At 61.1% G+C, this 115343-nt stretch carries 97 protein-coding genes, 2 tRNA genes and 1 rRNA gene; 57 read left to right on the top strand and 43 right to left on the bottom strand.

Annotated features, from left to right (window positions below):
• Positions 1–178 precede the first annotated feature (178 nt).
• The 8 genes from yhfZ to ABTW55_RS12080 all read left to right on the top strand — a co-directional run bounded on the left by yhfZ (position 179) and on the right by ABTW55_RS12080 (position 7474).
• Complete coding sequence (gene yhfZ / locus ABTW55_RS12115) at positions 179–1090, top strand: GntR family transcriptional regulator YhfZ (protein WP_049213044.1); 912 nt, start codon at positions 179–181, stop codon at positions 1088–1090.
• A gap of 10 nt (positions 1091–1100) precedes the next feature.
• Positions 1101–1457: a hypothetical protein gene (locus ABTW55_RS12110; protein WP_060423607.1), complete on the top strand. Its 357-nt coding sequence runs from the start codon at positions 1101–1103 to the stop codon at positions 1455–1457.
• A gap of 92 nt (positions 1458–1549) precedes the next feature.
• Positions 1550–2713 (top strand): YhfX family PLP-dependent enzyme, encoded by a 1164-nt coding sequence (locus tag ABTW55_RS12105; protein WP_060423605.1) that lies wholly within the window; start codon positions 1550–1552, stop codon positions 2711–2713.
• A 48-nt stretch (positions 2714–2761) separates the two neighbouring features.
• Positions 2762–3991, top strand: a complete 1230-nt coding sequence (locus ABTW55_RS12100; RefSeq protein ID WP_047570186.1) for a phosphopentomutase — start codon at positions 2762–2764, stop codon at positions 3989–3991.
• Positions 3984–4877 carry a phosphotriesterase-related protein gene (locus ABTW55_RS12095; RefSeq protein WP_047570184.1) on the top strand — a complete coding sequence of 298 codons (894 nt, stop codon included), beginning with the start codon at positions 3984–3986 and terminating at the stop codon, positions 4875–4877. Before ABTW55_RS12100 ends, ABTW55_RS12095 begins: the two co-directional genes overlap by 8 nt.
• A 13-nt stretch (positions 4878–4890) precedes the next feature.
• Positions 4891–5244, top strand: a complete 354-nt coding sequence (locus ABTW55_RS12090; protein ID WP_033654455.1) for a DUF2620 domain-containing protein — start codon at positions 4891–4893, stop codon at positions 5242–5244.
• A 10-nt stretch (positions 5245–5254) separates the two neighbouring features.
• Complete coding sequence (locus tag ABTW55_RS12085; protein ID WP_047570181.1) at positions 5255–6565, top strand: YhfT family protein; 1311 nt, start codon at positions 5255–5257, stop codon at positions 6563–6565.
• Positions 6566–6619: 54 nt separating this feature from the next.
• The gene (locus ABTW55_RS12080; RefSeq protein ID WP_060423603.1) at positions 6620–7474 is read left to right on the top strand and encodes a phosphatase PAP2 family protein; all 855 of its coding nucleotides are present in this window, start codon (positions 6620–6622) and stop codon (positions 7472–7474) included.
• A 75-nt stretch (positions 7475–7549) separates the two neighbouring features.
• Here ABTW55_RS12080 and ABTW55_RS12075 read toward each other — a convergent pair whose 3' ends face one another.
• A complete protein-coding gene (locus tag ABTW55_RS12075; protein WP_041037055.1) occupies positions 7550–8437 on the bottom strand; it encodes a hypothetical protein in 888 nt (295 codons plus the stop codon).
• A gap of 690 nt (positions 8438–9127) precedes the next feature.
• Positions 9128–9823, bottom strand: a complete 696-nt coding sequence (locus ABTW55_RS12070; protein ID WP_033654458.1) for a pirin family protein — start codon at positions 9821–9823, stop codon at positions 9128–9130.
• A gap of 389 nt (positions 9824–10212) precedes the next feature.
• On the opposite strand from ABTW55_RS12070, the gene ABTW55_RS12065 reads away from it, so the two are divergent.
• Positions 10213–10728, top strand: a complete 516-nt coding sequence (locus tag ABTW55_RS12065) for a GNAT family N-acetyltransferase (RefSeq protein ID WP_060423600.1) — start codon at positions 10213–10215, stop codon at positions 10726–10728.
• Positions 10721–11902, top strand: coding sequence for a P1 family peptidase (locus ABTW55_RS12060; RefSeq protein ID WP_060423597.1), 1182 nt, complete (start codon positions 10721–10723; stop codon positions 11900–11902). The genes ABTW55_RS12065 and ABTW55_RS12060 overlap by 8 nt, the downstream gene beginning before the upstream one ends.
• 58 nt (positions 11903–11960) lie before the next feature.
• Here ABTW55_RS12060 and iolE read toward each other — a convergent pair whose 3' ends face one another.
• The 4 genes from iolE to iolD are packed head-to-tail and all read right to left on the bottom strand — an operon-like array spanning position 11961 to position 16831.
• A complete protein-coding gene (gene iolE, locus ABTW55_RS12055) occupies positions 11961–12857 on the bottom strand; it encodes a myo-inosose-2 dehydratase (protein ID WP_019455194.1) in 897 nt (298 codons plus the stop codon).
• A 59-nt stretch (positions 12858–12916) separates the two neighbouring features.
• Positions 12917–13801 (bottom strand): sugar phosphate isomerase/epimerase family protein, encoded by an 885-nt coding sequence (locus tag ABTW55_RS12050; protein WP_004930845.1) that lies wholly within the window; start codon positions 13799–13801, stop codon positions 12917–12919.
• Between the two features lie 40 nt (positions 13802–13841).
• Positions 13842–14855 (bottom strand): Gfo/Idh/MocA family protein, encoded by a 1014-nt coding sequence (locus tag ABTW55_RS12045; RefSeq protein ID WP_060423593.1) that lies wholly within the window; start codon positions 14853–14855, stop codon positions 13842–13844.
• Between the two features lie 35 nt (positions 14856–14890).
• A complete protein-coding gene (gene iolD / locus ABTW55_RS12040; RefSeq protein ID WP_060423591.1) occupies positions 14891–16831 on the bottom strand; it encodes a 3D-(3,5/4)-trihydroxycyclohexane-1,2-dione acylhydrolase (decyclizing) in 1941 nt (646 codons plus the stop codon).
• A 545-nt stretch (positions 16832–17376) separates the two neighbouring features.
• Here iolD and iolC point away from each other — a divergent pair.
• Positions 17377–19308 carry a 5-dehydro-2-deoxygluconokinase gene (gene iolC / locus ABTW55_RS12035; RefSeq protein ID WP_060423589.1) on the top strand — a complete coding sequence of 644 codons (1932 nt, stop codon included), beginning with the start codon at positions 17377–17379 and terminating at the stop codon, positions 19306–19308.
• 203 nt (positions 19309–19511) lie between these two features.
• Positions 19512–20348 carry a MurR/RpiR family transcriptional regulator gene (locus ABTW55_RS12030; RefSeq protein ID WP_004930856.1) on the top strand — a complete coding sequence of 279 codons (837 nt, stop codon included), beginning with the start codon at positions 19512–19514 and terminating at the stop codon, positions 20346–20348.
• A 38-nt stretch (positions 20349–20386) separates the two neighbouring features.
• On the opposite strand, the gene iolB is transcribed toward ABTW55_RS12030, so the two are convergent.
• Both iolB and ABTW55_RS12020 read right to left on the bottom strand, forming a co-directional pair.
• Positions 20387–21208 (bottom strand): 5-deoxy-glucuronate isomerase, encoded by an 822-nt coding sequence (gene iolB / locus ABTW55_RS12025; RefSeq protein ID WP_033636349.1) that lies wholly within the window; start codon positions 21206–21208, stop codon positions 20387–20389.
• A gap of 77 nt (positions 21209–21285) precedes the next feature.
• The gene (locus ABTW55_RS12020; RefSeq protein WP_015379335.1) at positions 21286–22791 is read right to left on the bottom strand and encodes a CoA-acylating methylmalonate-semialdehyde dehydrogenase; all 1506 of its coding nucleotides are present in this window, start codon (positions 22789–22791) and stop codon (positions 21286–21288) included.
• Between the two features lie 556 nt (positions 22792–23347).
• Between ABTW55_RS12020 and ABTW55_RS12015 the strand changes: the two genes are divergently transcribed.
• The gene (locus ABTW55_RS12015; RefSeq protein WP_033636350.1) at positions 23348–24790 is read left to right on the top strand and encodes a sugar porter family MFS transporter; all 1443 of its coding nucleotides are present in this window, start codon (positions 23348–23350) and stop codon (positions 24788–24790) included.
• 32 nt (positions 24791–24822) lie between these two features.
• Entirely contained in the window at positions 24823–25659 is an 837-nt protein-coding gene (locus ABTW55_RS12010) for a TIM barrel protein (RefSeq protein ID WP_060423586.1), read from the top strand.
• A 36-nt stretch (positions 25660–25695) separates the two neighbouring features.
• On the opposite strand, the gene fetB is transcribed toward ABTW55_RS12010, so the two are convergent.
• The 3 genes from fetB to ABTW55_RS11995 all read right to left on the bottom strand — a co-directional run bounded on the left by fetB (position 25696) and on the right by ABTW55_RS11995 (position 27611).
• The gene (gene fetB / locus ABTW55_RS12005) at positions 25696–26469 is read right to left on the bottom strand and encodes an iron efflux ABC transporter permease subunit FetB (RefSeq protein ID WP_033636352.1); all 774 of its coding nucleotides are present in this window, start codon (positions 26467–26469) and stop codon (positions 25696–25698) included.
• The gene (gene fetA / locus ABTW55_RS12000; RefSeq protein WP_060423581.1) at positions 26456–27133 is read right to left on the bottom strand and encodes an iron efflux ABC transporter ATP-binding subunit FetA; all 678 of its coding nucleotides are present in this window, start codon (positions 27131–27133) and stop codon (positions 26456–26458) included. The genes fetB and fetA overlap by 14 nt, the downstream gene beginning before the upstream one ends.
• 190 nt (positions 27134–27323) lie before the next feature.
• Positions 27324–27611, bottom strand: coding sequence for a FaeA/PapI family transcriptional regulator (locus tag ABTW55_RS11995; RefSeq protein WP_033649362.1), 288 nt, complete (start codon positions 27609–27611; stop codon positions 27324–27326).
• A 1116-nt stretch (positions 27612–28727) separates the two neighbouring features.
• Here ABTW55_RS11995 and ABTW55_RS11990 point away from each other — a divergent pair.
• The 9 genes from ABTW55_RS11990 to ABTW55_RS11950 all read left to right on the top strand — a co-directional run bounded on the left by ABTW55_RS11990 (position 28728) and on the right by ABTW55_RS11950 (position 37649).
• Positions 28728–29264, top strand: a complete 537-nt coding sequence (locus tag ABTW55_RS11990; protein WP_033636355.1) for a fimbrial protein — start codon at positions 28728–28730, stop codon at positions 29262–29264.
• 88 nt (positions 29265–29352) lie between these two features.
• Positions 29353–29904, top strand: a complete 552-nt coding sequence (locus tag ABTW55_RS11985) for a fimbrial protein (protein ID WP_033649363.1) — start codon at positions 29353–29355, stop codon at positions 29902–29904.
• 79 nt (positions 29905–29983) lie between these two features.
• Positions 29984–32485 (top strand): fimbria/pilus outer membrane usher protein, encoded by a 2502-nt coding sequence (locus ABTW55_RS11980; protein WP_060423578.1) that lies wholly within the window; start codon positions 29984–29986, stop codon positions 32483–32485.
• 30 nt (positions 32486–32515) lie between these two features.
• Entirely contained in the window at positions 32516–33259 is a 744-nt protein-coding gene (locus ABTW55_RS11975) for a molecular chaperone (protein ID WP_060423572.1), read from the top strand.
• 11 nt (positions 33260–33270) lie between these two features.
• On the top strand, positions 33271–33882 hold the full coding sequence (locus ABTW55_RS11970; protein WP_033654468.1) for a fimbrial protein: 612 nt from the start codon (positions 33271–33273) through the stop codon (positions 33880–33882).
• Positions 33860–34804: a fimbrial protein gene (locus ABTW55_RS11965; protein ID WP_060423570.1), complete on the top strand. Its 945-nt coding sequence runs from the start codon at positions 33860–33862 to the stop codon at positions 34802–34804. The genes ABTW55_RS11970 and ABTW55_RS11965 overlap by 23 nt, the downstream gene beginning before the upstream one ends.
• Positions 34804–35343 carry a fimbrial protein gene (locus tag ABTW55_RS11960; RefSeq protein ID WP_086556970.1) on the top strand — a complete coding sequence of 180 codons (540 nt, stop codon included), beginning with the start codon at positions 34804–34806 and terminating at the stop codon, positions 35341–35343. The genes ABTW55_RS11965 and ABTW55_RS11960 overlap by 1 nt, the downstream gene beginning before the upstream one ends.
• 109 nt (positions 35344–35452) lie before the next feature.
• Positions 35453–36076: a LuxR family transcriptional regulator gene (locus ABTW55_RS11955; RefSeq protein WP_033649366.1), complete on the top strand. Its 624-nt coding sequence runs from the start codon at positions 35453–35455 to the stop codon at positions 36074–36076.
• Positions 36077–36155: 79 nt separating this feature from the next.
• Positions 36156–37649: a PLP-dependent aminotransferase family protein gene (locus tag ABTW55_RS11950; RefSeq protein ID WP_060423567.1), complete on the top strand. Its 1494-nt coding sequence runs from the start codon at positions 36156–36158 to the stop codon at positions 37647–37649.
• Here the strand turns inward: ABTW55_RS11950 and ABTW55_RS11945 are convergent.
• Positions 37646–38563, bottom strand: a complete 918-nt coding sequence (locus ABTW55_RS11945; protein WP_033654470.1) for a DMT family transporter — start codon at positions 38561–38563, stop codon at positions 37646–37648. The genes ABTW55_RS11950 and ABTW55_RS11945 overlap by 4 nt on opposite strands.
• Before the next feature lie 283 nt (positions 38564–38846).
• Here ABTW55_RS11945 and ABTW55_RS11940 point away from each other — a divergent pair, with 283 nt between their 5' ends.
• From ABTW55_RS11940 to ABTW55_RS11925, 4 genes are all read left to right on the top strand, one after another.
• Positions 38847–40085, top strand: a complete 1239-nt coding sequence (locus ABTW55_RS11940) for an SrfA family protein (RefSeq protein ID WP_060423564.1) — start codon at positions 38847–38849, stop codon at positions 40083–40085.
• The gene (locus ABTW55_RS11935; RefSeq protein WP_033654509.1) at positions 40085–43030 is read left to right on the top strand and encodes a virulence factor SrfB; all 2946 of its coding nucleotides are present in this window, start codon (positions 40085–40087) and stop codon (positions 43028–43030) included. Before ABTW55_RS11940 ends, ABTW55_RS11935 begins: the two co-directional genes overlap by 1 nt.
• A complete protein-coding gene (locus ABTW55_RS11930) occupies positions 43027–45207 on the top strand; it encodes a virulence factor SrfC family protein (protein ID WP_060423561.1) in 2181 nt (726 codons plus the stop codon). The genes ABTW55_RS11935 and ABTW55_RS11930 overlap by 4 nt, the downstream gene beginning before the upstream one ends.
• Positions 45208–45301: 94 nt before the next feature.
• Positions 45302–45715, top strand: coding sequence for a VOC family protein (locus ABTW55_RS11925; RefSeq protein ID WP_049195614.1), 414 nt, complete (start codon positions 45302–45304; stop codon positions 45713–45715).
• Positions 45716–45792: 77 nt separating this feature from the next.
• Here ABTW55_RS11925 and ABTW55_RS11920 read toward each other — a convergent pair whose 3' ends face one another.
• On the bottom strand, positions 45793–46992 hold the full coding sequence (locus ABTW55_RS11920; RefSeq protein ID WP_049195613.1) for an NAD(P)/FAD-dependent oxidoreductase: 1200 nt from the start codon (positions 46990–46992) through the stop codon (positions 45793–45795).
• 300 nt (positions 46993–47292) lie between these two features.
• Between ABTW55_RS11920 and pitA the strand changes: the two genes are divergently transcribed.
• Entirely contained in the window at positions 47293–48795 is a 1503-nt protein-coding gene (pitA, locus tag ABTW55_RS11915; protein WP_033636373.1) for an inorganic phosphate transporter PitA, read from the top strand.
• 73 nt (positions 48796–48868) lie between these two features.
• Here pitA and uspB read toward each other — a convergent pair whose 3' ends face one another.
• Complete coding sequence (uspB, locus tag ABTW55_RS11910) at positions 48869–49204, bottom strand: universal stress protein UspB (protein WP_016930435.1); 336 nt, start codon at positions 49202–49204, stop codon at positions 48869–48871.
• A gap of 432 nt (positions 49205–49636) precedes the next feature.
• Between uspB and ABTW55_RS11905 the strand changes: the two genes are divergently transcribed.
• The 13 genes from ABTW55_RS11905 to ABTW55_RS11845 all read left to right on the top strand — a co-directional run bounded on the left by ABTW55_RS11905 (position 49637) and on the right by ABTW55_RS11845 (position 63392).
• Complete coding sequence (locus ABTW55_RS11905; RefSeq protein ID WP_033636374.1) at positions 49637–50410, top strand: SDR family oxidoreductase; 774 nt, start codon at positions 49637–49639, stop codon at positions 50408–50410.
• A gap of 66 nt (positions 50411–50476) precedes the next feature.
• Entirely contained in the window at positions 50477–50746 is a 270-nt protein-coding gene (locus ABTW55_RS11900; protein ID WP_033636375.1) for a hypothetical protein, read from the top strand.
• Complete coding sequence (locus ABTW55_RS11895; RefSeq protein ID WP_060423558.1) at positions 50739–52493, top strand: monovalent cation:proton antiporter-2 (CPA2) family protein; 1755 nt, start codon at positions 50739–50741, stop codon at positions 52491–52493. Before ABTW55_RS11900 ends, ABTW55_RS11895 begins: the two co-directional genes overlap by 8 nt.
• Before the next feature lie 5 nt (positions 52494–52498).
• A complete protein-coding gene (locus ABTW55_RS11890; RefSeq protein WP_049195636.1) occupies positions 52499–53080 on the top strand; it encodes a DUF924 family protein in 582 nt (193 codons plus the stop codon).
• A gap of 51 nt (positions 53081–53131) precedes the next feature.
• Positions 53132–54040 (top strand): LysR family transcriptional regulator, encoded by a 909-nt coding sequence (locus ABTW55_RS11885; RefSeq protein WP_033654477.1) that lies wholly within the window; start codon positions 53132–53134, stop codon positions 54038–54040.
• 266 nt (positions 54041–54306) lie between these two features.
• Positions 54307–54744, top strand: a complete 438-nt coding sequence (gene uspA / locus ABTW55_RS11880; protein ID WP_004930988.1) for a universal stress protein UspA — start codon at positions 54307–54309, stop codon at positions 54742–54744.
• A gap of 200 nt (positions 54745–54944) precedes the next feature.
• Positions 54945–56288, top strand: coding sequence for an NADP-specific glutamate dehydrogenase (gdhA, locus tag ABTW55_RS11875; RefSeq protein ID WP_033649380.1), 1344 nt, complete (start codon positions 54945–54947; stop codon positions 56286–56288).
• A gap of 329 nt (positions 56289–56617) precedes the next feature.
• Positions 56618–57604 carry an autoinducer 2 ABC transporter substrate-binding protein gene (locus tag ABTW55_RS11870; protein WP_033649381.1) on the top strand — a complete coding sequence of 329 codons (987 nt, stop codon included), beginning with the start codon at positions 56618–56620 and terminating at the stop codon, positions 57602–57604.
• Positions 57605–57708: 104 nt separating this feature from the next.
• Complete coding sequence (locus ABTW55_RS11865) at positions 57709–59208, top strand: sugar ABC transporter ATP-binding protein (RefSeq protein ID WP_060423554.1); 1500 nt, start codon at positions 57709–57711, stop codon at positions 59206–59208.
• Complete coding sequence (locus ABTW55_RS11860; protein WP_015379367.1) at positions 59201–60190, top strand: ABC transporter permease; 990 nt, start codon at positions 59201–59203, stop codon at positions 60188–60190. Before ABTW55_RS11865 ends, ABTW55_RS11860 begins: the two co-directional genes overlap by 8 nt.
• A 1-nt stretch (position 60191) precedes the next feature.
• The gene (locus tag ABTW55_RS11855) at positions 60192–61145 is read left to right on the top strand and encodes an ABC transporter permease (protein WP_060423551.1); all 954 of its coding nucleotides are present in this window, start codon (positions 60192–60194) and stop codon (positions 61143–61145) included.
• 10 nt (positions 61146–61155) lie between these two features.
• The gene (locus ABTW55_RS11850) at positions 61156–62793 is read left to right on the top strand and encodes an FGGY-family carbohydrate kinase (protein WP_033649383.1); all 1638 of its coding nucleotides are present in this window, start codon (positions 61156–61158) and stop codon (positions 62791–62793) included.
• Positions 62793–63392, top strand: coding sequence for an SIS domain-containing protein (locus tag ABTW55_RS11845; RefSeq protein ID WP_033654479.1), 600 nt, complete (start codon positions 62793–62795; stop codon positions 63390–63392). Before ABTW55_RS11850 ends, ABTW55_RS11845 begins: the two co-directional genes overlap by 1 nt.
• Positions 63393–63422: 30 nt before the next feature.
• Here the strand turns inward: ABTW55_RS11845 and rsmJ are convergent, their stop codons facing one another.
• The 3 genes from rsmJ to ABTW55_RS11830 all read right to left on the bottom strand — a co-directional run bounded on the left by rsmJ (position 63423) and on the right by ABTW55_RS11830 (position 66800).
• Positions 63423–64169, bottom strand: coding sequence for a 16S rRNA (guanine(1516)-N(2))-methyltransferase RsmJ (gene rsmJ / locus ABTW55_RS11840; protein ID WP_033654480.1), 747 nt, complete (start codon positions 64167–64169; stop codon positions 63423–63425).
• Positions 64170–64177: 8 nt separating this feature from the next.
• The gene (gene prlC, locus ABTW55_RS11835; protein WP_060423548.1) at positions 64178–66220 is read right to left on the bottom strand and encodes an oligopeptidase A; all 2043 of its coding nucleotides are present in this window, start codon (positions 66218–66220) and stop codon (positions 64178–64180) included.
• A gap of 118 nt (positions 66221–66338) precedes the next feature.
• A complete protein-coding gene (locus ABTW55_RS11830; RefSeq protein WP_033654482.1) occupies positions 66339–66800 on the bottom strand; it encodes an HIT family protein in 462 nt (153 codons plus the stop codon).
• A 214-nt stretch (positions 66801–67014) separates the two neighbouring features.
• On the opposite strand from ABTW55_RS11830, the gene ABTW55_RS11825 reads away from it, so the two are divergent.
• Both ABTW55_RS11825 and gorA read left to right on the top strand, forming a co-directional pair.
• A complete protein-coding gene (locus ABTW55_RS11825) occupies positions 67015–67857 on the top strand; it encodes a 23S rRNA (adenine(2030)-N(6))-methyltransferase RlmJ (RefSeq protein WP_004931012.1) in 843 nt (280 codons plus the stop codon).
• A 130-nt stretch (positions 67858–67987) separates the two neighbouring features.
• Positions 67988–69340, top strand: coding sequence for a glutathione-disulfide reductase (gorA, locus tag ABTW55_RS11820; RefSeq protein ID WP_047570106.1), 1353 nt, complete (start codon positions 67988–67990; stop codon positions 69338–69340).
• A 77-nt stretch (positions 69341–69417) separates the two neighbouring features.
• On the opposite strand, the gene ABTW55_RS11815 is transcribed toward gorA, so the two are convergent.
• The 3 genes from ABTW55_RS11815 to ABTW55_RS11805 form a co-directional block, all read right to left on the bottom strand.
• Positions 69418–69984 (bottom strand): DinB family protein, encoded by a 567-nt coding sequence (locus tag ABTW55_RS11815; protein ID WP_072265058.1) that lies wholly within the window; start codon positions 69982–69984, stop codon positions 69418–69420.
• A gap of 69 nt (positions 69985–70053) precedes the next feature.
• Positions 70054–70905 (bottom strand): PhzF family phenazine biosynthesis protein, encoded by an 852-nt coding sequence (locus ABTW55_RS11810; RefSeq protein WP_033654484.1) that lies wholly within the window; start codon positions 70903–70905, stop codon positions 70054–70056.
• Positions 70906–70941: 36 nt separating this feature from the next.
• Complete coding sequence (locus tag ABTW55_RS11805; RefSeq protein WP_033636389.1) at positions 70942–71571, bottom strand: LysE family translocator; 630 nt, start codon at positions 71569–71571, stop codon at positions 70942–70944.
• A 137-nt stretch (positions 71572–71708) separates the two neighbouring features.
• Between ABTW55_RS11805 and ABTW55_RS11800 the strand changes: the two genes are divergently transcribed.
• The 3 genes from ABTW55_RS11800 to ABTW55_RS11790 all read left to right on the top strand — a co-directional run bounded on the left by ABTW55_RS11800 (position 71709) and on the right by ABTW55_RS11790 (position 75495).
• Positions 71709–73058: a PLP-dependent aminotransferase family protein gene (locus ABTW55_RS11800; RefSeq protein WP_060423545.1), complete on the top strand. Its 1350-nt coding sequence runs from the start codon at positions 71709–71711 to the stop codon at positions 73056–73058.
• Positions 73059–73219: 161 nt separating this feature from the next.
• Positions 73220–73714, top strand: a complete 495-nt coding sequence (locus ABTW55_RS11795; RefSeq protein WP_033636391.1) for a molybdopterin-dependent oxidoreductase — start codon at positions 73220–73222, stop codon at positions 73712–73714.
• Complete coding sequence (locus tag ABTW55_RS11790) at positions 73711–75495, top strand: ATP-binding protein (protein ID WP_033636392.1); 1785 nt, start codon at positions 73711–73713, stop codon at positions 75493–75495. The genes ABTW55_RS11795 and ABTW55_RS11790 overlap by 4 nt, the downstream gene beginning before the upstream one ends.
• Here the strand turns inward: ABTW55_RS11790 and ABTW55_RS11785 are convergent.
• The 4 genes from ABTW55_RS11785 to ABTW55_RS11770 all read right to left on the bottom strand — a co-directional run bounded on the left by ABTW55_RS11785 (position 75485) and on the right by ABTW55_RS11770 (position 84158).
• On the bottom strand, positions 75485–76336 hold the full coding sequence (locus ABTW55_RS11785) for a helix-turn-helix domain-containing protein (protein WP_060420116.1): 852 nt from the start codon (positions 76334–76336) through the stop codon (positions 75485–75487). The two genes, ABTW55_RS11790 and ABTW55_RS11785, sit on opposite strands and share 11 nt — an antisense overlap.
• Before the next feature lie 455 nt (positions 76337–76791).
• On the bottom strand, positions 76792–79815 hold the full coding sequence (locus ABTW55_RS11780; protein ID WP_376787959.1) for an autotransporter outer membrane beta-barrel domain-containing protein: 3024 nt from the start codon (positions 79813–79815) through the stop codon (positions 76792–76794).
• A 202-nt stretch (positions 79816–80017) separates the two neighbouring features.
• Positions 80018–83041: an autotransporter serine protease gene (locus tag ABTW55_RS11775; RefSeq protein ID WP_060431964.1), complete on the bottom strand. Its 3024-nt coding sequence runs from the start codon at positions 83039–83041 to the stop codon at positions 80018–80020.
• Between the two features lie 478 nt (positions 83042–83519).
• Positions 83520–84158 (bottom strand): TetR/AcrR family transcriptional regulator, encoded by a 639-nt coding sequence (locus ABTW55_RS11770; protein WP_041037110.1) that lies wholly within the window; start codon positions 84156–84158, stop codon positions 83520–83522.
• Positions 84159–84421: 263 nt separating this feature from the next.
• On the opposite strand from ABTW55_RS11770, the gene ABTW55_RS11765 reads away from it, so the two are divergent.
• The gene (locus tag ABTW55_RS11765) at positions 84422–85639 is read left to right on the top strand and encodes a Tm-1-like ATP-binding domain-containing protein (protein ID WP_060423905.1); all 1218 of its coding nucleotides are present in this window, start codon (positions 84422–84424) and stop codon (positions 85637–85639) included.
• A gap of 94 nt (positions 85640–85733) precedes the next feature.
• Here the strand turns inward: ABTW55_RS11765 and spy are convergent, their stop codons facing one another.
• Positions 85734–86222, bottom strand: a complete 489-nt coding sequence (gene spy, locus ABTW55_RS11760; protein WP_033636398.1) for an ATP-independent periplasmic protein-refolding chaperone Spy — start codon at positions 86220–86222, stop codon at positions 85734–85736.
• 535 nt (positions 86223–86757) lie between these two features.
• Here spy and pdeR point away from each other — a divergent pair.
• Positions 86758–88752, top strand: a complete 1995-nt coding sequence (pdeR, locus tag ABTW55_RS11755) for a cyclic di-GMP phosphodiesterase (RefSeq protein WP_033654492.1) — start codon at positions 86758–86760, stop codon at positions 88750–88752.
• 16 nt (positions 88753–88768) lie between these two features.
• Here the strand turns inward: pdeR and ABTW55_RS11750 are convergent, their stop codons facing one another.
• Complete coding sequence (locus ABTW55_RS11750; RefSeq protein ID WP_033636400.1) at positions 88769–89635, bottom strand: crotonase/enoyl-CoA hydratase family protein; 867 nt, start codon at positions 89633–89635, stop codon at positions 88769–88771.
• 341 nt (positions 89636–89976) lie between these two features.
• Between ABTW55_RS11750 and yhjD the strand changes: the two genes are divergently transcribed.
• From yhjD to ABTW55_RS11735, 3 genes are all read left to right on the top strand, one after another.
• Positions 89977–90996, top strand: a complete 1020-nt coding sequence (gene yhjD / locus ABTW55_RS11745) for an inner membrane protein YhjD (protein WP_033654493.1) — start codon at positions 89977–89979, stop codon at positions 90994–90996.
• A 327-nt stretch (positions 90997–91323) separates the two neighbouring features.
• A complete protein-coding gene (locus tag ABTW55_RS11740; protein ID WP_039569733.1) occupies positions 91324–92646 on the top strand; it encodes an MFS transporter in 1323 nt (440 codons plus the stop codon).
• A 100-nt stretch (positions 92647–92746) separates the two neighbouring features.
• A complete protein-coding gene (locus tag ABTW55_RS11735) occupies positions 92747–93514 on the top strand; it encodes a CDP-diacylglycerol diphosphatase (protein WP_033654494.1) in 768 nt (255 codons plus the stop codon).
• On the opposite strand, the gene ABTW55_RS11730 is transcribed toward ABTW55_RS11735, so the two are convergent.
• Entirely contained in the window at positions 93515–95554 is a 2040-nt protein-coding gene (locus ABTW55_RS11730; RefSeq protein WP_060423902.1) for an AsmA family protein, read from the bottom strand.
• Between the two features lie 90 nt (positions 95555–95644).
• The gene (gene pdeH / locus ABTW55_RS11725) at positions 95645–96436 is read right to left on the bottom strand and encodes a cyclic-guanylate-specific phosphodiesterase (RefSeq protein WP_060423899.1); all 792 of its coding nucleotides are present in this window, start codon (positions 96434–96436) and stop codon (positions 95645–95647) included.
• A gap of 241 nt (positions 96437–96677) precedes the next feature.
• Between pdeH and ABTW55_RS11720 the strand changes: the two genes are divergently transcribed.
• The 3 genes from ABTW55_RS11720 (at position 96678) to ABTW55_RS11710 (ending at position 98548) form a co-directional block, all read left to right on the top strand.
• The gene (locus tag ABTW55_RS11720; protein WP_060423896.1) at positions 96678–97610 is read left to right on the top strand and encodes a sugar kinase; all 933 of its coding nucleotides are present in this window, start codon (positions 96678–96680) and stop codon (positions 97608–97610) included.
• 66 nt (positions 97611–97676) lie between these two features.
• A complete protein-coding gene (locus tag ABTW55_RS11715) occupies positions 97677–97856 on the top strand; it encodes a hypothetical protein (protein WP_033649970.1) in 180 nt (59 codons plus the stop codon).
• A complete protein-coding gene (locus tag ABTW55_RS11710; protein WP_060423894.1) occupies positions 97853–98548 on the top strand; it encodes a LuxR family transcriptional regulator in 696 nt (231 codons plus the stop codon). Before ABTW55_RS11715 ends, ABTW55_RS11710 begins: the two co-directional genes overlap by 4 nt.
• A 53-nt stretch (positions 98549–98601) precedes the next feature.
• On the opposite strand, the gene ilvC is transcribed toward ABTW55_RS11710, so the two are convergent.
• Complete coding sequence (gene ilvC / locus ABTW55_RS11705; protein WP_004929973.1) at positions 98602–100077, bottom strand: ketol-acid reductoisomerase; 1476 nt, start codon at positions 100075–100077, stop codon at positions 98602–98604.
• 168 nt (positions 100078–100245) lie between these two features.
• On the opposite strand from ilvC, the gene ilvY reads away from it, so the two are divergent.
• On the top strand, positions 100246–101136 hold the full coding sequence (gene ilvY, locus ABTW55_RS11700; RefSeq protein ID WP_033636409.1) for an HTH-type transcriptional activator IlvY: 891 nt from the start codon (positions 100246–100248) through the stop codon (positions 101134–101136).
• Between the two features lie 8 nt (positions 101137–101144).
• On the opposite strand, the gene ABTW55_RS11695 is transcribed toward ilvY, so the two are convergent.
• The 10 genes from ABTW55_RS11695 to ABTW55_RS11650 form a co-directional block, all read right to left on the bottom strand.
• Complete coding sequence (locus ABTW55_RS11695) at positions 101145–101846, bottom strand: DUF2461 domain-containing protein (protein ID WP_060423891.1); 702 nt, start codon at positions 101844–101846, stop codon at positions 101145–101147.
• Between the two features lie 21 nt (positions 101847–101867).
• Complete coding sequence (locus ABTW55_RS11690; RefSeq protein ID WP_060423890.1) at positions 101868–102446, bottom strand: hypothetical protein; 579 nt, start codon at positions 102444–102446, stop codon at positions 101868–101870.
• Positions 102446–103441 (bottom strand): hypothetical protein, encoded by a 996-nt coding sequence (locus ABTW55_RS11685; RefSeq protein ID WP_033654501.1) that lies wholly within the window; start codon positions 103439–103441, stop codon positions 102446–102448. The genes ABTW55_RS11690 and ABTW55_RS11685 overlap by 1 nt, the downstream gene beginning before the upstream one ends.
• Positions 103442–103553: 112 nt before the next feature.
• On the bottom strand, positions 103554–105098 hold the full coding sequence (gene ilvA, locus ABTW55_RS11680) for a threonine ammonia-lyase, biosynthetic (RefSeq protein ID WP_015379394.1): 1545 nt from the start codon (positions 105096–105098) through the stop codon (positions 103554–103556).
• A 5-nt stretch (positions 105099–105103) separates the two neighbouring features.
• Positions 105104–106954 carry a dihydroxy-acid dehydratase gene (gene ilvD / locus ABTW55_RS11675; protein WP_033649965.1) on the bottom strand — a complete coding sequence of 617 codons (1851 nt, stop codon included), beginning with the start codon at positions 106952–106954 and terminating at the stop codon, positions 105104–105106.
• A gap of 77 nt (positions 106955–107031) precedes the next feature.
• Entirely contained in the window at positions 107032–107958 is a 927-nt protein-coding gene (locus tag ABTW55_RS11670) for a branched-chain amino acid transaminase (protein ID WP_033636413.1), read from the bottom strand.
• Positions 107959–107981: 23 nt separating this feature from the next.
• Entirely contained in the window at positions 107982–108239 is a 258-nt protein-coding gene (gene ilvM, locus ABTW55_RS11665; protein WP_004929955.1) for an acetolactate synthase 2 small subunit, read from the bottom strand.
• Positions 108236–109882 carry an acetolactate synthase 2 catalytic subunit gene (ilvG, locus tag ABTW55_RS11660; protein WP_033654503.1) on the bottom strand — a complete coding sequence of 549 codons (1647 nt, stop codon included), beginning with the start codon at positions 109880–109882 and terminating at the stop codon, positions 108236–108238. The genes ilvM and ilvG overlap by 4 nt, the downstream gene beginning before the upstream one ends.
• Before the next feature lie 142 nt (positions 109883–110024).
• A complete protein-coding gene (ilvL, locus tag ABTW55_RS11655) occupies positions 110025–110123 on the bottom strand; it encodes an ilv operon leader peptide (RefSeq protein ID WP_013814970.1) in 99 nt (32 codons plus the stop codon).
• 133 nt (positions 110124–110256) lie between these two features.
• Positions 110257–111489, bottom strand: coding sequence for an MFS transporter (locus ABTW55_RS11650; RefSeq protein ID WP_033654504.1), 1233 nt, complete (start codon positions 111487–111489; stop codon positions 110257–110259).
• Positions 111490–111830: 341 nt separating this feature from the next.
• Between ABTW55_RS11650 and ABTW55_RS11645 the strand changes: the two genes are divergently transcribed.
• Positions 111831–113354, top strand: a complete 1524-nt coding sequence (locus ABTW55_RS11645; RefSeq protein WP_033654505.1) for a YifB family Mg chelatase-like AAA ATPase — start codon at positions 111831–111833, stop codon at positions 113352–113354.
• A gap of 27 nt (positions 113355–113381) precedes the next feature.
• Here ABTW55_RS11645 and ABTW55_RS11640 read toward each other — a convergent pair whose 3' ends face one another.
• The gene (locus tag ABTW55_RS11640; RefSeq protein ID WP_004929946.1) at positions 113382–113720 is read right to left on the bottom strand and encodes a DUF413 domain-containing protein; all 339 of its coding nucleotides are present in this window, start codon (positions 113718–113720) and stop codon (positions 113382–113384) included.
• A 119-nt stretch (positions 113721–113839) separates the two neighbouring features.
• Here ABTW55_RS11640 and hdfR point away from each other — a divergent pair, with 119 nt between their 5' ends.
• A complete protein-coding gene (gene hdfR / locus ABTW55_RS11635) occupies positions 113840–114667 on the top strand; it encodes an HTH-type transcriptional regulator HdfR (protein ID WP_033654506.1) in 828 nt (275 codons plus the stop codon).
• Positions 114668–114928: 261 nt separating this feature from the next.
• Here the strand turns inward: hdfR and ABTW55_RS11630 are convergent.
• The 3 genes from ABTW55_RS11630 to rrf all read right to left on the bottom strand — a co-directional run bounded on the left by ABTW55_RS11630 (position 114929) and on the right by rrf (position 115342).
• Positions 114929–115004: transfer RNA gene (locus ABTW55_RS11630), tRNA-Trp, on the bottom strand.
• Positions 115005–115055: 51 nt separating this feature from the next.
• Positions 115056–115132: transfer RNA gene (locus ABTW55_RS11625), tRNA-Asp, on the bottom strand.
• A 94-nt stretch (positions 115133–115226) separates the two neighbouring features.
• A 5S ribosomal RNA gene (rrf, locus tag ABTW55_RS11620) occupies positions 115227–115342 on the bottom strand.
• Between the last annotated feature and the right edge of the window lies 1 nt (position 115343).

Genomic DNA, 115343 nt, shown 5'->3' with positions numbered 1-115343 from the left:
AAAACGGCGGGCCGATATTGTCGGTTATGCGACGGCCAACAGAACTCACAGATTCTCCGCGCCAAGCGGAAACCGATAACCGCTACGTGCACTTCATCACACATTCGCCGTAATTTTTGGATCTCTCCACGCTTTTGGTGTATCCCTGACACAAATCTTCACTTAAATGAATATTTAAATGAGCCGCAGTCAATTTATAAAAAAAGAAGGGTTATCGCTGAGCTGTCTGGCGATGTACTTGCTGGGATGCCAACCGGGGGAGCGATTAAAAACGATTGGCGAACTGGCCCGCGACAACGCCCTGTCCATCGGTTTGATGCAGGCGGCGCTCAAGACACTGGAAAACGCAGGCTGCATAACCGTACAACGCAGCGGGCGCAACGGCAGCTTCTTAACCCATGTGGACTATAGGTCGCTGCTGGATTACGCCAACATTTCCCGCGTTGTTTGCGCCATGCCGTTACCCTATACCCGCGAGTACGAGGGGCTCGCCAGCGGATTGAAGCGCGAGTTTTCCGACGTACCGTTCTACTTCGCACATATGCGGGGAGCGGATATTCGCGTGGAATGTTTGCGCAATGGCATTTATGACCTGGCGGTCGTCTCGCGTCTGGCCGCCGAAGAGTATGTAAGCCGGCCGGAAAACGGGGTGAAGATCGCGGCGACGCTTGGAGAGCATTCTTGGGTATCGCATCAAATCATTCGCCGCCGCGGGGATCACGGCGCGGTGCGCAGAGTCGGCGTGGACTGCCGTTCGATGGACCAAAAGCTGCTGACGGATATGATTTATGACCCGGCGGCGGTCGCACGGGTGGAAATTCCTTACCACGACTGCCTGAGCCGGCTCGAAAACGGCACCATCGATGCCGTCGTCTGGAACGTCGAGAACCGCCAGGTGTTGGCCCGCTACGGGCTGGAGGCCGTGCCCCTGGAAGGGGATCAACGCGTCGTGCTGGCGACGGAGGCTACCATTTTAATCCGCAGCGATGACCGAAGCACCGGGAAACTGCTGGATACTTTTGTCGATACGCATCGGGTTCGCCAGCATCAGCGCGCCGTGGTGTCAGAAGAGATTGAGCCCAGCTATTGAAGGAGAGATTGTGGAAGAGAAGATGAAGCTGCTTTGCCAGGCCGGAGTGATAGATGAAGATATCTTCCGCGGCATGTTGCAAGTCATTGACGATCTGGAAACGCGCTGGGGGCGCCCGCTGCCCGAGGAACAGGGATGGATGGCCATCGCGCATATGGCGAACGCGCTGATGCGTTCACGGCGCGGCGAAATCATCGCACCGCTGGGCGAGGATTTTCTGCAGGAGATCGCCGCATCGGGTGAACTGCCCCACCTGCGGCGGCTGAATGATGGGCTGCTGGCAAAGTTCAGCGTACGGCTGCATCCCAACGAGGAAGGTTATCTCTTGGCCAACCTGTTCGGCTTGTCTCCCCAACAGCGGCATTGATTTTTTCGCAACAAATGTTCAAAAAAATGAATATTTAAACGACGGCCAATCTGATGTTCCGGAAACCGCTGTCTTAAGGAGTCGCCAACCCTATGTTTTTAGATGCGCTACGCAAACAAAATCAACCGCTGATTGACGCGTCGATCGGGCTGCTGCGCCAGCACAAACTCACGCCGGACACCTGGGTGATCGATGTGGATATGGTGAAACAGAATGCGCGCCGCATTCTGCAAACGGCGGAAGAATATCGTGTGACGCCGTATGTGATGAGCAAGCAGTTCGGCCGCAATCCCTGGCTGACCCAACAAATTATCGACCAGGGGTTCAGCGGAGCGGTGGCGGTGGATTTCCGCGAGGCGCGATGCCTGGCCAATAACGGCGTGCCGCTTCGCCATCTGGGGCATTTAGTGCAAATTCCGGACGGGGAAATCGAGAGCGCGCTACGATGCCGGCCGGAAGTCATCACGGTTTTCTCATTTGAGAAAGCGCGCAGGATCGCCGAATGCGCCCGGCGTCTCGGCATGCGGCAACGCCTGCTGCTGAAAGTATGCCAGACCGGCGATATCGTCTACCCCGGTCAGGAAGGCGGCTTCCTGCCTGACGAGCTGGTCGATGTCGCGGCGCGCATCGCCGCGCTTGGCGACGTGGAGATCGTCGGCGTCACGAATTTTCCTTGCGCCCTGGCGTCGGCAACGGCGGGCGAAAGCCTCACCACGCCGAACTTTACCACGCTGGTCAACGCGGCGAAAACGCTGCGCGCGGCGGGCTTTCCTATCGAGCAGGTTAACGCCCCGTCGGCCAATAGCTGCAACACCATCCCTGCGCTTGCCCGCGGCGGCGCGACGCATATTGAACCTGGCCACGCGTTTACCGGCACCATTCCGGCCAATGAATACGGCGATCAACCGGAACGCATCGCCATGCTGTATCTGTCGGAAGTGTCTCATAACGCAGGATCGAACAGCCTGTGCTTCGGCGGCGGCTATTACCGCCGCGGCCGCCTACGGAACGCGCTGGTTTTCACCGGGGATACCCCCAGCGAGACGCGGACACTGCCGTTCAAATCGGACAATATCGATTACTACCTGGGGCTGGAGGGCAATTTCGCGGTTGGCAGCCCGGTAATCATGTGTTTCCGCACGCAGATCTTCGTCACCCGCAGCGACGTAGCGCTTATCCAGGGCATCAGCGCAGGCCGGCCAACGCTGGCCGGGCTCTACGACAGCCTGGGCAATCCCATCGTCTCGCGGCAATAGCCAAACGCCGTCGGCGTCTTAGCCGCCAATATCAGGGGGGAACACAGCATGAACAAATTTGTAGTCCTGGTGATCGACAGCTTTGGCGTCGGCGCCATGGAGGATGTGCCGCAAGTCAGGCCGAACGACGCAGGCGCCAATACCTGCGGCCATATCTTGCAGCAATGTCCCGACCTGCGCCTGCCCGCAATGGAAAGATTGGGCCTGATCAACGCGCTGGGATACCGGGCCAACGTGATGGAGCCCAATCCGCAGGCAAACGTCGGCAAAGCGGCTCTGCAACATGAAGGCGCCGACTCGTTCATGGGGCATCAGGAAATTATGGGAACTCAGCCCAAACAGCCCTTCAGAATGCCGTTCGGCGAAATCATGGATAAAACGGCTGGCGCCCTGCGGAAAGCGGGCTACCGGGTGCAGCGGCTCCCGGTGACGGCGAATACGGCATACCTTTGGGTCAACGACGCCGTGGCCGTCGGCGATAACCTTGAAACCGACCCCGGCCTGGTCTACAACGTGACCGCCAATCTGAACCTGATCGATTACGACACGGTCAGAAAAATCGGCGCCATCGTTAGGCGATGCGCGCCCGTGAGCCGCGTCATTGTCTTCGGCGGAGAAAGCACCAGCAACGAAGCCATCGCCGCAGCGGCGCAAAGCCGGCAAGACATGTACGCCGGCATCGATGCCCCGCGTTCGGGCGTCTACCGGCAAGGCTTCCGGGTCGTTCATTTGGGTTACGGCGTCGATGAGGCCGTACAGGTTCCCGCCTGTCTGCAACGTCAAGGCATCCCGACATCCCTGATAGGGAAAGTGGCGGATATCGTCGCCAATCCCGACGGCGATAACTTCGGCGGGATTGTCGATTCCGCGCAAATCATGGCGCTGACCCTGAGCGAAGCGCAACGACCGGGCCGGCGGTTTATCTGCACCAACATTCAGGAAACCGATCTGGCCGGGCATGCGCAGGATGTGGCGCGTTATGCGGAGCGCCTGCAACTGGTGGACGGATATCTGGCGCATCTCATGTCGCTGCTGGATAAGGACGACGCGTTAGTGGTCATGGCCGATCATGGCAACGACCCGACGATCGGGCATTCACAGCACACGCGCGAGTGCGTGCCCCTGCTGGTCTGGCGCCCGGGCGTTACTGGCGTCCGGCTGGGAGATCGGGCCACGCTGTCCGACGTGGGCGCCTCCGTTTGCGACGCCTTCGGCGCTCCCGCACCGCAGAACGGCACCTCTTTTTTCTCATTATTGCAGGGGAATTCTCATGGCTGATCAGATTGAATGGCTCAACGCCGACGGCTACACCTATGCGCATGAACATCTGCACATCGATCTTTCACCGTTTAAGCATAACGATGACTGTCGCCTCGACAGCTATGCTCTGCTGCGCGATGAAATGGAGGCGTTGATGGCGCGGGGAGTCCGCAACATCGTCGAGGTAACGAACCGCTATATGGGGCGGGATGTCCACTTCATCGCGCGCCTGATGCGCGACACCGGTATCAACGTGCTGCTCTCCACCGGCTACTACCAACAGGATTTCTATCCCGAACACGTCGCCACCCGAGACGCGCAAACGCTGGCCGCCGAAATGATTGCCGAAATTGAATGCGGCATCGACGGCAGCGGCCTGTGCGCTGGCGTGATTGCCGAAATCGGCAGCAGCGAGGGCCGAATCACGCCCGACGAATCAAAAATGTTCCACGCCGCCGCCCTCGCTCACCACGCCACGGGGCGGCCAATCTCCACGCATACCAGCTTCAGCACCATGGGGCCGGAGCAGCTCGCCCTGCTGCAATCTTACGGCGTGCCGGCCGACCGCATCGTGATTGGCCACTGCGATCTGAAAGACAATCTGGAAACTGTCTTGCACCTGATCGATCGGGGCGCGTGGGTGCAGTTCGACACCATTGGCAAAAACAGCTACTACCCGGATGAAAAACGCGTGGCGATGCTGACCGCGCTGTCGCAACGCGGCCTGCTCGATCGGGTGATGCTGTCGATGGACATCACGCGCCGTTCGCATCTGCGCGGCAACGGCGGCCCCGGCTTCAGCTACCTCATGGACAGTTTCGTTCCGCTGTTGCTGGAGGCGGGGATCGGTCAGCAAGCCGTGACCGCAATGCTGCAACACAACCCAAATCGGTTCTTCAAATAATAAGGTGATAGCCATGAAAAAAATCGGAATTGCAGGTTTACAGCGGGAACAGATCAAACAGGCCATCGAGAGCGCCGCCCCAGGCATTTTTGACGTCAGCATCTTAAGCGACATGGACGCCGCCGCCCGAGTCAAAAACGGCGAACTGGACTATTTCATCGGCGCCTGCAATACCGGCGCCGGCGCTGCGCTGTCCATCGCGATAGCCATCATCGGCTTCAACAAATGCTGCACGATCGCCAAGCCGGGCATTCGTGCGAAAGAAGAGCAAATAACGAAGTGGGTGGCGGAAGGAAAAGTCGCGTTTGGCCTTTCGGTCGAGCACGTCGAACATGCGATCCCGCTGTTGATTCGGCAACTGTCATAAGGAGGCGAAAATGGACCCTATCCTTTCCGTCATTCTGGTGTCCCTGTTGACGGGCATGACGGCGCTGTTATCTCACCGTTCGGCGGCAGTCTTTCATGACGGCATTCGCCCTATCCTTCCGCAACTGGTGGAAGGCCATATGAACCGTCGGGAAGCGGGCAGCATCGCTTTTGGCCTCAGCATAGGGTTCGTGGCCTCCGTCGGCATTTCATTTACCTTGTCCACCGGCTTGCTGAACAGCTGGCTGCTGTTTCTGCCTACCGACATCATCGGCGTGCTGGCCGTCAACGTGTGGCTGGCATTCATTCTCGGCGCCATCTGGGGCATTCTGGTCTTCACCAGCCTGCAGCCCATCAACCAACTCCTGACCTCGCTGCCGGTAGACATCATTGGCGCGCTGGGGGAACTGAGTAACCCGGTCGTGTCGGCCTTCGCGCTCTTTCCTCTGGTCGCCATTTTCTACCAGTTCGGCTGGAAACAGAGCGTGGTCGCGGCCCTGCTGGTGTTGCTGTCGCGCCTGATCGTCGTGCGTTATTTCCCACATCTGTTCCCGGAGTCGATCGAAATCTTCGTCGGTATGGTTTTGCTGTTGGGCATCGCGATTTTCCGCGATCTGAGAGATCGGCGGACTTCCCCAACGGGTGAAGAGGCTTCGGCCCCGTCGATGTTTGAGGAGCGCACACAGCGCATTATCAACAACCTGCCGCTTATCGCCGTAACCGGCGCGCTGATTTCTGCCGTCGCCAGCATGAAGATCTTCGGAGGCTCCGAAGTCTCGATTTATACGCTGGCGAAAGCCTACGCGCCCGGCATCTCGCCCGAAGAATCAGACGCCCTTCTGCACCAGGCGGCGCTGGCCGAATTCATGCGCGGGCTTGGATTCATTCCGCTGATCGCCACTACCGCGCTGGCGACCGGGGTATATGCGGTGGCGGGCTTCACGTTCGTCTTTGTCGTCGGTTACCTTTCCCCCTCGCCCTGGCTTGCCGCACCGGCGGGCGCCATCGTCATCACGCTGGAAATCCTGCTGCTGCGCTATATCGGCAAATGGCTGGGCCGATATCCTTCGGTGCGCAATGCATCCGACAATATCCGCAACGCGATGAATATGCTGATGGAATTCGCCTTGTTGATCGGCTCCACTTTCGCGGCCATCAAAATGGCCGGGTACACAGGCTTCAGCATGGCGGCGGCGCTCTATTTCCTTAACGAAGCGCTCGGCCGCCCGGTGCTTAAAATCGCCGCGCCGGTGGTGGCGGTCATTATCACCGGCATTCTGCTCAATATTTTCGGCTGGATCGGCCTGTTTGTGCCGCAGTGATCAAACCGTCGCCATTACTGAAACAGCGTCATGCCAGGAAGGGAATATATAACGATGGCTATATTCACTCTGAACATAAAACGAAGTGCCGTTACAGGGCTCGCCCTGATTTGTCTGCAAAACATGCCGGCGCATGCCGAGTCCATCGCGCCCAACAGCGATACCCGCGAGCGGTGGCGGGTAGACTATTCGGATATCGGCTATCCGAATGTAGGCTTTTCTCCCTACATAGAAGGCTGGATCAACGGTTATCTTACGCCTGCAGACTATCCGGACGGCGCGGCAATCCTGCCGGCCCCGCCGATTGAAAGCAGCGCGGCCTGGAAAGCCGACGTGGAAACCTTTTACCAGCTTCGCAAACTGCGCGATACGCCCCGGGGCAGGTTGGCGGTGGAGGATGCCAATCTGTCCTTCAATGCCATCGGTCGGGCTTTCTCCGCAGCGTTGGGTACGGAGATATCGCGCCAGCGCACGCCGCATACCCACCTCTTGCTGAGCCGCCTGCTCACAGACGCAGGCTATGCTTCCAACGGCGCGAAAAAGGCCCACGCCCGCATTCGCCCCTACTCCGCGCTGCGGGTGGAGAGCTGTACCCCGCAAGAGCACAGTGCGCTCAGCAACGATGGCGGTTCCTATCCCTCCGGGCATGCCGTAACCGGTTTCGTATGGGCGATGACGCTGACGGCCATGGTGCCGCAACGTGCGACGGAGCTCATGCGCAAGGGTTATGAGTTTGGCCGCAGCCGGCTGATTTGCGGCGTACACTGGGCCAGCGATGTCGAAGCCGGCCGCGTGTTGGCGGCCGGTGCCTTTGCTCGATTGCAAGCCAGCGCGGAATATCAGCAGCAATTTCGGGAAGCAAAACGAGAGATAGATCGGCTGTTGCAGCAGCAAACGGAAGAACGCTGACCCTTGGCCCGCGTCGATTCCCCCGCGCTTGCGCGCGGGGGAATCATGCCATTCCGCGGCGACTATGGAAGAGCATTAGGGGTTAAACGGTGTGTCATAGCCTGCGAACTGATAGACATACTGCAAAATCGCCGTGCCGTTTTCATCCGCCCGATTTTCACGATCGACCAGCAGGGCGGTAATGCCCTCCGCCCCGCGCAGATGGGCACCGCCGAGTAAACCCGACAGCGTGATTTCCACCGCATCCGGCACGCCCGGCGGCGGCGTCAACACGGGATGGCATTCAGACCAACGAATAGTGGTGCCCAAATAATCATTCAGGGTTTTGCCTCTCTCCGCCAGCAAACGCACCATGCCCTCGTACTTATCGACAAAATGATCTTTGGCGACATAGTCCTGTTTATCCGGATCGAGAACATCGTCAAAACTATTAATGCCGTGTTTGCCGGTAAAGGTCCCTTGCCAGGTATTCACATCCGTGACATGCACTTCGCCTTTGCCAGGCAGATTCATGACTTTATCCCGCACGCCGTTGGCCCAATTTGACACCGGCACGTCGGAATAATATTTAGGGAGATGGTTTTCATCATAATGCGTGTAATATCCCAGATCCCAGAAGTCTTGTTCGCTGAGCTGGTAACCGATAAAACCGAGATAGTTCATCGTCGCATACTGCATTTGCTTGAACATCTGGGGATCCGTTGAACCTTGAGTATAGTATTTGCCGATACCCAAACGCTCGAAATATTCTCTTATCGAGACATTGCTTTTGGTTGTCGTGCCATCCTGGGCCCGAATAACCCGGCCGGGATACTCCACATCCTGATAAGATGTCGCGGTTGGATTATCATAATTTTCCGCATAATATTGCGCTTTTTGCGGATCGATCGTGCTTTCGAAAGTGAGTATCGCATTTAAGAAATCATCATAAGTGCCGTTACGTTCATTTTTAATTTTCATCATTTTTCCTCTATCTCCAGGTATGAGATTGTTTTCTGCAATGGCATTCAGCGTGTCGAAAGCCCGTACGCGTGAGCTCGGACGCCCCTCTGTGGCGCGATTGGAAAACCAAAAAATAAACTGACGAAAGAAATTAAAAATATATTTAGCACGCAACCCACTGAGCGGCTATCGTCCAAGTCAAAAATCAGCCACCGCTCTGGCACTCATTTCCGGACCGTTTTATTTACGTATTTCAGCCCGTCAATATTATTTGACCTTCAGTTCACAGATACCCCACCTGAAATTAACATCATGCAAACACAAACAATGGCATTGCCTTTGCAATTAATACGTTATCAGGAAATAATTTATTTATACAATAATTCTAAATCCTTTATTAAATCGCTCGATAAACAGACAGGCTGTAAATATTATTATCAATAATGTAAAGCCAGCTTAATTTAATCGTTGCCGCTCTTATGTCAGGCGTATAAAAATCACACAGCGGCTCCAGAATTAACTTTTTTGCTCAAAAGAAGGCAAACACTTTTTGCAGCCTGGCGCGAAGGAAACGCCAGAAAACCGAGGAAATAACCGGGCCATAACAAGAAAACCAACCCGCACTCCAGGCTAAGCCTGAAGCACCAGGTTGGTCATATTGCGCCGCCAGCCGCATCAGCGGAAGGCAGCAACTTGATATTTACCGCCTAATCACACCGGCGGCAGATCGAACAGCAGGATTTCGCTCTCTTCGTCGGCCTGAATCGTCAGACCCGATTCATCCCACACCGCAAACGCGTCGCTGATGCCGGCGGCTTGGCCGTTGACCGAGACCTTGCCGCGCACCACCTGGATCCAAATGCGACGGCCGGCGGCGATCGGATACTCACACTGCTCGCCTTTATTCAGCGCCCAACGCGACAGCGTCATATCCTGGAACACCTTCAGCGAACCGTCGCGCGCATCCGGCGACAGCACCAGCTGACGGCCCTGCGGCGCGTCGAACATGCGCTGTTCGTAGCGCGGCTCCAGCCCGACCTGATCCGGAATGATCCAAATCTGGTACAGGTGCAGCGGACGATCCTGATTGGCGTTGTACTCGGAGTGACGTACCCCGGTGCCCGCACTCATGATCTGGAATTCGCCGGCCTGGATCTGCTCCTTGTTGCCCATGCTGTCCTGATGCTCCACCGTGCCGCTCAGCACATAGGTCAGGATTTCCATGTCTTTATGCGGGTGGGTGCCGAAACCCTGCCCGGCGTCGATCACATCTTCGTTGATCACACGCAGCGCCGAGAACCCCATAAAGTTCGGATCGTAGTAGTCGGCAAATGAGAAGGTGTGCCAGCTATCCAGCCAGCCATGATTGGCGTGGCCGCGATCTTCCGCTTTGCGTACATAAATCATATTCAACTCTCCTCAATGTTTTTTTACAGTCTAGTCCTGCGGGCAGAATAAGAAAGCGTAAAAAACTCATGCCTCTGTTCAAAAATTTCGATGGAATGAAACGGCGGATGGGCAACGGATTTGTTGAAGGCGGAAGCGGTTGAAAAAGGGCAAAAAAAAAGCCAGCACCCGAGCTGGCTAAGTAAACACTGGAAGCAATGTGAGCAATGTCGTGCCTTCGCAGCGAGAGTATCAAGGGTTGATGCCCTCCCCGGAACGCATCGCAATAATAATCATTATCATTCGCACCTGTAAAGCGTTTTTTTTGACCCGTTGAAATAATATTGACTCAAGGCAGTAAACGGATAAATTCAGAGGTTATTCAACCGGTAAGCAACAGGAGCAGCGAGATGAGCGAGATCGTGATACGCCACGTGGAAACGACGGATGCGCAGGCCCTGCATCATCTTTATTCTCAGACGCCCGTCTACCGCGATACGCTGCAGCTTCCTCTACCGTCCGTCGAGTCCTGGCAGAAGCGCCTCGCCAATCCCGAACCGGGTACGCATAACCTGGCGGCCTTCATCGACGGGCAGCTTACCGGCCAGTTGGCCGTCATGCTGAATCAGCGCGTGCGCCGCCGCCACGTGGCCACCTTCGGCATCGGCGTCGATCCGCACTACCACGGTAAAGGCGTCGGCAGCCGCCTGATGCAGGCGATGATCGACCTGTGCGACAACTGGGCGGCCATCGAACGCATCGAGCTGACGGTATTCACCGACAACCCGGCGGCCATCGCGCTGTACCGCAAATTCGGCTTCGAGATAGAGGGCACCAGCCGCGCCTATGCCATGCGCGACGGCGTACTGGTCGATGCCTACCATATGGCGCGTTTTCGCTCCGGGCAGCCGCGCGGCGATGCGTAATCTTCCCCACCCGCAGGGGCCGCTGCGCCGGCCCCTGAACATCAACCGCCGAACCTTTTTACAAGCGCTGGCCGGCCTGACCGCCGCCGTCGGCATATTCTCTCCTCTCACCCCATTAGGTGCCGCTATGCCAACTTCCGCCGCCGGGCGCCCAGGCGCCCGCAACCTGATTACCGATGTGCCGGGCCTGAAGGTCGGCGTGGCGCAGGACAGCCGGGTGCGCACCGGCGCGACGGTTATCCTGCCGGACAGCCCGGCGATCGCCGCCGTGGACGTGCGCGGCGGCGGCCCCGCCACCCGGGAAACCGACGCGCTGGGTGAAGACAATTTGGTGCAGACCGTCGATGCGCTGACGTTCAGCGGCGGCTCGGTTTACGGCCTGGCGGCGGCGGACGGCATCGCAGCCTGGCTGGGGCAACAGGGTAAAGGCTACGCGCTGCGCCCGGCGCCCGGCGTGCCGGTCTCCCCGATCGTGCCCACCGCCTGCCTGTACGATCTGGCCAACGGCGGCGACAAAAACTGGCAGCTCACGCCGCCGTATCGCCAGTTGGGCATCGATGCGGTCGGCAAGGCCGGGCTGGATTTTCCGCTCGGCACCGTCGGCGCCGGCTATGGCGCCATGACCGGCATGGGCAAGCTGAAAGGCGGCCTCGGCTCGGCATCTATCATTGCCGCCAATGGCGCTACCGTCGGCGCGCTGGTGGCGGTCAACAGTTTGGGTGCAGTGGTAGCGCCCGGCACCCGCGCCTTCTGGGCGACGCCCTATGAAATTGACGGTGAATTCGGCAACGGCGGCGCGGCGGCGCTGGCGCAACTGCGCGCCCAGGGCGAAGATTGGATGGAACAAGAGCCGCAGGGCGGCAGAAAGAACACCACCCTGGCCTGTATCGCCACCGATCTGGCGCTGACGCGAGTGGAGTTGAAACGGGTGGCCATCATGGCGCAAGACGGCATGGCGCGCGCTATTCGCCCGCTGCACAGCCCGTTTGACGGCGACGTGGTGTTTGCCCTGTCCACCGGGCAGCGCGAGGTTCAGGGCAGCCGCGAACTGGCGGTGCTGCAAATCGGCGCGCTGGCGGCGGACACCCTGGCCCGGGCGATCGCCCGTGGCGTGCATGCCGCCACGCCGTGGCCAGGCAGCCAGGTTGCAACCTGGCAAACGCTCGGCGGTTAACACGCCGCCATCAAAAAAGGGGCGCTGGCGCCCCTTAATCATGATTAACCCTCGCCGCTTAAATGCCGGCGGTTTCCCGAATATAACGGCGCGCTTTCACCGCATACTCGAACGGGTTGGCCAGCGCAGGATCCTGCTCGGCCTCCACCACCATCCACCCTTTGTAACCGCGCTCGTCCAGCAGCTTGAACACCGGCCTGAAGTCGATCACGCCATCACCCGGCACGGTGAAGGTGCCCTTCTTCACGCCATCGAGGAAGCTCAGCTTGTTGGCCTTCACTTCCGCCACCACCTCATCGCGCACGTCCTTCAGATGGACGTGGTTGATGCGCGGCAGATACTTCTCCAGGATCGCCATCATCGCCTGCTGGCTGCCTTCCGAATAGTAGGCGTGGCCGGTATCGAACAGCAGGTAGACGTCGTCGTTGACCATGCTCATGTAGCGATCGATTTCGGCCGTGGTTTGAATGCCGGTGCCCATATGGTGGTGCAGACACACCTGCATGCCTTTGCCGGCGGCGATCTTCGCCAGCTCGTTGTAACCGTCGGCCACCCGCTGCCACTCTTCATCGCTGAAGTACGGTTTCTCTTCGAACACGCCTTTGGTGGTGCCCTGAATGCTCTTGCTCTGCTCGGAGCAGCCGATCACCCTGGCGCCCATGGCATGCAGGAAATTCATGTGGTTGATAAATTCATCGATGGTTTTGTCTTTCTGGCCGTCGGCGAAAAAGGTGCTGAACCAGGCGTTGCAGATCTGGATACCGCGAATGTCCAGCATCGGTTTCAGCACCGCCGGATCGCGCGGGTATTTGCTGCCCACTTCGCTGCCGGTGAAGCCGGCCAGCGCCATTTCGCTGACGCACTGCTGGAAGGTATTTTCCTTGCCCAGATCGGGCATGTCGTCGTTGGTCCAGCCGATCGGCGCAATGGCCAATTTCACGTTGTCTTTATTCATGGTCTGCCTCGGTGCTTGGAGGGCCGCCGGCGCAAACGCCGCCGGCGAGCCGAATAAGATTATTTGCCCAACAGCTCTCTTTCGATGCGCTCTCTGGTCGCCACCGCCTGGCTCGGCATCTTTTCCGGGTAGCCGAACAGCGAAGTGCAGATGATCGATTCGCCGCCGACCTTGAAGCTGCGGTTGGCAAACTCCATGTCGCGCAGCGTCTGGAACAGGGCGTCGAAATTCACCTCGCCTTCGCCGATGCCGACGTGCTGGTGCACCGCGGCGTCAACGCCCGGCGGGTTGACGATATAGCGGCAATGCTTGGTGTGGTTCATGGTGTCGGCGATCAGCACGTGGGAAAGATCGTCCCCGGCGTACTGCAGCATGCCGGCCACGTCGCCCTGCCCCTTGTCGTAGTAGAAGGTGTGTGGCACGCTGTAGAGGTATTTGACGTGATCGCTGCGCAGCGATTTCACCAGATCGGCGGTTTCGTTGCTCAGTTCGCAGAAGTCCCACGGGTGCGACTGGATCTCCATACGAATGCCCTCGCGCTCGACGATCGGCAGCAGTTCCTCCATCGAGCGATACCACAGCTCCTCGCAGATCTCCGGTTCGTTGGGGTTGCCCGCCAGTTCGGTGTTGATCACCTGCACGCCCATTTCCACCGCGATTTCGATCATCCGCCGCCAGTTTTTGACCGCCGCCTGGCGGCGATCCTCCCCCGGCCCGGACCAGCGGTACACCACGATAAATGAGGAGATCTCAACGCCGGTCGCTTTCAGGGCGTTTTTATACTCCGCCATGATTTCGCGGCTGGCCTTCGGATGCTTGTAAAACGGGTTGATCTGCGGGTGCGGCGACTGCTCGATGTATTTGTAGCCCCAGTCCGCCACCTGTTGAACCATTTTGGTGACGCCCAAATCCCGGATAACGTCGACATCAAAAGCGATCTTCATGGTCACTCCTCTGCAATCGTAGGTAGGTGGTGCAAGCCGGCTATTTGTTGTAAAACGCCGGGCGCGCCGGCAGGGTCACCGGCACGATTTCGCCGCTGAGCTGGGCCGCCACGCAGGCGTCGGCGGTCACCGCGGCGGCGTAGCCGTCCCAGGCGGAAGGCCCGGTCAACTTGCCCGCGGCCACGTCGTTGATGAAGCCCTGTAGCTCAACGTCATAGGCGTCGATAAAACGATCCTTCCAGTCGGTCAGGATTTCGGTCGACAGGTGGGCGCCGCTGCGCATCTGCACCGAAGACGGCTCCGGCAGTTTGGCGATGCCGGTTTCCCCTACCACTTCACACTGAATGTCGTAGCCGTACTGGCAGTTGACGAAGATTTCGACGTCAATGCGCGTGCCTTTAGCGGTTTCGAACAGCACAATCTGCGGATCTTTCAGGTGTGGGAACGCCTTCGGGCTCTTGCGCGGGAACACCACCTGCACCGACACATAGTCGTCGTCGAGCAGCCAGCGCAGCACGTCGATTTCGTGGATCAGGGTGTCGGTGATCGCCATATCGGTGGTGTAGGCTTCGCCGACCGTCGGGTTGCGGTGCGCGCAGTGCAGCATCAGCGGCTCGCCGATCTGGCCGCTGGTCAGCACCTGTTTCAGCGCGCGATAGCCCTGGTCATAGGGGCGCATAAAGCCGACCTGCACCAGCCGTTTGCCGTGCTTCGCTTCGGCATCGACGATGTTTTTGCAGCCCTGCGCGGTCACCGCCAGCGGCTTCTCGCAGAACACCGGTTTGCCGGCGGCGATGGCCGCCAGCACGAACTCTTCGTGGCTCGGCCCCCAGGAAGTCACCAGCACCGCCTGCACGTCGGCGGCCTTAATCAGATCGTGGCCGTTGTCATACACCCGCGCATCCAGCTGCAGATCGCTCACCACCTTGGCGGCGTTGTCGCGGTTGATGTCATTCACCGCCACCACCCGTGCGCCCTGCAACACTTTGCTGCAGCGACGGATATGATCGCGGCCGATGGCGCCGGTGCCGATAACCCCAATGTTCAATGTCATTTTCGCTACCCTCGAGATTTATGTATGAAAACGAATCAGTAATCGCGCGCCTTATCGATGTTTTCCTGCAGCTTGCGCGCCACTGCGACGATTTTCTCGCTGTCGGCCACCTGAGCGCCGCCCACGCGCCACCAGCTGAGATACTTGTGCACCATGGTCTTCGGCAGCACCTTGATGTCCAGCAGCGTGGACACGGTCTGCCTGCGGGCGTCGGCCAGCGCATCGAGCAGCTGCTGCTCGGTGGTGACGCGATAGGTTTTGCAACCGTAAGCCGCCGCCAGCATGGCGAAATCGACCGGCACCAGTTTGCCGTCGAGCTTGCCGCCCTGTGGATTACGGAAGCGGAATTCGGTGGTGTAGCTGTCCATGCCGTGTTCCATCTGCAGGTTGTTGATGCAGCCGTTGGTCATGTTGTCGAACAGCATCACGTTGATCTTGCAGCCTTCCTGAATCGAAGTGACCAGTTCGGAATGCAGCATCATGAAGGCGCCGTCGCCCACCATCGCGTACACCTCGCGCTGCGGCTCGGCCAGCTTGACCCCCAATGCGGCGTTCACCTCATACCCCATGCAGGAGTAACCGTACTCCACGTGATAACCGTGCTCGCCGCGGTTGTGCCACACCCGCTGCAAATCGCCCGGCAGGCTGCCGGCGGCGGCGACGATCACGCTGTCCGCCGGCAGCTCGCGGTTCAGCACCCCCAGCACCCGGCTCTGGGTCAGCGCGGAATCGGTCTGGGCGATAAATTCGGCGAACACCCGCTCGCGATCGAGGTGATCGTCTATCTCCGGCACAAAGCCTGCGCCGCCGTATTCCACCGCGTAAACGCGCTCGGTCTCTTCACGCTGGGCGCTGCGCGCCGCGGCGATGGCGTCGCCCCAGCCGGCGCGGTACTCGGCCTGCGCCAGCAGCGCGCCCAGTTCGCTCAGGGCCTCGCGGGCGTCCGCCAGTACCTGCACGCCGTCGAGCTTGCCGGCGTCAAAGGCGCTGACGTTGATATTGAGGAAGCTGACGTCCGGATTTTGGAACAGCCATTTGGACGAGGTGGTGAAATCGGTGTAACGGGTGCCGACGCCGATCACCAGATCGGCCTGACGAGCCAGCGTATTGGCCGCCAGGCAGCCGGTTTCGCCAATGCCGCCGAGGTTGAATTCATGGTCGCTCGGCACCGTGCCTTTGCCGGCCTGGGTTTCGGCGAACGGAATGCCGAAGCGCTCGGCGAATTCGCGCAGCGCCCGCCCGGCCTGCGAGTATTTCACGCCGCCGCCGCACACCAGCAGCGGTTTGCGTTTGGCCGCCAGCAGCGCCAACGCGTCCGCCAACATGCCGTCGGTCGCCGGGCGGCGATCGAGCCGATGCACGCGTTTTTGGAAGAAATAGTCGGGATAGTCGTAGGCTTCACCCTGCACGTCCTGCGGCAGACACAGCGTCACCGCGCCGGTTTCCACCGGATCGGTCAGCACGCGCATCGCGTTGATGCAGGCGCTCATCAGCTGTTCCGGCCGCACGATGCGGTCCCAGTATTTGCTCACCGCGCGGAACGCGTCGTTGGTGCTGATGCTGAGATCGTAAGACTGCTCGATTTGCTGCAGCACCGGATCCGGCTGGCGGGATGCGTAAACGTCGCCCGGCAGCAGTAATAAAGGAATGCGGTTGGCGGTGGCGGTGGCCGCGGCGGTGATCATATTGGCGGCGCCGGGGCCGACCGATGAGGTGCAGGCGTAGATCTGCCGGCGCAGCTTCTGTTTGGCGAAGCCGATCGCCGCATGGGCCATCCCCTGCTCGTTGCGGCCCTGATGCACCCGCAGATCGCCGCTATCCTGCTCCAGCGCTTGCCCCAGCCCCAGCACGTTGCCGTGGCCGAAAATCGCAAAAATGCCCGCGACGAATTTGGTTTCCACACCGTCGGCCAGCAGATACTGGTTATCGAGGAATCTGACGAGCGCCTGCGCCATGGTTAGCCTGATCTTGCCCATTTACTCACCCTTTAGATTGAGGGCCGCCCCGGAAAGGGCTCGCGCCGAGCCGACAATTCCGTGTTTGTGTTACGCGGCGGCAGCTATTATCTTGAGCAGGCGATGCCCGCTGCTCACGAAGTCGACAACCTGAAACGTGAAGCGATTATAAACAAATATATTTTTCATAAAATCACATTACAGAAGAAACATTTCATTTTGCGATAAAGATCGCATAATGCATGAAAAGCCCGTTTCATCTCGTGATTCAGCCTTCACTGGCTTCGCGCCACGCACCGGCCAATAAAAGCCGTTGGCTCATGGGTTGACCGCCTTTTACCCTGTCATTTCCCCTCTTTTATGCGTGCCCCGGCCCCCCTCCCGTAGCCGTTTCACCGCCTTTTCCCACGCCTCTGTCGATGTTTTAAATGCATCACATTTTTGGGGTGTAAATTTCATTCTATATTGAAATTGAAATTTTCATTCCCCATACTGTCCACATGCTTCCTGCAGGGCGCCACGCTCGGGCCGCCGCCGGAGTTTTGCTTAAACAGAAGGAAACGGGTATGGCTACACAAGAAAAACAGCTTGATGTCATTTGTCTCGGGCGCATCGCCGTCGATTTCTATGCTCAGCAGATCGGCGCGCGGCTGGAAGACGCCGGCACATTCGCCAAGTACCTCGGCGGTTCTTCCGGCAACGTGGCCTACGGCACCGCCATTCAGGGGTTAAAATCCGGCATGCTGGCGCGCGTCGGCGACGAGCACATGGGCCGCTTTCTGCGCGAAGAACTGCAGCGCGTCGGGGCCGATACCCGCTGCCTGATCACCGACAAACAGCGATTAACCGGCCTGGTGATCCTCGGCATCAAGGATCAGGAAACCTTCCCGCTGATCTTCTACCGCGAAAACTGCGCGGACATGGCGCTGACGCCGGACGACATCGATGAGGCCTACATCGCTTCCTCGCGCGCGCTGGCCATCACCGGCACGCACCTGTCGCACCCGAACACCCGCGCCGCGGTGCTGAAGGCGCTGGAATACGCGCGCCGCCACGGCCTGCGCACCGCGCTGGACATCGATTACCGCCCGGTGCTGTGGGGGCTGACGTCGCTGGGCGACGGAGAAACCCGCTTTGTGGAATCGGACCAGGTCACGCGCGAGCTGCAGGAGGTGCTGCACCATTTCGATCTGATCGTCGGCACCGAAGAAGAGTTTCATATCGCCGGCGGCAGCACCGACACGCTGACGGCGCTGAAAAACGTGCGCCGGGCCACGGCGGCCACGCTGGTGTGCAAGCGCGGCGCGCAGGGTTGCTCGGTGTTCGAGGGCGAAATCGCCGATGGCTGGGAACAGGTGAAACTGCACGCCGGCGTGCGGGTTGAGGTGCTGAACGTGCTGGGGGCCGGCGACGCCTTTATGTCCGGCCTGCTGCGTGGCTACCTGAACGATGAGGGCTGGGATCAGGCCTGCCGCTACGCCAACGCCTGCGGCGCGTTGGTGGTCTCGCGCCACGGCTGCGCGCCGGCGATGCCGACCAAACGGGAGCTGGACGACTACCTGCTGCGTGAACGGCAGGTCACGCGCCCGGACCGCGATGCGCGCCTGAACCACCTGCACCGGGTCACCACCCGCAAGCAACAGTGGCCGGAACTGTGCGTCTTCGCCTTCGATCACCGCAAGCAGCTGGCGGACATGGCACGCGAAGCCGGCGTCGGCGAGGAGCGCATTCCGCGCCTGAAAACCCTGCTGCTGACCGCGGCGCAACAGGCCGCCGCGCAGGCCGGCCTGAACGGCAACAGCGGCATTCTGGCCGACACCACTTACGGGCAGGCGGCGCTGAACGAGATCACCGGCCAGGGATGGTGGATCGGCCGGCCGGTAGAGCTGCCCAGTTCGCGTCCGCTGCGCCTGGAGCACGGCAATATCGGCTCGCAATTGATCGACTGGCCGCAGGAGCACGTGGTGAAGTGCCTGGTGTTTTATCACCCGCACGACGCGGCGGAACTGCGTCGCGAGCAGGATGAGCTGATCGCCGACGTCTACCGCGGCTGCTGTAAGTCCGGCCACGAGCTGCTGCTGGAAGTGATCCTGCCGGACAACAACCCCGACAAAGACGAACGTTATTACCTGGAGATGATTGAGCACTTCTACCGGTTGGGCATTCAGCCGGACTGGTGGAAACTGCCGCCGCTGAGCGCGGAAAACTGGCGGCGGGTCGGTGCGCTGATCGATACCTACGATCCCGACTGCCGCGGCGTGCTGATCCTGGGGCTCGACTCCCCGGAAGCGGTGCTGAAGGCGGGCTTTGCCGCCGCCGCGGATGCGCGCTGGGTGAAGGGTTTCGCCGTCGGCCGCACTATCTTCGGCCAACCTTCGCGCCGCTGGCTGCAGGGGGAAATCGACGACGCCGCCCTGATCGAGCAGGTGAAACAAAAATACCTGACGCTGATCGGTTTCTGGCGCCAGTACCGCCCGCAGGCGGGCGGCGCGCACTGACAGCGAGAGCAGGTTCACGTCCCCTTAAGGCCATTTCGCCGCTTTAAGGGGATTTTTTTGCCTATTTTCTGTGAAGTCGCGCAATGTGCGATCGAATAAATCGCTTTTTGAGGAAATGAAATTTCCGCTCCGTCTGTTAAAATACCCTGTCAATATTTCAGGCGTCAGGCCAATGCGCCTTCACCCCACTGCGAGCCGAATGGATGAACAACCCAACTCAACTTTCGCTGTTACAGGACGAGATCCGCCACCGTTATGAAACGCTGAGCAAGCGTTTGAAGCAGGTGGCGCGCTATATTTTGGATAACAGTAACAGCATCGCTTTCGATACCGTTGCCTCCATCGCCGCACAGGCCAGCGTGCCGCCTTCCACCCTGATCCGTTTCGCCAACGCCTTCGGCTTCAGCGGCTTCAACGAAATGAAGCAGGTGTTCCGTCAGCATCTGATGGAAGAGACGGTGAACTATACCGAGCGCGCGCGCCTGTTCCGCCAAACCTCCACCGACGACAACGTCGCGCCGGAGAAGCCGGCGGAAATTCTCAACGTATTCACCATGGTCAACGCGCAGGCGCTGCAGCAGCTGGCGATGCAGATCGCCCCCGAGCAGCTGGATCGCGCCGTCGAACTGCTCAACAACGCCGAAAACATCTACGTGATCGGCCTGCGCCGTTCGTTCAGCGTCGCCTCCTATCTCACCTATGCGCTGCGCCATCTGGAGCGCCGCGCGTTTCTGATCGACGGCCTGGGCGGCATGTTCACCGAACAGCTGAGCATGGTGAAACCGAAGGACGTGGTGATCGCCATCAGCTATTCGCCGTACGCCCGCGAGGCGGTGGAACTGGTGGAATTGGGCGCCAAGCGCGGCGCGCAGCAGATCGCCATCACCGACAGCCAGGTCAGCCCGCTGGCCGCCTTCAGCGACGTCTGTTTCGTGGTGCGCGAAGCGCAGGTGGACGGGTTCCGTTCGCAGGTGGCCTCGATGTGCCTGGCGCAGACGCTGGCGGTTTCGCTGGCGCTGAATAACGCCCGGGACGAGTAAGGCTGACAAAAAAGCCCGGCAAGCCGGGCCTCAGGCGCTTATTGCGCGGCGGGATAGCCGTCGCCGTTAATCCAGGCGTGGTCTTTTTCCCAGGTGAATTTCCACTGCCGCACCGGCCCGGCCATCACGTTGAGATAATAGTTGTCGTAGCCTGCCAGGGTCGCCACCGGGTGATAACCGCGTGGCACTTTCACTACGTCCCGATTGTAGACCGGCATGCATTCGTCGAGCGTGCGATCGTCGGTATAGACGCGCTGCATGCAGAATCCCTGCTCCGGCTGAATGCGGTGATAATACGTCTCTTCCAGATAGGTTTCGTCCGGCGAGTCTTCCCGATCGTGCTTGTGGCTCGGGTAGGAACTGGTGTTGCCCTCGTCGGTGTAAACCTCCACCACCAGCAGGCTGTCGGCCGGCTCGCTGTCCGGCAGAATGTTGTGCACCAACCGCTGGTTGCGCCCCTTGCCGCGCCGCTCCACGCCGATATCCGCCGGCGTAATCAGCCGTGAAGGCAGGTGGCCGCTGCCGGGCGCGCTGCACACCGCCAGCTCCAGATCGGTTTCTGCCCGCACGTCGATGCGATCGTGGTGCGGCACATACACCGCGTAAGGCGGCGTGCGCTCGAACGGGCTCATGCGTTTGCCGATATGCGGGTATTCGGCGCGCAGCGTGGCGACGGAGGCGATACCGGCCACCAGCACCAGGCACAGCTCCTTGTCACCGCACTCCAGCTGCAGCGACTGCCCGGCGGCCAGGCGATAAACGTCGAAACCGACATAGCGCCACCCGGCATTTTCCGGCGTCACGTGCTGAATGCGCCCCTCGGCGTTCGGCGTCTGACATTTGGCAAGCAGTGAAGACATCTCGATTCTCCTGTTAACTCCCCGTGCAAAGGCCGTTGCCCCGAAGGAGCAACGGCCCGCTCATACTTTGCGATGGCTTAACCCAGCGTCGGCATGCTGAATTCGGACACCGTCTGCTGCCCGGCCGGCCAGCGCGCGGTGGCGGTCTTCATGCGCGTGTAGAAGCGCACGCCGTCGGTGCCGTGCACGTTAAGCGCGCCGAACACCGAGCGCTTCCAGCCGCCGAAGCTGTGGAACGCCATCGGCACCGGCACCGGCACGTTGACGCCGACCATCCCGGCCTGCACTTCTTGCACGAACTGGCGCGCGTAGTGGCCGCTGCCGGTAAAGATGGCGCTGCCGTTACCAAACTCGTGGCCGTTCACCGTGTCGATGGCGGTGCGGTAATCCGGCACCCGCACGATGCCCAGCACCGGCCCGAAGATCTCTTCACGGTAGATGCGCATGTTCGGCTTCACATGGTCGAACAGCGTGCCGCCGACGTAGTAGCCTTCAGGATAGCCCGGCACCTGATAATTGCGGCCGTCGGCCACCAGGGTGGCGCCTTCTTCCACGCCCAGATCGATGTAACCCAGCACCTTTTTCTGGTGGGCGGACGACACCAGCGGCCCCATTTCATTCTCTTCTCCGCCCTGCTGCAAGCCCGGCCCGACGCGCAGCTGCGCGATCAGCGGCTTCAGTTTGGCGATCAGTTTATCGGCGGTGTCGTCACCGACCACCACGGCGATCGGCAGCGCCATGCAGCGCTCGCCGGCGGAGCCGAAAGCGCCGCCCATCAGCGCGTTGACCGTGGCGTCCAGATCGGCGTCCGGCATGACGATCGCCTGGTTCTTCGCCGCACCGAAGGCCTGCACCCGCTTGCCGTGCGCGCTGGCGGTGGTATAGATATGTTCCGCCACGGTGGAGGAGCCGACGAAGCTCACCGCTTGAATGCGCGGATCGGTGCACAGCTGCGCCGCGTCTTCATTGGCGCAGTGCACCACGTTGAACACGCCGTCCGGCAGGCCGGCTTCTTTCAGCAGTTCCGCCAGGCGCACCGAGGCGGAAGGCACCAGCGCCGGCGGCTTGAGGATGAAGGTGTTGCCGCAGGCCAGCGCGATAGGGAACATCCACATCGGCACCATCGCCGGGAAGTTGAACGGGGTAATGCCCGCCACCACGCCCAGCGGCTGCATCAGCGAGAAGCTGTCGACGCCGCTGCCGACGTCCGGCGAATACTCGCCCTTGATCAGATGCGGGATGCCGCAGGCGAATTCGACCACTTCCATGCCGCGCGTCAGTTCGCCCAGCGCATCCGAGTACACCTTGCCGTGCTCGCTGACGATAAGCTCGGCCAGCTCGTCGCGGTGCTGTTCCAGCAGCGCCTTGAAATTGAACATGATGCGCGCGCGGCGCAGCGGCGTGGTGCGCGACCAATCGGCAAACGCCCGATGGGCCACGTCGATGGCCTGCTTGACTTCGGCGGCGGTGCTCTGCGTGACGCGCCGCTCAACCTGCCCGCTGGCCGGGTTGTGCACGTCGACGGTTTGATTGCTGCTGCTCAGGCACACCTGCCCGTCAATAAAGTTACCCACGGTTTTCATGTCACGCCCTCTTTTCAAGTCCGCTGTCGCCTGGCCACTCGCCGGCGGCGCGGCGTTAATCGTCCCGCTCGCCAAACCCCGTCGGCAAGCCGGCTACATCCTGACCGGATGCAGCAAACTCTATTTCATTGAAAAAAAAGTTTCAAATAAATTGTTTTGAAAAATTTGTTTTTAGTGCGTGAGGTCGCAATTTTGCGGTGTCGATCGGGTTGGCGCTTTCATTACCGCGCCAGGGAAAGCGCAACGGCGCAGGAGAAACCAGGGGCAATACACACTGACTTTGCTACAGAAAACCCGCACCGCGCCTGCCCTGTCGCCGTTACCGCCCGCCCCAGAACGCCCAAGGCGCCCGGATCGCGCGTGACGGTTTTTTTTGAACTGGATCTAAAAATCAATATTCCATTATTCACTAATTATGAAATAAATGTTCTTGTTTGTTCCAGCATTTATCGACGACATCGCCTTGATGACAGGCACGGTTCACACCCTTCCGCTCGCCCTCTTCCCGATAACCCAACCGTGCGGACGGAAGCCAGGATAAAAATCGGAGCAACACATGTCATATCAGCGTAAGCACAATACCGGCTACATATTGCGAATTTGCGGCATCGCCGCCCTGGGCGGCATTCTGTTCGGCTACGATACCGCCGTGATCTCCGGCGCGATCGAAGCGCTGAAAACCTATTTCAATCTCAGCCCGGCCGAAACCGGTTGGGCAGTCTCCAACGTGGTGATCGGCTGCGTGGTCGGCGCCTTCGCCGCCGGGCCGCTGGCGGCGCGCTGGGGCCGTAAAAAGGCGCTGATGCTGGCGGCGCTGCTGTTCACCGTTTCCGCCGTCGGCGCAGCCTTGGCCCCGACCTTCACCTGGTTCGTCATCTACCGCATCATCGGCGGGCTGGCGGTCGGCATTGCCGCCACCGTGTCGCCGATGTACATGTCGGAAGTGTCGCCAAAGGACATGCGCGGGCGCGCGCTCAGTATGCAGCAGTTCGCCATCGTGTTCGGCCAGATCGTGATTTTCTACGTCAACTTCAAAATCGCCAGCCTCGCCAGCGAAGCCTGGCTGGTGGAAATGGGCTGGCGCTGGATGTTCGCCTCGGGCGTCATCCCCTGCATTCTGTTCTGCATCCTGGTGTTCGTCATTCCTGAGTCGCCGCGCTGGAACGTGATGATGGGCCGCGACGATCAGGCGCTGGCGATGTTGACCAAGGTTTCCAACGCCGCCCACGCGCAGAATCTGCTGAAAGAAATCAAAGACTCGCTGCAGCAGGATCAACAGCAGCGGCATCGGAAGCTGAACTACGGCGATGTGCGGGTGCGTTTCATCCTGTTCGTCGGCTGCATGATCGCCATGCTGCAGCAGGTGACCGGCGTCAACGTAATGATGTATTACGCGCCGGTGGTGCTGAAAACCGTCACCGAAAACGCGCAGGAAGCACTGTTTCAGACCATCTGGATCGGCGTGCTGCAGCTGGTCGGTTCGGTCATCGGCGCCATGCTGATGGATCGCATGGGCCGCATTCCGCTGATGCGTTACGGCACGCTGGGCGCCATCGCCGGCCTGCTGCTCACCTCGTACGCGCTCTACACCCAGGCCACCGGCTATTTCGCGCTGTTCGGCATGCTGTTCTTCATGGTGTTTTATGCGCTGTCCTGGGGCGTCGGCGCCTGGGTGCTGGTGTCGGAAATCTTCCCGAACCGCATGCGCGCGCAGGGGATGAGCATCGCCGTCGGCTGCATGTGGGTCGCCAACTTCGCGGTGTCGCAGTCGTTCCCGATGATCAACGACCACCCTTACCTGTTCTCGCATTTCCACGGCGCCTTCCCGATGTGGATCTTCGCCGCCTGCTGCCTGTTCAGCTACTGGTTCATCGGCCGCTATATTCCGGAAACCAAAGGCGTCTCGCTGGAAAAAATGGAGCAGGTGGTGCTGGCCAAACGCCACCGCCACCCCCTGCCCGACGGCAAGCCGCTGCCGCTGGAAAACGGCAAATCCTGATCTCTCAACCCTGACCGCTGGAGTAATGCCTCATGACCATTGCACTGGACCGCTTCTGCATTAACCGCAAGATCGCGCCGAATCTCGATCTGGACAGTTTTTTCCGCCTGGTGAAACGCTGCGGGCTCAGTAAGGTTGAGCTGCGCAACGATATGCCCAGCGGCAAGGTGACCGACGATCTGAGCGACGCGCAGCTCAATGCGCTCGCTGCGCAATACGGCATCGAGATCGTCACGATCAACGCCCTCGGCATGTTCAATCTGATGGACAACCCGGCGGCGCTGCAGCAGCGCGCCGAAGCGTTGCTGGCGCAGGCGCAGGCCATCCACAGCCGGGCGCTGGTGCTGTGCCCGCACTGCAGCGCCGATGACACGCGCGGCGAGCAGCAAAAACGCGACGACACCCTCGCCGCGCTGCGGCTGCTGGCGCCGCTGTTTGCCCGCTATGGCGTGCAGGGGTACGTCGAGCCGCTGGGCTTCGGCATCAGCTCGCTGCGATCGTCGCTGCTGACCCAGGCGCTCATCCGCGATTCGGGCGCGCCGTACCGCATCGTGCTCGATACTTTCCACCACTATTTAAGCGGTGTGGCGCAGGCCGACTTCGACGCACAGATCCAGGTGGCGCAGATCGGCCTGGTGCATCTGTCCGGCGTGGAGGATGGGCGGGATAAAGGCGCGCTGAGCGACGAAGAGCGCATCATGCTGAGCGAGGGCGATCGGCTGGAGAGCCGCCGCCAGGTGCAAAACCTGGAACGCCTGGGCTACACCGGCGTCTATGCCTTCGAGCCCTTCTCTTCGCAGCTGGACGGCTGGAGCGAGGCGGATATCGAACGGGAAATCCGCCAGAGCATCGCCCTGCTGCAAGGGTAAAAAAAACGGCCTCCGCGGAGGCCGTTTTTCATGGCGTTACTTCAGGTTGCCGACCACCAGCTGGTGGCGCGCGTTGTAAAACTTACGGTAGGCCAGATAGCAGGCGATGATGGTCGACAGGCTGGCGGTGGAAAGCAGCATGAAGGTCACCATAATCTGGTATTTGATCGCTTTCACCGGATCGATGCCGGCGAAGATCAGCCCGGACATCATGCCCGGCAGGCTGACCAGCCCAACGGTTTTCGCCGAATCCACGGTCGGGATCAGCGAAGCGCGGATGCTGTCGCGGATCAGCGCCGCCGAAGCGAACTTGGGCGTCGCCCCCAGGCTGAGCATCTCCTGAATCTTCTGCTGTTCGCTTTTGAAACGCTGGCCGAGGTTGGTGTAGCACAATCCCACCGCCACCATGGCGTTACCGGCGATCATCCCGGAGATGGGGATTACCTGCATCGGCGTAAATTCGATGGAGCCAGTCAAGACCAGCACCGCCAGCGTCAGCACCGCGCCGGTGGTGATGGCGATAAACGACGTCACGAACGCGTGTTCGACGTACTTGCTGCGTTTCTTGGCGTTGTAGGCCGCGTTAAAGCAGATGAACAGCACCATCAACACGGTGAGCACCGCGTTATCCAGATCGAAAATGTACTTCAGCACGTAGCCGACGATGATCAGCTGCACCACCGCGCGGCAGATGCTCCAGATAATGTCCTTTTCCAGCGCCAGCTTTTCCCGGTGGCTGATCAGAATGGCGACCACCACCAGGATCATCGACAAGCCTAAGGATTCGTTGGTGATGTTATGCTGATTCATGCTGTTGCTCCTGTTGCTCGGCGCCGTGCGCGCGCAGGGTGATCACCTCGTCCGCATGCGCTATCTCTTCGGTATCGTGCGTCACCCACAGCACCGCCAGCCGGTGCTCCGCCACCAGCTGATGCACTATCTCATTGACGTTGCGCTTATTTTCCTCGTCCAGCGCGCTGGTGATCTCATCGAGCAACAGCACCCGAGGCATAAACTGCAGGTTGCGGATCAGGGACACGCGCTGCTTCTCCCCGCCGGACAGCTCATTGATGCTTTTGGTCAGCATCGCCTCCGGCAGCCCGAAACGCGCCAGATCGGCCTGCATTTTTCGTTCATCCGGCGACTGTTGACGGATCTGGTAGGGCAGCGCCAGATTGTCGTAAACCGTATTGCCGAACAGCGCCGGCGTCTGGAAGCAGTAAGAAACCTGTTTGCGATACGCCTCCGGCGACATCTCGGCGATCGCTCGTCCGTCGAAATAGAGGTTTCCGCTGGTCGGATCCATTAAGGAAGAGATGATTTTCAGCAGGGTGCTTTTCCCGCAGCCGGAAGGCCCGGTGATCAGTTTGAACTCGCCTTCACCCAGCGTGAAAGAGACGGAGCCCAGGATCACCTGGTTGTCTATTTGATAATGAATATCATCCAATCTCAGTATGTCTTTCTTTTCCTTCATTACGATGCCGGCTCCCTACACCTGTTCCCGTCTGAGCGATAAGTATATGGCCGCAAAAAACATATTAGCAATGCCTGTGCGGATGGCAGCGAGCGGAGAGGAGGATTGACGGAGCAAAACGCCCCGTCAAATAATAAATTTTACTAATGATTAGCTGTAGGAATAGTCAAAAGCGACCGCCAGGGTCGAATCACTCTTTTTTTATCGCCGCCTGTTCGTCGCAGCTGTACCAGCGTAGAGAATTGTTGATGCTGCGGTGGGTGCAGCGAACCTTGCCCTCCTTTTCCAGCGCCAGCAGCAGGGTGCGGGTGGTATAAATGTTTTCGCCGCATTTATCCGCCAGCTCGCGCGTCTTCGGCCACTGCTCCGGCGGGGGATGCAGGCCCCCGGCCCCTTCCACAAGATCCCGGCACAATCCCCGCAACACATCCAGCATCAGCGATTTTCTACTTTCAAACGTTTTCGGCACCTTGGCCATAGCATTCCTCCTGAGTGGTTACTGCTGAGCCCCCGTTCATGACTGCACGTCAGTGATGCGCAGGGGCATAAATCACGGCGGCGTCCGCGCAAACAACGTTGTTCCGATAAAATAGACCTGGCGCTGCCTATCACCGCGCGAATGAATATTTATTAATGAATCCAACCTTTGCCGATAAAATGTCATGCATTATTCCTCGGATTTTTCACTAGGATTTTTCTGTGCAATTTTTTTCATGGTTATCATGATATGAAGATGTTTAAACAATCCCATAACGAACCGCGAATACATAATTACCAACATTGTCAACGCATGCGCCTTACATCTGCTAAATGCATTAATCGCAGTAATCATTCCATCGTTCATCCTTTGATTATCACTTAGGTCATTATTATGTAATGCCTACGGCATCACCTGCCCTTTTCTGGTTAATCACAATGGGTTAAATAACATAAGCGCGTCCAAAAAATAGCATCTGATAAGAATAATCTTCCCCCTGCCTTGTTGTTATTTTTTTGTTAACGACTCTTCGAAAAACCATCGACAACCCAGGAATAGGCGGTGGAACACCATAGGGACAACTAACCACACAAAATCATACAAAACAAATGCTTATGTTTTTCATTTTGTTTCATAAAGAAAATTCTTCAATGTTCGTCAAAGCGTAATATTAGCAAAGCGATATTGCGCATTGTAGGGCAACCGCTATTACAGTCGATCTAATATCTCGCATAACCTTATTTATGCAGTCATTTATTCTGGATAATATTTACATACGATCTATTGGTTTTTGATCTTATATTTAACTTTTTCCTTTTGGTTTTATATTCTGAATTTGAGTTATTTCAACAAAATCTATTTCCAAGCAATGCTATTGTTTGCAAGAATATTCCCAGCAAAACGCCATACTGATATTCGGGTTTTAAAATCAAATAAAACCGACCAAACATCACATAACCATTTCGTTATTAAAAGCAAATAACGAAAAGTGTGCGTATTGCCCAAAGCAAAAGGATCTGGCTCCCATCGCAGTGCGGCTAACAGGGCGTTGCTGCTCTGCGGGGATTTAGGTGTGCTTTTCTTTTTATTTAAATACTCTCTACAGGAACCTGAGAAATGAAACTGAATAAATTAATGCTGGCGACCGCCATTGCTTTTTCTACCGCCTCCGTTGCACATGCGGCGCCGACCCCGAACCAGGGCAGCGGCACCGTGACCTTTAGCGGTGAAATTATCGATGCGCCTTGCAGCATCACGCCGGACTCCGTCGATCAAACCGTCCCGATGGGCCAGATCAGCAGCCGCATCCTGGCCAAAGAAGGCAAATCCAGCGCCGAACCCTTCAGCATTGAGCTGAAAGACTGCGCGCTCAACACCATGAAAAACGTCAAGGTGACCTTCACCGGCACGCCGGATGCCGTCAACAGCAAACTGCTGGCGCTGAGCGGTTCCGCCAGCGGCGCGGGCATCGTGATTTACGACCAGCTGCACGCCAAGGAAGTTGAGCTGGGCACCGCAACGGACGGCCAGGGCCTGAACGAAGGCAACAACGCCCTGAAATTCGCCGCATACCTGCAAGGCAACAGCGCTTCCGGCGCCGTCGTGCCGGGCCAGTTCACCAGCGTGGCGAACTTTACCCTGGCTTATCAGTAAGCCTCGTTGGGGATGCCGGCGCGGGCATCCCCATGCTTAACGACGCCGGCTCCGGCAAAGGAACCGATCTCGACAGGGAGAAGCCAGCATGACCATCCATTGGCGAGGCGCATTGCTGATCGCGCTCAGCATCGGCAGCGCTAGCGCCACGGCGAAAACTCAGGGCCACGGCAAAGTCAGCCTGGGCGGCGAAATCGTCGAAACGCCGTGCAACATCGCCGGCGACAGTTTGGATCAAACCGTTGATTTCGGGCTGGTTTCAATGAGCGACGCCGGGCGAGATGCCCAGCCGAGCCTCATCGGCAGCCGCCGCCACTTCGCCATCAGGTTGGTGAACTGCGAACTGGCCAGCCAGATAAAGCCCGATTTTATTTATCGCGCGGCCAACCTCACCTTCAGCGGCATCGCGGATAGCCAAGATCCGCAATGGCTCGCCGTCCATGGCGAGGCGCGCGGCATGGCTATCGAGTTGCTGACCGACGCCGGCACCCCGATCCCGCTCGGCAGCACGACGGCGGATTATCTGATCGTTGCCGGCGATAACACGCTGCGCTTTGGCGCCCAGCTGCGCATTCACCCCGACAGGGCACGGGCGGGCGGTTTCAGCTCATTGGCCAAATTCACCCTGTCTTATTTGTAGCCGGTTTTCGTTAGGAACGCTGTACAGCATTACGTATTCAGGTCTTACGGGATGACCTGCTATTAGGCGCGGATTTGCCATGAGTGATCATTCTATGACGTCTTTACTGACAATAAAAAAAACGCCCATCATCGTCATTCTCTCTGTTCTCTGGGCAAAACCGGTCTTTTCCGCCACGGAATTCAATACCGACGTGTTGGATATCGGCGAACGCAGCAAAGTGGACTTATCCCGCTTTTCCGACGCCGATTACGTCATGCCGGGCACCTATCTGCTGGATATCAAAATCAACCAGAAAACGCTGCCCCAGCGCAGCATTCAGTATTTCCCGTCGCCGGATAACAAGAGCGGCAGCCAGGTGTGCCTGCCGCCTGACCTGGTGGAAAAAATGGCGCTGAAAGAAGAAGCGGCCAAAAAAGTCACCCTGTGGCGCGACAACCAGTGTGCCGACATTCGCGGCATCAAAGGCGCAACGGTTTCCGATCGCATCAGCGGCGGCGTGCTGGCGATCACCATTCCGCAGGCCTGGATGAAATACTCCGATCCCGACTGGACGCCGCCCGAGCAGTGGGACGATGGCATCCCCGGCGTGCTGCTGGATTACAATCTCAGCGGCCAAATCGGTAAACAGCACCACGACAACGGCACCGCCGAAAGCCTCAGCAGCTACGGTACGTTGGGCGCCAACCTGGGCGCCTGGCGCCTGCGCGCCGATTATCAGACCGATTTCAACCAACAATACGGCCGGCGCGACAGCAATTTCGACTGGAATCAGATCTACGCATACCGCGCGCTGCCGATGCAGGCCGCCAGGCTGACGCTGGGTGAAACCTACCTGAATTCGCCGGTGTTCGACGCCTACCGTTTTACCGGCCTCAACCTCGCCAGCGACGAGCGCATGCTGCCGCCCAACCTGCAGGGTTACGCGCCTGAAGTACGCGGCATCGCCAAAAGCAACGCGCGGATCACCGTCTCTCAGGAAGGCCGCACGCTGTATCAAACCACGGTGCCCGCCGGGCCGTTCGCCATTCAGGATCTCAGCAGCTCGGTACGCGGCAAACTGGATGTGAAAGTGGAAGAACAAGACGGCAGTGTTTCCACTTTTCAGGTAGATACCGCCAGCATTCCTTATCTGACCCGCCCCGGCTACGTGCGCTATAACGTGGCGCTGGGCAAGCCGTCTGCCTACGATCACCGCACGCAAGGGCCGGTGTTCTCCGCCGGCGATTTCTCCTGGGGCTTGAGCAACGCCTGGTCGCTGTACGGCGGCGCGCTGCTCGGCGGCGATTACAACGCCTGGGCTCTCGGCCTGGGGCGCGACCTGAACCTGTTCGGCGCCCTGTCGGTGGACGCCACGCAGTCGATCGCGCGCCTGCCCGATGAACCCAGCGCCAAAGGCATGTCATTCAAGGTCAACTACGCCAAACGTTTCGACGAGCTCAACGGCCAAATCACCTTTGCCGGCTACCGCTTTTCGCAGCGCAAATTTATGACCATGTCGCAGTACCTGCAGGCGCGCTACGGCGACATTGACGATCGCTACAGCGGCCGACAAAAAGAGTTGTATACCGTCACCGCCAGCAAAACCTTTATGGCGGAGGACAGCGCTCAGGCGATCACCGCTTATCTGACCTACTCACACCAGACTTACTGGGACGCAGGCGCGCAAAACCGCTACGGCATGTCGACCAGCAAGCTGTTCGACTTCGGCGGGATCAGCAACATCACCGCCTCGTTGGCGGCCTATCGCACTCACTATCGGGGCCGCACCGACGATAGCGCGATGCTCAATTTCACCGTGCCTATCGGCGAGCACAACCGTCTGGGCTACGCGCTGCAGGTCAATAACCGCGACGTGACCCAAACGGCGACCTACACCGACAACAGCGACATCAACAATACCTGGCAGGTCGGCAGCGGCGTCACCCAGTCCGGCAAACCGACGGCGAGCGGTTACTACACCCATAACGCGTCGTTCGGCACGCTCAACGCCAACGCGTCTTATCAGCAGGGCAGTTACTCCTCGATAGGCGGAACTTTCCGCGGCGGCCTGACCGCTACCCGGCACGGCGTCGCCGCGCACCAGAACGCCGGCAACGGCGGCAGCCGCATGATGCTGGATACCAACGGCGTCGCCGGCGTGCCGATCAACAACGGCCGCGCTTACAGCAACCGCTTCGGATTGGCGGTGATCTCGGACATCACCAGCTACTACAACACCGATACGCGCATCGACGTCAACAAGCTGGCGGACGACGTTGAAGCCACGCGCGCGGTGGTGCAAGGCACGCTGACGGAAGGCGCCATCGGTTATCGCCACTTCGAGGTGGTGAAAGGCAGCAAGCTGTTAGCCACCATCAAACTGGCGGACGGCAGCGAACCGCCGTTCGGCGCCACGGTGCTGAGTGCAACCGGACGGGAGATCGCGGTGGTGAACGACGGCGGCTCGGTGTATCTGACCGGCGTCCAACCGGAAGAGCGGTTGGACGTCGCCTGGGAAGGCCGCCGTCAGTGCCGCATCGCCATCCCAGGCGCCGCCAAACCGCTGGACCGGCTGCTGTTGCCGTGCACCAAACCGTAATCCGCAACACATTGAGAGTAGACGCATAACATGAACAAACATTCGATAGCAGTAACCGCGGGCAGCCTGGCGTTGATAACGCTGGCTTCGACGGCCGACGCGGCGATCGCGTTGGATCGCACGCGCGCCATCTATGTGAGCGACGCCAAATCGATCAGCCTTAACATAACCAATGAGAACAAAGAGTTGCCTTTCCTTGCTCAGGCCTGGATCGAGAATGCGCAACATCAAAAGATCGTTTCGCCGCTGGTGGTATTGCCGCCGTTGCAACGGGTGGAAGCCGGAGAACGCAGCGTCGTGCGCATTACCAAAACGCCGGAAGCCGAGCTATTGCCGCAAGATCGCGAATCGGTGTTTTATTTCAATTTGCGTGAAATTCCGCCCAAAAGCAGCAAAGCCAACGTGATGCAGCTGGCGCTGCAAACGCAGATCAAACTGTTCTTCCGCCCGAAGGCCATCGTCGCGCCGCAGGGTGAGATATGGCAAGAACAGCTGGTGTTCCACAAAACCGCCGACGGTTTCACCATCGAAAATCCGACGCCGTTCCACATCACGCTGACCGGCATCGCCCGTCAGACGCAGAAACAAGGCGGTGGCGCGATCGGCGATTTTCAGCCGGTGATGCTGTCCCCCAAATCCAGCGAAAAAGTGCGTTTGCGCGACCATGGGTTCGACGCCTTCGTCGTCACCTATATCAATGATTTCGGCGGCCACCCCGAGCTGCGCTTCACCTGCAGCACTAACCTCTGCACCGCCGCACCCGGAAAAAAATAAGGAGATACGCCATGGCTGACTTCACCGGCCGCCTGCGGCCTCTGCTGATCGGCGCCTTGCTGCTCGGCAACGGCGCCGCGATGGCCTCTCCGCCGGGAGAGGTTCAGGGCACCAGCGGCACCGTCGGTTTTCAGGGCGCTCTGCTGAGCTCTCCCTGCAGCCTGGCGCCGGACAGCCGCGATCAGTCGGTCGATCTCGGTGAGATCGGCACGCTCGCCTTCCGGCGTGTCGGCGATCAAAGCGCGCCGGTACGTTTTCGTCTCGCCTTTACCCATTGCCTGCTGGGCGCGCGGGCGCTGGCGGACAATCCGGCCGGCATGCGCAATGGCGATGCCGGCCTGCTCTACCTGCGGGGGGAGCAGGCCGCCACGCTGGTGTTCCTCGGTGAAAGCGATCCCGACAATCCGCAGTTGCTGAAGCTGCACGGCGGCGTACAAGGCGTTGGCCTGCGGCTGAAAGATCAACGGGGCCGTGCATTGTCCCTCAACCAACCCGGCGCCCCCTATGTATTGCAGCCGGGCGGCAATACGTTGTGGTTCAGCGCTCAATTGGAATCAACCCGTCCGTTCATCGAAGCAAACCAATTCAAAGGAGTGGTGCATGTCCAGCTGGTCTATTTATAAACGCCTGGCGTTGCTGGGTTGCCTGGCGACGCCGTTCGGCGCTCAGGCGCTGGAATGCCACCTGAATACCGAGAACGGCATTACCGAAGAGAGCGAGGATATCGGCCGGTTGACCATACCGGCCACCTTACCGGTCGGCAGCCGGCTTTGGACCTCTAAACCGATGAGCCGCGACGTTATGTGCTGGGCGCACGCCAGCAAACCCAAGGGGGAATGGGTTTATTTCTATCCCAATCCGGACAACCGGCAGTTCGCCACCGGCATCGCCATGGGGGTGATTTATAACGGCCGGGATCTCGGCTTGATCAACTCCCGAGTACAAACCGATATGTTTCGTACCCCCAAGCAACGGGAGCTCGGTCATGTCAACTATCAGGTTTATTTGCAAAAAACCGGAGAAATCACCGCAGGGGGCGCCAGTCAGATCGCCGTTTTTCAGCTCGATGGCGTAGGCGGCATCAACGTCCACCCGGGAAAAAATTACCGTTTCACCCTAACCGGGCTGGATAAAATCAAGGTGATCCAGTGCGCCGCTTCGGTGGAGCTTTCAACCCCGGAAGGCGTTGACTTCGGTGAGATCCCGACTTGGAAACCCAATGCGGGCACCGTAGCGAGCAAGGATTTCAGCATCTTGATCCGCAAAAACGGCTGCAGCGACAGCTTCGCGCTGGAGGCCAATTTCATGGTGAAAAACGGCACGCTGACCGACGCTACCGGCTTGAATATGGACAATGGTTCAACCTTGCGCATCCACGATAATTCCAACCCCAAATGGATTAAATACAATCAGTTCGACAGCTTTGCCGACATGAGTGGCCGCGATCAGGTGCAAAAATCCTACAGCGCCTCATTGCAGGCCAGCGGGGAAGGACAGGAAGGCAATTTCCGCAAGACCGTAATCTTGCTGATTAATTATATTTAATGGTGGTGATGATGAAGAGCTATCGGACAATCACCGCTCTGTGCGGCATCGGTTTTCTATTTTCCTCCGCAGTCGCGGCGGAAAATAAGGAAATAGACTTTTTCGGCTCCGTGGTAAGCAGACCCTGCAATATCGACCCGCAGTCTCTTCACCAGACCGTCGAGATGGATACGGTGTTGATCAAAACCTTGTACCGCTACGGCCATACCAACCCCGTGTCATTTTCCATTCGCTTAACCGACTGTAAAACCGCCGTTTTCAAATCGGTCACCGCCACCTTTACCGGCACCGAAGATGCCGAACTGCCGGGCAAGCTGGCGATCAACAATGGCGCCAACGGCGCCGCTATCGCGCTGTTTGACGGTGCTGGCAAAGCGATTGATCTGGGCACGCCGACCGATGCGGTGACATTGCAAGACGGCCCCAACGCCCTGAGGTTCAGCGCCTATGTCCAGGCCCGGCCGAGCGCGATGAAAGATAAAAGCCTTACCGAAGGCGAATTCAGTTCCGTCGCCAATTTTGTGCTGGCGTACCAATAAGCCCCGCACCGCCCCAGGGAAATCAGGAAAACGACCGGCGCGCGAACGCCGGCGATTGGCCGTCACCGTTCGCTCCGGCGCGGCGCCGCGGCCTTTTAAGGAGCCACCCATGCCAGATATTCGCTTCACGCTGTTCGACAGCGATAACTTCTACCAGCAGGGGCTGCGTCTGCTGCTGCAGGACTATCTGCACTCCCTGAACGAATGCCAACGCCTGTACCCGCAGTTCTCGCCGCTGGCGCTGCAGGCGTTGGATAACATCGAAATCGTGTTCCGCACGCCGGAAGAGCGCTGGGGCTGCGCCTGCTGCTACCGGAGCCCCTACGGCATCCCGCGCCAGCGGCAGCTGACCTTGCTGATCCTCGACGACACGGCCCAGCAACAGGTGAAAAACCTGTCTCCGCTGTTCAGCATCCACCGGCGCGACTCGGTTTACGCCATTCGCCTCAAGCTGCAGATGGCGCTGGAAAAATTCATTCAGCAGCCGTGGATGGCGCTGCACGCCGCCGACATATGGAAATGCCAGGCCTGCCGCCTCGCCGCGCTGAGCCACTGTGAGAAAAAGGTGCTGGGCCTGATGAGCAGCGGCATGTCCGCCTGTAGCATCGCCGGCCTGCTGCAGCGCAGCCAGAAAACCATCAGCGCCCACAAACGTTCGGCGATGCGCAAGCTGAACGTGCGCAAAAACAGCGAGTTGAATCGGGTGCTGCTGAATCAGCGGGAGCTGAACTGAGCGACAAAAGGCTCGCGAGTGACGCCAGAGTGGTTTACTCTGAATACTCATTTTCGCACTGCAAAGCGAGCCGGAATGCATGCCCAGAACAGCCAAAGCCGTTGACGTCCCCGCCCTCGGCGAGCTCGATCGTCAGGCGGGTCAACTTAGCCACCAGCTGGCGCAGGCCCTGCGCCAGGCCATCCACCGGGGCGATCTGAAAGCGGGCGACCTGCTGCCCTCGACGCGCCGGCTGTCGGCGGCGCTGAATCTGGCGCGCGGCACGGTATTGGAGGCGTTCGCTCAGCTAACGGCGGAAGGTTTTCTCGAACCGCAGCCCGGCTCCGGCACCCGGGTCGCCCACTATCAGGCTCCGCGCCGCACGCCGCACGCCACGGTGCAGGCCGCTCCGTCCACAGCCGTGCCACTTTCCGCACAGGCGCAGCATCTGGCGCGCTTTGCCGCCCAGGCGCGGGCGTTGCCGCCGGTGCCGTTCACCGTCTCGGTGCCGATCGGCGATACCGCGCCCGACGATATCTGGCGGCGGCTCGGCAACCGCATCCGGGCGCGCGGCCCCGGCGCCCCGTCAGGCTACGGCGATCCGCTGGGCGCGTTGCCGCTGCGCGAAGCCATCTGCGACTATGTGCGCCGTTCCCGCTCGGTAAACTGCACGCCGCAGCAAATCCTCATCACCTCCGGCACGCAACAAGGGCTCTATTTGGCCGCGCAGATCCTGCTGGACGCCGGCGACAGCGCCTGGGTCGAAGATCCCGCCTACGCCGGCATTACCGCCATTTTCGACAGCCTGTTTCGCGATCGGCACATGATTAGGGTGCCCGTCGCCGACGACGGCATCGACGTTGCCGCCGGCGTGCGTCTGGCCGCCGACGCCCGCGCCGCCTTTGTCACGCCGTCACATCAATATCCGCTGGGCATGCCGATGAGCATGGCGAAAAGAAGCGCCCTGCTGGCCTGGGCCAAAGAGCGGCAGGCCTGGATCGTGGAAGACGACTACGACAGCGAGATGCGCTACGCCGGCCACCCGTTCCCTTCGCTGCAGGGGCTGGCACCCGAGCGAACGCTCTATCTCGGCACCTTCAGCAAGGTGCTGTTCCCTTCGCTGCGGCTGGGTTACGCCATCGTGCCGCCGCCGCTGGTCGACGCCTTTTGCGGCGCCAGGATCCTGATGGATCGCCATCCGCCCAGCGCGGATCAACACGTGCTGGCCGCCTTTATCGCCGAAGGGTATCTCGACCGGCATATCCGCAAAATGCGCGGCGTCTACGCCGAGAAACGCCGGGTGCTGATCGAGGCGATCAACACGCACATCCCCGCTGAGCTGGCGATAGTGCAGCCCTGCGATCAGGGCATGCACATGGTGCTGTGGCTGAGGAAAGATCTCGATGACGTGCGGGTCGCCCAATGCGCCAACGAAGCCGGATTGGCGCTGCGGGCGGTGTCGCCGATGTATGCGCCCGGCCACGGTGAGCCGGGTCTGGTGCTGGGATTGGGCGGTTACGCCGACCGCCAGGTGCAACAGGCGGTGGAACGGCTCGGCGAGGTGATCCGAGCCTGCGCCGGCAACGGCGCCTAGCGGGAAAAGCGCTTGGCGCCGAACACGCAAACCACCACGCCGGCCATCACGGCGATCATCATCGGCTGGACGGTTTCCTGCAGCAGCCAGCCCGCCAGCGCCAGGCCAAAGAACGGCTGCAGCAGCTGTAACTGCCCGACGGCGGCGATGCCGCCCTGCGCCAGGCCGCGATACCAGAAAATAAACCCAATCCACATGCTGAACACCGAGACGTAAACCAGCGACAGCCAGGCGGCGCCGCTGACGGCAGGCCAACCGGCCGGCGCCGCCAGCCAAGTGGCCGCCAGCGTCAACGGCAACGCCGCCACCAGCGCCCAGGAGATCACCTGCCAGCCGCCGATCCGGCGCGACAGCACCGCCCCTTCGGCATAACCCAGGCCGCACAGCAGCACCGCACCGATCATCAGCGCATCCCCTTGCCAGGCTCCGCCGCTCCCCTGGCTTAGCGCGAAAGCGCCCACCAGCACGGCGCCGACGCCTGAAAAAGCCCAAAAAGCGGGCTTGGGCCGCTCTCCGCCGCGCAAAACGCCAAAACCGGCGGTCGCCAACGGCAGCAGGCCGATATACACCAGCGAATGCGCCGAGGTGGTGTGCTGCAGCGCCAGCGCCGTCAGCAGCGGAAAACCGATGACCACGCCGAGCGCCACAAACAGCAGCGGCGGCAAATCGGCCCGCGTCGGCCGCGCCTGGCGGGTGATCAGCAGCGCACACAGCGCCAGCAAGGCGGCGATCGCCGCCCTGACCGCCGTCAGAAACAGCGGATCGAGCTCCAGCACCGCCACCCGCGTGGCGGGCAGCGAGCCGCTGAAAATAATCATGCCGAGGAAGCCGTTCATCCAGCCCTGGGGCGAATGCCCGGCGGCGGGATGCGCAGGGGGAACAACGAGAGTTTTTTCAGACTGACTGTCCGTCATGTGAACGCTCCGCACGCCTGAGGCATACCGAAATCGGCAACCCGCGAGGCGATATCATAGTGAAAGAGAACATCGTTCCCCGGCGTCACTTGCCGGGGCCAGGTTCTATTTTTCAGATAAAGCGGTTCACGGACAGGTCCGGATAGCGAGATTTTCACTGTGCCGGTTCCGCTAACGCCAAAGAAGGGCGTTTTTCGGGCTGTCCTTGGCCGTTTGGCGGCTCTGCCTGCGGGGTATCATGGACTTTTATGCGTTTTTGCAGAACAGGACAAGGTGCGGTGCCGTGGTGAAACCCTTCTTACGCAGTGGCAGTTTGGATGATGTGCTGGCTTTAGGCGAAAACGGGCAACCGGTCTACGCCTGCGCGCAGCAGCTGCGGGAAACCCTGCGTCTTCGCCGGCAGCAGCAGGCCGCCGACTGTCTGGCGATCCCCCAGCCGAACGAAAGCGGCACCCGCATCGACTGGTATGCGCCCTTCCCCGGCAAGGTCACCTCCTGGCTGGCGGCGAGCGACGCCCAGCGCGCGCAGGCGGTGCGCCACCTGGAACACTGCCTGACGACCTTCCGCAGCCTGACGGAACAGGCCCAGGCGACCGATCACCCCAGCCATCGCCTGTTCGGCGCGCTGCTGGCCAAAGCGATGCACATGCCCGACCCCAACCACGTTTACCTGGTGGACGATCGGCCGGTGCTGACCTTCTGGGGCTTTATCAAGCCGCAGGCGCAGAGCCCGGACGATCCGCTGGCCTGCCTGCGCCCGATCGAATCGGAAGTGGAAAAACCGGCGCCGATCGCCGCCGCACCGCGCAAGACGGCCGTTGTCGAACCGGTAAAACCGGCCCCGGCCGCCGAGCCTGAACCGGCGCCCGCCCCGGCAGCGCCTATCGAATCCTCTGCCGCCGTTCGCCCGCGCCGGCGCTACGCTCTCTGGCTGTTACCCGTACTGTTGCTGGGCAGTGCGGCGCTGGCCGCCTGGCTGCACCGCTCGCCGCCGCCGCAACCGGCGATGCCGGCGGAGGTCCAGCATCCGGCGCCGCCGGAAAAAACCGCCGCGCCGTTGGCCAAACTGCGCTTGCCGCTGGCGCACGCGACGCTGATGCCGCCGCCACCGGCGCCGGTCATCCCGCAGCCGCTGGACAAACATGCGCTGGTGCTGCCGCCCGAGGCGGTGAAGGCCGGCTCCACCCGTTTCCTTAATGGCAAATGGCGCGCCACGGTGGCGCTGAAAGACCCGATTACCGGCAAGCGCCCCAGCCTGCAATATCGTCTGAACGGCGGCAAAGGCATCGCCGTTATCGCCTACGGCGACGGCGTCAGCTGCCGGGTGGCGGTCGAAGCCGGGCTGATGCAGTCCGGCAATCTGGTGATCAACAGCCGCACCAAGGCGCGCTGCAGCGACGGCAGCCGCTACCAGATCCCGGAGATCGTCTGCCGCCAGGGCGACACCGGCGCGGCGGAGTGCACCGGCCGCTACGATGCGGACACCACCTATCCCATGACGTTCAAGCGCGAGAGTAAATGATGCTGGCACCCCTTACGGACTACAAACACGGCATTACGCTGATTCAGGACAGCGGCATTCAGTTTCTGGACTTTGCCCTGACGCCGCTGCTGGACGCCGAGTTTCCCGGCAAATTCGTGCGCAAGACCGCCAGCGGCCCGCTGCTGCGCCTGCAATGGGAGGCCGAGAGCGGCAAATATCAGCTGCCGGCCGTGGGCGACCAGGCCGCCGAAGTGGTGCGGCCGGAGTTCAGCTATCCGCTGCAGCAGTCGCTGCACCTGCTGGATAAGCTCTGGTTGCCGCTGCCCTGCTTGCGCCACACCCCGGCGGGCCTGTTCTTGTCGGGCCCGGACAACTGGGCGCGCCTGCAGGTGGTGCAGTTGGATGAACCGGATCAGGACGGCAACCTGCTGCGCGTGGTGCTGGCCTTCGACACCCGCGCCGCGGCGCCCGGCCAGGAGGCGCTGGCGCCGGGCGAAAGCGATCTCGGCACCGATCTCCGTTTCGCGCTGGCGCACCGCAACCACGAGCTGGGCGAGTTCCTCGATCTGACCTGGGTGGACGGCTGGCTGCGCGAGGCGTTCAGCCAGCGCGCCGCCGAGCGGGAGCAGCGCGCCGAAGTGGAGATCAACGCCGGGCTGAAAACCTTCGAGTATCAGGCGCACTACCTCAATCTGTTGCACATGCTTGGCCATCAGCTGGCGGTGCCGCAGATAAAGATGGTGGCGGCGACGCTGCAGCAACCGGCGATCGACGTCGATCTGGTGCTGGACGTCGGCAACTCCCACACCTGCGGCGTGCTGGTCGAGGATCATCCGGAGGAGAGCAACGGCCTGAAGCAAACCTACGAGCTGCAGCTGCGTTCGCTGTCCGAACCGCACCGCGTCTACAACGAACTGTTCGAGAGCCGGGTGGAGTTTTCTCGGGCCGGCTTCGGCAAGCCGCATCTGTCGTTCCAGAGCGGGCGCGACGACGCCTTCCAGTGGCCGTCCATCACCCGCGTCGGCCGCGAAGCCGCACAGCTGGCGCAGCGGCGAACGGGCCATGAAGGCACTACCGGCATTTCCAGCCCGCGCCGCTACCTGTGGGACGAGGAGCGCTATGCGCCCGGCTGGCGCTTCAACGAGCAGCACGAGCCGATGGCCGCCGCCGCGCCGTTGACCACCCTGATCAACGACGAAGGCGTGCCGCTGTCCGCCCTGCCGACGGCGCAACGGCTGCCGGTGTTCGCCGCCCATTACAGCCGCAGCGCGGTGATGACGCTGATGCTGAGCGAGCTGCTGGCGCAGGCGCTGATGCAGATCAACAGCATCGCCCAGCGCAGCCGCATGCCGAACGCCGCCGCGCCGCGCCGTTTGCGCGCCATCATTCTGACGCTGCCTTCGGCGATGCCGAAACCGGAGCGCGAGATCTTCCGCCGCCGCATGCAGGAGGCGATCGGGCTGGTGTGGAAGGCCCTCGACTGGCACCCGCAGGATGCGCCGTTCGACGGCGCGCACGCCCGCTTCCCGGCGCCGCAGGTGCAGATGGAGTGGGACGAGGCCACCTGCGGCCAGATGGTCTATCTGTACAATGAAACCCAGGTGAACTTCGCCGGCCGCACCGACGCCTTTTTCGCCGCCATGGCCCGGCCCGACCGGCCGCTGGCGCCGGATGAGCAGGCGGGCAAAACGCTGCGCATCGCCTCCATCGACATCGGCGGCGGCACCACCGATCTGGCGATCACGCACTATTCGCTCGACGACGGCGTGGGCAACAACATCAAAATCAACCCGCGCCTGCTGTTCCGCGAGGGCTTTAAAGTCGCCGGCGACGATATCCTGCTGGACGCCATCCAGCAGTTTATCCTGCCCGCCGTGCAGCAGGCGTTCGAAGCCGCCGGCGTAAGCGCCGCCCCGGCGTTGATGGACAGGCTGTTCGGCAACGAAGGGCGTATGGACGGGCTTTCCACCCTGCGCCAGCAGGCCGCGCTGCAGATTTTCATGCCCGCCGGGCGCGCGCTGCTCGGCGCCTATGAAGAATACGACCCGCTGGACAGCCGGGCGGAAATCGCCGCCAGCCTGGGCGATTTGCTGCCGCAGCCGCCGACGCCGCAGGTGCTGGCGTTTATCAACGGCGAGGTGCAGCGCGAAGCCGACAGCGACGCCTTCGAGATTCTGCACACCCCGCTGGTGATCCGCCTGGCCGATCTGCACGCCGCCTTCTTGTCCGATCGCATCGGCATCGGCCGCTGCCTGCGCCTGCTGGCCGAGGTGGTGGCGCTGTATACCTGCGACGTGCTGCTGTTGACCGGCCGCCCGGCGCGTTTCCCCGGCGTGCAGGCGCTGCTGCGCCATCTGCAGCCGCTGCCCGCCAGCCGCATTCTGCCGCTCGAGGGCTACCACACCCGCAGCTGGTACCCGTTCAACAAGCGCGGCCGCATCGACAACCCGAAATCCACCGCCGCGGTGGGCGCCATGTTGTGCCTGCTGGCGATCGACCTGCGGCTGGAGAGCTTTTACTTCAACGTCGGCGATTTCCAGCCTTACTCCACCATTCGCCACCTGGGCATGCTGGACGGCAACAACATGCTGGCGGACGATAACGTCTATTACCGCGACATCGATCTGGATCGCGCCGACTTCGCGCTCGACCCCGCCGGCAGCTTCCAGCTGCGCGGCCCGCTGCGCCTGGGCTTCCGCCAACTGGACAACGAACGCTGGCCGGCCTCGCCGCTCTATACGCTGACCATCAATGACGCCCAGCTGGCGCGCAAACTGGCCGGCGACGCGGTGATCACCCTGCGGCTGGCCATTACCGCCAGTGCCGAACAGGGCGCGGAAAGCGTCAGGATCGCGCAGGCGTTGCTGGCCGACGGCAGCCCCGTCCCGGCGCACCATCTGCAACTGAAACTCAATACCCTGGCTGCCAGCGCCTCCGGCGCGACCCACTACTGGATAGACAGCGGGAGCATTTACCCACGATGAAAGCTATCACTACCGCCCAATCGGCCCCGAACCACGCACTCAGCGCCGGCATTCTGCAGGCGATCGCGTGGGTGGACACCGCGCGCCGGCAGTCCACCCGTTTGGAACGGGAAGCCGATCGCCTGACGCTGCGCCTGCGCCGTTGCCATAACCGCGCACTGCAATTGGCGAAGGCACAACCTGCGCAGGTCGCTATCGGCCTGTACGGCCACAACGCCGCCGCCAAGGCCCACCTGCTGGCGGCGCTGGCCCCCGGCGCAGAAAGGCTGCACGGCGACGCCGCGCTGGCGGTGCGTTACTGCGCCACCGCGCCGACGCCGTCCACCGAGTATCCTCTCGCCCTCGCGCTGCTCGATGAAGCGCAGTGGCTGGCCATCACGCTCGATGCCGCCGCGATGGGCGGCTTCCGGCTGGACTGGGACGCCCGCGCGATCGCCGGCCATCTGCAAGCGTTGGCGCGTCACCGCCAAGCCGTCGCCCTCGACGGCCTCAGCGACAGCGATGTGCTGGCGCTGTGGGATAGCCAACGCCGCCACGGCGACAAGGGGCAACAGACGCTGGACAGGCATTTCTGGCCGCAGGCCGTGGCGCTGGCGCCGCAGCTGAGCATCGACGATCGCGCGCGCCTGTTTGCGCCGCTGTGGGGAGAGGAAACGACGCTGACGGCGCATTATCGCCAGCTGGCGCACACGCTGCATGCCCTCGGCGGCAGCCGACAGGTTCATGCTCCGCACCGCGCCTTACCGCTGCTGACCGCGAGCGCCGCAGCGGAAAACGCCGCGATCGTCGTGATGGCCGAACACGGCGGTGAACGGAAGATCGCGTTGAGCGATCTGACCTGGCTGACCGCCGAAGTCACCACCGTTCTGCCGCAGACGGCGCAGGCGGGCCTGCCCGCCGACGTGGCGCTGATCGACCTGCCCGGCAGCCGCGCCTGCCCGCAGGCGGAACCGACGCAGCGGCTGCAACAGGCGAAACGCGCCCATTTGCTGACCCGCTGCGCAGACGGCCTGCACGCCAACCTGCTGCTGGTGGCCGATGCCGCCGCCACGCCGCAGGACGCCGCCCGCGTCGGCCAGGCGCTCGCCAACTGGGTCAATCAGACTCAGGGAGAAACCCCGGCGCTGCGCCAGCGCCGCAAACCCGGCCTGATCTGGGCGATCACGCCGTTCGATCAACGCGGGGAAGGCAAAGCGCGCCCCGACGACGCCGTACAGCGCCAGGTCGGCGAGCCCGGCGACAGCTGGGCCACGCTGCTGGCGCTGGATGAACAGGATTGCCGCCGCATGGTAAGTTACCTGGCCACCCAGGCGCGCCCGGCCCAGAAGCAAGCGCGCCTGCTCGAACAGCGCGAAGAGTTGCAGCGTGAGCTGACGGAAAGCCTGCTCGGCAACTGGCTCACCGCCGCCGATCCGCACGCGGCGCAGCAACGCGGCCAACAGCTGCTGCGCGCGCTGCAGGCGCAGGCCGGCCGCCACGGCGAACTGCTGGAACGGCTGTTGCCGCAGCGCGATACGTTGCGCCAGCTTTATCAGCAACAGCAGCACGCCGCGCCGGCCCCGACGACGACGCCTGTACCGTTCGGGCTCGACATCGATCTGTTCGGCGCGCCGCAAATCCCGGCATCCGGCGAGCCCCCCGCGTCATCCTTTGCCGCGCGGGTATTCGCGGATTGGATCAACCATCTGCGCAGCCTGCCGGACAGCCGCCGGTTGCTGGAGCTGCTCGGCGTCGAAAAGCCGCACCTGGAACTGCTGGTCGATGCGCTGATCGGCGCCGCCTGCCGCCTGCGGCTCGATGATGAGCTGGAACGCGCGCTGTGCGCCGGGGGCCTGCCGGAACAGAGTGAAGATCGGCAAATCAGCCAGGCGCTGGCGATACTGGGCGACTTCGTCGCCTGGCTCGGCTTCCAGCGGCGCGATGCGGCAACGCGCCCCGAGAGCCGCGTCAACCCCGGCCAGCCGATCTTTACCCCGCCGCCGCAGCCGGCGGTGGACTGGAGCAGCCAGCAGCGGTTAACCCGGCTGGCGCCGACGCCGACCAAAAACACCGCGTTTTATATCTATGACTGGCTGATCGGCCTGCAAACCCTGCTGGCGGAGAATGCGGCGACGGAAAGCGCGCTCGGCGAGGCGCAGCGCGCGGCGTTGGAAGAGATCGTGGCGACTCTGCGATAAGCGGCGGCTCTGGCAGCAATAGGGGGCGAAAACAGGATAAATCGGGCGTTGCCGATTATGCTGATGAGTAATGCAGCGATTCTGGGAGAAAATCATGCCCCCTTTCAGCCTGAAGACTATCGATCATGTGGTTCTGCGCGTGCGCGATGCGGAAAAAAGCCTGCGGTTCTATACCCAGACGCTGGGTTGCGACATCGCCAAACGGCGGCCCGATTTGGGGCTGGTGCACCTGCGCGCCGGAACGGCCATGATTGATCTGGTCGACGTGAACGGCCAGCTTGGAAAAAAAGGCGGCGACGCGCCCGATCCTCACCGGCAAAATGTCGATCACCTCTGCCTGCGCATCGATCCTTTCAACGAAGTCGAGCTGCTGGCCTATCTGCGATCGCAGGGGATCGCCGTCGATCCTGCTGAATCGCGCTACGGTGCGGAAGGCGACGGGCCATCGGTTTACTTCAGCGATCCGGACGGCAATCGCATAGAGCTTAAGGGGCCGGCGGCCGATTAAATCACGGTGTGTTCCGGATGTCGGATAATCATAAAATAGCCTTCTAAATCGGCCTAGCCCCTTCACGCTGCTGAACGTTAACGCTCCTGCGCCGCCAACGCCTGGGCGCAGGCCCAGGCCGAGCTCCACGCCCACTGGAAGTTGTAGCCACCCAACCACCCGGTCACGTCCACCACTTCGCCGATAAAATAGAGCCCCGGCGCCTTGTGGGCTTCCATCGTCTTGGAGGAAAGTTCGTTGGTGTCGACGCCGCCGAGCGTCACTTCCGCCGTGCGGTAGCCTTCGGTGCCGTTCGGCTGCACGCGCCAGTTCTGCAACAGCTCCACCAGCGCCGCCTGCTGCGGCGCATTCAGCTGCTTCAGCGTGGCCTCCGGCAGTTGTCCCAGGGTTTGCAAGCACTCCACCAACCGCTTCGGCAATTGCAGCGCCAGGGTGTTTTTCAGGCTTTGGTTCGGGTGCTGGCGGCGTTGATCATCCAGGAAGGCCGCCAAATCCAGCTCAGGAAGTAAGTTAACGCTCACATACTCACCCGGTTGCCAGTAGCTGGACAGCTGCAGCACCGCCGGGCCGGACAAGCCGCGATGGGTAAACAGGATGCTTTCACGGAAGCTGACGCCGTTCTCGGCGGTGATCACCGCCGGCACCGAGACGCCGGACAGCGTCTGCACATGCTCCAGCAGCGGCTTATGCAGGGTAAAAGGCACCAGCCCGGCGCGCGTCGGCAGCACCCTGAGGCCGAACTGCTCCGCCAGCTTGTAACCGAACGGCGAAGCGCCCAGCCCCGGCATGGACAAACCGCCGCTGGCCACCACAAGTGAGCGAGCACTCACTTTTTCACCATTCAGCGCCAGCGCGTAGCCATGTTCGGTTTTCTCCACGCCCAGCACTTCGCTGCGCAGGCGCATCGTCACCTGGCCCAGCTCGCACTCTTTGACCAGCAGATCCACCACCTGCTGCGCCGAGTCGTCGCAGAACAGCTGCCCCAGCGTTTTTTCATGGTAGGCGATGCCGTAGCGGTTGATCAGATCGATGAAGTCCCACTGGGTGTAGCGCGCCAGCGCCGACTTGCAAAAGTGCGGGTTGTTCGACAGGTAGGCCGCCGGTTCGGCATACATGTTGGTAAAGTTGCAGCGCCCGCCGCCGGACATCAGGATCTTGCGGCCCGGTTTTTTGCCGTTGTCGAGCAGCAACACGCGGCAACCGAGTTGCCCCGCCTGCGCGGCGCAAAACATGCCGGCGGCGCCCGCCCCAATCACTACGACATCAAACTGTTCCACCTGAGCCTCTCTTATCAAAACCACAATCGCGACAAAAGGGCGCCATATTACGCCGTTTCGCCGCCGGTCACCGCCAAATTCACGGCGGCAGATTGTAAAGCCCCGGCGCCGCCAACGCCATAGTAAGAAAATATTACAGAGGTCAGAGGAGAATAACGCATTGATATTCCATATTTTTGTTATAGGCGCGTCATCGTTTCGTCATGTCCAAATCAAAAAAACGTCATATTTTCCTTTTCCCCGGCCCCGGTTGTCACTGATAATGCGCGGCGTTCATGTCCACAAACTGGCGTAACGCTTATGCTGCATTTGTTCGCTGGCCTGGATTTCCATACCGGCCTGATGTTAATTCTCGCATTGTTGTTCGTGTTGTTTTATGAAGCCATCAACGGTTTTCATGATACGGCCAATGCGGTCGCTACAGTTATTTATACCCGCGCCATGCGCTCGCAACTTGCGGTCGTGATGGCAGGTTTGTTCAACTTTCTTGGCGTAATGCTCGGCGGTTTGAGTGTTGCTTACGCCATCGTCCACTTGCTGCCTACCGATCTGTTGTTGAACGTCAGTTCAGCACACGGATTAGCCATGGTCTTCTCCATGCTGTTGGCGGCAATCATCTGGAACCTCGGCACCTGGTATTTCGGTCTGCCGGCCTCCAGTTCCCATACGCTGATAGGCGCAATCATCGGTGTCGGTTTAACCAACGCCCTGATGACCCACACTTCGGTGGTGGATGCGCTTAACGTCCCGAAAATGATTGGTATTTTCCTTTCTCTGCTGTTCTCGCCGCTGGTCGGCATGATGGTGGCGGGAGTGATGGTGTTCGCCTTGCGCCGCTATTGGAGTGGCACCAAGAAACGCCAGCGTATCCACATGACCCCTGCGGAACGTGAAAAGGTCGACGGCAAACGCAAGCCGCCGTTCTGGACCCGTATCGCGCTGATCCTGTCGGCGATTGGCGTCAGCTTCTCGCACGGCGCCAACGACGGCCAGAAAGGCATCGGCCTGATCATGCTGGTGCTGATCGGCGTTGCGCCGGCCGGCTTCGTGGTCAATATGAATGCAACCGGTTATGACATCACCCGTACGCGTGACGCCGTGACCCACCTGCAGCAATATTACCAGCAGCACGGCGACGCGCTGTCGCATGCGGTGTCGCTGACGCCGCTGGTGCCAAGCCCGGATGACGAAGCTGCGCCTAACAAGCCGGCCGAGTTCCACTGCGACAGTTCGCGCGCCATGCCGGCGATCGAGCTGGCTCAGGGCATGCTGACCAACCTGCAAAGCTACGATCAGCTGACGGTTGAGCAACGCAGCCACCTGCGCCGCCTGCTGATGTGCGTGACCGACACGGCGGATAAAGTCGCCAAGCTGCCGGAAACCTCATCCGCCGACCAGCGCTTCCTGAAGAACCTGCGTCAGGATCTGCTGCAGACCGTCGAGTACGCGCCGATGTGGATCATCGTCGCCGTCGCGCTGGCGCTGTCGCTCGGCACCATGGTGGGCTGGAAACGCGTGGCCACCACCATCGGCGAGAAGATCGGCAAGAAAGGCATGACCTACGCCCAGGGCGTATCGGCCCAGATGACCGCGGCGCTGTCTATCGGCGTGGCGAGTTATACCGGCATGCCGGTCTCCACCACCCACGTCCTCTCTTCGGCGGTTGCCGGGACGATGATCGTGGACGGCGGCGGCGTGCAGAGCAAAACCGTGAAGAACATCCTGTTGGCCTGGGTACTGACCCTGCCAATCTCGATTCTGCTTTCCGGTGCGCTGTATTGGGTTGCGTTGAAGCTGATCTAAGCGATAAGCATCATGAGGAAGGCGGCCGCAGGGCCGCCTTTTTTTTGCCTGCATCAAGGGAAACAGGAAGGCATTAATACCAGATCATCAGCGCTATCAGGCTGATGACCACCAGGCCGCACAGGGCCGAGGTCAGCATGAACTGCCCGCGCACCCGCTCGCAGCGGCGAATAAACTCCGGATCGTGGTGCTCGACATAGCGTTGCGCAAAGATATAGCGCACCAGCCTCAGCTGCTTGCTGGGTTGCCCGTGGGCGGTGAAGAAACCGCCGCCATCGACGTATTGGTACAGCAGCGGATCGCAGCCGCGCAATACCACCAGCAATGCGCGCAGAGAAGAGTAATACCGCACCATGTTTACCACACACACCACACATAAGGCCCAAAACAGCGCGACGGTACTGATCATGATTACCCCCTCAAGGCGTTGTTATCCGCGGCCATCCGCCGGGTCCAACCGCCCTACCTCATTACCCGATACTCTGCTGGAGCTTACCGCTCTCATCCCCTTTTTTGCCTGCACGGGCCATGCCCATAACCCACCGCCTCCAGAGACGTTACCGCACCGCACAGAGAGATTTGCACGGCGTGATTCCACTCAGAGGGGAAATGGTGAGGCCCATATTCATCATTGTAGGTTAATGAAACGCAAACTGGCCTGATCAGTGGATAAAATTTACCGCCACGCGCCGAAACGCCCCCGCCGGGGCGTTATAAGTGATAACCGTTCGTCTGCAATTAGTCGTTTTTCCTGGATAGTCTATCCCGCCCCACGCCGCTGATCTTTCCCCACACGCTGGCTAGACTCAGGTTTCCGTTACGCTCATCCAAGGAAACTGTTATGGCAAACCATTCAATCAAGGGAAAAACCGTCCTGATCGCCGGCGGCGCCAAAAATCTCGGCGGGCTGATCGCGCGCGATTTGGCTGAACAAGGCGCCAAAGCGGTAGTGATCCACTACAACAGCGCCGCCTCCAAAGCCGAAGCGGATAAGACCGTCGCCGCCATCCAGGCCGCCGGGGCGCAAGGCGTCGCGCTGCAGGCCGATTTGACCACCGCGGGCGCGGTCGAGAAGCTGTTCGCCGATGCGGTCGCCGCCGTCGGCAAGCCGGATATCGCCATCAATACCGTCGGCAAAGTGCTGAAAAAACCGATGGTCGACATCAGCGAGGCCGAGTACGACGAGATGACCGCGGTCAACGCCAAAACCGCGTTCTTCTTCCTGAAAGAGGCGGGCAAACACCTCAACGACAACGGTAAAATCTGCACGCTGGTCACCTCGCTGCTCGGCGCCTTCACGCCGTTCTATGCCGCTTACGCCGGCACCAAAGCGCCGGTGGAGCACTTCACCCGCGCCGCCGCCAAGGAGTTCGGCGAGCGCGGCATCTCCGTGACGGCGGTCGGCCCCGGCCCGATGGACACCCCGTTCTTCTATCCGGCCGAAGGCGCCGATGCGGTGGCGTATCACCAAAGCGCGGCGGCGCTGTCGCCGTTCAGCAAAACCGGCCTCACCGATATCGAAGACGTGGTGCCGTTCATCCGCCACCTGGTCAGCGACGGCTGGTGGGTTACCGGCCAAACCATCCTGATCAACGGCGGCTATACTACCAAGTAACGCCGCATGGGGGGCGCGCGTCTGGCGTCCGCCCCCGCCAGGAGGCGCAGCGTAGAGGATATTGCAATGCACATGCTGATGGTCATTGGCGGAGGCGTGGTTCTCCTGGGATTGTTTGTGCTGTTCGGCTGGCTCTGGGGCGCCAGTGCGGCGGGCATGGCGCTGGCGGCAAAAATTTTCGTCCCGGCCTGGTTGCTGATCGCGGCGGTCAATATGTGGGTGGGCGTCGCCCACGCGGGCTACAGCCTGCGGGCGGAGTTGCCGATCCTGCTGCTGGTGTTCGCGATCCCCGCCGCCATCGCCGCGTTCGTATTCTGGCGCCTCGCCCATGTCTGAAAGCGCCGGCGACCTGCTCAACGTGGTGACGCTACTGGGCGCCGCCGTGGTGGCCGTGCCGCTGTTCAAGCGCTTGGGGCTGGGCTCGGTGCTGGGTTATCTGGCCGCCGGTTTGGCGATTGGGCCGTTCGGCTTTGGTTTGTTCAACGATGCGCAGACCATCCTGCACACCGCCGAGCTTGGGGTGGTGATGTTTCTCTTCATCATCGGCCTGGAGATGCGGCCTTCTCATCTGTGGAACATGCGGCGCGATATTTTCGGCCTGGGCAGCCTGCAGGTATTGAGCTGCGGGCTGCTGCTCACCGCCATCGGCATGGCCTTCGGCTTTTCATTGGCCATCTCCTTCATCTGCGGCATGGGATTCGTGCTGACGTCTACCGCCATCGTCATGCAACTGTTGGGCGAGCGCGGCGACATCGCCAGCCCGCGCGGTCAGAAAATCGTCGCCGTATTGCTGTTTGAAGATCTGATGATTGTCCCGCTGCTGGCGCTGGTGGCGTTCATCGCGCCGGCCGGTTCATCGACGCCGGTATCCGGTTCCGCCTGGGGCGGCATCGCCATCGCCGCCGGTGCGCTGGCCGCGCTGGTGGCGGCCGGCATCTGGCTGCTGAACCCGCTGTTTCGCATTCTGGCGCACGCCAAAGCGCGCGAAGTGATGACCGCAGCCGCGCTGCTGGTAGTGCTTGGCGCCGCTTTGCTGATGCAGCTGGGTGGCCTTTCCATGGCCATGGGCGCCTTTTTGGCCGGCGTGCTGCTGTCGGAATCGACGTTCCGCCATCAGCTCGAAGCCGACATCGAGCCCTTTCGCGGTCTGCTTTTGGGGCTGTTCTTCCTCGGCGTCGGCATGTCTCTCGATCTGGCCGTGGTGGCGCGCAACTGGCCGCTGATCGTCAGTGGCGTGCTGGCGATGATGTTCATCAAAGGCCTGTGTATTTACTGCGTGGCCCGGTTGACGAAAAGCTCGCACGGTGATGCTCTCGACCGCGCCGTACTCATGGCGCAAGGGGGAGAATTTGCGTTTGTGCTGTTCGCCGCTGCGCTGGCCAATCAGGTGCTGCCTGCGGAAGCCAACGCCAACATGACCGCCGTCGTGGTGCTGTCGATGGCTTTGACACCGCTGGCGGTGTTGATCCACCAACGCCTGCGCGCCTCGTCCGACGCCTCGTTGGACGGCACGGAACAGCCCACCGGCTTGACCAACAGCGTGCTGATCGTCGGGTTCGGCCGTTTTGGTCAGATCGTCAGCCAGCACGTTTTGGCGATGGGCGCCGATATCGCCATTATCGACCGCGAACCCCAGGTTGCCCGCGACGCGCAAGACTTCGGCTTCAAAGTTTACTATGGCGACGGTGCGCGCATGGATGTGCTGCATGCGGCGGGCGCCGGCCACGCCCGCGCCATCTTGGTCTGCATTGACGATCCGCAAGCCGCCACGCAGATTGTCGAACACGCCAAAACCCACTTCCCGCAGGCCCGCGTGCTGGCTCGCGCTCATGACCGCGAACATGCCATCGCGCTGATCAAGGCCAATGTGGATTACCAAATTCGCGTCACCTTAGAGTCCGCCATGTCTTTCGGGCATGAAGCTATGTTGGCGTTGGGCTCCGATCCGGAAACCGCGGCGGATCTGATGGCCGAGCTGCGGCGCAAAGATGCCGAACGGTTGGCGATGGAGGTGTCCGGCGGCATTTACGCCGGTACATCGATGATTTTGGGCAATGCGCCGACCAAGGCGAAGAAGGAATGACGGGCATGCCGACCCTTTTCCGCCGGCGCAGCGATGCGCTCGCGGCCGATAATCAAACGGCCGATGAGGTGGTGCGGTTTTGGCGAGACGCCGGCGCAGAGCAATGGTTCCGGCAGGATCCGCGCTTCGACCAACGCTTTCGCGCGCGCTTTTTGGGCCTGCATCTGGCGGCGGCCCGGCGTGAACGCGACGACTGGCTTAAGACGCCGGAAAGCGCGCTGGCGCTGATGATCCTGCTCGACCAATTTCCGCGCAACGCTTTTCGCAACACCGCCCACATGTACGCCACCGATCCGCTGGCGCGCCGCTTCGCCCGCATCGCCATTGCGGCGAACTACATGCAGGCCGTCGAGCCTTCGCTGCGCCTGTTTTTTTGCCTGCCGTTCGCCCACTCGGAAAATCTCGCCGATCAGGATCTGTCCGTGGCGCTAAACGCTCAACTGGGGCCGGCTGAACGCGCGCACGCCGAGGGACACCGCGATATCATCCGCCGTTTCGGTCGTTTCCCACATCGCAATCAGCTGCTGTTGCGCGATACTACCACGCAGGAGCAAGCCTTCCTGGAGCAAGGAGGGTTTGCCGGATAACGCCGCAGAATGCTTTAAGCGGCAATAATAAGGACAATAACGGGCGCATCGATGGACAGATTCAATCAATACCGCGTATTCGTGCAGGTGGCGGAGATGGGCAGCTTTATCCGCGCAGCCCATGTGCTGGAGGTGCCGCGCGCCTCGGTGTCCGCCGCCGTGCAACAACTGGAAACGCAGCTGGGCGTGCGCCTGCTGCACCGCACCACGCGGCAGGTGCGGCTGACCGCCGACGGCGAACAGCTGCTCGAGCGGCTGCGCCCGCTGCTGGCCGAGGTGGAGGATATCGATCAGTCGTTTCAGGCCAGCCAGCGCCAGGCCTCCGGGCGGCTCAGCGTCGACGTGCCGAGCCGCATCGCCCGCCGGCTGATCGCGCCGGCGCTGCCCAGCCTGCTGCGGCGCCATCCCCACCTGCAGCTGGTGCTCGGCTCCGCCGATCGCGCCATCGATCTGGTGCAGGAAGGGGTCGACTGCGCGGTGCGCGTCGGCGATCTGCACGACAGCAGCCTGGTGATGCGCCCGCTCGGCCATATCGCGCTGATCAACTGCGCCAGCCCCGCCTACCTGAGCGAATTCGGCCATCCGCTTCAGCCCGCCGATCTTGCCGAGGGGCACAGGAGCATCGGCTACGCCTCGCCCAAAACCGGCCGCGAATCCCCCTGGGAATACCTGACCGACGACGGCCACACCCAGCGGCTCGAACTGCCCAGCCGGGTGGTGGTCAACAACGCCGAAAGCTATATCGCCTGCTGCCGCGCCGGGCTGGGGCTGATGCAAATCCCGCGCTACGACGTGCAACACCTGCTCGACGCCGGTGAACTGGTGGAAGTCCTGCCCGCTTACCGCGCCGCCTCCATGCCGATCGCCCTGATCTATCCCCATCGTCGCCAGCGCTCACGCCGCCTGGCGGTGTTTCACGAGTGGTTTGAAAGCCTGCTGCAGCCGCATCTGGAGCGCTGATTGCGCATTTAGCGCTATACTTTGTTTAATAACGCTTATAATTCAAGCGGTCAGACCGGCAGCATCCGCATAATCAATAGGCTTTTACGCCGCGCGGGTGTACAACGAAAGGTATCGGGCGGAGAGATTTTCGATGCGGCGCAGTGTGATCGCCCCAACATATCATTGCGTTATCCGAATGATACTATGGAACCAAAAGCGCAAGGCGGGTAAACGGAACGCCTGCTAACCCTTTTAATCGGCATGTTTATGGAAGGAGTATTCTTATGGCTTACAAACACATACTGATCGCGGTGGACCTATCCCCGGAAAGCAAGATCCTGGTAGAAAAAGCCGTCTCGATGGCGCGGCCGTACAACGCTAAAGTTTCTCTGATCCACGTCGATGTCAACTATTCCGACCTCTATACCGGCCTGATCGACGTCAATCTCGGCGACATGCAAAAACGCATCTCCGAGGAAACCCATCAGGCGCTGACCGAGCTGTCGCAAAACGCCGGCTACCCGATCACCGAGACCCTGAGCGGCAGCGGCGATCTGGCGCAGGTATTGGTCGATGCCATCAAGAAATATGACATGGATCTGGTACTGTGCGGCCACCACCAGGATTTCTGGAGCAAGCTGATGTCTTCCGCTCGCCAGCTGATCAATACCGTGCACATCGATATGCTGATCGTGCCGCTGCGCGATGAAGAAGACGAATAAAGTAAGCACTTGCTAACTTAACTGCCCAACGCCCGCGCCCTGCGGGCGTTTTTCATGCCACTACGCCGATTAATCGCTTGATAATCAACCGCCCTCCGATGATATAGTCGCTAAAGACACAACATCCTCCCCCGGGCATCGCCTATACCCATATCTATAAGAAATAGCGGGGGAAAACTTAATGCTAAAAGGAGTTATCCATGGAATATGCCGTATCGGTAGAGTCTTTCCTGTCCTCGTTACAGCGCCATAACCCCCACCAGCCGGAATATCTGCAGGCGGTGCGCGAAGTCTTCACCTCGCTGTGGCCGTTTATCGAACGCAACCCGCGCTATCGCGAACAGGCTCTGCTGGAGCGCCTGGTGGAGCCCGAGCGCGTCATTCAGTTCCGCGTCAGCTGGGTGGACGATCGCGGCCAGGTGCAGGTCAACCGCGCCTTCCGCGTACAGTTCAACTCGGCCATCGGCCCCTATAAGGGCGGCATGCGCTTCCATCCGTCGGTAAACCTGTCGATCCTGAAGTTCCTCGGTTTTGAGCAGACTTTCAAGAACGCGTTGACCACCCTGCCGATGGGCGGCGGCAAAGGCGGCTCCGATTTCGATCCCAAGGGCAAAAGCCAGGGCGAGATCATGCGCTTCTGCCAGGCGCTGATGACCGAGCTGTATCGCCATCTGGGGCCGGACACCGACGTGCCGGCCGGCGACATCGGCGTCGGCGGCCGTGAAGTCGGCTTTATGGCCGGCATGATGAAGAAACTGTCCAACAACACCGCCTGCGTGTTTACCGGCAAGGGTCTCTCCTTCGGCGGCAGCCTGATCCGCCCCGAGGCGACCGGCTACGGCCTGGTGTACTTCACCGACGCCATGCTGCAGCGCCACGGCCTGGGCTTTGAGGGCATGCGGGTGGCGGTGTCCGGCTCCGGCAACGTGGCGCAGTACACCATCGAGAAAGCGCTGGAGCTGGACGCGCGCGTGATCACCGTGTCGGATTCCGGCGGCACCCTGGTGGACGAGGACGGCTTCACCACCGAGAAGCTGGCGCACCTGGCGGAGATCAAAAACCAACGCTACGGCCGGGTGGCGGACTATGCCCGCGAACGCGGCCTGACCTATCTGGCCGGCCAGCAGCCGTGGAACGTGCCGGTGGATATCGCCCTGCCGTGCGCCACGCAGAACGAACTGGATCTCGAGGCGGCGCAGACGCTGATCCGCAACGGGGTGAAGGCGGTAGCGGAAGGCGCCAACATGCCGACCACCATCCAGGCCACCGACGCCTTCCTCGACGCCGGCGTGCTGTTCGCGCCGGGCAAGGCGGCCAACGCCGGCGGCGTGGCCACCTCGGGGCTGGAGATGGCGCAAAACGCCGCGCGCATCGGCTGGCGAGCAGAGAAAGTGGATGTACGTTTACAACATATCATGGCCGATATTCACCACGCCTGCGTGGAATACGGCGGCGAAGGCAAGCAAACCCACTACGTGCACGGCGCGAATATCGCCGGTTTCGTCAAGGTCGCCGACGCCATGCTGGCGCAGGGCGTGCTGTAATCCGCCGTAAAGGTGATCTTGTTCACACATCGATTAAATGCTTCAATGCCGGCCTCTGCGCCGGCATTTTTTTATGCTTTCTCACCATCCAAATGATGCCAATTGGTTAAATAAAAGTTAACAAGAAGTTATTTATCGCTTCTTAATCGGTAGTAAATTTACCACCACAAAATAATTAAACATTTATTTAACGCTAAATACGCCATTATTTTACTTAATTGTGCGCGGATCACATTTCGTTAACTTCAGCTACGCCCCCTCTTCCATTCCTTTGTAATCTGCAGCGGTGGAAAAACCGCCACCCCTACAGATAAAAAAAGGTACAGCTAATGAAATTTAACCTCGCATTATTAAATGCATGTGTGGTTTCTGCGTGCATGTTATCGACAACACCTGTGTTCGCCGCTGATAAATATGAGATTGCCGTGGTCGCCAAAGTGACCGGCATTCCGTGGTTCAACCGCATGGAAGTGGGCGTCAACGAAGCGGCGAAAAAACTCGACGTCAACGCCTACCAGACCGGCCCTTCTACCCCGGATCCGGCCGCGCAGGTCAAGGTGATTGAGGATCTGATCGCCAAGAACGTCAACGCCATCATCGTGGTGCCGAACGACGCCAAGGTGCTGGAGCCGGTGCTGAAAAAAGCGCGCGACAAAGGCATCGTGGTGCTGACCCATGAATCCCCGGACCAGCAGATCGGCCAGTGGGACATCGAGACCATCGACAGCGAGAAATACGCGCAGGCCAACGTCGATGAGCTGGCGAAAGACATGGGCGGCAAAGGCGGCTATGCGATCTACGTCGGCTCGCTGACCGTGCCGCTGCACAACGCCTGGGCCGATTCCGCCATCAAATACCAGAAAGAAAAATACCCGGACATGTTTGAAGTCACCTCGCGCTTGCCGGTGGCGGAAAGCATCGACAAATCCTACGCCACCACGCTGGATCTGATGAAAACCTATCCGCAGATGAAGGGCATCATCGGCTTCGGCTCGCTCGGCCCGATCGGCGCCGGCCAGGCGGTGGCCAAGAAACGCGCCAAGGACAAAATCGCGGTGGTGGGCATCGCCATGCCGGCGCAGGCCGCCCCTTACCTGATGCGCGGCGACATCAAAAAAGCGCTGCTGTGGGATCCGAAAGACGCCGGCTATGCGCTGGTGACGGTGGCCGACCAGCTGCTGCAGGGCAAGGAAGTGAACAAGGATCTGGCGATCGAGGGCCTCGGCAAGGCCGACGTCGACATGGAACACAAAGTGATTCGGTTTAATAAGATTTTGGAAGTCACCAAAGACAACGCCCAATCGCTTGGATTCTGATTTTTCGCGTAATTTCGCCACACCGGGAAAGTAGTTAAACCCTCGTAGGGGCGCAGCTTGCTGCGCCCAGGGCTTCGGCCGCTACGCAAGCACAGGTTAACGTTATGACAGCCTCCCCCGCATTTATCACCCTGGAGAATATCAGCAAGCGATTCCCAGGCGTGCTGGCATTAGACCAGATCAACCTGACGCTCAATATTGGCGAAGTGCACTGCCTGGCCGGGCAAAACGGCTGCGGCAAAAGCACCATCATTAAAATCATCTCCGGCGTCTATCAGCCGGAAAAAGGCGCCAACATTTCGCTGGAAGGCAAACTCTTCCACGCCCTGACGCCGCAGCTGTCCGGTTATTACGGCATACAGGTGATCTACCAGGACCTGTCGCTGTTCCCTAATCTGACGGTGGCGGAGAACATCGCCATCCACCGTTACCTGCCCGGCGGCCGTTTCTGGGTACGCAAGCGGGTGATGCGCCAGACGGCGCTCGACGCCATGGCGCGGGTCGGCATACGCATCGATCCCGATAAAAAGGTGGAAAAACTGTCGATCGCCGATCGGCAACTGGTGGCGATTTGCCGCGCCATCGCCGCCGAGGCGCGGTTGGTTATCATGGACGAACCGACCGCCTCGCTGACCCGCCAGGAGGTCGACGGCCTGCTGCGGGTGGTCAACGAGCTGAAGGCGGCCGGCATCTGCGTGGTATTCGTCAGCCACAGATTGGATGAAGTGATGGAAGTCGCCGATCGCATCAGCGTGATGCGCGACGGCAAGCTGGTGGGCACCTGGCCGGCCAGCGAACTGGACAGCCACGAACTGGCGTTCCTGATGACCGGCCAACGCTTCCACTACAGCCCGCTGCCGCCGCTGCCGCCGGCCGAACAGGCGCCGCTGCTCGAAGTGCGCAACCTCAGCCGCGGCGAGAAATACCGCAACGTCAATCTGGCGCTGCGCGGCGGCGAGATCGTCTCGATCGTCGGCCTGCTCGGCGCCGGCCGCACCGAACTGTGCCTCAGCCTGTTCGGCATGACGCGGCCGGACAGCGGCGAGATCCACATCGAGGGCCAGGCGGTGCAGCTGCACAACAACCGCGAAGCGGTGCGCCACGGCATCGGCTATGTGTCGGAGGATCGTCTGACGCAGGGGTTGATCATGGAGCAATCGATCTACGACAACACCATCGTCACCGTCTTCGATCGGCTGCATACCTCGCTCGGGCTGCTGGATCACGCCAAAGCGACCGAGCTGGTCAACCGGCTTATCCGCGATCTGAACATCAAGGTGTCCGACAGCGCGCTGCCGGTGAAAACCCTGTCCGGCGGCAACGCCCAGCGCATCGCCATCGCCAAGTGGGTGGCGACCCAGCCGAAGATCCTGATCCTCGACTCGCCCACCGTCGGCGTGGACATCGCCAACAAAGAGGGGATCTACCAGATCGCCCGCGATCTGGCGCAGCTGGGCATGGCGGTGCTGATGATCTGCGACGAGATCCCGGAAGCCTATTACAACAGCCATCGGGTGATGGTGATGCGCAAGGGCGAGCTGATCGCCGAGTTTGCGCCGCACCAGAGTACCGAGCAACAGATCGCCGAGGTGGTGAATGGATAAGTCATTATTGGCCCGCCTGGCCGGGCGGCACGAGTTTTATCTCGGCCTGTTGGTGCTGCTGCTGGCGATCGGCCTGAGCGCCGGCACCGACGAGTTTCTGACGCTCGGCAACCTGACCGACGTCGCCACCAGCTACGCCATTCTCGGCATCCTGGCCTGCGGGCTGTTCGTGGTGCTGATCGCCGGCGGCATCGACATTTCGTTCCCGGCGGTCACCGCCATCGCTCAGTACGTGATGGCCAGCTGGGTGATCCAGCACGGCGGCAGCTTCCCGCTGGCGTTCGCCCTGGCGATTGGCGTTGGCCTGCTGCTCGGGCTGGTGAACGGTTTCCTGGTGTACTGGCTGAAAGTGCCGGCGATCATCATCACCATCGCCACCCTCAACCTGTTCTACGGCCTGCTGGTGTACGCCACCAACGGCACCTGGCTGTACGGCTTTCCGGACTGGTTCATGAACGGCATCAACTGGTTCTCGTTCCAGGGCGCCGACGGTTACGACTACGGCCTGACGCTGCCGCTGCTGTGCCTGCTGGCGACCATCGTCGTCACCGGCGTGCTGATGAACCGCACCCGGCTGGGGCGCCAGATCTACGCCATGGGCGGCAACCGCGACGCGGCGTCGCGCCTGGGGTTGAACCTGCTGCGGCTGCATTTTTGCGTCTACGGCTACATGGGCATTCTGGCCGGCGTCGCGGCAGTGGTGCAGGCGCAGATCACCCAGTCGGTGGCCCCCAACTCGCTGCTCGGCTTCGAGCTGACGGTATTGGCGGCGGTGGTGCTGGGCGGCACCAGCATGAGCGGCGGCCGCGGCTCGTTGACCGGCACCCTGCTCGGCGTGGTGCTGCTAGCCTTCCTGCAAAACGGGCTGACGCTGCTCAGCGTCTCGGCCTATTGGCACCAGGTATTCAGCGGCGCGATCATTTTGATCAGCATCAGCACCACCGCCTGGAACGAAAAACGCAAACTGCTCAAGGAGATCTGACATGACGCAGTTAACTCGGTTGATCCCTAGCGATCGGATCATTCGCCTGCAGGGCGCGATCATCATCGCGGTGGCGCTGCTCTTCGCCGGGCTGCTCGGATCGCGCTTCTTCAGCCTCGGCAACTTCCAGTCGATCGCCTCGCAGCTGCCGATCCTCGGCCTGCTGGCGCTCGGCATGGGCATCACCATGCTGACCGGCGGCATCAACCTGTCGATCATCGCCGGCGCCAACGCCTGTTCGCTGGTGATGGCGGCGATCATCGTCAGCCATCCCGACCAGCCACTGTTCCTGGCGCTGGCGCTGGTGGCCGGCCTGCTGGTGGCGGTGGCGATCGGCGCGCTCAACGGCGCGCTGGTAGCCTGGATCGGCGTTTCGCCGATCCTCGCCTCGCTCGGCACCATGACCCTGATCACCGGCCTGAATATTCTGCTGTCCAACGGCGCGGTGATCTCCGGCTTCCCGGCGGCGATTCAATTTCTCGGCAACGGCGCCGTGCTCGGCGTGCCGGTGGCACTGATCCTGTTCCTGCTGGTGGCGGTGGGTCTGTGGCTGCTGCTGGAGCACACCACGCTGGGCCGCAGCCTGTACCTGATCGGCTCCAACGAGCAGGCCACCCGCTTCAGCGGCGTGAACACCGCGCGGGTGCAGGTAGCGGTGTATATCCTGTCGGCGCTGCTCGGCTGGGGCGCCGCCCTGCTGATGATGGCCAAGTTCAACTCGGCCAAGGCCGGCTACGGCGAATCTTATCTGCTGGTGACCATTCTGGCCTCGGTGCTGGGCGGCATTAACCCGGACGGTGGCTTCGGCCGTATTCTGGGGCTGGTGCTGGCGCTGATCGTGCTGCAAATGTTGGAAAGCGGCCTCAATTTGCTGGGGGTTAGCAGCTACCTGACCATGGCCCTGTGGGGCGGCGTGCTGATCCTGTTTATCGCGTTACAGAATCGAAAAGCCTGAGGAGAAAATAATGGCGAGCTATTTTATTGGCGTAGATGTGGGCACCGGAAGCGCGCGCGCGGGCGTATTCGATCTCAATGGCCGCATGGTCGGCCAGGCCAGCCGGGCCATCGATCTGTACCGGCCGAAGGCGGATTTCGTCGAGCAGTCGTCGGATAACATCTGGCAGGCGGTGTGCAATGCGGTGCGCGACGCGGTCAACCAGGCCGACATCAACCCGATCCAGGTCAAGGGGTTGGGCTTCGACGCCACCTGTTCGCTGGTGGTGCTGGATAAAGAGGGCAAGCCGCTGACCGTCAGCCCCTCCGGCCGCACCGAACAGAACATCATCGTGTGGATGGATCACCGGGCGATCGCCCAGGCCGAGCGCATCAACGCCACCAAACACCGGGTGCTGGACTTCGTCGGCGGCATTATCTCGCCGGAGATGCAGACGCCGAAACTGCTGTGGCTGAAACAGCACATGCCCACCACCTGGGCCAACGCCGGCTACCTGTTCGATCTGCCGGACTTCCTCACCTGGCGCGCCACCCAGGATGCCACCCGCTCGCTGTGTTCGACGGTGTGCAAGTGGACCTATCTCGGCCACGAACAGCGCTGGGACAAGAGCTACTTCCAGCAGATCGGGCTGGAAGACGTGCTGGAACATGACGCGGCCAAGATCGGCAGCGACGTCAAAATGATGGGCGAGCCGCTGGGCCACGGCCTGACCCAGCGCGCCGCCGGCGAGATGGGGCTGATCGCCGGCACGGCGGTGAGCGTGTCGATCATCGATGCCCACGCCGGCACCCTCGGCACGCTGGGCGCCACCGGCGTCTCCGGCGAGGTGGCCGACTTCAACCGCCGCGTCGCGCTGATCGGCGGTACCTCCACCGGCCACATGGCGATGTCGCGCACCGCGCGCTTTATCGGCGGCGTCTGGGGGCCGTATTACTCGGCGATCCTGCCGGAATACTGGTTGAACGAAGGCGGCCAGTCCGCCACCGGCGCGCTGATCGACCACGTCATCCAGTCGCACCCGTGCTACCCGGAGCTGCTGGCGCAGGCGAAAACTCAGGGGCAGACCATCTATGAGGTGTTGAACGCCATTCTGCGCCGCATGGCCGGCGAGCCGGAGAATATCGCCTTCCTGACGCAGGACATTCATATGCTGCCGTACTTCCACGGCAACCGCTCGCCGCGCGCCAACCCGACGCTGACCGGCATCCTGACCGGGCTGAAGCTGTCGCGCACGCCGGAGGACATGGCGCTGCACTACCTGGCCACCATTCAGGCCATCGCGCTCGGCACCCGCCACATCATCGAAACCATGAACCACAGCGGCTACAGCATCGACACCATTATGGCCAGCGGCGGCGGCACCAAGAACCCGATCTTCGTGCAGGAGCACGCCAACGCCACCGGCTGCGCCATGCTGCTGCCGGAGGAGAGCGAAGCGATGCTGCTCGGCGGCGCAATGATGGGCACCGTGGCGGCGGGCGTGTTCGACACCCTGCCGGAGGCGATGAGCGCCATGAGCCGCATCGGCAAGACGGTCACGCCGCAGACCAACCAAATAAAAAGCTACTACGACCGCAAATACCGGGTATTCCACGAGCTGTACAACGACCACATGAAATACCGCCGGTTGATGCAGGAGGAGGCGTGATGCAGCAGGAATGGCGGCAGGCCGTGCAGGGTTGGCAAACCTACAGTCAGGAGCTGGCGCAGCTGGGCGAGCGCCTCGACGCGCGCACCTGGCAGCGGCTGCTGACGCTGCTGGCCGACTGCCGCGGTAAAATTGCCGTCACCGGCGTCGGCACCTCGGGGATTGCGGCGCGCAAGATAGCCCACATGCTGGCCTGCGTGGAACGGCCGGCGGTCTACCTCGACGCCACCGGCGCGGCGCACGGCGATCTGGGCTTTCTGCGCGCCGACGATCTGCTGATCCTGATCTCACGCGGCGGCAATTCCGACGAGCTGACCCGCCTGCTGCCGACGCTGCAGGCCAAGGGAGTGACGCTGATCGCGGTGACGGAAAACCCGCATTCCGCCATCGCGCAGGCGGCGCAGTTGACGATCGCCACCGGGGTGCAAAAGGAGATAGATCCGCTGAACATGCTGGCCACCACCTCAATTGTGCTGGTGCTGGCGATCTTCGACGCCGCCTGCGCCTGCCTGATGGCGCGCAGCGGTTACGACAAGGACGCCTTGCTGGCGGTGCATCCGGGCGGCGGCGTGGGGAAAAGCTTGCGGGAGGAAAACTGAGGGCCCGACACGGCGGGCCCTAGGCAGACATTACAGCGGCATGTAGATATCGAAACGGTGGCTTTTGGTCAGCGTGGCGGCGTGCGCCGGCACGTCGGCCAGCGGCGGCGCGTAGTCCGGGCGCTTCACCACCACGCGCTTGGTCGCCAGGCGGCGCGCCGGCTCCAGCAGGCCGTCGGCGTCATCGTCGCTGCCCACCAGCGATTGAAACACCCGCATCTCTTTCTTCACCAGCGCGCTTTTTTGCTTGTGCGGGAACATCGGATCGAGATACACCACCTCGGGGCGCGGGCTGAGATCCGCCAGCGCCGTCAGGCTGGAGGCGTGCAGCAGCGTCAGGCGCTCGCGCAGCCACGGGCCGATTTCCGCATCCTGATAGCCGCGCTGCAGGCCGTCGTCCAGCAACGCCGCCACCACCGGATTGCGCTCCAGCATCCGCACCCGACAGCCCAGCGCCGCCAGCACGAAGGCGTCGCGCCCCAGCCCGGCGGTAGCGTCCACCACGTCCGGCAGATAGCTGCCCTTGATGCCGACCGCTTTGGCCACCGCCTCGCCGCGGCCGCCGCCGAAGCGGCGCCGGTGCGCCATGGTGCCGGTGACGAAATCGACGTAGATTCCGCCGAGCTTCGGCTCGTCGCGCTTGCGCAGCTCCAGCCGCTGCGGGGTCAGTACCAGCGCCATCGGCGCGTCGTCGTCGGACGTCAGCCGCCAGCGCTGCGCCAAAACAGACAAGGCGCCGGGATCGGCGCCTGCTTCACACAATAAACACACGCTCACGTGTCGGGTTATCCTTTAATGCCGTAATGGCGCAGCATAGCATCCAGCTGCGGCTCGCGGCCACGGAAGCGTTTGAACAGCGCCATCGGCTCTTCTGAACCGCCGCGCGACAGGATGTTGTCGAGGAAGGATTTGCCGGTTTCGGCGTTGAAAATCCCTTCTTCTTCGAAGCGCGAGTAGGCGTCGGCCGACAGCACTTCCGCCCACAGGTAGCTGTAGTAACCCGCCGCATAGCCGCCGGCAAAGATGTGGCTGAAGGCGTGCGGGAAGCGGCTCCAGCTTGGCGAAGGCACCACCGCCACCATTTTCTTCACTTCCGCCAGCGTCGGCAGGATCTGCGCCCCTTTTTCCGGGCTGTATTCGAAGTGCATGCGGAAATCGAACAGGCCGAACTCCAGCTGGCGCAGGATGAACAGCGCCGCCTGGTAATTCTTGGCCGCCAGCAGCTTGTCGAGCATGGCCTTCGGCAGCGGCTCGCCGCTCTGGTAATGGCCCGAGATAAACGCCAGCGCTTCCGGCTCCCAGCACCAGTTTTCCATAAACTGGCTCGGCAGCTCGACCGCATCCCACGGCACCCCGTTGATGCCGGAGACGCCGGCGGTATCGATCTGCGTCAGCATGTGGTGCAGACCGTGGCCGAACTCGTGGAACAGCGTGGTCACTTCGTTGTGGGTGAACAGCGCCGGCTGGTCGCCCAGTGGACGGTTGAAGTTGCAGGTCAGGTAAGCGACCGGCTTTTGCAGCGTGCCGTCAGCCTTGCGCAGGCTGCCGACGCAGTCGTCCATCCAGGCGCCGCCGCGTTTGTTTTCGCGGGCGTACAGATCGAGGTAGAAGCTGCCGCGCAGCTCGCCGTCGGCGGCGAACAGATCGAAGAAGCGCACGTCCGGATGCCAGGTCTCCACGTCTTTACGCTCTTTGGCGGTGATGCCGTAGATGCGTTTCACCACTTCGAACAGCCCTTCCACCACCCGCTGTTCCGGGAAGTACGGGCGCAGCTGCTCGTCGCTGATGGAGAACAGGTGCTGCTTCTGTTTTTCGCCGTAATAGGTGATGTCCCAGGCTTCGAGCTCGTCCACGCCATAGTGCTGTTTGGCGAAGGCGCGCAGCTGCGCCAGCTCTTGCTCGGCCTGCGGGCGGGCGCGCTTGGCCAGATCGCTCAGGAAGCCGATCACCTGCTCCGGGCTCTCCGCCATTTTGGTCGCCAGCGACTTGTCGGCGTAGGTATCGAAGCCCAGCAACTGAGCCAGCTCATGGCGCAGCGCCAGCGTTTCCGCCATCACTTCGCTGTTGTCCCATTTGCCGGCGTTCGGCCCCTGATCGGAGGCGCGGGTGGCGAAGGCGCGGTACATTTCTTCGCGCAGCGCGCGGTTGTCGGCGTAGGTCAACACCGGCAGGTAGCTCGGCATGTCCAGCGTCAGCAGCCAACCGTCCTGCTCTTTGGCCTGCGCCATCGCCTGTGCCTGCGCCAGGGCGCTCTCCGGCAGGCCGCTCAGCTCGGCTTCGTCGGTAATCAGTTTGCTCCAGCCCATGGTGGCGTCGAGCACGTTGTTGCTGTAGGTGGAACCCAGTTCGGACAGGCGCGCGACGATCTCGCCGTAGCGCTGCTGTTTATCCGCCGACAGGCCGATGCCCGACAGTTCGAAATCGCGCAGCGCGTTGTCCACCGCCTTGCGCTGCGGCACGCTCAGCGCCTCAAACGCCGCGCCCTCTTTCAGGCTGCGGTAGGCCTGGTACAGCCCTTCGTGCTGGCCGACCCAGGTGCCGTACTCGGACAGCAGCGGCAGCGCCTGCTCATAGGCGGCGCGCAGCTCCGGGCTGTTTTTCACCGAGTTCAGGTGCCCGATCGGCGACCAGATGCGCGACAGCCGATCGTCCGACTCCGCCAGCGGCTGACACAGATTGTCCCAGGTGAACGGCCCCGGCTGCGCGACCACGCGCTCTACCGCGGCGCGGCAGTCCGCCAGCGCGGATTGCACCGCAGGCACGATATCTTCAGGGCGGATCGCCGAGAACGGCGGCAGGGAAAACGGGGTCAGCAACGGATTTGTCATAGGGCAGTCCTGATTAGCGTTGGGGCCCGCCGTGGGGGCGAGCCTTAAAATGCGTATGAATCTCTAACATGGAGCCAGACAACAGGAAAATCAATGCCCGGCGTTGATCGTTGGTGCCTTAAACGGCGCTTTGGCGGATGCGGGCGGCCAGCGCCGCCAGCTGCTCGTCGTCGGCGCGCGCGGCGTCGTGGGAGGAGATATAGCCCTCGTAACGCGCGAAAAACTTCGGCGAGGTCGATTCGATCGGCCGCCACTGCTCCAGCGACGCGGTGCCGTGCAGCGGGATCAGTTTGGCGTGCACGTGGTCGACGCCGTAACCTTCGAACACCATGCCGCAGCGGCCGACGTCGTCGAACGCGCGATCCAGCTGCTTCGCCACCCGCTTGGTCGCCAGCATCAACGCGCTCAATACCTCGTCCGGCAGGTCAAAGGCGTAGCTCGGGTGGTGTGCCTTGGGGATCACCACGCTGAAGCCGTCGGTGTTGGGGAAGATGGACAGGAACGCCAGATGGTCGTCGTCTTCCCAGATTTTATGGCACGGCGCCTTGCCCGCCACGATGTCGCAAAAAATGCAGCTCATCCTTTCTCCTTGTGATTCACAGCGTTTCAACCCATTCGAACGCTTCGAACACCGGCCGCCAGAACGCCCGTTTGCTCATCGTCCTGTCCCTTTCTGTGAACGTCTGCGGCAACGGAGTCCGGTTTTTCCCGGCCAGACAGTTTATACTGTGCAGATTATAAGCCTTATTGCATTGAATGCTCCGCCTGCGGAGCACAAGGAACCGCCACCCGTCATGTTAAGTTATCGCCACAGTTTCCACGCCGGCAACCACGCCGACGTGCTCAAGCACACCGTTCAGAGCCTGATCATCGAGTCGCTGAAGGAAAAAGAGAAGCCGTTCCTGTATCTGGATACCCACTCGGGCGCGGGCCGTTATCAGCTCAGCGGCGAACACGCCGAGCGCACCGGCGAATACCTGGAAGGCATCGGCCTGCTGTGGCAGCGCGACGATCTGCCGGAAGAGCTGGCGGCCTACATGAGCGTGGTGCACAACTTCAACCGTTCCGGCACGCTGCGCTACTACCCCGGTTCGCCGCTGATCGCCCGCCAGCTGCTGCGCCCGCAGGACAAAATTCACCTGACCGAGCTGCACCCGAGCGACTACCCGCTGCTGCGCAGCGAGTTCCAGAAAGACGAGCGCGCCAAAGTGCAGCGCGCCGACGGCTATCAGCAGCTGAAATCCCAGCTGCCGCCCCTGTCGCGCCGCGGCCTGATCCTGATGGACCCGCCGTATGAAATGAAGACCGATTACCAGGACGTGGTCAAAGGCATTCAGGAAGGCTACAAGCGTTTCGCCACCGGCACCTACGCGCTGTGGTACCCGGTGGTGATGCGCCAGCAGATCAAACGCATGCTGCGCGATCTGGAAGCCACCGGCATTCGCCGCATTCTGCAGATCGAACTGGCGGTGAAACCCGACAGCGATCAGCGCGGCATGACCGCCTCCGGCATGATCGTCATCAACCCGCCGTGGAAACTGGAACAGCAGATGAAAAACGTGCTGCCGTGGCTGCACAAGGTGCTGGTGCCGTCGGGCATCGGCCACCATCTGGTGAACTGGGTGGTACCGGAATAATCCCCGGCAGGGCGCGGTTCGCCGCGCCCTGCGTCCACCTATCGCAGCCATCGACGCAATCTTTGCGACAAACCCCGGTCAGGCGTTAAACTCTTACCCTCTTCAAATTCACAACTCATGGAAATCCCAGATGACGAAACATTACGATTATCTAGCAATTGGCGGCGGCAGCGGCGGTATCGCATCGATCAACCGGGCAGCCATGTACGGCCAAAAGTGTGCGCTGATTGAAGCCAAAGAGCTGGGCGGCACCTGTGTAAACGTGGGTTGTGTACCGAAAAAAGTCATGTGGCACGCGGCGCAGATCGCCGAGGCCATCCATCAGTACGGCCCGGACTACGGCTTCGACACCACCGTCAACGCCTTCGACTGGAAGAAGCTGGTCGCCAACCGCACCGCCTATATCGACCGCATCCACAACTCCTACGACAACGTGCTGGGCAAGAACAAGGTCGACGTGATCAAAGGCTTCGCGCGCTTCGTGGATGCGCACACCGTGGAAGTGAACGGCGAGCTCATCACCGCCGACCACATCCTGATCGCCACCGGCGGCCGCCCGAGCCACCCGGCTATTCCGGGTGCGGAATACGGCATCGACTCCGACGGCTTCTTTGAGCTGGACGCTATGCCGAAGCGCGTCGCCGTAGTCGGCGCCGGCTATATCGCCGTGGAGATCGCCGGCGTGCTGAACGCGCTGGGCGCGGAAACGCACCTGTTCGTGCGCAAGCACGCGCCGCTGCGCAGCTTCGATCCGATGATCGTCGAAACCCTGGTGGAAGTGATGAACACCGAAGGGCCGAGCCTGCATACCGAATCGGTGCCGAAAGCGATCGTCAAGAACGCCGACGGCAGCCTGACGCTGCAGCTGGAAAACGGCAAGGCATTCACCGTCGACTGCCTGATTTGGGCCATCGGCCGCGAACCGGCGACCGACAACCTGAACCTCGGCGTTACCGGGGTGAAGACCAACGAGCAAGGCTACATTGACGTCGATAAGTTCCAGAACACCAACGTCAAAGGCATCTACGCGGTGGGCGACAACACCGGCGCGGTAGAGCTGACCCCGGTCGCCGTGGCCGCCGGCCGCCGCCTGTCCGAGCGCCTGTTCAACAACAAGCCGGATGAGCACCTGGATTACAGCAACATCGCCACCGTGGTGTTCAGCCACCCGCCGATCGGCACTATCGGCCTGACCGAGCCGGAAGCTATCGAGAAGTTCGGCGCGGACAACGTGAAGGTGTACAAATCCTCCTTCACCGCCATGTACAGCGCCGTGACGCAGCACCGCCAACCGTGCCGCATGAAGCTGGTGTGCGCGGGTAAGGAAGAGAAAATCGTCGGCCTGCACGGCATCGGCTTCGGCATGGATGAAATCCTGCAGGGCTTCGCCGTGGCGGTGAAGATGGGCGCCACCAAGAAGGACTTCGACAACACCGTGGCGATACACCCGACCGCGGCGGAAGAGTTCGTTACCATGCGCTGAGGCGCAGCCTCGCCGAGTTCCGGCGCATAACAGGCCAGGCGCGAAAGCGTCTGGCTTTTTTATTTATCTCGCTTGCCTCACGGCGCCCGGCGGTAATGATCGCGAAGAAACACCGGCAAATCGTTCGCCGGCGAGGCGAAGGGCACCTGATAGAGCATATCGCCGACAAAACCGCGATGATAGGTCGCGTGGTTGACGACATGCAGCACGATTTCCTGGCGCGTCATGCGGCCTTCCCCCCCGCCGACGAATTCGAACTGCACCACCTGCGCCAGCGCCTCGGGCGACCAGTTATCCACCTGTTCGATATACCAGTGGTCCATTTCCTCCACCGCACACCGCAGAGCGTCAAGCGCAGGCGTTTGCTCGGTGTTGCGCGCGAGGTAGCCATGTTTCCGACCTTGCAGGTGGTGCCTGAAGATATCGTCCACCACATAGACATGATTCAAGGTATGCACCATATTGCCAAAACGGGTCGGCCGCTGCCGCAAGGCTTCACCGGCCGGCAAGGCCGCCACACAGTCAAAGGTCAAGGCGTTCGCCCAGGCTTTGTAACGTACCAGCATTTTCAACGTATCGATGACCGTCGTCGGCTGAGTGATATCAGCTTCGACGGGGGTATCGTTTTGTGGCATCGCAAACATACTGTTCACTCCTTATCATCGGATGAAAATCGATATTCCGTTCAGCCGCACACAGTGCGGCGACGCGTTCTACGCCGTGCCAATCCCTTGCAACCGCCCTTCGACCTGAATGCGCGTATTGCCGCCCACCCAAATCCGGCCACCCTCGTCGCGGGTGATATGCACGTGCCCGTTGCGCCCACGACAGCGGCCCTGAGCGGCAATATATCCGCCGCTGACCACGCCGCTTGCGAACAACCACTGGGCCAGGGAGGCATTGAGACTGCCGGTGACCGGATCTTCGACGATAGCGCCAAGATGATCGCTCAAAAAAGCGCGCACTTCGAAGGCTGCGTCACCCTCGGCATGTGGGCCGACGACGCCAATGTCCACTCTGCGCGGCCAGCTTCTCGCCGGCGTCAGGGAAAGTACCCGCTCGGCGCTGGCCAGCCGGATCCCCAGCCACCCCGGGCCATTATCGATCCAGGCGGCATCGAGCACCTCATCAGACGCGATCCCCAAAAACCGCAACGCGTCGGCCAACGTCTCTCCTGACGGCGCCCCGGAACGAATCAACGGTGGCGCGGCAAAACACAACCGCCCTCCCTCGCGACGAATGCTCACCAATCCTGCTCCGCACTCCTGGATGATCTCCGTCTCGTTGCTGGGTGCCCCTCCCATAGCGAGCCAGGCATGGCAGCTGCCCAACGTCGGGTGCCCGGCAAACGGCATTTCACGATCCAGCGTGAATATTCGCACCCGGTAATCCGCCTGCGGGTGCGTCGGCGGCAGTAAAAAGGCCGTCTCCGACAGGTTGAACCAACGCGTCAAGCGCTGCATGTCCTCCGTCGACAACGCTCCGGCGCCCGCGATCACCGCCAACGGATTGCCGGCGAGTGGCCCGGCGCCAAAGACATCCACCATCTGCATGCCAAAAACCATCGCCTCTCTCCTCAGGTTAACGCCGGGCGTGCATGATTACCCCCGCGATATCAACAGCTCCAGGCCCACGCAAGCGAACAGCAGCGCAAGCATTCCTTCAATCCAGCGCCTCACCCGGGTATAAAACGCGATCATCGGCGCCGTTGAGAACAGCAGGGCATACCCCCCGAAAATCGTCACGCCGAGCAACGCACAACCGCCGATAATCGCCGGTAAAACGCCTTCAGGCGCCCCTTGTCGCAAACCCAGCGACATGATCGCCATCCAGGACATGATGGCCTTGGGATTACCGAGATGCATCAGCACGCCCTGCCGATACAACTTCCGATAAGATCGCCCGCCATCCCCTGCCGCTATCCCTGTCGAGACGGGAGACGCCCGTAATGCGGATTGGCCGGCGCGCAGCGCCAGATACAGCATATACACGCCGCCGACGATTTTGATGGCCCACAGCGCCTGCGCATACGTGGCCAGCACGGCGGAAAGGCCGGTCGCGGCCAACAGTGCCCAGCACAGCGATCCGGTCACCACCCCGGCAGCCAGCGCCAGTGCGGGTGAGCGGCCGTCACGCATCGCCACGCCCATGATCGCCATGTTGCTGGGGCCCGGACTGGCGGTTGCGAGAAGATATGCGCCATAAACCAACGCAAGCTGACTGACATTCATGGAAAAACTCCGCTGACCCGCCTTGCGGCCGAGACGTTGTTGAAAACTCAGGGACTCTTCACCAACATAGTATGTGTTACACTTTTCACCTATTTAAATAGTGTCACGTGACACTATTCATTTTTCGGAGCATCACCATGCGGCTTCAATCGCCCTGGCAACCTCGCCTGGCCAATGCGGAAGTCACCACCGTCGAGCGGCTGGTGTTGGCGTTAGGCGACGACATTATCGAGGGTAAATTGCAGGGTGGCGATCGTCTGCCGGCTCACCGTACGCTCGCCTGGCAATTAGAGATCGGTCTGGGCACGGTGACCAAAGCCTATGCCATCCTGGAACGACGCGGGTTGGTACGCAGCGTGAAAGGCCGCGGGATGTTCGTGGCGATTCGCCACGCCCGTGAAAAACGCGAAATCGATCTTTCGTCCAATGCGCCGCCGGCGGTGCTGACCGATCGTTTGCTGGCGCGCACGCTGGCCAGCATTGCGCGGAAAATGGATGCGGATCATCTGAACCTCTATTCCCCTCCGACCGGGCATCTGGAGCACCGACGTTTGTTGGCCCGCTGGCTCGAAAACGTCGGCGTCACGATCGAACCGTCGAATCTGGCGCTGACCAGCAATGCCCGTCAGGCGATTTCACTGGCTTTTGACCTGGCCTGCGGGCCACGCGGGACGATACTGACGGAGAGAATCAGCTATCCCGGCGCGATCGCGCTGGCCCGGCGCAAAGGCCATTGCTTGATCGGTATCGATATCGATGCGCAAGGCATGGTGCCGCAAGCGCTGTCTAGCGCGCTCGAGCGTGTCTCCTGCGGCCATACTGCGGTCTATCTGACACCGACGCTGCATAACCCGACAACGGCCACCATGAGCGCCGAGCGCAGGCAGGCTATCGTCGAGATATGCCGGCAGGCGAATGTCTGGATCATCGAGGATGGCGTGTATGCCTTGGGGCATTCAGCAACGCCTGCGCTCGCGACATTGGCACCCGAGCGGGTGTTCCATGTCAATGGCCTGTCGAAAACGCTCGGCCCGGGGTTGCGGATCGGTATGCTGACTCTGCCGCCCGGCATGCAAAACGCGGCGGAAGAAGCCTTGCAAGATATTCCCTTCGCGCCTTCGCCACTGTCTTGCGCAGTGGTGGGGGAGTGGCTGTCCAGCGGCGCGGTCGAGGCGATACCGCAAGCGTTGCGCCATGAGGCTCAGCGCAGAGTGCATCTGGCCACCTCGATATTCGACGCCGGCGAATGCGTATCGCATCCCGACGCTTATCATGTCTGGCTGCCGATGCCGCGCGAAACCGCCGAGTCTGTGGCCGCCGCCGCCGCATTGGCCAACGTAAAAGTGACGCCGCCGGACGCCGTGATGGTGGACCGCGACGAACGGGCAACGGGCATTCGCCTGTGCCTGGGTTCCTCTTCGCTGGACGAGCTAACGGCAGGCCTGACACAGCTGGCGCAGCTGTTGAAAGCACATCGGAACGGCTGACAAACGGAAGGGAAAGGTTACGCGCACGGGACGACCGGTTCAGGCCTGTTCTTTTTGTGCGGTTTACTATTCCTTTCGCGCCCGCCTGCTTTTTCTGCCATTATTCTGCCTGATAAATTAGCGGGACTGATACAACCTCCCCGCGCCTCTGGAGAACACCGATGCTGTTCAAACTATGCAAAACCCTTGCGATGGCCTGCGTGGCCCTGATTATCGCCCAGAGCAGCGCGCTCAGCTTTACCCTCGAAGTGGCGGGCAAGATCGACAACGTGACCGACCCGGTCAACAAAAGCTATCTGTTCACCGATAAGCAGCTGTTGGCGATGCCGGTGCGCAGTATCACCACCTCCACTTCCTGGACGCCGCAGAGAAAATTTGAAGGGATTTCGGTGGCCGATATCCTGGAGCGCGTCGGCGCCAAGGGCGAAACGCTGACCTTCTATGCGCTGAACGACTATTACATCGACGTGCCGCTGTCCGACGTCAAAAAGTACAACATGATCCTGGCCTACAAGATGGACGGGGAAATGCTGAAGCTCAGAAACTTCGGACCGCTGTTCCTGGTTTACCCGCGCGACGCCGCCGGGCCTGAACTGAACTCGCCGTTGTACAACTCGCGCTTTATCTGGCAAGTGGACAGGATCGTGATCAAATGAAGCTGACGACCTTTAAGAACGGCAGCAGGCTGGCGATCCCGGCCATATTCGCCGCGCTGTTTTTAGTGGCTTCGACCGTCACGCTCTATTACTACAGCGCCACCCTGTCGAAGAAAGGGCTGTATGCCATCGCCGGCACGCAGGAGAACTACTCCTGGTCAATCGCCAAGTTCTCCATCAAGCTGGCGGAGTTCGACACGCTGGTCGAGCAGCAAAGCCACGCCGCGCAGGTGGACAACGACAACCTGCGGCTGCGGTTCGAAATCCTCTATTCGCGTTTTTACGTGCTGGAAACCGTCTCCGAATCGACCCAGCCGCTGTACGCCGAGCCGGGCTACCCGGAAGTGGTCAAACAGATGCGCCTGCAGATGGATCGCATCGATAAGCTGCTGAGCAGTCGGAAAATCGACTTCGGCCAGGTTTCCGCGGCCATGAGGGCCATCAAGCCTTACGCCATCGAAATGGCCAACCTGACCGACCACGCCGAGGTGAAGCAGCGCACCGCCGCCTATGAGGATTACATCGAGAAACGGCACATTATTTTCTATGGGCTGGTGATCGTCATGTTCTCGGTGATCGCGCTGATCGCCATCACCCTGATCGTGTTCCGTCAGCAGCGGCTGACCATTCGCCAGCAGGCCAAGGCCATCGAGGCGGAGAAAGCGACGCGCACCAAAAACGCCTTCCTCGGCGCCATCGGCCACGAGCTGCGCACCTCATTGCAGAGCGTGATGTCGGCCATCGACGTGCTGGTGAATACCCGGGTGTCGGCTGAGCATGCGGACACCTTCCAGCGGCTGGAGACCGCCGCGCAGCAAATCGAAAGCCAGATGAAAGATCTGACCGACTACGCGCACCTCGACAGCGGCATGATGGAATTGCGCATCGTGCCGTTCGACGCGCAGAAGCTGATCGCGGAGACCGCCAACGAAATCGCCACCCTGACCCGCAAAGAGCAGGTCAAACTGAGCTGTGAAGTGGAATGCAGCCACCTGCTGGTGCACTCCGATCCGCTGCGCATCCGGCAGATTATCGTCAACCTGCTGACCAACGCCTACAAGTACACCGAAAGCGGCAGCATTACGCTGCACAGCTGCCTGCGCCGCCAGCCGGGCGGCAGTTCGTTGATTATCGAAGTGACCGACACCGGCATCGGTATCGAAAAAGACCAGCTCGATCAGATCTTCAAGCCCTTTACCCAGTTGGATCAGTCGCATACCAAGCAGTATGCCGGCGTCGGGATGGGGCTGGCGATCGTGCATGGCCTGGTGACATTGCTCGACGGCACCATCACGGTGTACAGCGAAATCAAGAAGGGCAGCACCTTTATCGTCAGCATTCCGGTGCAGATCAGTGAAGACGAACGCGCCGACGCGCCCGCCGCCGCCAATGCCTCCCTGCAGCAGAAGCCACAGCAGGTGCTGGTGGTGGATGACAACAAGTCGGTGGGTGACGCCTTTGCGGCGCTATTGGACAAGCTGGGCTACCAGCACGAACTGTGCGACTCGCCGGAGCGCGCGCTGCAGAAGCTGCTCAGACGCCCTTACGACGCGCTGTTGCTGGATCTGCAGATGCCGGGCATCGACGGCGCCGCCCTGGCCAGGCAGCTGCGCAACCGCCGCGGCCCCAACCGCCATGTGCCGATCATCGGCATCAGCGCCTACACGCCGGAGCAGCTGACGGCGGATCAGCGCGCCCTGTTCGATAACTACCTGATGAAGCCGGTTCGGCTGGATGCGCTGTCAAACGCACTGGCCGAGGTGTTCCCCGCTAAAGATTAAAACAGCGTTGCAGTGCGGCTTCGATCACATGGAGCCGCACCGGCTTTTCATAAGGGCCGAGCACGTCGTACTCGCGCATCGCCTGAGCGATTTCCGACTCGCGTCGGTCGGTACCCAGTTCGCCGGTCAGCACCAGTACCGGCGCGTCCGGGTTGTCGGAGGCGCGGATAGTGGCGATACAGCGATCCGCCGTTTCCTCACCGATCAGCCAGTCCACCACGTAGCCGTCAAACAGGCTTTGCTGCAATGCCTGACAGAAACTGTCGACGTCGTAAAACGCCACCGCGTTGAAGCCGCAGCCGCCGAGATACTTGGCCAGCTCATCGGCCGCCTGATGCGAATCGTCCAATACCGCGATGCTCAACCGCTCGTCGTCGCCGAAACCGGGCCGGATTTCGATCAGATCGACGCCGTAACGCGGGCCTGCCGGTGCCTCATCGGTGCGATAGATACGCCACTGCCCTTCCACGCGCAGCGCCACAAATTCCGCCGGCCGCCCGGCAGGAAGCTCATCGCCAATATGCCCGACGCAAGGCATCGCCACCCCCGCCACGAAAAAGATGGCATCGCGCGCCATGTTTGGCTCGGTGGTCTCGTGTTCGGCGCTCAAATCGGCGATCGCCGCCGGCGTTTCTCCCAACGCGGCCGCGACGCTGTTGATCTGTTCCAGCGTCCAGGGGCTTTGCCCTTTCAGTTTGCGGTGCGCATGTGAAAAACTCAGATCCAAGATGCGGCTGAGCTCGCGGGCATGCTGACGTTTTCCAATCCCGTAATGTAAAAACAGCTCCCTGACCCGATTGGCAATCGACTGTGAATCGAATTTTTGGTGATTGTTATCCATTTGTTCCTTCGATTTTTTTTACTGATTTATCAGTCGTTTTGATTATTTCCGCTGAAAAAGCCACATCTAAAACTGGCATCTCATGCAATTATGCGTTAAAAACGTTGCTTGACATACCATGTTGCATCGTCAAACATGGTATCAAAAGAGACATACAGCAATACACTATAAAAAATAACACCAGCACGTTTTTTAATAATAACCATAGTAACACCAGGGAAAATTTGTTCCGTTGCCGCTACTGAGACGATGAGCACATCGCTCGGACTGCGCAAATCAAACGGGGCTTGAGCCTTTAGCGCTAATCTGTTTTACCCACTTTTAAGCCGGGATCCGTCAGGATCCCGGTTTTTTATTGCCCTGGCGCCGCGCCATCATACGGACTCACCCCGCAGCCGCAAATAAAAACGGAGCCGGCATGCCGGCTCCGTGGTCATTGCGATGATCGCTGAACGTCAGAAGCGCCAGGTAAAACCGGCGTTGACGCTGTTGTCCTGATGGTTCTGCGACAGCAGCCCGCCGTAGCCCAGCGACAGCGTGGCGTTTTCGTTCACCGCCACTTCCGCCCCCGCCTTCAGCACCATGCCGTCGCGCGAGACCGGTACGCTGTCCACCACGAACGGCGCGTTGCCGCCGTTGAACCGCAGCCCGGTACCTCGTTCCAGCCCGCCGTACTGATGTTGCCATCCCAGCTCGCTGCGCAGCGCCACCGTCGTGCCCGCGCTCACCTGCCATTCGGTGTCCGCACGCAGGCCCAGCGTCGACACCGTCGCGTCCGTGTGCTGCTTGTCGCCGCGCAATGCCGCCGCGCCGCCGCTTTCCGCGATGCCGTTGTTCTCGAAGTTCACGTACGCCAAGTTCACGAACGGCTCCAGATTCAGCCACTCACCCTGCACGCTGTAGCCCGCTTCCGCGAACAACTGCTCGGTGCGCGCGCTGTACTTCGCCGTGTCGCGGTCCGACTGCATCCCGTAGTTCACCGACCGCTTGGTGTCGATGCGGTGCCAGGTGTAGCCCGCCCCGCCGCGCAGCGCCAGCGCCCCGAACTGCTTGTCGCCGTACGCCGCCAGGTGGTAGTTGTCGCTGTCCGCCTTCGACCCGTACCCGCCGTGCAGCGAGGTGCGGGTGTAGCCGGTCGCCACCCCCAGCCGCCAGTCGTCCGCCGCCGAGTCCAGCCCCACCAGCACCCCGTAGGTCGAGGCCTGATAACCCGTGGCGTTGGCGTCGCCCGACGCGTGGTCCCACGCCCCCAGCAGCTGCGCCCAGGCACCGCCCTCGTCCGCCTTGATGGCCGACGAGCTCGCCAGCCCTTCCGCCTGACGCAGGCGCCCGTTCAGCGCCTCACGCAGGTAGCGGCTGTCGTTCACCAGCGCCGAGGCGATGTCCGCATGGATTTGCCCCGACAGCTGACGGAACGCCTGCCGCGCTTCGCCCGCCGTGCCGCTGCCGAGCAGGCTCTCGTACACCGGGTTGCCCGCCGCCAGCGCATCCGCCGCCGCCGCCACCGCCCGCTCGTTCGAGGTCTGCGCCACGCTGGCGAAGCTGGTGCCGTTGCGCCCGACGCTCAGCGTCACCCCGGTCGGCTGGTAGCTCAGCCCGGTGCCGAGGAACAGGTAGTTCGGCGCCACCGCGTCAAACTGCCCGCTCACCCCCTGCTGCGCGCTCAGGATGGTGTACTGCTGGCCCAGCAGGCTGCGCACCTCGCCTTGCGTCAGCAGGTTGGGGCTGTTCTCCAGCGTCACCGCCACCTCACCGCCGCCGATCGTCGCCGATCCGCTGCTCTGGATCCGATCGCTCTGGCCGTTCGGCCCCACTTCCACCGCGTAGCGCGAACCCGGCTCGAAGCTGACGTTGCCAGCCACGTTCAAAGTGCCGATCGAGTTGCCCGGCGCCACGGTGCCGCCGCGGCGGGCAGTCAGCGAACCCACCGTGCCGCTGCCGCCGACAATACCGCCGCTCTGCACGCTGACGGCCGAGGTGACCGAGCCGTTGACTGCCAGCCGCCCCTGATTGACCAGCGTCGGGCCGGCATAGGTGTTGGCGCCGGTCATGACCAGCGTGCCCATCCCTTCTTTGGTCAGGCCGCCGTGGCCAGAGATGTTGTTGGAGTAGACTTCCAGTTCGCAGCTGATGTCGTCACACTTTCTGGCGTGCAGCGTGCCGGCATCCACCTCGGCGCCCAGGCCCGGAATATTGGCGACAAACTGGGTCGGGCCGTAGGCCACGCCCGTCGGATCCGGGATGCGGAACTCCGCCGGAATATCCTCGACGGTATAGAACATGCCCGGGCCGTTAATGGCTTTGCCCAGGTTGATCATCCCCCAGCCGTAGAGCGCGTCGATGCCCGGCGCGCCCATGTCGGTGGCGGTAGTTTTCAGCACGTCGGCAATCTGCGCCGAACTCATGTACGGGAAACGCTGCAGCAACACCGCCACCGCGCCGGTGACGTGCGGCGTCGCCATCGAGGTGCCGTTTTTATTGCCGTAGTCCGACACCAGGTTGGCCGCATCGGAACCGTTGGCCACAGTGCTGTAGATTTTGCTGCCCGGCGACGAGACGCAGAAGCTGGCGGTATAGCCGCAGCGGGAAGAGAAGCTGCTGATGGTGTAAGGCACGCTGTTGGTCGATGCCGCATCCTGCGCCACGCTGGCGACCGACAGCCAGTTTGGCGCGATGTCCGGCACGAAGTAGGCCAGCCCGCTGATCACATCCGGCTGGTTGTAGTTGCCGTCGTTACCGGCGGCGAACAGCACCAGAATATTTTTGCGCGCGGCGTCGATGGCGCCCTGATAGCCTGCGCCGGCCAGGCTGCCGAGCAGCGGTTTGACCTGATCGAATTGTTCCTGCGCATCCTTCAGCTCAAAGTGCAGCGCGTTAGGATCGCGGCCGCCGTCGGACAGAAAGTCGGGAATACTGACGCCCCAGCTGTTGTTGATCACCCGCACGCCGTTGTTGATCATCGCCTGCCAGCCGGCATTGGTGACGGCGCCGTCCAGGCCGAGGAATTCACCATAGGCCGGGCCGTCGTTGTCGTTATCGACGCTGATCACCTGCGAATCGAAAGCCACGCCGTGCATGCCGACGCCGTCGCGGTTGGCGGCGCTGATGCCCGCAACGTGCACCCCATGATTGCTCAGCATGCCCTGTGAGCCGCTGTAGAAGTGGAAGGTGCCGTCGAAGTAAAAGCGGTCGCCGGCGTTAATGCCCGGCCGGTGCGGATCGGTGTAGGCGCGATAGCCTTCGGTGACCACGTTGATCAGTTTGCCGTCGCCGGCGAACTCGGGATGGCGGTTGACCGGGGTATCGAAAATGCCCACCTTCTGCCCTTTGCCGGTATAGCCGGCGGCGTAGGCCTCATCGGCGTGGATCGCCCCCAGCCCCCAGTTGGCGTTGAATTCGGCGTTGCGCCAGCTGGCCGGATCGCCGGCTTGGCCGTTCACCTCGTGCGGTGCCGCCTGTGCATACCCCGCCAGCGCCATGCAGCAGACCAGCGCGTTCAGCCGCCACGGCGAGCGGCGAGCATTTCCTTTGCTATCAAAACCCATTGTTGTTGTCATTTCCTTACCTTTTGCTTGTTATTGGCCGACGCCCCAGGTGCGCCGGGCTTTCATTAGCAGGATGTGAAAAAGGAACCGTCCGCAGACGGTTCCGGTACAAGGATTGAATCGATGGTGTCTGTGCTTAGAAGCGCCAGGTGAAACCGGCGTTGACGCTGTTGTCCTGGTGGTTCTGCGACAGCAGCCCGCCGTAGCCCAGCGACAGCGTGGCGTTCTCGTTCACCGCCACTTCCGCCCCCGCCTTCAGCACCATGCCGTCACGCGACACCGGCACGCTGTCCACCACGAACGGCGCGTTGCCGCCGTTGAACCGCAGCCCGGTACCTCGTTCCAGCCCGCCGTACTGATGTTGCCACCCCAGCTCACTGCGCAGCGCCACCGTCGTGCCCGCGCTCACCTGCCATTCGGTGTCCGCACGCAGGCCCAGCGTCGACACCGTCGCGTCCGTGTGCTGCTTGTCGCCGCGCAATGCCGCCGCGCCGCCGCTTTCCGCGATGCCGTTGTTCTCGAAGTTCACGTACGCCAGGTTCACGAACGGCTCCAGGTTCAGCCACTCACCCTGCACGCTGTAGCCCGCTTCCGCGAACAGCTGCTCGGTGCGCGCGCTGTACTTCGCCGTGTCGCGGTCCGACTGCATCCCGTAGTTCACCGACCGCTTGGTGTCGATGCGGTGCCAGGTGTAGCCCGCCCCGCCGCGCAGCGCCAGCGCCCCGAACTGCTTGTCGCCGTACGCCGCCAGGTGGTAGTTGTCGCTGTCCGCCTTCGACCCGTACCCGCCGTGCAGCGAGGTGCGGGTGTAGCCGGTCGCCACCCCCAGCCGCCAGTCGTCCGCCGCCGCCGAGTCCAGCCCCACCAGCACCCCGTAGGTCGAGGCCTGATAGCCGGTAGCATTGGCGTCGCCCGACGCGTGGTCCCACGCCCCCAGCAGCTGCGCCCAGGCACCGCCTTCATCCGCCTTGATGGCCGACGAGCTCGCCAGCCCTTCCGCCTGACGCAGGCGCCCGTTCAGCGCCTCGCGCAGGTAGCGGCTGTCGTTCACCAGCGCCGACGCGATGTCCGCATGGATTTGCCCCGACAGCTGGCGGAACGCCTGCCGCGCTTCGCCCGCCGTGCCGCTGCCGAGCAGGCTCTCGTACACCGGGTTGCCCGCCGCCAGCGCATCCGCCGCCGCCGCCACCGCCCGCTCGTTCGCCGTCTGCGCCACGCTGGCGAAGCTGGTGCCGTTGCGCCCGACGCTCAGCGTCACCCCGGTCGGCTGGTAGCTCAGCCCGGTGCCGAGGAACAGGTAGTTCGGCGCCACCGTGTCAAACTGCCCGCTCACCCCCTGCTGCGCGCTCAGGATGGTGTACTGCTGGCCCAGCAGGCTGCGCACCTCGCTTTGCGTCAGCAGGTTGGGGCTGTTCTCCAGCGTCACCGCCACCTCACCGCCGCCGATCGTCGCCGATCCGCTGCTCTGGATCCGATCGCTCTGGCCGTTCGGCCCCACTTCCACCGCGTAGCGCGAACCCGGCTCGAAGCTGACGTTGCCGGCCACGTTCAAGGTGCCGATCGAGTTGCCCGGCGCCACGGTGCCGCCGCCGCGGGCGGTCAGCGAACCGACCGTGCCGCTGCCGCCGACGATGCCGCCGCTCTGCACGCTGACGGCCGAGGTGACCGAGCCGTTGACTGCCAACCGCCCCTGATTGACCAGCGTCGGGCCGGAATAGGTGTTGGTTCCGGTCAGCACCAGCGTGCCGATACCCTGCTTGGTCAGGCCGCCGTGGCCGGAGATGTCGTTGCTCCAGACGTCCAGGCCGCACAGCACATCGCTGCAGACGCGCTCGGTCGGTTTGCCCTTGTCCAGCACCGCGCCGACGCCCGGCAGATCCACCACGAACTGGGTCGGGCCGTAAGCCACGCCCGTCGGATCCGGGATGCGGAATTCTTCGGGAATATCCTCGACGGTCGCCAACATGCCAGGGCCGTTGATGGCTTTGCCCAGGTTGATCATCCCCCAGCCGTAGAGCGCGTCGATGCCCGGCGCCCCCATGTCGGTGGCGGTGGTTTTCAGCACTTCAGCCACCTGCGCGCCATTCAGATACGGGAAACGCTCCATCAGCACCGCGACGCTGCCGGCCACGTGCGGCGCCGCCATCGAGGTACCGCTTTTATTGGCATAGCCGGTCGTCAGGTCGTCCACACTGGTGCCTGCGATCACCGAGCTGTACACCCGGGTACCCGGTGCCGAGACGCACAAACTGGCGGTATAGCCGCAACGGGAAGAGAAAGTGCTGATGCTGAAGTCACCGCTATTGGTGGGATCCTGCAGGCTGGCGACCGACAGCCAGTTCGGTGCAATCTCCGGCACAAAATAGGCCAGGCCGGCCATGGCATCGGGGTTATTAAGATTGCCGTCGTTACCGGCGGCGAAGATGGTGACCACGCCGCTGCGCGCCGCATCGATCGCGCCCTGATAGGCGCCGCCGGGTTTGGTGCCGAGGATCTGTTTTATCTGATCGAACTGCTTTTGCGCATCGTTTACTGTGAAATGCGGATAAGCCGGGTCATAACCGCCCTCATCAAACTTCTCGGTAATGCCGATGCCCCAGCTGTTATTGATGATGCGCGCGCCGCTGGCCACCAGCGCATCCCAACCGGCCTTATACACCGCACCGTCGTTACCGAGCACAATGCCGTCCTCCGGGCCGGGATCGCCATTCTCCGCACTGATGATCTGCGCGTTGAACGCCACGCCGTGCATGGCGCCGCCGTCGCGGCTGCCGGCGGCGATGCCGCCCACGTGGGTGCCGTGCGAGCCTAATTTGCCGCTGGAGTCGGTGCTTGGCGTACCGTCATAGCGGAAGTCATCGCCTTTCTTCACCGGAATATACGGGTCGGTGTATTCGCGGATGCCTTTGGTAACCAGATTGATCACCTTATTCTCACCGGCAAATTCGGGGTGCTTGGCATAGACCGGCTGATCGAAAATGCCGAGTTTGATGCCTTTGCCGGTATAACCGGCGGCGTAGGCCTGGTCGGCGTGGATCGCCCCCAGCCCCCATTCCGCGTTGAATTCACTGCTGCGCCAGCTGGCCGGATCGCCCGCTTTGCCGTTCTCTATATAGCTGGCGGCCTGCGCCCCGCCGATCGCCGTCAGGCAGATCAGCATCGCGCTCCATTGTGCGCGATGAACTCCGATTTCAGGCCAGCCGAAGGCCGCCCGAGCGGATTTGACTCCTCTAAGTTTCTTCTCCATCCCAGATACCGTCCGTTGTTGTTTGCAAATGTTTTATAAGATTTTTTGTGTAACAGTTTGGTAATACCAAATAAATAAAGCACAACAATCTCAAGTTCGCTTAATGTGTCATCCGGCAGTTCGGCGGGAGGGGAGAAAGTTTCAGGGGTGAATCAGGCCAGCGACGATAAGAAATGACAATGACGCTTGGCGGTATCGGAGCGGCGATAGCACGTGAGGGAATAAATATTAATTAACTGATAAATAAAAATATAACCCAGGAGCAAATGAAGGGTGTGGCCGCCTGAAAAGTGCTTAACAGGCGTCTTTTATCACTTTTAATTATAAATTTTGCCAATATTCACTCAGTGAATTATGCTGGTTTTTCAGTCAGCCATCGGCAAAAATTGGATTATCCTGCTGATGTTTTTTTGCGGTTCGTCGCGTCCTCTTCCGCCTGACGAAGGATGGCTTTGGCCATCCATTGCGTGACGTTCTGAATGCTCTCAAGCTCCAGCCCCCAGATATCTTTCAGCACCAGGAACACCTCCGAGCCGTAAATCAGCGAGAAAGCATGAATCACTCTCTGCAGAGAGTCCGGCGGCAGTTTGCCCTGCAGCGGTTCTACCGCCAGCGCCAACAGACGCTTGCGGTTGCCGCGCACGAATTTTTCGCCCGGCGTCGCGTGTGCCCACTGCTGCAAAGAGAGCTGCAACGCCGCGCGCAGCGCCCCCTCGTGCCGTTCCATCTGAGGATAGGCGAAGGTCAGCAACTGCTGGATGCGCTTCAGGGCATCATCGTCTTGCGGGCGCCATTCCAGAATAGGCCCCAGGCTTTCCGCCACCACGGCGCTAATCAGCGCACTCTGGGTCGGAAAGTAGCGGTAGGCGGTCGCACGCGATACCTGCGCATACGCCGCCAGTTCGGTGATCGAAGGAAACGCGCCTTCGTCATACAGCGCCATCGCGCTGGCCAGCAACAAACGGTAGGTTTTTGCCCGGGTGGACGTCAGTGAAGGATCGAACGGGGTGGGAAAAGCATTTATCGGCACTTAAACCTCATACATCTGTACATGCTTGCGCGGCTGGAGATACGCCACTGCCGACAGGTTGACGACAAAGGCTCGGCCGCGCAAAAAGCTCAAAAATGAGACAGAAGTCCCATTTTGCACTGAGCTGCCCTTGCAAAAATGATACTGCCGTCTCATTATATAAATACATTAATCAATTTAATTTAAATGCCAACACCAGGGCACCTAAAAAAATATAATACATTAATTTTTAAAATAAAAATTAGAAGCACCTCGGAAAACCCATGAAAGATACTTCAAATTTTGTCTATATTGCTACCACAGCAGATACGAAAGGACAAGAGTTGGAGTATGTGCGGCGGCTGATTGCCAGCCTGGATTTACCCACGCGAACCGTCGATCTCTCCACCCGTAGCTTGCCGTTTGACTCCCCGGCCGATATCGGCCCAGAAGAGGTCGCTCGCCACCATCCGGCGGGCGCCGGCGCGGTCTTCTGCGCCAGCCGCGGCCAGGCGATCGCCGCCATGGCGACCGCTTTCGAACGCTTTATCCTGACGCGCCGCGATATCGCCGCCCTGCTTGGCCTGGGCGGCTCCGGCGGCACAGCCATCATCACGCCGGCCATGCAGCAACTGCCGATCGGTCTGCCGAAAGTGATGGTCTCGAGCATGGCGGCGGGTGACGTTTCCGCCTATGTCGGCGCCAGCGATATCAGCATGCTGTATTCGGTCACCGATCTCGCCGGCCTGAATCGCATCTCGCGACGGGTGCTGGGCAACGCGGCGTGCCAGATAGCCGGCGCAGTCCGCTTCGCCGCCGTCGACTCTCACGACGACAAGCCGGCGATCGGCCTGACAATGTTTGGCGTCACCACGCCCTGCGTTCAGGCATTGATTGCCGAGTTGGGATCGCAATGGGATTGTCTGACGTTTCATGCGACCGGCAGCGGCGGCAGAGCGTTGGAAAAACTGATCGATAGCCGCCAACTGCACGGCGCCATCGATTTGACCACCACCGAAGTGGCCGATCACCTGTTTGGCGGCGTGCTGCCCTGCAATACCGATCGTTTCGGTGCCATCGCGCGTACCGGCATCCCGTGCGTGCTCTCCTGCGGCGCGATCGACATGATCAACTTCGGCGCGCCGAACACGGTGCCGGCTCGCTATGCCAACCGTCTGCGCCACCCTCACAACCCGCAAGTGACGCTGGTGCGCACCAGCGCGCGGGAGAATGCGTTAATGGGGCGTTGGATGGGCGAAAAAATCAACGCCTGCGCGGGCGAAGTGCGTTTCGTTATCCCGGCGGGCGGCGTATCGGCTCTGGACGCGCCCGGGCAACCGTTCTGGGATCCGGCGGCGCTGGCCGCCTTTACGCAAGCGCTGGAAGAAACGGTGCGCGCCACCGACAAACGCCGGTTGATAAAAACGCCTTATCATATTAACGACCCGCGCTTTGCTCAGGCCGTTGCCGAGCAGTTCCGGCACATGGTCAGCGGAGAATGATTATCACTCACTGCATAGCCTGCCAGTGATAACGCCAAATAGAAAAAGGGCCAGACAAATAGTCTGGCCCTTTATTATTCACCGCGAGCGGATATTACTGATCGGAGGACATCTGCGCCTTCATTTTATTCATGTGGTCCATCATCTTTTGCTCACGTTTCTGATAATTCTCATTGTATTGTTTTTTCTGCTCAGGGGTCAGCAGGTTATACATTTTATTTTCCGCTTTGGCGCGCTCCAGCATGCGTTCGGATTGCGCTTTACCGATCGCGTCAATTTGCGCCTTCGCCTTCGCTTCGTCAAAGCTGTCGGAAGCGACCAGATTGTGCAGCGCCTGGCGCTCCTCTTTCATGCCCGGCCCGCGCTTCTGGTGCGACTCTTTCATGATATCGCGCATCTGCTGGCGCTGCTGCTCGGTCAGGTTCAGCCCGGCGAACGGGCCGCCTTTGCCTTCACCCTTGTGATGCATCATTTTCATCGGCGCCGCATCCGCCGCCGGGGCAGTGGTGTCTGCAGCGAACGCCGCGGAAGCAGAACCCAGGGCCAGCGTGGAAGCAATAAATAAAGCCGTCAATTTACGCATAATCATTTCCTTAAAAGTTTTTCTTCATCAGGAGCGCTGTACGTTAACAGGCTCATTCGTCGTCGGAGATAATAATAGGCTGATAAATTTCAAGTAATGCGAGGGTGTGTAAACTTTTTAAAACCCGTCTCGGATTTATTCACCAATTATGAGAAAACTATGAAGATGGCGTTTATTTGATGGAAATTTTAATTTCCCGGCAACAATCCCCCCGGTGGAGTTATTTTTCCGCTTTCCCCTTACCGTTATAATTTACTCGCCTGCACGGCAACCTTGCATCAACCGTTTTCCGATAACGGGGGAAGTCAGTACCAGCATCACAGGATCCGATGTTCTCCTACACTTTAAGACAACCGGCCGCCGGGCGACGTTTACACCGCAAAACTAATCATTGCTTATATAATAGTTTCCATCACCCGCCCCGCCTGTGAAAACCTGTTATATGATGCACAGATGCGTACGGCGATCGCTTTCGGGCCAACAGGCTGCCCGGAGCTGTGCTGACCGGCCGCCCGTGCTCTTTTGAGGAATCATCATGCCCGCAGACCAAGGCCCTGAGCTTCTTAACGCCCACTTCGGCACCCAAAGCCCCCACTGGCGGCTGGCGTTTGACAGCAATGCCCTGGAGCTGTCCGCCGTTAAAGGCAAAGCCCACGTCGCGGTGGCGCTCAGTGCCATGGAAGCGGCGAAAATCCGTCGCCTGACCGGCGTCACCGCCAGCCTGGAGCTGACCATTACGCTAGCCGGTGCACCGCTGCATCTGCATCTGGTCGGCCGCCGCGTCAACAACCTCGAATGGGCGGGCACCGCTTCCGCCTTCAGCGACACCCAATCTGTGGCGCGCGACCTGGTGCACGGCCTCTCCTTCGCCGAGCAGGTGGTGTCCGAAGCCAACTCGGTGATCGTGATCGTCGATCAACACGGCCGCATTCAGCGTTTCAACCGGCTGAGCGAGGAGTATACCGGGCTGCACGAACACGAGGTGATCGGCAAAAACGTTTTCCAGCTGTTTATGAGCCCGGAAGAAGCCGCCGCTTCGCGGCGCAACATCGCCGGCTTCTTCCGCAACGGTTCGTCCTATGAGGTGGAACGCTGGGTAAAGACGGTCAAGGGCGAACGGCTGTTCCTGTTCCGCAATAAGTTCGTGCACAGCGGCAGCGGCAAAAACGAAGTCTTTCTGATCTGCTCCGGTACCGACATCACCGAAGAACGCCGGGCGCAGGAGCGGCTGCGGGTGCTGGCCAACACCGATCTCATCACCGGCCTGCCGAACCGTAACGCCATCCAGGACAAGATCAATCACGCCATCGCCACGCGCGGCGAAGAGAGTTTCGGCCTGGTGTACCTCGATCTCGACAACTTCAAAAAGGTCAACGACGCCTACGGCCATATGTTCGGCGATCGGCTGCTGGTCGAGGTCGCGCTGGCGATCCTCGGCTGCCTGGGCCCGGACCAGGTGCTCGCCCGCCTCGGCGGCGACGAATTCCTGGTGCTGGCACCGCAAGCCGATCGCGAGCGCCTGCAAACGCTGGCGCAGCGCATCATCGACAGGCTGAAAACCCCTTTCCGCATCGGCCTGATTGAGGTGTATACCGGCTGTTCGATCGGCATCGCGCTGTGCCCGGAGCACGGCAACGATCTCGACAGCCTGATCCGCAGCGCCGATACCGCCATGTACGTCGCCAAGGAGCACGGCAAACGCACCTATACCGTCTTCTCGCCGGAGATGAATAAACGCGTCGCCGAATACATGTGGCTGGACACCAATCTGCGCAAAGGGCTGGAGCAAAATCAGCTGGTGCTGTATTACCAGCCGAAAATCGACGCGCGCAGCGGTGAAGTGCACAGCGTGGAAGCGCTGGTGCGCTGGGATTCGCCGGAGCGCGGCCTGATCCCGCCGCTGCAGTTCATTTCCTACGCCGAGGAGTCCGGCCTGATCGGCCCGCTCGGCCAATGGGTGCTGCAGACCGCCGCCGGGCAGGCGGCGCAGTGGCAAGAACAGGGCTTGAATCTGCGGGTGGCGGTCAACCTCTCTGCCCGTCAGCTGGCCGATGACAGCATCGTCAACGACCTGCTCGGGGTGCTGCGCCGTCACCGCATGGCCCCCTGTCTGCTGGACTTCGAGTTGACCGAAAGCAGCCTGATTGAAGACGAGAACCGCGCACGCGCGTTGATCACCCGGCTGCGCGAACTGGGCGCGCAGGTGCATCTCGACGACTTCGGCACCGGCTATTCGTCGCTGGCGCAGCTGGCGCGCATTCCTCTGGACGCCATTAAGCTGGATAAAAGCTTCGTGCGTGGGGTGAATTTCAACCCAGTATCGCAATCGTTGGTGCGCGCGATCGTTGCGGCGGCGGAGGCGTTGGCGTTCCGGGTGATCGCCGAAGGGGTGGAGACCGAGAGCGAAAACCACTTCCTCGACGAGGTCGGCGTGGACGAAAAACAGGGCTTTCTGTTTGCGCGGCCAATGCTCCCGGAACAGCTGGAGCATTGGCTGCAGTCCTATCGCCCGCGCTCACCCTCCGCATGAGGCGGGCGCGTTAAGGTTAGCCGGCACGACGCAGGTTCAGGGTATGGCGATCCTGCAACATCACCAGCCGCTCGATGTAGGCGCGGTCTTTTTCCTCAATGGTAAAGGCCGAGTGCACCCAATCTTCGGTAATGTCCATCAGCTCGGAACGCGTCAGCTGCAACACGCGCTGACGCGCCCGCAGCATGGCGCGCATGCCGTTGAGCTTCGGCCGGATGGTATCGATGAAGGTGCGCGTCGCCATGTAGGCGTCGCCGGGCTGGAACAGCTGATCCACCAGCCCGCGGCTCTCGAACCACTCTGCGGTATGCGACTCGCCGCCCCAAATCAGCTCCTCGGCCAAGCGCATGCCCGCCTTGCGCGCCACCAGCGAGTAACCGCCCATACCGGGAAACAGATTGAACGCGATCTCCGGAAACCCCATGCGCGCATTGTTCTGCGCCAGCACGAAATGGTGCGCCAACGCCGCTTCAAAGCCGCCCCCCAGCGCGCTGCCTTCGACCATCGCAATGCTGACCGCGCCGGTGTCGAAACCGCGAGCCGCCGCATGCACGCAGTCGATGCAGGCGCGCGCGTAGGCCATCATCGCCTCGCGCTTGCGGTTTTTGATCGCGTCGGCGAAGAACTGCAGATCGCCGCCGACGTTGAACATGTTCGGCACCAGCGAGCCGGTGACCCAGAAATCGAACCGCAGCGAAGATTCCTTCGCCGCCTGCGCCAGCGTCATGATGTCTTCGATCAGCGCCTGGTTGAAGCAGGGGCGCGGCGCGGCGCGCAGCAGCATCCACATGATGTGCCGCCCCTCTTCATAGTAGGCGGACAGCTGCGACAGATTGCCCGCTTCGGTAAACGGGCGGCAGGTGGGGTGATTAAGCAATTTCATAAGACCTTCCAGTTTTTCTGTTGATGACGGATGAGACCGTTCCAGCCCCTACGGCTGCAGCGGAGCGGCGAGCGGCAAAGCGCAACGCCACATCATGAGTAAACGCTTTCTCGCCGACGAAACAGATAAAAATTGGAGGTAGGAAAGTGAAAAAAACCGAGGCGCCACGGGGTTTTCATAGGAATTTTACCTATCTGCCCCTCCCCGGCATTTCATGCCGGGCGCTAACGCGCTAAGCTCGGAAAATGACCGTTTGCCGCCCCGGCGTTCAAAACGCCGCGGGGCTTTGGCTATAATCAACGCTGAAACATGCCGTTTAACGTTAAGGAAATCGTGAAGTAATGCCTACAGGACCAGACCAGGAACGCCACCAGCCCGCACAAGACACGCCGCCGAAGCCGCTTATCGCCATCAAGACCGGCCATGAGACCCTCGACCGCCGCATCGGTGGTTTTTCACGTCTGATTGAACGTATCAAAGCCTGGCCGAGCGTGGCGCACCTGCTGCGCGCGGCCGAACGCTTTAACGATCGGCTGGGCAGCCAGTTCGGCGCCGCCATCACCTATTTTTCATTCCTCTCGCTGATCCCGATCCTGATGGTATCGTTCGCTGCCGCCGGCTTCGTGCTGGCCTCCAACCCGGATCTGCTGGCCCGCTTGATCAACCGGATCGTCGGCAGCATCAGCGATCCGACGCTGGCCAGCACGCTGAAGAACACCGTCAATACCGCCATTCAGCAGCGCACCACCGTGGGGTTGACCGGCCTGGCGCTGGCGCTCTATTCCGGCATCAGCTGGATGGGCAATCTGCGCGAGGCGATCCGCGCGCAGTCGCGCGATGTCTGGGAGCGCAATCCGCAGGATCAGGAGAAAATCTACTTCAAATACACCCGCGACTTCATCTCGCTGACCGGCCTGGTGGTCGCGCTGATTATCACGCTGTCGCTGACCTCGGTCGCTGGGTCGGCGCAGGCGGCGATCGTCAACGCGCTGGGGCTGGACGGCATCGAATGGCTTCGGCCGGCGCTGACGACGATCGCGCTGTCGATCTCGATCTTCGCCAACTATCTGCTGTTCCTGTGGATTTTCTGGATGCTGCCGCGCCACAAACCGAAGAAAAAAGCGCTGCTGCGCGGCACCTTGCTCGCCGCCATCGGCTTTGAAGTGATCAAGTTCGTGATGACCATGACGCTGCCGCAGGTGGCGAAGTCGCCTTCCGGCGCGGCCTTCGGATCGGTGATCGGGCTGATGGCGTTCTTCTACTTCTTCGCTCGTTTGACGCTGTTTTGCGCCGCCTGGATCGCCACCGCCGACTACAAAGGCGACAAAGCGTTGCCGGAACGCGAGCCGCCAGCGCGCTGAAGCCATGCAATCGTGCCGGTGTTATCGCACACACCGGCACGTTCATCTGGTTAACAGCCAAAAAACCAGTCAATACATCTGAATCGCACGGTGCGCCATCCGGAAACCAGCATAACAAACTGCCCAGTCACTTTTCTTTGCCGTTTTTACAGCCATTCCCTCTGCGCGAACTCCATTTCTCAACGTTTAACGCTGCAGAAAAGAAGCCCGGTAAAACATTAGTCTTTTTAACCGGTTAGGAGCGGCGTTGCCCAAAGCTCCCGCGTTGAAAAGGCCGCATGCTGTCACTAAGATGGATTTTTACCCCCTCTAACGATAAGAAATATTATGCAAGCCACCATCGCACCCCCACTCGACGCCGACGAGGCGTCCACACCGGTGAACTCCCGCGGGAAAGTCATCGTCGCCTCGCTGGTCGGCACCGCCATCGAGTTCTTCGACTTCTACATCTACGCCACCGCCGCGGTGATCGTGTTCCCGCACATCTTCTTCCCGCAGGGCGACCCGACCACCGCGACGCTGCAGTCGCTGGCCACCTTCGCCGTCGCCTTTGTCGCGCGCCCTATCGGCTCTGCGCTGTTCGGCCACTTCGGCGATCGGGTAGGGCGCAAGGTCACGCTGGTCGCCTCGCTGCTGACCATGGGGATTTCCACCGTGCTGATCGGCCTGCTGCCAAGCTATGAAACCATCGGCATCTTCGCCCCTATCCTGCTGGCGCTGGCGCGCTTTGGGCAGGGTCTGGGGCTGGGCGGCGAATGGGGCGGCGCCGCCCTGCTGGCGACGGAGAACGCGCCGGCCAAAAAGCGCGCGCTGTACGGCTCCTTCCCGCAGTTGGGCGCGCCGATCGGCTTCTTCTTCGCCAACGGCACCTTCCTGCTGCTCTCCTGGCTGCTGAGCGACCAGCAGTTTATGGATTGGGGCTGGCGCGTGCCGTTCATCCTCTCCGCGGCGCTGGTGCTGATCGGCCTGTACGTTCGGGTATCGCTGCATGAAACGCCGGTGTTCGCCAAAGTGGCCAAGGCCGGCAAACAGGTGAAAGTGCCGCTCGGCACGCTGCTGAGCAAGCATCTGAAAGCCACTATCCTCGGCACCTTCATCATGCTGGCGACCTACACGCTGTTTTATCTGATGACGGTGTATTCGATGACCTACGGCACCGCGCCGCAGCCGCTGGGCCTCGGCTACTCCCGCAACAGCTTCCTGTGGATGCTGATGGTGGCGGTGATCGGCTTCGGCGTGATGGTGCCGATCGCCGGCCTGCTGGCGGATGCGTTCGGCCGCCGCAAGACCATGATCGCCATTACCCTGCTGATGATCGGCTTCGCGTTCCTGTTCCCGCCCCTGCTGGGTTCCGGCAATCAGGCGCTGGTGATGGGCTTTCTGCTGTGCGGCCTGAGCATCATGGGGCTGACCTTTGGCCCGATGGGCGCGCTGCTGCCGGAGCTGTTCCCGACCGAAGTGCGCTATACCGGCGCATCGTTCTCCTACAACGTCGCGTCGATCCTCGGCGCGTCCGTGGCGCCTTATATCGCCACCTGGCTGGCGGCCCACTACGGGCTGTTCTACGTCGGCATGTATCTGGCGGCGATGGCCGGGTTGACGCTGCTGGCCCTGCTGTTGATGAAAGAAACCCGCCACCGGTCGCTGTGATCCCCTGCGGCCCCCTCACTGCGGGGGCCGCACGCGTTGTTCGTTTACTGTCATAAAACCGGGCTATGCTGGATGTTTCTCTCGGTAACAGGATCGGCCGATGTCTCTGCGTCGTGGGGTATTTGTCTGCGTTGCGCTGCTGGCGGCTCTCGCCATCGCGCTCTATTACGGGTTGAAGCCTGATCATCCCGATGCGCTGTGGCGCATCGTCAGCCAGCAATGTCTGCCCAATCAGCAAGCGCATGACAACCCGGCGCCCTGCGCGCAGGTAGATGTGCCGGCCGGCTTCGTGGTGTTTAAAGATCGCAACGGGCCGCTGCAATACCTGCTGATGCCCAGCGCCAAAATCACCGGGATAGAAAGCCCGGCAGTGCTGGACGCCACCACGCCGAATTTCTTCGCCCAGGCCTGGCGCGCGCGCCACGTGATGGCGGAACGCTATGGCAAACCGATCGACGATGGCGATATTTCACTGGCGATCAACTCGGAATATGGCCGCACGCAAAACCAGCTGCACATTCATATCTCCTGCCTGCTGCCGGCGGTAAAACAGCGGCTGGCGCAGATCGGCCCCGATTTTATCGATCAATGGCAACCGCTGCCCGGCGGCCTGTTGGGGCATGACTATCTGGGGCGGCGGGTGACCCCCGCCGAACTGGAACAACAGGGCGCCTTCCGCCTGTTGGCTTCCGGCCTGCCGCGCGCCGAAGGGCGCATGGGCAGCTTCGGCCTGGCGATGACCGCGCTGCCGGACGGCGATTTCCTGCTGCTGGCGACCGAGCGCAGCCTGCTGCCGTTTACCCTGGCCTCGGCGGAAGAGATCCAGGATCACGACTGCCGGCTGCTCACGCCGCCGCCGCACGCCTGACTATTTTTTGCCTTTCATCTCCCGCAGGATCTGCCCGCACTGGTTCTCCTCGCCGCCTTCACTGGGTGAAACCAGCGCCAGCAGCGCCGCCGCCGGCGTCAGCACCGCGCCCAACGCCACCGCCGCCGCGCCGCGGGCGATCAGCGGCCCGGCTTTGACGCCGGCGTCGGGGTGCTTGAAGGTGCCTTTCACGTACAGCGGCGAGCGCAGGGTCAGCACGCGCATCCCCTTGCTTTCCGGATCGATGGACAAATCCAGCCGTTCGGTGGCGAGGTTGGTGTTGCCGGTGATGTTGATCACCGCGTTCTCGGTGTCGAACACGAACAGCCGCGGCGCGGCGACGCCGTTGCGGATGCCGACGTCCGCCGCCGCGCAGTTGATGCCCACCACATCGTCACCGAACAGCTGCGCCACCAGATAGTTGCCGACGTTCAGGCCAAGGATCTCCATCAGGCTGCGGCTGATCACCCCGTTATTGATCAACAGGCGCAGGTCGCCGTTGCTGGTCGCCAGCAGCTCGGCTACCGAATTGCCGCTGCCCGTCAGCCTGGCGTCGCCGTTCATCTGCCCGAGGCTGCGCTTCATCGCCGCCACGTTCGGCAACAGCTGTTTGAGCTGGAGTTTGCGCGCGTGCATATCCACCTGGCCGCGCATCGGCTTTTTGCCGCCGTCGAGGCGCACCACGGCGTTCAGGCTGCCGCCCGCCATGCCGAAGCGCAGCGGATCCAGGCGCAGTTCGCCATTGTTCAGCTTCAGATGCGTGGCCAGATCGCTCAGCGGCAAATCGCTGCCGCGTTCGATACGCGCGGCGGCAAACTTCACGTCCGCATCCATCTTGCGCCAGCTTTGCGTATCAAACTGTTCGACCGGCAGCACTTTATCCGCCGGCTGGCGGCTCTTCTCGCCGCGCCCGGCTTTGGCGGCGTTGGAGTCCGCGCCGATCAGCGGCGCCAGATCCGCCAACCTCAGTTGCCGGGAGCGCACCGCGCCGCTCAGCGTCGGCCGCGGCTTACCGGCAACGTATTTCAAATCGCCGTGAATGTCGCTGTCACCGATTTTGCCGTCGAATTTCTGATATTCGAACACGGCGCCGCCCGGCTGATGCAGGCGGGCAATCAGATGGCCATCGGTCGCATACGGCGGCGTGTTCGGCAGCAGCACGCCGGTCAGGCCATAGAGATTACCCAGGCTTTCGCCGGAAAATTTCAGCTGCACGTCCAGCCCGCCGAGGTTCAGCGGATCGGTCAAGGTGCCCGCCACCGCCACTCGGGTACTGCCGGAGCGCACGTCGGCCTGCAGCGGGAACGGCAGATCGGCGCTCTGCAGCGACAGCATGCCGCCAATCTTGCCGCTGCCGCTCAGCGGCTCGCCGTTGTATTTGCCCTTGACCTGCCAACCGAAGACGTAGTCAGGAGTGGCGGCCTTGCCGCTGCTCTGTTTGCCGGTCACTTCACTGAACGGCAGCGGTTTGCCGAGCGGATCGATGACGGCGCGGAAGTCCGCCTTCAGCGTGGCGTCTTTAAAGGCGATCTGCCCCTTGTCGAACACGATGTCGTGAACGGTGAACGACCAGTCGGAAGGCGGTTGCTGCGGATCCTGGCCAGCGGCCAGGTCAAACGTCCAGTTGTTGTCGCCGTTGGCCAGGCGTTGCAACGACGCATTCGGCTGCTTGAGCCAAATGCGCGGGATCAGCAGTTCTTTCTTCAGCAACGCCAGCGGTGCGATGCTGGCGTCGACGCGCTGCAGCGTCACCATGCTGTCGCCGGGCATGTTTTTCGGGTTACCCAGCCACACGTCTTCGGCGTGAATATGCGGCCAGGGCACCCAGGCGCGCCAGCCGCCCTCATCCCGGTTACGCGACCAGTCGACGCCCAGATCGCCGCGGATGGCGAACGGCCGCCGCAGTTCGGCCGACACTTTGTCGTTGATGGTGGGCTTGAGTCGATTCCAGTCGAAGGTAGCGATGAAGATCGCCAGCGCGGCGACCGCCAGCAGCACAATGCCGCCCAGCCAGCTGAAAACCTTTCCTGTTCTTGTCATAGGGCTCCCTCAGCACATAAACCGGGCTGCCGAATGAAAGGAAAAGGAATGAGCAGCCCCGTTTAAGATTAGCTGAGGATAGGCCGGAGTTCACGCCGGCGCGCCGGGCGCGGCGAACAGCGTCGGTACGCTGTGTAAAGTTTCAAAGCATGCCGGGCGGGAAAGATAGTAACCCTGCGCGGCCAACGCGCCGGAACGCTGTACCAGCCGCCACTCCTGCTCGGTTTCCACGCCTTCGACGATCACCCCGTCGCTGTGCTGGTTCATCATCTTGATCAGGGTGCCGAGCAGCTGCACGCCCTCTTCAGACTGTTTAAGCAAGGTGAACAATTCGCGCGCTACCTTGATGTATTGATAGCGCCAGGCGCCGACGGCGGAGAAGTTGGCCAGCCCGCTGCCGAAATCGTCCAGCCACAGCCGTTCGCCGCCGACCATCTGGTGCAACGGGCGGTTTGACGCTGTTTCGGCGTGCTCCACCAGTTCGAAGCGCAGATAGGGCATCTCGGCGATCTGCCGCTGCAGCTCGCTATGGCGCTGCAACGCTTGCAGCGCCATGCCGTCGATATTGACCGACACCATCACCGCGTGGCGAATGAACAATGCCTGCCAGCGCTGCAACAGCTCCAGCTGTTCCTGGATCACCCGCAAACGCTGGGCGACGCCGAGCGAGGAAAAATACTGTTCCGGGGATTGCCGTTTGTCCGGTTCATTCGGGTGATATACCGCCGTCAGCAGTTCCACCGCCAGCAGCGCGCCGCTGGTGCGATAAATCGGCTGGAAGGTATACAAGCGCCGGCATTGCCGCCAGTAGCGCCGCGATTTGGCGCAGGCATAGAGGGCAAAACAGGGCGCCAGCAGACCCGAGATCAGGTTGGTTATCATCGGTACTATCGCCGTGGCGGGGAAGTGAGAGCGCTGCCGCTGTTTCTTTACCCAGCTTATCGGCCGCGCCGCGCAAAACTTTAAGCACGAATTGCCGCACGGTTTCTTCTTCACCCTGTTTTGGCATGGGCCGATCGCGATCATAAAAAAATCAAAACACCGTTTTAATTTATTGACTCCCTCACCGCCTTGCGTGGAGACTGGCGGTTGTTGCTTCTTCTTTAGCCAGGGCTTATTGACGATGACTATCCGAAATCTCGCCGTGATCGGCGAATGCATGATCGAACTGTCGCAGCAGGGCGCACAGCTGACGCGCGGCTTTGGCGGCGATACCCTCAACACCGCCGTCTACCTCGCCCGCCAAATGCCGGAACAGACGCTGCAGGTGCATTACGTCACCGCGCTCGGCACCGACAGCTTCAGCGACGAGATGCTGCAGGCCTGGCGGCAGGAGAAGATCGAGACCGGGCTGATTCAGCGGTTGGAAAACAAACTGCCGGGCCTGTACGTGATCGAAACCGACGCCGCCGGCGAACGCACCTTCTACTACTGGCGCAACGACGCCGCCGCCCGGTATTGGCTGGCGGGCCCCCAGGCCGAGGTACTGTGCGCCCAGCTGGCGCAGTTCGATTACCTGTACCTCAGCGGCATTAGCCTGGCGATCCTCGCGCCTGCCGACCGCACGAAGCTGCTGGCGCTGTTGCGCCGCTGCCGCGCCAACGGCGGCCAGGTTATCTTCGACAATAACTATCGCCCGCGCCTGTGGCCCAGCCGTGAGGAAACGCAGCAGGCCTACCGTGAGGTGCTGGCCTGCACCGACATCGCCTTCCTGACGCTGGATGACGAAGAGTCGCTGTGGGGAGCGCAGCCGGTTGAACAGGTGGTGGCGCGCACGCAGGCGCTCGGCGTCGGTGAGATCGTTATCAAACGCGGCGCGGATGCCTGTCTGGTGTTCAGCGTGGAGGGAGAGCGGCTTGAGGTGCCGGCCATCGCGCTGCCGCCGGATCGCGTGGTGGATACCACCGCGGCGGGCGACTCTTTCAGCGCCGGTTACCTGGCGGAACGCCTGAACGGCGGCAGCGCCCAACAGGCGGCGCAGCGCGGCCACCTGCTCGCCGCAACGGTGATCCAACACCGCGGCGCCATCATTCCCGCAGCGGCGATGCCCGCATAGCCAATAAGGCGGCGGCGAGGTAGCCTCGCCGCCCGCACAATAGATCCCAGAAGCATTGATGAGAGGATGATTGAAAGAATTTCCCTGGCGTTGGCTTATTTCCGCCCAGAGCTGCTAAGCTCGGGTCTTGGCATTGCTGCCTTTTTGAATTTATTAGCCGAGTATAAATTTCAATCCGCCGCACTGACTAGCTGGACTTTGGTGCAGGTCGGGCTGAGCCGCGAACGACAGGGAGGTTACCAATGACCGTCACATTCGCCAACGCCGTCGCCGCAAGACTGCATCTTGACGGCCGACTGCACGCCTTCAGCCAATTCAAATACGCTTATTTGACCTTCAACAAACACCTTCCCGATCGCCATCTGCTGGTCTCGAGCTACCCGCAAGAATGGCTGGACATCTACAGCGCCAATCGCTATCAGCGCATCGATCCCGTCGTGCGCGCCGCCCATAGTCGCTGCGCGCCCTTTATGTGGCACGACACCCCCGTCACCACCGAGGATCGGCATTACCGGAAGATCTTCAGCCAGGCGCGGGAGTACGACATCGTGCACGGCTGCAGCTTTGTTTTGCACGATCACGACAACAACCTGGCGATCTTGTCGATCAGCGCCACGGCAGCCGATGACGCCGAACTGCGGCAGCTGATGGAAGACGAGAGGTCCAGCCTGCAGATGGTATTGGTCGATACCCACCAGCACGCTCTGGCCTTGGCCAGCGCCGAGGCGAGCCGGACAGACCGGCTCTCGCCGCGCGAAGGGGAAATCCTCTACTGGGCCAGCCAGGGCAAAACCTACCATGAGATCGCGCTGATCCTGGGGATAAAAACCGGCACGGTGAAGTTTCACATCGGCAATGCGGTGCGTAAGCTGGGGGTCGCCAACGCCAAACACGCGATCCGGCGCTGCCTCGAACGGCAATTGATCACGCCACCGTAGGCATAAAAAAGCCGGCATCGCTGCCGGCTCTGTGTGCTTTGCCTTGCGGGAAATCAGCCCGCAACGGCGATGCGTTTCATGTCGGTCATGTAGCCACGCAGTTTGCGGCCGACGGTTTCGATAGGGTGGCTGCGCACCGCTTCGTTCACGTCACGCAGCTGCGCGTTGTCCACCGCCGTACCCGCCACGGCTTTGCCCAAATCGCCCGCCTGCAGGGTGGTCATGAAGTCCTTCAGCAACGGCACCGCCGCGTTGGCGAACAGGTAGTTGCCGTACTCTGCGGTATCGGAGATAACCACGTTCATTTCATACAGACGCTTACGCGCAATGGTGTTGGCGATCAGCGGCAGCTCGTGCAGCGACTCGTAGTAAGCCGACTCTTCGATGATGCCGGCATCGACCATGGTTTCGAACGCCAGCTCAACGCCCGCTTTCACCATCGCCACCATCAGCACACCGTGATCGAAGTACTCTTGCTCGCTGATTTTGCCTTCAAACTGCGGCGCATTCTCGAACGCGGTTTTGCCGGTCTCTTCGCGCCAGGTCAGCAATTTCACGTCGTCTTCCGCCCAGTCGGCCATCATGCCGCTGGAGAAAGCGCCGGAGATGATGTCGTCCATGTGCTTCTGGAACAGCGGCGCCATGATGGTTTTCAGCTGTTCGGACAGCGCATAGGCGCGCAGCTTGGCCGGGTTGGACAGGCGATCCATCATCAGGGTGATGCCGCCCTGCTTCAGCGCTTCGGTGATGGTTTCCCAGCCGAACTGAATCAGTTTCTCGGCGTAAGCCGGATCGGCGCCCTCTGCAACCAGCTTGTCGAAGCACAGCAGCGAACCCGCCTGCAGCATGCCGCACAGAATGGTCTGCTCGCCCATCAGGTCGGATTTCACTTCGGCGACGAAGGAGGACTCCAGCACGCCGGCGCGGTGGCCACCGGTCGCCGCCGCCCAGGCCTTGGCGATCGCCATGCCTTCGCCTTTCGGATCGTTTTCCGGGTGAACCGCAATCAGGGTCGGCACGCCGAAGCCGCGCTTGTACTCTTCGCGCACTTCGGTGCCCGGGCATTTCGGCGCGACCATCACCACGGTGATGTCTTTACGCACCTGCTCACCCACTTCAACGATGTTGAAGCCGTGGGAATAACCCAGCGCCGCGCCGTCTTTCATCAGCGGCTGCACCGCGCGCACCACGGAAGAGTGCTGCTTGTCAGGCGTCAGGTTGACCACCAGATCCGCCTGCGGGATCAGGTCTTCGTAGGTGCCGACCTTGAAGCCGTTTTCGGTCGCCTTGCGCCAGGAAGCGCGCTTCTCGTCGATCGCTTCTTTGCGCAGGGCATAGGCGACGTCCAGACCGGAATCGCGCATGTTCAGCCCCTGGTTCAGACCCTGGGCGCCACAGCCGACAATCACCACTTTTTTACCTTTCAGGTAGCCGGCTTCGTCAGCAAATTCGTCGCGCGCCATAAAGCGGCATTTACCCAATTGCGCCAACTGCTGACGCAGGTTCAATGTGTTGAAATAGTTAGCCATGGTGGTACTCCGGTTTGATGTTGTCTTGCATTGTTATTTTCATTCCCCGCCCTGTCTGTGCGGAGATTCGTTAAACTCAATGTATAACAGGAAATGCGTTGCTTAAATTGATATATTGAGAACGTGATATTGCAATTTATGCAACACTCTCACTGCGAGCGTATCGATATGGATTTACGTGATTTAAAGCTGTTCCTGCATCTGGCCGAAAGCCATCACTTCGGGCGCACCGCCAAGGCGATGCACGTCAGCCCGTCGACGCTCTCCCGCCAGATCCAGCGGCTGGAAGAGATCCTCGGGCAGCCGCTGTTCCTGCGCGATAACCGCACCGTGCAGCTGACCGACGCCGGCGAACAGCTGAAAGAATTCGCCCAGCAAACGCTGCTGCAATATCAGCAGCTGAAGCACTCTCTCGGCCAGCACGGCCCTTCGCTCAGCGGCGAACTGCGGCTGTTCTGCTCGGTGACCGCGGCGTACAGCCACCTGCCGCCGATCCTCGATCGCTTCCGCGCGCAGCACCCGCTGGTGGAGATTAAGCTAACCACCGGCGACGCCGCCGATGCGGTCGACAAGGTGCAATCCAACGAGGCCGATCTCGGCATCGCCGGCCGGCCGGAAACGCTGCCCGCCAGCGTGGCGTTCACCAAAATCGGCGAAATCCCGCTGGTGCTGATCGCGCCGGCGCTGCCCTGCGCGGTGCGCAGCCAGGCGTTCGCCGACAGGCCCGACTGGGCCGAGATCCCGTTCATCCTGCCGGAGCACGGCCCTTCGCGAAAACGCATCGAGCTGTGGTTCCGCCGCCACCGCATCAGCAATCCGCTGATTTACGCCACCGTCGGCGGCCACGAAGCCATCGTGTCGATGGTCGCTTTGGGCTGCGGCATCGCACTGATCCCGAGCGTGGTGGTGGACAACAGCCCGGAGCCGGTACGCAACCGCATCTCGCAGTTGGATAACATCTCGATGGTCGAACCGTTCGAGCTGGGGGTCTGCGTCCAGAAAAAGCGCCTCAGCGATCCGCTGATCGACGCCTTTTGGCGCTTGCTGCATCCCCGCTGACGCGGGGTTTACAGATCCGCCGGATCGATCTGCTTCATCGTCTCTACCTGCATCAGCCAGTGGTAGAGCGGCTCAAGCTGCAAAAATGCCCCGGCCAGCAGCGGCACCAGATCGGCGCTGAACAGCTTTTCCACTTCGCTGTCGGTCACCATCACCGCAAACGACTTGCGGTTGTACCAGGTGGCGATCTCCGCCGCCTGTTCCTTCACCAGCGGGCGCTTGTAGCTCTCTCCCACCGGCTCGAACGGCGGCCGGCAGCAGGCGGCCACCTCAAGGAAAGGCTGCGGCCGCTGCCTCAGCGTATGGCGGAACAGATCCATGGTCGGCTTGTTGGCGCTGTAGTAGCCGAGCCCATAGCGCAGCATGTCCGGCCCCAGTTCGAAAAAGTAGACCGGCGCGTCTTTCCAGTCTTTACTCGGGCGCTTGAACGTCAGCCACATGCGGCTGCGGTAGCGCGATTTGTCATGTGAAAAACGCGTATCGCGATGAATGCGCGACAGCGTTTTGCCGATCGCCGGGCGAGTCTCGAACAGCGGATCGATCGCCAGCATGCCGGGAGCCAACTGCTCCACCAGCGCGCGAAACGGCGCCAGCAGCTCGCGATCGTAGATGTCGCGGTTGCCGTCGAACCACGCCTTATCGTTCTCGATCCGCACCTGCTGCAGGAAATTCAGACCCTGCTGGCTAAAGCCGGAGAAGGGTTGCGTCATAAGTTTTTCCGTTCTGACGGTTTATCGGGTGTTGCGCAGATCTTCTCTCTGCCAACGGCGTTTGATAAATACGCGCCGACGCGTGCGAAAATAAGCGACATAGAGAGAGAACGCCGCCCGGTTGCTGAATAGCGCCCCGCCAACCACGCCCCCCAGCAGCATGGCGACAGTGGCGATGCCGGTCATCCCCGCCGCCCACGCCGCCGCGGCGCCGAGGCAAAACAGGCCGAGCATGCCAAGATAATATTGCAACAATACCACCCCGCTGTTTTTACCTTGCACCAGTTGGAACAGGATCAACGTCATCCACACCGCCACGATCGCGCCGCTGCCCATGAGAACGGCAGCGGAAGTCTTGCCGCTCCAGGCGGCCGCCACGTCCGTGGCCAGGCCCATCACGCCCGCCAGCCCCAGCGTCAGGCAAACCATCAGCAACATGACATTGCCGACGCCCGGCGGCGACAGCCGCTGGCCCGGCGTCAGGAAATGCTGCTCGAGCTGCGCATCCACACCGGCGAAAAGCGCGCCATCGCGCGCCGCGATTTGGCGTTCCATCTCCCGGCCCTGCGCGATCAGGCGTTTAATCATCCAGTCCGCCATTACCTCACCATCTGCGGCAATTTCTGCATAATGCCCACAAAATACTGCCCGGTGGTTTTCACATTCACCGGCGCAGACAGGGTGCCGCTGATGCCGCTGCCCACGAACGTCAATGAGTTATTGAGCGCCGAATGCAATTGCTGGCGCAGCCCGTTTTGGATCGCTTCCGTCGGGTAGCGCTTCGGGTATAAGCCGTTCTTCACCATCTCTTTCAAGACGTTATTGGAAATTCCCGGATTTTCCGCCCGAATGATGTTTTCGGTCAGCCGCTTCCTTTCGCTACGGGGCATGCTTTTCAGCCATTCCGTCGCCTTGCGCGCCGAAATGCGGCGCATGGCGCGGTAGGTCATCGTCGCTTCCTTCAGGGCAGCCCCGGCACTGGCCAGCGAGATCACATCGAGCACGGTACTGGTAGCGATATACCACTGTTCTGAGTCGAGCTGAGCCAGTTCATCGCCTTTCCCGTCATAAAGCTTGTTGACGCGGTACAGCCCATTGCCGCACTGCAACGCGCTGGCGGCCATGCCGGCATAGCCCAGATAAGCCACCGCCGAGCTGGTGCCGCCGGTAAACGGCACGGCGACGCTGCCCGACGCCAGTAAAAATACCGATACCAGCAGCGTTCCGCACGACAGCGCGGCCGAGGCCAACTCTTTGCTGACGCTGGGTTTGCTCAACGCTTCCGACAGCGTATTGGTCGCGGCAACGCGTGAAGTATGAGCCACCGTTTTGCTGATGACCACGTGGGTAACCTGCGAAGCGTTTGAGTAACCGGTGTGCTGCGTCGGGCGGACTAAAAATGAGTTCTGCCCGTCGGAAAAAATAATGCCCACGCCATGAAAGGCGAGGCTGCAGTCCAGCGAGTCCTGCAAGGCTTGCAGATTAATATCGCGATAGAATTCTTGTACGCCGGTATTGCCCAACAGGCGGGCAAACTCGGCGTTGGTCAAATCGTCTTCGGGGGAACCGAACGGCGTAGAAAAAGCGGTTTTCATTGTCGTGCATCCCTATACGTCAGAAGTCTTGGCAGTATAAAAATGCACGACAAAATCACAACCATGCAACCCATAAACTGACTAACGCGTCACGGTTGCTTATCAATCCGACTCACCCCTGCAAAAAGAAGCGGAACGCTGGGTTGTCGGTTTCGTCGTGGCAATCGTAGCCCAGCGCCTGCAGGTGCCGCTCGAATTCCGGCTCGCTTTGCGCCAGCTCGAAGGCCGCCAGCACCCGGCCGAAGTCGGTGCCGTGGCTGCGATAGTGGAACAGCGAAATGTTCCAGTGCGTGCCCAACGTCTGCAAGAACTTCAGCAGCGCGCCCGGCGACTCCGGAAACTCAAAGCTGTACAGCCGTTCGCGCAGCGGCTTCGATGGACGCCCGCCCACCATGTAGCGCACGTGCAGCTTGGCCATCTCGTCGTCCGACAGATCCACCACCTGATAACCGTCGGCGTTGAGTTCGTCGATGATCTCCCGCCGTTCGGCGTGGCCGCGCGTCAGACGCACGCCGACGAAAATGCAGGCGTTGTCGGCATCGGCGTAGCGGTAGTTGAATTCGGTCACCGAGCGGCCGCCCAGCAGTTGGCAGAACTTGAGGAAGCTGCCCTGCTGTTCCGGAATGGTTACCGCCAACAGCGCTTCGCGTTGTTCGCCCAGTTCGCAACGTTCGGAAACGTAGCGCAGCCCGTGGAAGTTGAGGTTGGCGCCGGACAGCACGTGCGCCAGACGCTCGCCCTGAATGTTGTGCTGCTGCACGTACTTTTTCAGCCCCGCCAGCGCCAGCGCGCCGGAAGGTTCGGCAATGGCGCGCACGTCCTCGAACAGATCTTTGACCGCCGCGCAGATGGCGTCGCTGTCCACGGTGATCACGTCGTCCAGATACTCACGGCACAGGCGGAAGGTTTCGTCGCCGATGCGCTTCACCGCCACGCCTTCGGCGAACAGCCCGACGCGCGCCAGATCCACCGGATGGCCGGCATCCAGCGCCGCGCGCAGGCAGGCGGAGTCTTCCGCTTCGACGCCAATCACTTTGATCTGCGGCATCAGCTGCTTGATCAGCACCGCCACCCCGGCAGCCAGGCCGCCGCCGCCGACCGGCACGAAGACCCGATCCAGATGCGCGTCTTGCTGCAGCAGCTCCATCGCCAGCGTGCCCTGCCCGGCGATCACCGTCGGATGATCGAACGGCGGCACGAAGGTCATTCCTTGCTGTTGGGAAAGCTCGATCGCCTTCGCTTTCGCCTCGTCGAAATTGGCGCCGTGCAGCAGCACTTCGCCGCCGAAACCGCGCACCGCATCCACCTTGATGTCCGCGGTGGACACCGGCATCACGATCAGCGTTTTGATCCCCAGCCGTTTACCGGAGAAGGCGACGCCCTGCGCGTGGTTGCCGGCCGAAGCCGTTACGACGCCGCGCGCCTTCTGCTCTTCGTCCAGCCCGGCGATCATCGCATAGGCCCCGCGCAGCTTGAAGCTGTGCACCGGCTGGCGATCTTCGCGCTTCACCAAAATGGTGTTGCCGAGGCGCGAAGAGATTTTGCTCATGGCCTGCAACGGGGTGACCTGCGCCACCTCGTAGACCGGCGAGCGCAGTACCGCTCGCAGATATTCCGCGCCACAGGGGGCGCTGGGTAGGGGTTGAGAGACCGCCATACTACTTATCCCCCCAGTTTGCTCTTGTCGCGCACCGCGCCTTTGTCGGCGCTGGTGGCCAACGAGGCGTAAGCGCGCAGCGCGAAGGACACCTGACGTTCACGGTTTTTCGGCGTCCAGGCCGCATCGCCGCGCGCCAGTTCCGCCTCATGCCGCGCCGCCAGCTCCTGCTCGCTGACATCCAGCTGGATGCCGCGATGCGGAATGTCGATCGCGATCATGTCGCCGTCCTGCACCAGGGCGATCAGGCCGCCGTTGGCCGCCTCCGGCGAGGCGTGGCCGATGGACAGCCCGGAGGTGCCGCCGGAGAAACGTCCGTCGGTGATCAGCGCACACGCCTTGCCCAGCCCCATCGATTTCAGATACGTGGTTGGGTAAAGCATTTCCTGCATGCCCGGCCCGCCTTTCGGCCCTTCGTAACGGATAACGACCACGTCGCCCGCCACCACTTTGCCGCCGAGGATAGCTTCTACCGCATCATCCTGGCTTTCATACACTTTGGCCGGGCCGCGGAAGGTGAGGATTTCCTTGTCTACGCCGGCGGTTTTGACGATACAGCCATTTTCCGCCAGGTTGCCATACAGCACCGCCAACCCGCCGTCCTGACTGTAGGCGTGCTCACGGGTGCGGATGCAGCCTTCCTTGCGGTCGGTGTCCAGCGAATCCCAGCGGCAGTCCTGAGAGAATGCCTGCGTGGTACGAATACCGGCCGGCCCGGCGGAGTACATTTTCTTGACGCTTTCGTCGCGGGTCAGCATCACGTCGTAGGCTTCCAGCGTCTGCGGCAGGGTCAGCCCCAGCACGTTGTTCACCTCGCGGTTCAGCAAACCGGCGCGATCCAGCTCGCCGAGGATGCCGATTACGCCGCCGGCGCGGTGCACGTCTTCCATATGGTATTTCTGCGTGCTCGGCGCCACCTTGCACAGGTGCGGCACTTTGCGCGACAGGCGGTCGATGTCTTCCATGGTGAAGTCCACCTCGCCTTCCTGCGCCGAAGCCAGCAGGTGCAGCACGGTGTTGGTCGAGCCGCCCATGGCGATGTCCAGCGTCATGGCGTTCTCAAACGCCGCCTTGTTGGCGATATTGCGCGGCAGCGCGCTCTCGTCGTCCTGCTCGTAATAGCGTTTGGTCAACTCGACGATGCGCTTGCCGGCGTTGAGGAACAGCGCTTTGCGATCGGCGTGAGTGGCCAGCAGCGAGCCGTTGCCCGGCTGCGACAGGCCCAGCGCTTCGGTCAGGCAGTTCATCGAGTTGGCGGTAAACATGCCGGAGCAGGAACCGCAGGTCGGGCAGGCGGAACGCTCGATCTGCTCGCTGTCGGCGTCGCTGACGTTCGGGTTCGCGCCCTGGATCATCGCGTCCACCAGATCCAGCTTGATGATCTGATTGGAGAGTTTGGTCTTGCCGGCTTCCATCGGGCCGCCGGAGACGAAGATCACCGGGATATTCAGGCGCAACGCCGCCATCAGCATTCCCGGGGTGATCTTGTCGCAGTTGGAGATGCACACCATCGCGTCGGCGCAGTGGGCGTTCACCATGTATTCGACCGAGTCGGCGATCAGTTCGCGCGACGGCAGGGAATAGAGCATGCCGCCGTGGCCCATGGCGATGCCGTCATCCACCGCGATGGTGTTGAACTCTTTGGCCACGCCGCCGGAGGCTTCGATCTGTTCGGCGACCAGTTTGCCCAGATCGCGCAGATGCACGTGGCCCGGCACGAACTGGGTAAAGGAGTTGACCACGGCGATGATCGGCTTGCCGAAATCGGCGTCGGTCATCCCGGTCGCGCGCCACAATGCGCGGGCACCCGCCATATTGCGGCCGTGGGTGGTGGTGGCGGAACGGTACTTAGGCATGCTCTTTTCACTCCAAATGTATTTATGACAGGCGGCGAACGAACCGCCTGGATATTCTTATCTTGTCTGTCTTGTCGTTACGGATTTACCGGATCCAGCCAGCCGTATTTGTCTTCTGTCTTGCCGCTGAACAGGCCGAAGAACGCCTGCTGGATCTGTTTGGTCACCGGGCCGCATTTGCCGATGCCGACCTGAATGCCGTCCACGCTGCGCACCGGCGTGATTTCCGCCGCGGTGCCGGACATGAACACTTCGTCGGCCAGGTACAGCGATTCGCGCGACAGCACCTGCTCACGCACTTCGAAGCCCATGTCTTTCGCCAGCTTGATGATCGCGTCGCGGGTGATGCCCGGCAGCGCCGAAGAGGTGAACGGCGGGGTGTAAATCACGCCGTCTTTCACTTCAAACAGGTTCTCGCCCGCCCCTTCGGAAATGTAGCCGTGCACGTCGAGCGCAATGCCTTCCTGATAGCCGTGGCGACGCGCTTCGCTGCCCACCAGCAGAGAGGAAAGATAGTTGCCGCCAGCCTTGGCCGCGGTGGGGATGGTGTTAGGTGCGACGCGGTGCCAGGAGGAGACCATCGCGTCGATGCCTTGATCCAGCGCTTCTTCACCCAGATAAGCGCCCCAAGGAAACGCCGCGATAATCACGTCCGTTTTGTAACCGGCCGGCGGGTTGACGCCCATGCCGACATCGCCGACGAACACCAGCGGGCGGATGTACGCGCTGACCAGGTTGTTCTTGCGCAACGTGGCGCGGCAGGCTTCCATCAGTTCGTCAACGCTTTGCGAAACCGGCATGCGGTAGATTTTCGCCGAATCGTGCAGGCGCTGCATATGCTCGCGATGACGGAACACTACCGGCCCCAAGTGCGAGTCGTAGCAGCGCACCCCCTCAAATACCGACGTGCCGTAATGCAGCGCGTGCGACATCACGTGCACTTTGGCCTCGGCCCAGGGAACCATCTCACCATTGAACCAAATGTAATCGGCTTTCTTTGTCATTGTTATTTATCCTTCTCGGCGCCTCAGGCGCGTATTTGTTGTGATGTTGGCTGCTGGATCTCGACGCAGGAGACGTCCATCAGTTTACTTAATTGAGATGACAACAGGGCAACCGGACGCGGGCTGGCAACGGTCAATTCGATATTGATGCTGTCGGCGTTGGCCGGGGAAACCATATTCATAGCACAAACCTGAAAGCCGCGATGACGCACGACCCGCAATACGCGCTCTAACATTTCGGGGCGAAAACGCGCCTGGATCGAGAGTTGATGCTGCATCATGATATTTCCTCCAACATGGTTTCGTTGCCGGCGCCCGGCGGCACCAGCGGCCAGACGTTTTCGAGTTCGTCGATAGAGACCTGCAGCAGATAAGGGCCTTCGGTGTTGAACAGCGCCTCGAGCGCGCCCTCCACCTGATCCTTGCGGCTGATGCACTGGCCGGGAATGCCGAAGGCGGCGGCCAGCATCAGGAAGTCGGGGTTATCGGACAGGTTGGTTTCGCTGTAGCGGCCGTCGAAGAACAGCTGCTGCCATTGGCGTACCATTCCGAGGCGCTGGTTGTCCAGCAGCACGATCTTCAGCGGCAGCTGTTTGCGCTTGATGGTGCCCAGTTCCTGCACGTTCATCATGAAGGAGCCATCGCCCGAGACGCAGATCACCGTATCTTGCGGGCGCGCGATCTGGGCGCCTACTGCCGCCGGCACGCCGAACCCCATGGTGCCGAGGCCGCTGGAGGTGATGAAATTCTCCGGGCGTTCGAACGTCATGTGCTGCGCGCTCCACATCTGGTGCTGGCCCACGTCGGTGGTCACTACGCTGTTGGCCGGCTTGCGGGCGGACAGCTGGCGCAAGAACAGCGGCGCGTAGATCGGCTGGCCGGGGTGATCGTAGCGGCAGGCGTGGTCGGCTTTCAGCGCCGTCACCTGCTGCTGCCAAGGGGCGATGTTCAGCGGGCGCTGCAACGCCGGCAGCAACGCTTTCAGATCGCCCTGCAGGGCCACATGCGCCTGGCGCAGCTTGCTCATTTCCGCCGGGTCGATATCCATGTGGATCACTTTGGCGTGCGGCGCGAAGGCGTTCAGTTTGCCGGTCACGCGGTCATCGAAACGCGCGCCGACGGCAATCAGCAGATCGCACTCCTGCACCGCCAGGTTGGCAGCCTTGGTGCCGTGCATGCCCAACATGCCGAGGTACAGCGGATCTTGCGCATCCGGCGCGCCCAGCCCCTTCAGGGTGGCGACGTTCGGCATGCGGGTCACGGCGATGAACTCGCGCAACGCCGGCACCGCCTGCGCCATGCCCACGCCGCCGCCGACGTACAGCATCGGTTTGTGCGCCTGCGCCAGCAGCTCGGCCGCCTCCGCCAACGCCGCCGCCGGGAATGCCGGCGCTTCATCGACCGGCATCAGATGCGGGTGCAAGTCGCCCTGCGCCAGCTGGATGTCTTTCGGGATATCGATCAGCACCGGGCCAGGACGGCCGCCGGCGGCGATGGCGAAGGCTTCCGCCATAATGCCCGGCAGCGCGTCCAGCGATTCCACCAGGAAGCTGTGCTTGGTGCAGGCCAGAGACAGGCCGAGAACATCGATCTCCTGAAAGGCATCGGTGCCGATCAGCGCGGAACCCACCTGACCGGTGATGGCGACAACGGGAACGGAATCGAGCAGCGCATCAGCCAGGCCGGTGATCAGGTTGGTGGCGCCGGGGCCGGAAGTGGCGATGCAAACGCCGACTTTGCCGGTGGCGCGGGCGTAGCCGATGGCGGCCATCGCGGCGCCCTGTTCATGGCGGCACAGCAGGTGTTCCACACCGCCGTCGTACAACGCATCGTACACCGGCATGATTGCCCCGCCCGGATAGCCGAATACGGTATCCACACCCTGCGCACGCAACGCTTGAACTACCCACTGAGCGCCATTCATAGTTATTTCCCCGCCTTACTTCGAAAACCGCAGGATTTTGTTCTGTTTTTCATGCTCTGCCCCTTGCTCCACTTTTCTCTTGCCAATAAAAAACCCCCGGACCTGACGGTGCGGGGGTTCTCTTGCGATTCCGGCTTGTTTGCTAAGCCTTTCTTCGTCCAAGTGCAGCCCCGCACGGTGGGATAATAATCACCACCACGCTAATCACGACTAGGCTAATCACTTGGGCAAAGGCTTTCATAATGGGTTTGTTCACTGTGCTCATTCAGAACTAATGCTTACAGAGGTACCATAGTCGCGCGCGGCATGACAACACTTTTTTTGCGTTATTATTCGGCGCAATCTGGTCATACCTCACGCGAATCGCCCGGATTTCACACGTTGGCGCGCACGCCCGGATTTCTCACCGCGTCTGTGATCGCCTTGCCGCGCGTATCCTTGCCGAAGAACACCAACAGGGCGATCGCCAGCGCCACCGTACCGGCGACGATCGCCATCGCCAGGCCGTAATTATGCCCATGATGTTCGGCGATGGTCGCCTGCAGCGTGGCGTTGACCGAAGCGATCAGGTTACCCAACTGGTACACGAACCCCGGCAGCACCGCGCGGGTGTTGGCCGGCACCAGCTCAGTCAGGTAGGTCGGCACCACGCCCCAGGCGCCCTGCACCATGAACTGCATCAGGAAAGCGCCGATCCCCAACATCAGCGAACCGCTGGAAAATGCCCACAGCGGGATCACCGGCAGCGCCAGCAGCGCGGCGATGATGATCGCTTTTTTGCGGCCGATCTTTTCCGACAACGAACCGAAGAAAACACCGCCGATAATTGACGCGATATTGTAGCTAATGGCGATGATACTAACGGTTTTTGGATCGAAACCATGCTGAACTTTCAGAAACACCGGATACAGATCCTGCGTGCCGTGGGAGAAGAAATTGAACGCCGCCATCAGTAGCACCAAATAGCAGCACAGCTTCCAGTGGCTCTTCAACACCGGCAGCAAGGCAGAGCTTTCCTTGCGTTCACGCGCCGCCAGCCACACCGGCGACTCCTGCACGCAATAATAAATAAATGGCAGCAGCAGGATCGGCGCCGCGCCGATAACAAACATGCCGCGCCAGCCGACCGTTTCGAACAGCAGGCCGTACACCACCGCCGCCAGCAGATAACCGAACGGATAGCCGGCCTGGAAAATGCCCGACATCAGGCCGCGCGAGCGGTCCGGTATGGTTTCCATCGCCAACGACGACGCCACGCCCCAGATGCCGCCCATCGCAACGCCGTACAACACCCGCAACAGCAAGAAGACCGTCAGCGAGGGCGCGGCGGCGGAGAGCAGCTCAAACACCGAGAAGAAGACGATATTCAGCATCAGGATCGGCTTGCGGCCATATTTTTCCGCCGCACGCCCGAAGATCAGCGCGCCAATCGGGCGCACCGCCAGCGTGAGCAAAATCGCCAACGTCACCTGTTCCAGACCGACGTGAAAGGATTGCGCGATGTCACTGAGTAAGAATACCAGCACGAAAAAATCGAAAGCGTCGAGCGTCCAGCTTGAAAAGCTGGCGATTGCCGCGTTGCGTTGCAGCGGGGTCCAACCAAACATAGTGTTATCCCTACCGTAGAGTACGAAGTCAGGAGGTTTAGCGGCTGCCGGGCAGAATGCGGCGGCGGTCGGGGTTTGTTAAAGAAGTGATTTTTCTTTTAATCAATTGTTAAATACACCCGTTAACCCTATGGTTGCAATGCGTATGGGCCGCTAATATGTTGCAGCCTTCAGCGAATTGTTAATGGGTATTGCCGCAGGTTGCGAGGCGGCTCGCACAACCTCATTTATTTCGATGAAAATCAGCGATTACTCTGCTAAATGTATCGAAAAATCACCAATAACACCGCGCAATGCCCAGATAAATCACGCATCATGTCGCCCTTAGCAAGGAGAGCGATATGTCACTGGCGGTAATCTATAGCCGCGCCATCATCGGCGTTCAGGCCCCTTCCGTGACGGTGGAGGTGCATATCAGCAATGGCCTGCCCGGCCTGACGCTGGTCGGCCTGCCGGAAACCACGGTAAAAGAGGCGCGCGATCGGGTGCGCAGCGCCCTGATCAATAACGGTTTCACCTTTCCCGCCCGGCGCATCACCGTCAATTTGGCGCCCGCCGATCTGCCGAAAGAAGGCGGGCGTTACGATCTGCCGATAGCACTGGCGATCCTCGCCGCCTCCGAGCAATTGCCCCTCGCACCGTTGGCGCGCTACGAGTTTCTTGGCGAGCTCGCGCTGTCCGGCTCACTGCGCGCGGTCAGGGGGGCGATCCCGGCGGCGCTGGCGGCGGCTGATGCCGGGCGGCAACTGATCCTCTCAACGGACAACGCCGCCGAAGTCGGCCTGATCGCGCAGTCGCACTCCCATACCGCCCGGCACCTGTTGGAAGTCTGCGCCTTTCTGCTCGGCCAGGGCGAACTGCCGGTGGCGGCCACGCCTCCCGCTGCGGACACCGCCTGCGACAGCGCCGATCTGCGCGATATCATCGGCCAGGAGCAGGCCAAGCGGGCACTGGAGATCGCCGCCGCCGGCGGGCATAACCTATTGCTGATTGGGCCGCCGGGCACCGGTAAAACCATGCTGGCCAGCCGCCTCACGAGCCTACTGCCACCGCTCACGGAGCCTGAGGCGCTGGAAAGTCTGGCGGTCGCCAGCTTGCAGCATCACATTCCCGCTGCCCTACCATGGCGCCAGAGGCCGTTTCGCGCACCGCACCACAGCGCCTCGATGGCGGCATTGGTCGGCGGCGGCTCACTGCCGCGACCGGGCGAGATCTCGATGGCGCATAACGGCGTGCTGTTTCTGGATGAACTGCCGGAATTCGAGCGTAAGGTACTGGATGCGCTGCGTGAGCCGTTGGAATCCGGCGAGATCGTGATTTCACGCGCCAACGCCAAGGTCTGTTTCCCCGCCAGAGTGCAGCTGATCGCGGCAATGAACCCCAGCCCGACGGGGCACTATCAGGGGCTGCACAATCGCGCCTCACCGCAGCAGGTGTTGCGCTATCTGGCCCGGCTGTCAGGGCCTTTTCTCGACCGTTTCGATCTGTCTATCGAAGTGCCGCTGTTGCCGCCGGGAACACTCAGTCATCGGAAAACACACGGAGAAAGCAGCGAACAAGTGCGGAAAAGAGTGCTGCTGGCACGCGCCCGGCAACTTGAACGCGCCGGTAAAGTCAACGCGCTGCTGAGCAACCGCGAAGTGGAACGGGATTGCGTTCTGCAGGCGGCAGACGCCGAGTTTTTGGAGGCGACATTAAACGCGCTGGGGTTATCGGTTCGCGCCTGGCAGCGCATCTTGAAAGTGGCGCGCACGCTGGCGGATTTGGCGGGAGATGCTGAGCTCGACAGGCGCCACCTCAGCGAAGCGCTGGGCTATCGCAGCATGGACCGCCTGCTGTTACAACTGCATCGTAGTCTGGAATGAAAATGGGGCCCGCAGGCCCCATCGTCTTTAGTCTTCGCTGTCGCTGTAATCTTCTACTGCGTCAGCCTGCGGTTTACCGCCGGACAGAGTATGGAATTTCTTCGGGCGACGTGTGCGCGCCAGATATTTAGCCCATACTTTTTCCTGCTCGGTAGCCGCTTCGCGCTCACCGCGGCACACTGCGACGAACAGTTGTTCTTCTTCAGTGGCCGGCTGGCGTTTGCCCGAGTCCAGCTCGTTAAACGCGTAGCCGAAGCGCTCTAGCAATTGCGCCTCTTTAATGGTGAAATCGCCGTGACGGGAGAACCCGCGAGGGTAATGTTTATTATCAAAAAAACGATTGGTCGTGGTGAAGCTATCCGCCATCTGACACGCTCCTAATTCTCTTATGGCCGTGCTGTTTATGGCGCGGAGTATTAGATAGGCTTGACAGCGTGTAAAACAAAACATTTAAATCTTAACGACAAATTTTTTTGGAGATAGGTGTGGATACCGAATTACTGAAAACCTTTTTGGAGGTCAGTAGAACGCGTCACTTTGGCAGAGCCGCAGAATCTTTGTACTTAACGCAGTCCGCGGTCAGTTTCCGCATCCGTCAGTTAGAAAACCAGCTGGGCGCCAATTTATTTACCCGTCATCGCAATAATATCCGCCTGACGCCTGCCGGCGAGCGGCTTCTGCCCTATGCCGAGAGCCTGATGAACACCTGGCAGCTGGCGAAAAAGGAGGTCGTGCGTTCGCTGCAACACACCGAGTTGTCGATCGGCGCTACCGCTTCGCTGTGGGAAGCCTATCTGACCCCTTGGCTACAGGCGCTCTATCAACAACGCGAAGCGCTGCAGCTAGAAGCCAGGGTGGCATTAAGGCACTCTTTGGTAAAACAACTGCATGAAAGGCAGCTCGATTTACTGATCACCACTGAACCGCCGAAGATGGATGAGTTGGCCAGCCAGCAGCTGAGCAATTTCTCATTACGCCTGTTCTCATCCGCTTATCGTGACAAACAGGCCCCAATGCCCTACATCAAACTGGAATGGGGAGCCGACTTCCACCAACAGGAAAACCGCATGTTGGAAGGTGATAACGTGCCGGTGCTTACCACCACCTCTGCTCACCTGACGCGTCAGCTGTTGGAAACCACGGGCGGATGCGCTTTCCTGCCCAGCCAGTGGGAAAAAGAGTATCCACAGTTGGTGGCCGCCACCGAGATCCCGCCGATTATCCGCCCACTGTATGCCGTCTGGTTGCAAAATAGCGATCAACAGCCTTTGATTCGGCAATTACTTAAAATACCTTTAAATACCGCAGCCTAAAGCGTTATGGCGGCCTTAAACGCCGTCATCGTGGTCGTGACTGTCTATCAAGCAAAAACGCGCTCATCGCCTTCTGAGAGAAGATAATGCAAAACGAGATAAGAATCAGGAGGCCGGCAGGATAGAGTTCGGAGGAACATGAAGCAACCAGGATCGGGCAAACATCGGCATATAGCGTCAAAAGCGCTCTATTCCAAAGCGGTAAGGAAGAAAAATGATAGGCAAAAAAAAACCCTTTGCTTTCGCAAAGGGTTCTTAATATGGCAGGGGCGGAGAGACTCGAACTCGCGACACCCGGTTTTGGAGACCGGTGCTCTACCAACTGAGCTACGCCCCTAAATCTCGCTTAACATTATGCCTGCTAATAAAGCAGGCATAATTAAATAAGTGGCGGAACGGACGGGGCTCGAACCCGCGACCCCCTGCGTGACAGGCAGGTATTCTAACCAACTGAACTACCGCTCCACCGATTCTTTTACGTTGCATCTTTCGATGCCGGCAATATCGCGCGCTGCGATTTGCGCATTACCAGTCGTCACGCTGATAACGTTTATTTGATGCCTGGCAGTGTCCTACTCTCGCATGGGGAGACCCCACACTACCATCGGCGCTACGGCGTTTCACTTCTGAGTTCGGCATGGGGTCAGGTGGGACCACCGCGCTATTGCCGCCAGGC

This window comes from Serratia sp. SM04, assembly GCF_040280225.1.
Lineage (GTDB): Bacteria > Pseudomonadota > Gammaproteobacteria > Enterobacterales > Enterobacteriaceae > Serratia > Serratia sarumanii.
This window is presented reverse-complemented; position numbering and strand designations above follow the sequence as displayed.

What these genes read in the sequence shown, in the direction of transcription:
- ABTW55_RS11695 (WP_060423891.1), bottom strand. Translation starts at nt 101,846, where the DNA reads ATGACGCAACCCTTCTCCGGCTTTAGCCAGCAGGGTCTGAATTTCCTG.
- ABTW55_RS11640 (WP_004929946.1), bottom strand. Translation starts at nt 113,720, where the DNA reads ATGGCGGATAGCTTCACCACGACCAATCGTTTTTTTGATAATAAACAT.
- ilvA (WP_015379394.1), bottom strand. Translation starts at nt 105,098, where the DNA reads ATGGCGGTCTCTCAACCCCTACCCAGCGCCCCCTGTGGCGCGGAATAT.
- ABTW55_RS12075 (WP_041037055.1), bottom strand. Translation starts at nt 8,437, where the DNA reads ATGATGAAAATTAAAAATGAACGTAACGGCACTTATGATGATTTCTTA.
- ABTW55_RS11790 (WP_033636392.1), top strand. Translation starts at nt 73,711, where the DNA reads ATGAAGCTGACGACCTTTAAGAACGGCAGCAGGCTGGCGATCCCGGCC.
- ABTW55_RS11860 (WP_015379367.1), top strand. Translation starts at nt 59,201, where the DNA reads ATGGATAAGTCATTATTGGCCCGCCTGGCCGGGCGGCACGAGTTTTAT.
- fetA (WP_060423581.1), bottom strand. Translation starts at nt 27,133, where the DNA reads ATGAAGGAAAAGAAAGACATACTGAGATTGGATGATATTCATTATCAA.
- ABTW55_RS11825 (WP_004931012.1), top strand. Translation starts at nt 67,015, where the DNA reads ATGTTAAGTTATCGCCACAGTTTCCACGCCGGCAACCACGCCGACGTG.
- ABTW55_RS11730 (WP_060423902.1), bottom strand. Translation starts at nt 95,554, where the DNA reads ATGACAAGAACAGGAAAGGTTTTCAGCTGGCTGGGCGGCATTGTGCTG.
- ABTW55_RS11930 (WP_060423561.1), top strand. Translation starts at nt 43,027, where the DNA reads ATGAAAGCTATCACTACCGCCCAATCGGCCCCGAACCACGCACTCAGC.
- prlC (WP_060423548.1), bottom strand. Translation starts at nt 66,220, where the DNA reads ATGACAAATCCGTTGCTGACCCCGTTTTCCCTGCCGCCGTTCTCGGCG.
- ABTW55_RS11855 (WP_060423551.1), top strand. Translation starts at nt 60,192, where the DNA reads ATGACGCAGTTAACTCGGTTGATCCCTAGCGATCGGATCATTCGCCTG.
- ABTW55_RS12105 (WP_060423605.1), top strand. Translation starts at nt 1,550, where the DNA reads ATGTTTTTAGATGCGCTACGCAAACAAAATCAACCGCTGATTGACGCG.
- ilvY (WP_033636409.1), top strand. Translation starts at nt 100,246, where the DNA reads ATGGATTTACGTGATTTAAAGCTGTTCCTGCATCTGGCCGAAAGCCAT.
- ilvG (WP_033654503.1), bottom strand. Translation starts at nt 109,882, where the DNA reads ATGAATGGCGCTCAGTGGGTAGTTCAAGCGTTGCGTGCGCAGGGTGTG.
- ABTW55_RS11765 (WP_060423905.1), top strand. Translation starts at nt 84,422, where the DNA reads ATGAAAGATACTTCAAATTTTGTCTATATTGCTACCACAGCAGATACG.
- ABTW55_RS11925 (WP_049195614.1), top strand. Translation starts at nt 45,302, where the DNA reads ATGCCCCCTTTCAGCCTGAAGACTATCGATCATGTGGTTCTGCGCGTG.
- yhfZ (WP_049213044.1), top strand. Translation starts at nt 179, where the DNA reads ATGAGCCGCAGTCAATTTATAAAAAAAGAAGGGTTATCGCTGAGCTGT.
- uspB (WP_016930435.1), bottom strand. Translation starts at nt 49,204, where the DNA reads ATGATCAGTACCGTCGCGCTGTTTTGGGCCTTATGTGTGGTGTGTGTG.
- ABTW55_RS11865 (WP_060423554.1), top strand. Translation starts at nt 57,709, where the DNA reads ATGACAGCCTCCCCCGCATTTATCACCCTGGAGAATATCAGCAAGCGA.
- ABTW55_RS11645 (WP_033654505.1), top strand. Translation starts at nt 111,831, where the DNA reads ATGTCACTGGCGGTAATCTATAGCCGCGCCATCATCGGCGTTCAGGCC.
- fetB (WP_033636352.1), bottom strand. Translation starts at nt 26,469, where the DNA reads ATGAATCAGCATAACATCACCAACGAATCCTTAGGCTTGTCGATGATC.
- ilvM (WP_004929955.1), bottom strand. Translation starts at nt 108,239, where the DNA reads ATGATGCAGCATCAACTCTCGATCCAGGCGCGTTTTCGCCCCGAAATG.
- ABTW55_RS12100 (WP_047570186.1), top strand. Translation starts at nt 2,762, where the DNA reads ATGAACAAATTTGTAGTCCTGGTGATCGACAGCTTTGGCGTCGGCGCC.
- ABTW55_RS12080 (WP_060423603.1), top strand. Translation starts at nt 6,620, where the DNA reads ATGGCTATATTCACTCTGAACATAAAACGAAGTGCCGTTACAGGGCTC.
- ABTW55_RS12070 (WP_033654458.1), bottom strand. Translation starts at nt 9,823, where the DNA reads ATGATTTATGTACGCAAAGCGGAAGATCGCGGCCACGCCAATCATGGC.
- ABTW55_RS11735 (WP_033654494.1), top strand. Translation starts at nt 92,747, where the DNA reads ATGTCTCTGCGTCGTGGGGTATTTGTCTGCGTTGCGCTGCTGGCGGCT.
- ABTW55_RS11715 (WP_033649970.1), top strand. Translation starts at nt 97,677, where the DNA reads ATGATTGAAAGAATTTCCCTGGCGTTGGCTTATTTCCGCCCAGAGCTG.
- ABTW55_RS11900 (WP_033636375.1), top strand. Translation starts at nt 50,477, where the DNA reads ATGCACATGCTGATGGTCATTGGCGGAGGCGTGGTTCTCCTGGGATTG.
- ABTW55_RS11935 (WP_033654509.1), top strand. Translation starts at nt 40,085, where the DNA reads ATGCTGGCACCCCTTACGGACTACAAACACGGCATTACGCTGATTCAG.
- yhjD (WP_033654493.1), top strand. Translation starts at nt 89,977, where the DNA reads ATGCCTACAGGACCAGACCAGGAACGCCACCAGCCCGCACAAGACACG.
- ABTW55_RS12015 (WP_033636350.1), top strand. Translation starts at nt 23,348, where the DNA reads ATGTCATATCAGCGTAAGCACAATACCGGCTACATATTGCGAATTTGC.
- ABTW55_RS11985 (WP_033649363.1), top strand. Translation starts at nt 29,353, where the DNA reads ATGACCATCCATTGGCGAGGCGCATTGCTGATCGCGCTCAGCATCGGC.
- ABTW55_RS12060 (WP_060423597.1), top strand. Translation starts at nt 10,721, where the DNA reads ATGCGTAATCTTCCCCACCCGCAGGGGCCGCTGCGCCGGCCCCTGAAC.
- ABTW55_RS11800 (WP_060423545.1), top strand. Translation starts at nt 71,709, where the DNA reads ATGCGGCTTCAATCGCCCTGGCAACCTCGCCTGGCCAATGCGGAAGTC.
- ABTW55_RS11785 (WP_060420116.1), bottom strand. Translation starts at nt 76,336, where the DNA reads ATGGATAACAATCACCAAAAATTCGATTCACAGTCGATTGCCAATCGG.
- pdeR (WP_033654492.1), top strand. Translation starts at nt 86,758, where the DNA reads ATGCCCGCAGACCAAGGCCCTGAGCTTCTTAACGCCCACTTCGGCACC.
- pdeH (WP_060423899.1), bottom strand. Translation starts at nt 96,436, where the DNA reads ATGATAACCAACCTGATCTCGGGTCTGCTGGCGCCCTGTTTTGCCCTC.
- ABTW55_RS12020 (WP_015379335.1), bottom strand. Translation starts at nt 22,791, where the DNA reads ATGAAAACCGTGGGTAACTTTATTGACGGGCAGGTGTGCCTGAGCAGC.
- spy (WP_033636398.1), bottom strand. Translation starts at nt 86,222, where the DNA reads ATGCGTAAATTGACGGCTTTATTTATTGCTTCCACGCTGGCCCTGGGT.
- ABTW55_RS11795 (WP_033636391.1), top strand. Translation starts at nt 73,220, where the DNA reads ATGCTGTTCAAACTATGCAAAACCCTTGCGATGGCCTGCGTGGCCCTG.
- ABTW55_RS11980 (WP_060423578.1), top strand. Translation starts at nt 29,984, where the DNA reads ATGAGTGATCATTCTATGACGTCTTTACTGACAATAAAAAAAACGCCC.
- ilvL (WP_013814970.1), bottom strand. Translation starts at nt 110,123, where the DNA reads ATGAAAGCCTTTGCCCAAGTGATTAGCCTAGTCGTGATTAGCGTGGTG.
- ABTW55_RS11670 (WP_033636413.1), bottom strand. Translation starts at nt 107,958, where the DNA reads ATGACAAAGAAAGCCGATTACATTTGGTTCAATGGTGAGATGGTTCCC.
- ABTW55_RS12045 (WP_060423593.1), bottom strand. Translation starts at nt 14,855, where the DNA reads ATGACATTGAACATTGGGGTTATCGGCACCGGCGCCATCGGCCGCGAT.
- ABTW55_RS11995 (WP_033649362.1), bottom strand. Translation starts at nt 27,611, where the DNA reads ATGGCCAAGGTGCCGAAAACGTTTGAAAGTAGAAAATCGCTGATGCTG.
- ilvD (WP_033649965.1), bottom strand. Translation starts at nt 106,954, where the DNA reads ATGCCTAAGTACCGTTCCGCCACCACCACCCACGGCCGCAATATGGCG.
- uspA (WP_004930988.1), top strand. Translation starts at nt 54,307, where the DNA reads ATGGCTTACAAACACATACTGATCGCGGTGGACCTATCCCCGGAAAGC.
- ABTW55_RS11990 (WP_033636355.1), top strand. Translation starts at nt 28,728, where the DNA reads ATGAAACTGAATAAATTAATGCTGGCGACCGCCATTGCTTTTTCTACC.
- ABTW55_RS12065 (WP_060423600.1), top strand. Translation starts at nt 10,213, where the DNA reads ATGAGCGAGATCGTGATACGCCACGTGGAAACGACGGATGCGCAGGCC.
- ABTW55_RS11710 (WP_060423894.1), top strand. Translation starts at nt 97,853, where the DNA reads ATGACCGTCACATTCGCCAACGCCGTCGCCGCAAGACTGCATCTTGAC.
- iolE (WP_019455194.1), bottom strand. Translation starts at nt 12,857, where the DNA reads ATGAATAAAGACAACGTGAAATTGGCCATTGCGCCGATCGGCTGGACC.
- ABTW55_RS11960 (WP_086556970.1), top strand. Translation starts at nt 34,804, where the DNA reads ATGGTGGTGATGATGAAGAGCTATCGGACAATCACCGCTCTGTGCGGC.
- ABTW55_RS12050 (WP_004930845.1), bottom strand. Translation starts at nt 13,801, where the DNA reads ATGAAGATCGCTTTTGATGTCGACGTTATCCGGGATTTGGGCGTCACC.
- ABTW55_RS12090 (WP_033654455.1), top strand. Translation starts at nt 4,891, where the DNA reads ATGAAAAAAATCGGAATTGCAGGTTTACAGCGGGAACAGATCAAACAG.
- ilvC (WP_004929973.1), bottom strand. Translation starts at nt 100,077, where the DNA reads ATGGCTAACTATTTCAACACATTGAACCTGCGTCAGCAGTTGGCGCAA.
- ABTW55_RS11955 (WP_033649366.1), top strand. Translation starts at nt 35,453, where the DNA reads ATGCCAGATATTCGCTTCACGCTGTTCGACAGCGATAACTTCTACCAG.
- ABTW55_RS11945 (WP_033654470.1), bottom strand. Translation starts at nt 38,563, where the DNA reads ATGACGGACAGTCAGTCTGAAAAAACTCTCGTTGTTCCCCCTGCGCAT.
- ABTW55_RS11965 (WP_060423570.1), top strand. Translation starts at nt 33,860, where the DNA reads ATGTCCAGCTGGTCTATTTATAAACGCCTGGCGTTGCTGGGTTGCCTG.
- ABTW55_RS12010 (WP_060423586.1), top strand. Translation starts at nt 24,823, where the DNA reads ATGACCATTGCACTGGACCGCTTCTGCATTAACCGCAAGATCGCGCCG.
- pitA (WP_033636373.1), top strand. Translation starts at nt 47,293, where the DNA reads ATGCTGCATTTGTTCGCTGGCCTGGATTTCCATACCGGCCTGATGTTA.
- ABTW55_RS11885 (WP_033654477.1), top strand. Translation starts at nt 53,132, where the DNA reads ATGGACAGATTCAATCAATACCGCGTATTCGTGCAGGTGGCGGAGATG.
- ABTW55_RS11775 (WP_060431964.1), bottom strand. Translation starts at nt 83,041, where the DNA reads ATGCTGATCTGCCTGACGGCGATCGGCGGGGCGCAGGCCGCCAGCTAT.
- ABTW55_RS12095 (WP_047570184.1), top strand. Translation starts at nt 3,984, where the DNA reads ATGGCTGATCAGATTGAATGGCTCAACGCCGACGGCTACACCTATGCG.
- gdhA (WP_033649380.1), top strand. Translation starts at nt 54,945, where the DNA reads ATGGAATATGCCGTATCGGTAGAGTCTTTCCTGTCCTCGTTACAGCGC.
- ABTW55_RS12085 (WP_047570181.1), top strand. Translation starts at nt 5,255, where the DNA reads ATGGACCCTATCCTTTCCGTCATTCTGGTGTCCCTGTTGACGGGCATG.
- ABTW55_RS11720 (WP_060423896.1), top strand. Translation starts at nt 96,678, where the DNA reads ATGACTATCCGAAATCTCGCCGTGATCGGCGAATGCATGATCGAACTG.
- ABTW55_RS11950 (WP_060423567.1), top strand. Translation starts at nt 36,156, where the DNA reads ATGCCCAGAACAGCCAAAGCCGTTGACGTCCCCGCCCTCGGCGAGCTC.
- ABTW55_RS12030 (WP_004930856.1), top strand. Translation starts at nt 19,512, where the DNA reads ATGAACAACCCAACTCAACTTTCGCTGTTACAGGACGAGATCCGCCAC.
- ABTW55_RS11895 (WP_060423558.1), top strand. Translation starts at nt 50,739, where the DNA reads ATGTCTGAAAGCGCCGGCGACCTGCTCAACGTGGTGACGCTACTGGGC.
- ABTW55_RS11740 (WP_039569733.1), top strand. Translation starts at nt 91,324, where the DNA reads ATGCAAGCCACCATCGCACCCCCACTCGACGCCGACGAGGCGTCCACA.
- ABTW55_RS11850 (WP_033649383.1), top strand. Translation starts at nt 61,156, where the DNA reads ATGGCGAGCTATTTTATTGGCGTAGATGTGGGCACCGGAAGCGCGCGC.
- ABTW55_RS11870 (WP_033649381.1), top strand. Translation starts at nt 56,618, where the DNA reads ATGAAATTTAACCTCGCATTATTAAATGCATGTGTGGTTTCTGCGTGC.
- ABTW55_RS11890 (WP_049195636.1), top strand. Translation starts at nt 52,499, where the DNA reads ATGCCGACCCTTTTCCGCCGGCGCAGCGATGCGCTCGCGGCCGATAAT.
- gorA (WP_047570106.1), top strand. Translation starts at nt 67,988, where the DNA reads ATGACGAAACATTACGATTATCTAGCAATTGGCGGCGGCAGCGGCGGT.
- ABTW55_RS11650 (WP_033654504.1), bottom strand. Translation starts at nt 111,489, where the DNA reads ATGTTTGGTTGGACCCCGCTGCAACGCAACGCGGCAATCGCCAGCTTT.
- iolC (WP_060423589.1), top strand. Translation starts at nt 17,377, where the DNA reads ATGGCTACACAAGAAAAACAGCTTGATGTCATTTGTCTCGGGCGCATC.
- ABTW55_RS11975 (WP_060423572.1), top strand. Translation starts at nt 32,516, where the DNA reads ATGAACAAACATTCGATAGCAGTAACCGCGGGCAGCCTGGCGTTGATA.
- iolD (WP_060423591.1), bottom strand. Translation starts at nt 16,831, where the DNA reads ATGGGCAAGATCAGGCTAACCATGGCGCAGGCGCTCGTCAGATTCCTC.
- ABTW55_RS11685 (WP_033654501.1), bottom strand. Translation starts at nt 103,441, where the DNA reads ATGAAAACCGCTTTTTCTACGCCGTTCGGTTCCCCCGAAGACGATTTG.
- ABTW55_RS11815 (WP_072265058.1), bottom strand. Translation starts at nt 69,984, where the DNA reads ATGTTTGCGATGCCACAAAACGATACCCCCGTCGAAGCTGATATCACT.
- iolB (WP_033636349.1), bottom strand. Translation starts at nt 21,208, where the DNA reads ATGTCTTCACTGCTTGCCAAATGTCAGACGCCGAACGCCGAGGGGCGC.
- ABTW55_RS11690 (WP_060423890.1), bottom strand. Translation starts at nt 102,446, where the DNA reads ATGGCGGACTGGATGATTAAACGCCTGATCGCGCAGGGCCGGGAGATG.
- ABTW55_RS11810 (WP_033654484.1), bottom strand. Translation starts at nt 70,905, where the DNA reads ATGGTTTTTGGCATGCAGATGGTGGATGTCTTTGGCGCCGGGCCACTC.
- ABTW55_RS11905 (WP_033636374.1), top strand. Translation starts at nt 49,637, where the DNA reads ATGGCAAACCATTCAATCAAGGGAAAAACCGTCCTGATCGCCGGCGGC.
- ABTW55_RS11970 (WP_033654468.1), top strand. Translation starts at nt 33,271, where the DNA reads ATGGCTGACTTCACCGGCCGCCTGCGGCCTCTGCTGATCGGCGCCTTG.
- ABTW55_RS11830 (WP_033654482.1), bottom strand. Translation starts at nt 66,800, where the DNA reads ATGAGCTGCATTTTTTGCGACATCGTGGCGGGCAAGGCGCCGTGCCAT.
- ABTW55_RS11845 (WP_033654479.1), top strand. Translation starts at nt 62,793, where the DNA reads ATGCAGCAGGAATGGCGGCAGGCCGTGCAGGGTTGGCAAACCTACAGT.
- ABTW55_RS11805 (WP_033636389.1), bottom strand. Translation starts at nt 71,571, where the DNA reads ATGAATGTCAGTCAGCTTGCGTTGGTTTATGGCGCATATCTTCTCGCA.
- ABTW55_RS11780 (WP_376787959.1), bottom strand. Translation starts at nt 79,815, where the DNA reads ATGGCGCTGGCGGGGTATGCACAGGCGGCACCGCACGAGGTGAACGGC.
- ABTW55_RS11750 (WP_033636400.1), bottom strand. Translation starts at nt 89,635, where the DNA reads ATGAAATTGCTTAATCACCCCACCTGCCGCCCGTTTACCGAAGCGGGC.